Genomic DNA, 83,277 nt, shown 5'->3' with positions numbered 1-83,277 from the left:
TGTTTCGGTGGTCATAGCGTCAGGGAAACGCCCGGTCCCATTCCGAACCCGGAAGCTAAGCCTGACAGCGCCGATGGTACTGCAACCGAAGGGTTGTGGGAGAGTAGGACACCGCCGGACTAACATTAGAAAAGGTCTGGGACCTGGTCGAGAACCCCGAGTTCTCCCAAGTCCCAGACCTTTTTTCATGCCCATCTCCGCCAGGTGATAGCAAAGGTCCCTTGCTCTCCCCACGGCCTTGCTCAGCTCCGCCGGCCGACCGCACGTCGGCGCACAGGCGACGAGAAGACCAGCGAAGTCGTCGTCTCCCCATAGCGCTGCATCCGCTCTACGAGCTCCTCCAACTCTGCGGTGTTCCGGCAGGCGACCCGCACGAGCCAGCACTCGTCACCCGTGACGTGATCGGCGTCGAGCACCTGTGGCAGCGCGAGGATGGTTTCGCGGAAGCGAGCCGTGTCGAGGCTCCGTACTTTCGCCCGGACTATCGCCTCGATCGGGAGCCCGAGCTTCGTCAGGTCGACGCCGGCCGAGTATCCGGTGATGATCCCCTTCTCCTCGAGCCGGCGGACCCGCTCGGTCACCGCGGGTGCGGACAGCGACACCCGCCGGCCGAGCTCTGAGAAGGTCAGCCGGCCGTCGGACTGGAGCAGTTCGAGTAACTGCCAGTCGAGATCATCGAGGTTCACGGAACTCCAGGTCGATCGTCACGCCCGCCAGGGATCTCCAGGCTAACCGGCGGTGAGACCTGGATTCTCCGATGTTCGAATTGATCAGTGATCAGCAGGATTGAGGTATGACGACCGAACCCCGCGTACTGATGTTCCCGGCCCTGGACAGTGCGACCGCTGCCGCGCACCTGCGAGCCGAACTCGCACTCGAGGTGGACCCCGACGACCTTGTCCAAGACCTCACGTCTGATGCTCAGGGCGGGTACGTGATCGTCGAGACCCGCGCCTCCGAAGCCTTCGCGTCGGCTCGCATCCCCGGGGCGATCAACCTCCCATACCGGGACATGACGCCCGAGTCGGTCAGCGAGCTGGACCGTGGCCTCGTCTACATCTGCTACTGCGAGAGCATCCACTGCAACGCCGCGACCAAGGGAGCCCTGAAACTCGCGGAGCTCGGCTTCAAGGTCAAACGCCTGTCCGGCGGCATCACCGCCTGGGAAGCAGCCGGCTATCCCGTTGACCGGGACACCTTGGCGCCAGTCCTCACCTCCGCGCCCACCCCACGCTGCGCCTGCTGACCAGAGGGAGCAGGGGACCTTTGCTATCGCTCCGGGCCGGGCGGTAGCAAAGGTCCCCTGCTCTCCCGGGGTCGTAGGCTGGTGAGGTGACCGCTCCCAAGTTGCTCGTCATCCAGCCGGATGCATCAGACCCGATCGGCCCACTCGGCGACTGGCTCACCGAGGCGGGAGCCGAGCTCGACATCCGCTTGCTGCCCGATCAGACCCTCCCCGCCGATCTTGATGGGTACGGGGGCGTCGTATGCCTCGGCGGCGGGATGGGCGCCAACGATGACGACGCACATCCGTGGCTCGCGGATGTGCGGAAGCTTCTTTCGAAGGCTGCTGGCGCGCGTATCCCGACGCTCGCGATCTGCCTCGGCGGTCAGCTCCTGGCGGTGGCGTTGGGCGGCAGCGTCGCGACAGGCGATCAAGGGCCTGAGGTCGGCCCAGGGCTTGTGTCCAAGAAGGACGCAGCCTGGATCGACCCGCTCTTCGCGGAACTGCCACTCATGCAAGACGTCCTGCAGTTCCACAACGACGCGATCACCCGGTTGCCCGCGGGCGCCGAGCTTCTGGCCTCCTCGCCGCGGTATGCCTACCAGGCCTTCCGGTTCGACCGTTGTGCCTACGGTGTCCAGTTCCATGTCGAGACGACGCCGGATGTGGTCCTCGACTGGGCGCGGCAATCGCCGGAAATGGCGGAACTCACCCGGCCGGACGTACTGACCCCAGAAAACCTCGCCCGAGTGCACGCCGATATCACCGAAACCTGGCGACCGTTCGCCCACCGCTTCGTCCGACTGGTGTCCGGTGACCTCGCCCCGGCTGCGGACCGTCAACGTACATTGCCGATGGCTTAACGACTTATGTCTCAAATGCGTATGGGTTATTAACACTCCGGTCTTGTCGTCAGGTACCTTGCGAAGGGAATTTCGAAGGGTTCGGAGGTCGGGGTGGAGCCCTCAGTCTTGGTCGTGCTCGTCGTCGTCACGGCCCTAATTTTCGATTTCACGAACGGGTTCCACGACACGGCCAACTCGATGGCGACGTCGATCGCCACCGGGGCGTTGCGTCCCAAAGTCGCGGTGACGATCTCCGCGGTCCTGAACCTGGTCGGAGCCTTCCTGTCGGTCGAAGTGGCCAAGACCATCTCGAATGGACTGGTCGACGACACCAAGATCGGACCGGCGATCGTGTTCGGTGGCCTGGTCGGGGCGATCGTGTGGAACCTGGTCACCTGGTTCGTCGGACTGCCGTCCAGTTCATCCCACGCGCTGTTCGGCGGGCTGATCGGCGCCACGTGGGTGTCGGCCGGAACGGACTCCGTCCACTTCGGAAAGATCGTCGAGAAGGTGTTGGTCCCAGCCGCGCTGTCGCCGGTCTTGGCCGGCCTCGCCGCGATGATCGTGACGTACTTCGTCTACCGGATCTTCGTCCGCCGCGGCCGCACTGCCGGCTTCCGAGTCGGGCAGATCATCTCGGCTTCGCTGGTCTCGCTCGCCCACGGTACGAACGACGCGCAGAAGACCATGGGTGTCATCACGCTGACGATGATCACCGCAGGAACCCTACCCGCCGGGGCCGGGCCGCCGCTCTGGGTGATCGTCAGCGCGGCGCTGGCGCTGGCGCTCGGCACGTACCTGGGCGGCTGGCGAATCACCTACACGCTGGGTAAAGGGCTGACTGACATCGCCGGCCCGCAGGGCTTCGCCGCGCAGACCAGTTCGGCGGCGGTCATCCTCGCTTCGACGAACTTCGGCTTCCCGCTTTCGACCACTCACGTCTGTTCTGGAGGCATCGTCGGCTCCGGCGTGGGCAGGAACGAGTCACCGGTCCGCTGGCGCACGGCCGGCCGCATGGTGATCGCCTGGCTGTTCACGCTTCCGGCAGCGGCCATCGTCGGTGCCGGGGCCGGTCTCGTGACCTCGACGGGCACGGTGGGGACGATCTCCGTCGGCGTCGCCGGCCTGGCGATCGGTATCGGGATCTACCTCCTTTCCCGGCGGAGTCCCGTCAATGCCGGCAGCTTCACCACTCCCGCCCCGACCCTCCCTGAACCGGAAGTCGGCAGGATCGCCGCCTAGCGAAGCAAGGGACCTTTGGTACCGCCGCGCGAAGGGCGACACCAAAGGTCCCTTGCTCCCTTGCGCGTCCGTCTGGTCATGGCCGGAAGGGCGACTACGGTGGAAGCCGATGGTTGAGCGCGCCAGGCCGACCGCTTCCGTGGCGAGATACGGCTTCACCGACCCCCGTGCCGACGGGCAGCTGCGTGCTGCCGGTTGGTGGACCGAATCCGGCCCGGACGGCTCCGCCGCCGACGTGTTGTCGGCACTCTCCCGTGCGGCGGATCCCGATCTCGCGTTGAGTGGGCTGGACCGGATCCGGGAAGCAGACCCGTCCACCTGGGACGAGCTCGACCAGGCGCTCCGCACCAACCGCACCTTCCGCGGCCGGATGCTCGGTGTCTTGGGCACTTCGAGCGCGCTCGCGGACTTCCTCGTCGCGAACACCGACTGCTGGAAGACCCTTGAACGCGAGAAGAGCGCCGAGCCGGATCAGTACGTGAATAGCCTCATCGAGCATCTACGGCCGGAAGGGCAACTGCTCACAGGGCTTGAGTCGGAGCAGGCTCTTCGCATCGGGTATCGCGAGCTGCTCCTCGGAATCGCGGCCGCCGACCTCGGTCATCTGGTCGAACCCGGCCTCCGCCAGCCGCCCTATGCCGAGATCGGCGCACAGCTCACCACGCTGGCCGAGGCCGCGCTGACAGTAGGACTTCTGGTCGCCGAGGCCGAGGTGGGCGCCGGGGTTGACGGCCGGCTCGCCGTGATCGCGATGGGTAAATGCGGTGGTCGAGAGCTGAACTATGTCAGCGACGTGGATGTCATCTTCGTCGGTGACGGGGATCTTTCGGTCTCCACACGGCTGGCCAGCACGATGATGCGCGTGGTCGGCAAGGCCTGTTTCGAGGTCGATGCGGCGTTGCGTCCCGAGGGCAAAGCGGGCGCCTTGGTCCGGACTCTCGACGGACACGCCACCTACTATCAGAAGTGGGCCAAGACCTGGGAATTCCAGGCCTTGCTCAAGGCACGGCCCGTCGCAGGCGATGCCGAGCTCGGGCGCCAGTACGCGGAGATGGTCGCGCCGAAGGTATGGGCGGCGGCCGATCGGGAGAATTTCGTTCCCGAGGTGCAGAAGATGCGGCGCCGCGTCGAAGGCCATGTGCCTTCCGCGCACGCCGAGCGGGAGCTGAAGCTGGGACGTGGAGGCCTTCGCGACGTCGAGTTCGCCGTGCAATTGCTGCAACTGGTCCATGGCCGGATCGACGCAGAGCTACGTTCTCCGTCCACGTTGGACGCACTCGCCGCCTTGGGAGAAGGCGGGTACGTCGGCCGCAAGGATGCCGCGGAGCTCGCCTCCTCGTACGAGTTCCTCCGGACCATCGAGCATCGGCTCCAGCTTCGCCGACTACGGCGTACGCACCTGTTCCCTGCCGCCTCGGACTCCAGCGAGCTGCGAACGATCGCGAGGGCGAGCGGTGTGCGGCCAGCCCGTGGCAGAAGCGAAGGCGACGCGTTGCTGGCGGAATTCCGCCGCCACCTGCAGAGCATTCGCCGCCTTCACGAGAAACTCTTCTACCGGCCGCTGCTGCAATCGGTCGCGAACGTGCCGACCGAAGCGCTACGGCTGACTACGAAACAGGCGGAGAGCCGACTCGCCGCGCTTGGTTACGCCGCGCCGGACGGGGCGCTACAGCACATCAAGGCGCTGACCGCGGGAATGTCCCGTCGGGCGGCCATTCAGCAGGCACTGCTGCCGGTCCTGCTGGATCTTATCGCCGACACCCCGGACCCCGACCGTGGACTTCTGTCCTACCGGAAGGTCTCGGAAGCGCTCGAAGAAACGCCTTGGTACCTCAGGGTTCTCCGTGACGAGGGGGCCGTCGTCGAGCGGCTCGCGTTCCTGCTGGGCACGTCGCGGCTGGTGCCCGACCTGCTGGCGAGAGCGCCGGAAGTCCTGCAGTTGCTCGGTGATCCCGCGCGGTTGGCCGGTCGCACTCCGGCCGAAGTAGCCACCTCGCTGCGAGCCGCGGTGCGGCGCCAGCCGGGTTTGAACGCCGCGGTCGCGGCCGCGAGATCACTTCGCCGACATGAGATGTTGCGAATCGCATCGGCGGATCTGCTGGGTCTGCTCGACGTCGCAGCCGTCTGTGAGGCGTTGTCGAGTGTGTGGGCCGCCGTGTTGCAGGGCGCCTTGGCCGCTGCTTTTCGCCAGCGTCAGGCGGAACTCGGCCAGACGCCCGCGAAGATCGCTGTCATCGGTATGGGGCGTCTCGGTGGGGCCGAACTCGGCTATGGATCCGATGCGGACGTCCTCTTCGTATGCGAGCCGGCCGAAGGGGTGTCGGACTCCGAAGCAGCGAAGTTCGCTTCCTCTGTTGCCGAGACGGTGCGCAAGATCCTCGGTGCGCCCAGTCCCGATCCGGCGTTGGTCGTCGACGCCGATCTCCGGCCGGAGGGGCGGAGCGGTCCGTTGGTGCGGACCCTCGAGTCCTACCGCAGCTACTACGGGCGGTGGGCCGAGGTCTGGGAATCCCAAGCGCTGCTCCGCGCCCGGTTCATCGCCGGTGACGACGACCTCGGTGCACGGTTCATCGAGATGATCGACCCCATTCGCTACCCGCAGGAGGGCCTCGACGCGGTCCGGGTGAGGGAGATCAGGCGGATCAAGGCGCGGGTGGAGACCGAACGGATGCCCAAGGGCGCCGACCCGACACGGCACACGAAGCTCGGGCGTGGAGGGCTCGCCGACGTGGAGTGGACCGTGCAGCTCATGCAGTTGCGTCACGGGCATCAGGTCGAAGGGCTTCGGACCACCTCGACGATCGAGGCGCTGAAGGCCGCGGGGGACGCCGGACTCGCCGAGCCCGCCGAGATCGAATCCCTGACCGAGGCATGGCTGCTGGCGACGCGTGTCCGTAACGCCGGGATGCTGGTCAGGGGTAAAGCCGTCGACGAGATCCCCAGCTCCGGTCGAGACCTCGCCGCGGTCGCACGAGTGCTCGGCTACTCGGCCGACGACGATCCAGGCGAGTTCCTCGATGCCTACCGGCGGACGACGCGACGTGCTCACGCAGTTGTGGAGACCCTCTTCTACCAGGGCTGACCGGCTCTGACCTGCGGTAAGTGAGCAAGGGACCTTTGCTGTCACTTGCCACGGGTGTCCGAGGCGGTAGCAGAGGTCCCTTGCTCACACTCGGCGTCGCGGACGGAGAGCGGCCCTTACAGTGGACCGGTGACTGTGCGCGAGCCATTTCGCACCCGGATCAAGGTGCGCCACTATGAGCTGGACACTCTCGGCCATCTCAACCACGCCGTCTACCACTCGTACGGCGAGGTCTCCAGACTCGAGCTGATGGAGCTCGCAGGTGGCCTCAACTCGGGCATGCGCGACGCGAATCTTGCCTTCGTGCTGCTCGAATCCCACATCGTGTTCCGGCGCGAGCTTCGGGCCGGCGATGTCGTCGACGTGACCTGCGACGCCAAGTTCGGCACGGGCAAGACCTTCCACATGGACTCGAACATCTACAAGATCGACGGCACCCTCTCCGCGGAGATCACGTGCACCTTGGGACTGATGGATCTCGAGCGACGGAAACTGGTGGATGACCCGCGTGGCCGTATCGAGCGAGCGGGCGTCGATCTGAAGGTTCTTTCCACTTCGGAGTAGTCGTCGCACCGCGTAGATCCAAATAAGAAACGCCGGTGGTGAGGGCGTTTCCGCACCTCACCACCGGCGTGCTCTTGGTGTTGCTACCGCACGACTTACACGTCGTAGTACAGCGAGAACTCGTACGGGTGCGGGCGCAGCCGCAGCGGGTCGATCTCGTTCTCACGCTTGTAGGAGATCCACGTGTCGATCACGTCGGGGGTGAACACGCCACCCTCGAGCAGGTAGTCGTGGTCGGCTTCCAGTGTGTCGAGAACCGCGCCGAGGTCGCCAGGGACGAGCTTGACGTTCTGGGCCTCCTCCGGCGGGAGCTCGTAGAGGTCCTTGTCGATGGGCTCCGGCGGCTCGATCTTGTTCTTGATGCCGTCGAGGCCGGCCATCATCATCGCCGAGAACGCCAGGTACGGGTTGCCGGACGAGTCCGGGCACCGGAACTCGGCGCGCTTGGCCTTCGGGTTGTTGCCCGTGATGGGGATACGGACACAAGCCGACCGGTTCCGCTGCGAGTACACCAGGCTGACCGGTGCCTCGAAGCCCGGCACGAGCCGGTGGTACGAGTTGACGGTCGGGTTGGTGAAGGCCAGCAGGCTGGGCGCGTGCTTGAGCAGACCGCCGATGTAGTGACGGGCTGTGTCGGACAGGCCCGCGTACCCCGACTCGTCGTGGAACAGCGGCGTGCCGTCCTTCCACAGCGACTGGTGGCAGTGCATGCCCGAGCCGTTGTCACCGGCGAGCGGCTTCGGCATGAAGGTCGCGGTCTTGCCGGCGGCGAACACGGTGTTCTTCACGATGTACTTGAACAGCTGCAGGTCGTCCGCAGCGTGCAGCAGCGTGTTGAACTTGTAGTTGATCTCGGTCTGACCGGCGGTGCCCACCTCGTGGTGCGCGCGCTCGATCTCGAAACCGGAGCCCTGCAGGTTGCGGACGATCTCGTCACGCAGGTCGGCGAAGTGGTCGACCGGCGGGACGGGGAAGTAGCCGCCCTTGAACTTCGTCTTGTAACCCTGGTTGCCGCCCGGCACGTCGGCACCGGTGTTCCACCAGCCCTCGACGGAGTCGATCTCGTGGAACGAGGCGTGCTCGGCGGAGTCGAACCGGATCGAGTCGAAGATGTAGAACTCGGCTTCCGGACCGAAGAACACGTTGTCAGCGACGCCGTACTCGGAGATGTACTGCTCGGCCTTGCGCGCGATGTTGCGCGGGTCGCGGCTGTACGCCTCACGGGTGAACGGGTCGTGCACGAAGAAGTTCAGCGAGAGCGTCTTCGCCTTGCGGAACGGGTCGATACGCGCCGTTTCGGGGTCCGGGAGGAGCAGCATGTCGGATTCGTGGATCGACTGGAACCCGCGCACCGAGGAGCCGTCGAAGGCAAGGCCTTCTTCGTAAGCTTCCTCGTTGAACGCCTTCGCCGGAACGGTGAAGTGCTGCATAACGCCGGGCAGGTCGCAGAACCTGACGTCGACGACCTCTACATTCTCGTCGGCGATAAGGCGCTGAATGTCGTCTGGAGTAGTGGGCACCCTCGGTGACTCCTTCTCGTTCGTTGCCGGCGGCAGTACTCTCTTCGGCTCACGCTAAGAGCGCGGTGTTGCCCGACCGTCACCCGTATGTTTCGCCGGTGTTAACGGGGCGGCGATATCGGGTAGTCGACCAGGGCGAATGTGGCCCGCGCCACCGGCATACCCTGGATGGGTGGCGAGATGGACCGGAGAATGGCTTCCCGGAGCCGGGGATGGAACGACGGCCGGTGGCGAGGGTACGCAGCGGTGGCGTGGTGAGCGACTCGGCTTGCCCCAATCGGGTGTCGGCTCGGTGGCGGGCGGCGGCGCACGTCTTCTGGGGCTGATCATCGATTTGGTGCTCGCCTCGCTGGTCACCACCCTCTTCGTGACACCCAGCCTTCAGGATCCGGCTGTCATGCAGACGTTCAATCTCTGGTCGGTCGGCGTCTGGGCGGCGATCACGGCCATTCCCGCGGCTTTCTTCGGCTTCACCCCCGGTATGGCAGCGGTCGGGATCCGCGTCGCCAGGCTCGACGGCGCGCAAATGGTCGGTGTGTGGCGTGCCGTCGTTCGGGCGGCGCTGACCTTCGTGATCATTCCGGCGGCGATCCGCAACATCGACGGACGAAGCTGGCTCGACCGGCTGACCGGCACCGTCGTGATCCGCATGCGATGACCGCGGATGGAGAGCAAGGGACCTTTGCTCTCGCCGGAGGAACGGCTGCCGAGCCGGCTGTGGTCAGGCGGCCGGTGCTGCAGGGGCGAAGCCGACATCCGGAGGTGGTCGTTGACGAGCGCGACGGTGGGCTGCTCGCAGCTCCTGGATCACTACCAGTGGCTCGTCTCGTAGTCGAGCGGGACTTACCTGGACGACGATAAGGCCTGGTGCGACAAGTGCCGGCGCCTCGGACACCTTGCCCGGTTCGAGAGCGACCTCGGCATGGCGAACTTGCACGGCGACGCCGACCTGCGGCCACCAGGCGTCGGCGACCCCGACTACCTCCCCGTCCGAAGTTCGTAGCTCTGCATTCCGAGCGGGGCCGGGCAAGCCGCTGCGTTCGAGTACGGACTCCAGCCACTGCTCGACGGCGGAGTTGACGCCGTCCTGGAGGGCGTTGACGACGATTCGGGGCAGTGCCGAGCCGATCGTGCTGGCTTGCGCCAGTTCGTCTCGAAGTTCCTCTGGAGTGCAGAGCCCACGATGGACCGCGTCGTGGATCATCTCGCGCACTGCCTTGAGTTCGTCCATGCGCCGAGCCGCGTCGATCAGGGCCCGGGCGAGTGGGGCTACGGGCAGTCCGTCGATCTCAACTGGTTCCGGCAGGTGGATCGTTCGCTCGACGACGGCGAACCCCCAGGTGGCGACCTTGCTCCGATGAGGAATCAAGGTGTGGGCCCGTCTTTCGGGCGGGAGTCTTCGGACTCCGTACAACCTGGCGGCCTGTACTCCGGTGAGCATCGCCTCTGGGCCTGCATGGGTCAGGGCGACCTTCAAGAGTTGACGGCTGGTCGGTGTGGCGCTGGTCAGGAGGATGACGCCGGGGATCGGACGTCGCCATGGACCGCCTTCGCGGCAACGGCGAGAGATCCAGGAATGGGAGTGCCCCAGGGCGACAAGCTTCGCCCGGGCGGCCACGCCGTCCGGGAACATCGCTGCCAGCGCCGTCTCCCGGGCGCTTGAGGTTTTGTCCACTCAGTGATCATGCGACCACGCACCGACAGTTTTCGTCCGGAGATGAATCAGGGGTCCTTTGCTACCGCATGCGGTAGCAAAGGACCCCTGATTCTCGCTTGGTCAGCGGCGGCGGATGGTGCGCTGGACGTTGCGCATCTTCGCGCCGGCAGGCATCGGACCCTTGGGCATCGCGGCGCCGCGGCTGCCGAGGGCGGCCAGCTTCGCTTCCAGCGCGTCGACCTGGGCGGGCTTGAGGTTCCGCGGGAGCTTCATGAGGTGGCTCTGCAGCTTCTTCAGCGGCACCTGCTGGTCTTCGTTCCCGATGATCACGTTGTAGATCGGGGTCTCACCGATCAAGCGGGACACACGCTTCTTCTCCTGCGCGAGCAGAGACTTCACGCGGTGCGGCGCGCCCTCGGCGACGAGCACGACGCCCGGCCCGCCGAGCACCCGGTGCACGGCGTCGAGCTGAGTCGTGGCCGCGACGGTCGGCGTCACCTTCCAGCGGCCTCGCATGTTTTCGAGCGCCCAGGCCGCGGCGCCCGGCTGTCCGTCGGCCTTCGAGTACACGGTCTTCTGGACCCGCCTGCCGAAGATGATCACAGCGGCGAGCGCGCCGAGCAGAATGCCCAGCGGCAGCACGACCCAGTGGACGTCGAAGATGAACCCGATGCCGAACACGACACCCGTGATGACCAGGAGTGACCCGACCATCCAGGGGATGAGCGCCTTGTCTTCCTTGCGCTGCATCTTGAAGGCCTCGAAGATCTGCCCGCGGCGAGCCTTGCTCGCGGCACGCTTCTCCTTCTTGGCCAGCTTCGCTGCTTCCTTGTCCTGCTTTCCCGCCATGCGTCCAGGATACGGCCGCGTGCCCTGCGACGATCCCGTCGGGCCCTCTGCGAGGATCGGGGCGTGGTTAGCGCATCGACCCCGAAGAGTCGTCCAGGCCTGCTCGATGGGCTCGATCCCGAGCAACGTGCCGCCGCCTGCGCGCCGAGGGGGCCGGTCTGTGTCCTCGCCGGAGCGGGGACCGGCAAGACGCGGACGATCACGCATCGCATCGCCCACCTGGTCCGTTCCGGCCACGTCGCCGCTGGTCAGGTGCTCGCAGTCACTTTCACGACCCGTGCCGCGGGCGAGATGCGCGCTCGCCTTCGGGGCCTGGGTGTCGACGCCGCCCAGGCGCTCACCTTCCACGCGGCTGCCCGCCGCCAGCTTCGGTACTTCTGGCCACAGGTAGTCGGGGATCGGCCTTGGGAGCTGCTCGAGAACAAGTTCCGTTACATCAGCCAAGCCGCCAACAAGGCCGGTCTCGGCACCGAGACGGAACTGCTGCGCGACCTCGCCAGTGAGATCGAGTGGAGCAAGGCCTCTTTGGTATCGCCGGACGACTATCCGGCGGTCGCCTCGCGGACACAGCGAGACACGCCGGCGCCCGCGTCGCAGGTAGCGGAGGTCTACCGCAACTACGAGAAGGTCAAGAACGCCGCCCAGGTTCTCGACTTCGACGACCTGCTCCTGCACACCACCGCAGTCCTCGAGGAGCACACGGTGGTGGCCCAGGAGTTCCGCGAGCGCTACCGCTGCTTCGTCGTCGACGAGTACCAGGACGTCACCCCGCTGCAGCAGCGGCTGCTCGACGCGTGGCTCGGTGGCCGTGACGACTTGACTGTCGTCGGTGACGCCAACCAGACCATCTATTCGTTCGGTGGTGCTTCTCCGCGGCCGCTGCTGGAGTTCACACGAAGGTTCCCCGAGGCGACGGTCGTGAGGCTGGAGCGGGACTACCGGTCGACTCCGGAGGTCGTGGCTCTCGCCAATCAGGTGATCGGTGCCGCGCGTGGCCGTCCCGCTGGGTCGAGGCTGAAACTCGTCGGCCAGCGTCCTTCGGGGCCGGTCCCGCGTTTCGCCGAGTACGACGACGAGACCGCCGAGGCGGCCGCTGTCGCACGCAGGATCCGTGATCTGCTCGACAGTGGAGTGGCGGCCAGCGAGATCGCGGTGCTCTACCGCGTGAACGCCCAGTCGGAGGCCTACGAGCAGGCGCTGGCGGAGCTTGGCATTCCGTACCTGGTCCGTGGTGGCGAGCGCTTCTTCGCCAGGGCTGAGGTCCGGCAGGCGATGTCCGCGTTGCGGATGGCGTCGACCGATGCCTATACCGGTGAGCTGGTGACCCGGGTTCGCTCCGTCCTGGCGAAGGTCGGGCTCACCGATCAGCCCCCTGCCGGAGGCGCGGCGAAAGAGCGGTGGGACGCGCTTCTGTCGATCGTCGAGTTGGCCGAAGAGCTGGCTTCCACCGTCGATGACGCGGATCTGTCCCGCTTCGTGGCGGAGCTCGAACAGCGGGCGACCGCGCAGCATCCGCCGACGGTGGAGGGCATCACCCTGGCCTCGCTTCACGCGGCGAAAGGTCTCGAATGGGACGCCGTGTTCCTCGTGGGGCTCGCCGAGGGGACCGTGCCGATCCTTCACGCTGACGGTGATGACGCGGCCATCGAAGAAGAGCGCCGACTCTTCTATGTCGGTGTCACCCGAGCACGAGAGCACCTCTCGCTGTCGTGGGCCTTGGCCAGGACGTCGGGAAACCGCCGCAATCGGCGGCGCAGCCGCTTCCTCTACGGCCTCATCCCCGAAGACCACCCGGCGGCGAGGGTCGCCCGATCGCAACAGCCGAAGCAGTCCGGCAACAAGGCCCGGTGCCGGGTCTGCGGTGGGCCGCTGCTGGAGACACTGGACATCAAGCTGGGTCGTTGCTCCCGTTGCCCGTCCAACGTGGATGAACAACTGCTCGAGAAGTTGAAGTCCTGGCGTGGCGAGCGTTCCCGTGAGCTCAAGGTGCCGGCGTTCGTCGTTTTCACGGACGCGACGCTGGTCGCCATCGCCGAGCAGCGACCGACCGATGACACTGCCTTGTGCGCCATCTCCGGGATCGGAGCGACGAAGCTCGAACGCTTCGGCGCGGAGGTTCTCGACGTCGTGCGGGCCTCAGTGGAGACTTGACCGCGTCCCAGGCTTGATCCACGCGGCGAACCTGCTGCTCAGAGCCGATCTTCGTAGCTTCGACGGATTTTCTGGAAAATAAGTTGCCCCGGCGCGGCCGGTGGCAATAACCTGCAGGTACCGGGCGGGAAGCGCCTGGTCTGGGGAAGAACTTCTACAACACAGCGTAGACCGCAGGGCGGTTCGCGCGCGACAGAGAAAGGTGGTGCCGGTGAAATGACGATCAACATGATGCTCACGAACCCTGGCACCCGTCTGTCTTGCGTCGCGGAAGTCCCGCAGGCACAGCGCCAGGGCACCTTCATGCCCGTGAGCATCCTTGCCGCCCGCGGCACTCAGCGTCTCAACCGGACCTGGGTTACCGCCGACGAGACCTTCACGCACGCTGCCGCCTTCGGTGGAGCGTACGTGAACGGCGGCGTCGATCTGCCGGTTATCAAGCAGTTCCGTGTTCCGTTGTCCAAACGGGAGCGAAGTTCCTGACCTAGTCAGGATCAGAGGCTCACGAAGGCCGCGGAACCGGTTACCGGATCCGCGGCCTTCGTGTTTTTTGCTGCACAAACAAGTTGGCTGCACAACCTAATTGGGGTTCAGCGTTGTCCAGTTCCACCGTGAGTACGAAATCCGTTACGGCACAGAGGAGTGCACTTATGTCATCGGCCATAGCTTTCGCGCCGGGGGAGGCCCTGCCTTTCGCCGACGCAGGCGTCGTCGACCTGCTCGACGCCATCGACTCGCCTGAGTCGATGCTTCCCTGCCGTTCGGGCGACGCGGACCTTTGGTTCGCCGAGTCGCCGGCAGAACTCGAGCGCGCGAAGGCGTTCTGCGCGGACTGCCCGGTCCGTTCCGCCTGCCTCGCGGGCGCCCTTTCGCGGCGGGAGCCGTGGGGTGTCTGGGGCGGCGAAATCTTCGAGCGTGGCGTTGTCGTCGCGCGGAAGCGGCCCCGTGGCCGCCCCCGGAAGAACCCGGTCGTCGAGCCCGCCGCCGAGGCTCGTCCCGTCGCCCGCAAGGTCGAGCGGAGCGCAGCGGCATGACCGTCGAACTCATCACCACCAGGGATTACGAGGCGCGGACGGGTTACCGCACTGTCGCGCCGGCCAAGTTGAACGAGATCAAGGTCGAGGAGACCAGCGAGATGTTGCTTTATGAAGAACTGTCCAGGGCCCGAATACGAGACCTCGAGGAGGGAGTCCGTGCGCAGCGGGCTCGGAGCGGTCCACGCGCCGCACGCAGGTGGACCAAGGTGGCCCGCTGGGCGACCCGGCGAGCCGAGCGCTTCCAGGCCTGACCACTCGGGGGAGCGGGGGACCTTTGCTATCGCGGTGCGACAGCAAAGGTCCCCCGCTCCCTTTTCGGGACGTGGTGCGGCTTGGCGTGGTGTTCACTGGGGGAATGGCCGTACACACGCATGACGACATCGACTGGGCCGATCGGCTTCGATCGCTTCGCATGGCCGAGGCGCTCGACGCCGAGCCGATGCGGGCGGCGGCCCGGCGGCTGCTGGAGGGCATGCCGGAGGGGCCGACCATCCTCGACGTCGGCTGCGGCGCGGGTGGGATGAGCGTGCTTTTCGCCGAGGAGCTCGCTTCTGTCGGCGCCAAGATCGTGCTGGTCGACGCGACCGAGCACCTGCTGGCTGAAGCACGCCAGGTCGTCAGAGCGGCCGCCGGGGACAGGGCCGCCGTCGAGACGATCCATGCCGACGTGGCCGACGAAGGGTTGCCCGCCAAGCTCCCTCCCGCCGATCTGGTCTGGGCCTCCCGCGTGGTCCATCACCTACCCGATCAGCAGACGGCCATCGGCACCCTCGCCCGGCTCGCCCGCCCCGGCGGGCTGGTCGCCATCGCCGAGGGCGGCTTGGACTTCAACTGCCTTCCCTGGGATCTCGGCATCGGCCGTCCCGGGCTCGAGGAGAGGCTGCTCGCCGCGCGCGGCGAGTGGTTCGCCGAGATGCGGGCAGGAATCCCCGGTTCCGTTTCCCTGCCCTACGGCTGGAACATCGCGCTCCAACGGGCCGGTCTCGACGATGTCGATTCCTTCGGCGTCCTCATCCACCATCCGGCGCCCGGGCCGGAGCTGCTGCGCGAGTTCGTCCTGGAACGGGTGACCTGGCTGAACGAGGTGGCAGGCGACCGCCTCGACGCCGAAGACCACGAGACCGTGGCAGCGTTGGTTGATCCGGCGGACCCCGCCTTCCTCGGTGCACGCCGGGATCTGTTCCTGTTGGGGGCGAAAACGGTCCACTGTGGACGGCGATCGTGAGCGATCAGCCCGGCTGCTCCTTGTGTGGCCGGATCCGCGGCGTCGACGAAGAGCCCGCGCAGACGCTCGCCTGGGTTTCCACTCGTGAGAAGAACGTCGTGCGCTGGATGTGCCCTGCCTGCGCTCGCCGCCACACCCGTGACATCGAGGGAAAGCTGCCTGACGAGTACTGGTGAAGCACTCAGGCGGCGTCGATCCGGCCGATCGTGAGGACCTTCGGCCGCGGTGTCCGTGCTGCTTCGCCGAACGCTCTGACGAGCTCGGCCGCCACTTCCATCGGGACCTTCTTCAGCTGGTCGATGGTGCAGCGGACCAGGACGGTTCCGGTCGCGGTCAGCGCCAGCGGGTGGAAATTCGCGGCGCCCTCTTTCGGGGCGCGGAACTGCCACGCCAGACCGATGTCGTCCCACCAGGCATCGGCAGAACCGATGGGACGCCCTCGTCTGTCGCAGAGCGTCGTGTTCCACGACGGCGAGGGCAGCGGGCAGCCGCTGAGGACCTTTTTCGCCAGCCCGTGCGCGTAGGTCTCTTCGGGATCGACGCGCCGCAGAGCCGCTCGGACCTCAGCCGAACCTCGCCGGTTACCGGAATCGAGCTCCCCGCTGAGCTCTTCGAGCGTGCACAGACCCCAGTACAGGGGTAGCGAGATCAGCTCGTCGATTCGCGCGGGATCGAGCTCCAGCCGGGCCAGATCGAGCGCGGCCCGGGCCGGCGGGGCGAACGGGACGCCGTCGATCAAGGTCGGCGGCGGCATTCGTGTGGTTCTTCGGGGCAGCATGCCGGGCTCCGCCGGGACGCGCCGATAGTCGGGGACAAGGAGATGGACCTCCCGTGTTCCCTGGCAGTCGACGCCTCGTGCGCGCAGCGCGTCGGCACCTGTCACCACCACGTCCGGCCCGAACCGTGCGACAGCGGCTTGTAGGAGCTGAAGCCGGGTGGGCGCGGAGTCGCGCAACAGGATCACACCCGGCATCAGCCTTCGCCAAGGACCGCCCGGCCCACAGAGCTTCGCGGCGTAACGCGCGGTGACGCCCGCCTTCCGCAGCTCGCGGTTGGTGATGATCCCGGATTCGCTGGTGTTACTGAGCGCCATGAGTCGGGCGCTTCGTGTAGTGGCCATGAATCGAGGATGGCCGCTGGGCCGACCGGGTGGAACCACTTCCGAGAAGTTGTGGACAACTCGCCCGGCCGAACCCGATTTCGGCTCAGTCGCACCGTTCCCTGTGGATAACTTCTCAGGCCGCGAAGCCCGGCTGCCATCGTTCGACGATCGCGCGAGCAGGGATCTCCGCGTCGAGCTGACAGAGGATGCCGGTCGATCCGGCGGTCACCCGGTGGATCATCAGATACTCGGGCGGCAGATTGAGGGAGCGGCCGATCCGGAAATCCCGGCCGCGAGTGTCGCCGACCCGGCCTGCCTGCCGCTGCATCCAGCGGCGCGTGAAGTGGAACGTGTCGCCCGCCAGTGGTTCGGTGAACGGCGCCAGGTACGCGAGCACGTCATCGGCCTGCAGATCCGCGTCGGCCCGGATGAAGCCGGACTCCCTGAGCAGCCGCATGAGCTTCGCGGACTCGCCGTCGAGCGCCAGCCTGGTCATCTCGCCGAGGTGCTGCGGAATCCCCTCGGGCAGCCGGGACACGCCGCCGAAGTCGATGACGCACAACCTGCCGTCGGCGGTCAGCATGAAGTTCCCGGGATGCGGGTCCGAATGCAGGAGCCGGGCGCGTTCCGGCGACGAATAGTGGAACTCGGTGAGCAAGCGGCCGGCGCGGTCTCGCATCTCCTTGTCGCCGCCGGCGATGATCTTCGACAGCGGGGTGCCGGTGACCCACTCCGTGACGATGACCTTCGGAGCGCTGGCGACCACGCGAGGGATCAGGAACCCGGAGACGCCTTCGAACGCCTTCACGAAAGCACGCTGGTTCTGGGCTTCCGCCTGGTAGTCGAGTTCTTCGTTCATCCGCTCGGCGAGTTCCGCCAGGAGCGGTTTCACTTCGGTTCCCGGCACGAAGGCCTGGAACAGCCTGCTGAAACGCTGGAGCTGTCGAAGGTCGCTCCGCAGGGCGTCGTCGGCTCCGGGGTATTGCACCTTGACGGCGACTTCGCGGCCGTCGTGCCAGGTCGCGCGGTGGACTTGGCCGATACTCGCGGACGCGGCCGGTTCGTCGTCGAAGGCCGCGAACCGCTGCTTCCAGGTGCGTCCCAGCTGCTCGGCCAGCACCCGATGGGTCTGCCGGGTGGGCATGGGCGGTGCGGCTGCCTGCAGCTTCGTCAAGGCCTCGCGGTAGGGCTTGGCCATCTCGTCCGGCACTGCGGCCTCGAAGACGCTCAGCGCCTGGCCGAACTTCATCGCGCCGCCCTTGAGCGTGCCCAGGACCTCGAAAAGCTGCTCCGCCGCCTTTGCGGACAGCGTCGCGTTGACCTCTTCGGCGCTTTGCCCGGTCAGCCGCCTGCCCCAGCCGCCGACCGCCCGCCCCGCTATGCCGAGCGGGATACTGGCCAGCTTCGCCGTTCGCGCGGCCCCGTTGCGGGGGATGGCGGCTTCACGGTCCTCGGCGTTCCGGGAGTCGGTCACCTTCGCGATTCTGCCTTGATTCACTCCGCCCGCGCAGCCTGTTGGGGGAGTGTGTGTGGGCTACGTCGCTCGGCGTATCACCGAGCGCCACAACCACATCCGGTGTGCGGCGGCCAGTCGCGATGGCGGATCGCCCCGTCGAAGAAGTCGATCTCGAGGGTGGCGTTCCACGCGGGCGGCGCCTGATCGGCGGGGGAGAGAAGCCGGAGGGCTTGTGCCGAGGCCAGTGCGGCGCACGCATGCACGGCGCCCAGGTCCGGCTGTTGCACGCGTCCCGCGAGCTGGGTCGCCACCCTCGGCCAGGAATCGTCGCGGGCGGCGCGATGCAGATCGGCGCAGCGCAGACAGCTGCTGCGACCGGGCACCACCAGCGGTCCGACGATGCCGATCCCGTCCCGGACGCGCACCGGCAGGTGACTGACCCCGTCACGGACGAGTTCGTCGACCACTTCGGGGGCCGGTACGACCGCGTCGGTGAGCAGGACGAGCTCAGGTTGACGGTCCGAGTAGAGCCGGGTGGTCGACGTGTCCGCACCGGCGCGGCGCACCACCTGCGCCATCGCATCCCGGCGCGGCATGCCGACCTCGGCTTCGGTGTAGCCCGAGCCCAGATCGCGTTCGCGAACCGTGCCCGACGCCCGGATGTCGATATGCCCGACCCCGCCGTTGGCGAGCAGGACGGCGATGGCCACGGCCAGCCTGCCGTCGCCGTGGATCGCCACCGCGGCGCGTTTGCGACGTGCCGTCATGGCCGCTTGATGATGGCGGGCACGGAGCGACCAGAGCCCTGTCTCCGCCCTCGGCCTCGGATGTCGCTGAGGCTGCCCCGCGTCGGTCAAGAGCCCGCGGACCGTCAGATCGGTCATCAGGTCCCGCAGCTGTTCGTCGTGTTCGCTTTGCGCGAGCACGATGTCGTCCACGGCTCGCGTGCCGTCCAGTCCGCGGAGTGCTTCGGCCACCTCGGAGGCGACCCCGGTGAGCACCACCGCGTGTGCGGGGTCGAGGCCGATCTGGAGCTCGCCGCTTCCCCGTTCCAGCACCTCCAGGCCGGGAAGCAGGGCCGGGAAGGCGGGCAGGATGATCGATCGCAGATCCGGTTCGCGCAGGTTCATGATCGCAGGATCGCACCGGCCCGCTAACCGCCCGCTAAGAAAAACGCGAGTTATCCACAGGTTGACCCCGTTGTGGACAACTCGAGGCTGTGACCTTTCGGCCCTCGGAGTTGTCGGTGACTGGCCTTACCGTGGTCGAGTGGTCGAAGCACGGACGCCCTCGCTGAGGGGCCGGGACACGACGAATCCGTCGGACACTCCCGAACACAAGGTCGAGGTACGGCGTAGCCAACGCCGTCACCGGACCGTCACCGCGTACTGGGACGAGGACACCCTCGTCGTGCTGATCCCTGCCCGGATGACCCGGGCCGAGGAGAAGCACTGGGTAGCCGAGATGCAGCGCAAACTGCTGCGCAAGGGCCCGCGGCAGGCCTCGCCGCCGAAGGCCTCCGACGAGGCACTGCTGGCGCGCTGCGCCGTGCTCTCGGCGAAGTATCTGGACGGAAAGGCGATACCCGCGAGCGTTCGCTGGGTCCCGCCGATGCGGACGAGGTGGGCGTCCTGCACGCCGGTCGACGCGACGATCAGGGTCAGTGATCGCCTGCGCCGGGTGCCGGGATGGGTGCTGGACTACGTCCTCGTGCACGAACTCGCACATCTGAAAGAACCAGGGCACAACGCGGCGTTCTGGGAGCTCGTTCGCCGTTATCCCAAGACCGAACGCGCCATCGGCTACCTGGAGGGTCTGTCCTCCGCCGCCGGTTGGGGCATCGCGGCGGAGGACTGACGTGCCTCAGCTGTTGTCTTCGTCGTCCTTGGGCTTGTTCTTCTCGCGCTCGGTGCGTTCGATCTCGGCGATCGGGTCGATGCCTTCCAGCGTCGACTCGCCGTCGCCGAGACGTTCGGAGAAGTCGAGCGGCTCGTCGAGGTCCTCGGCGGTCGGCATGAGGTCGGGGTGGGACCAGAGGCCGTCCCGCTTCTCGATGCCGTGCTGGTCGCCGACGAGCTTCCACAGCGAGGAAGCCGCCCGCATCCGCCTGGGCCGGAGCTCGAGGCCCACCAAGGTGGCGAAGGTCTGCTCCGCCGGGCCGCCTGTGGCGCGGCGGCGGCGCAGCGTCTCCCGGAGCGCGTCCGCGCCCGGAAGGCGGTCGCCGATCGCCTCGGCGACCACGACGTCGACCCAGCCTTCGACCAGCGCGAGCAGGGTCTCCAGGCGGTTCAGCGCCGCCTTCTGCTCGGGCGAGGTCTGGGGTTCGAGCAGGCCGGAGGACATGGCTTCTTCGATGCTGGCCGGGTTCGACGGGTCGATCTGGCCCGCGAGCTGTTCCAGCGCCGAGGTGTCGACGGAAATACCGCTCGCAAACTCCTCGACGGTGGCCAGCAGTCGCTGCCGCAGCCAGGGAACGTGGGCGAACAGCCGCTGGTGGGCGGCCTCGCGCGCGGCGAGGAAGACCAGCACCTCGCTGGTCGGCAGCTCCAGGCCCTCGATGAACTTCTCGATGTTCGCCGGCAGCAGCGCGGAGGTGGCCGCGGGGCCGAGCGGGAGACCGACTTCGGTGGAGGTGAGCACTTCGGAAGCCAACTGAGCCAGGGCGTTACCGAGCTGGGAGCCGAAGGCCATCCCGCCCATCTGCCCCATCATCGAGAGGAGCGGGCCGGCGGCCTGCTTGGCCTCCTCGGGCAGGGCCTGGACCCACGCGCCCGAGACCTGCTGGGCGACGGGGTCGCAGAGGCGCTGCCAAGTGGGCAGGGTCTTCTCGACCCAGGTGCGCGCGGACCATGCGACGGTCGACGTTGCTCCGGCGGGCAGGATCGTCGCGGCGTCGAGCCACAGCTCTGCCAGATGGGCGGCATCACGGACGGCCGTGCTCGAATCGCCGCCGCTGGATGACGAAAAGCCGAGCTTGACGTCGCTGTCGTCACTGCTGCTGAGGTTCTGCAACGCGATCTGTTTCGCCAGGTCGTAATTGACCGGTCCGGTCGAGCTGCCGGCCTGGCTGAGCATCTGGCCCAGCTGGCTGAGCATCTGACCGAGCTGATTGAAGGCCTCGGCGCCGGAGGGCTGGCCGCCGGAGTCCGACGGCTCGTTCTCGCCTCGTTTGTCGGGATCGGGCGGTCCGAAGCCGAACGGGGGTTTGCTCATGGCACCACCGTACGCGGGTCATGGGATCCAGAGCTCGTCAAGTGGAGTGATGAGCGTGGCCTTCACCGAGAAGCGAACACAGTCACCGTACGCTGTCACGCGTGACAGAGCCCTCGGAGCAGACCACAGCAGCGCGGAGCCGTGCGGGCTCCGCGAGTGACCAGGACCGCTCCGAGCGGCGACTGACCCGGCGCGGTTGGACGCTGCTGGTCAGCGGGGCGTTGTTCGTCGCCTTCGCGCTGGTCGGGTTCTTCATCCCGGTGCCGTACGTGGCGATCAGCCCCGGACCGACCTACGACACGCTCGGCAAGGACGCCGCCGGACAGTCCGTGATCCAGGTCAACGGGCACGAGATCTTCCAGACCTCCGGCGAGCTGCGGATGACGACCGTCTCCCTGCGCGATGGTGGTATCACGCTGTTCAACGCGCTCGGGCTCTGGGCGAGTGGCCGGTACGCGCTGGCGCCGCGCGAGGAGTATTTCAAGCCGGGCGAAACCAACGAGCAGGTCCGGCAGGAGAACATCCAGCAGCTGCAGGACTCGCAGACCGCTGCTCAGGTCGCCGCGTTGCGCCGCAAGTCCCCGGTGAAGGTGCTCGCGAAAACGATCGTCTCCGGCAGTCCGGCCGACAAGGTGCTCGCTCCGGGGGACCGGCTCCTGGTGGTCAACGGGCAGACGGTCAAGGAAGCGACCGACGTGCGTGCCGCGCTGAACGGGACGAAGCCCGGACAGACCGTCCAGATCACTTTCAAGTCCGATGGGCAGGCCGAACGCACCGTGCCGCTCACGCTCGCGCAGCGGCCGGACGGCCCGGAAGGCTTCATGGGACTGACGGCAGTGGACCGCGCCGATGTCCCCTTCGACGTGAAGATCTCGCTGCAGGATGTCGGCGGCCCGTCGGCGGGCCTGATGTTCGCGCTCGCGATCGTCGACAAGATGGAGCCCGGCGACCTCGCCGGTGGCAGGCATATCGCCGGGACGGGCGAGATCTCGGAGAAGGGTGTCGTCGGTGCGATCGGCGGCATCTCGTTCAAGGTGGTCGGCGCCCGCGAGGCCGGCGCCACCGACTTCCTCGTGCCCGCGCACAACTGCGCCGAGGCGAAGACCGCCGCGCCCGATGGCCTGAACCTGATCAAGGTGGCCACGCTGGACGAGGCGATCGCGCAGCTCGAGAACCTCAAGGCGGGACGGCCCACCGCCTCCTGCTGACCGCCGGGGGAGCAAGGGACCTTTGGTATCGCCCGGCTCGACTCTTGAGGCCGGCGATAGCAAAGGTCCCTTGCTCTCTTTCGCAGGTCAGGGCAGAAAAGTCGCCCTCAGGGCTTCGAGCAGGTTGGGAGCCAACTCCGGGTTCTCGATGATCTCGTCGACAGGGACATCACCGGGCTCTTCGGACTGCCCGGCACCGCGAAGCCGCATGACGCACGCTCCGGCGCCATCCCGCAGGACAGCGGCGACGAGCCGGGCTTCGGTACGGCGCGGGTGGTCGGCGGCCGCTTGACGCAGGCGTTCGGCATCGGTCTCGGGGACGACCGGAAGCTCGGCTTCGGCGTCCGGCGGCAGCACGATGATCTCCTGCGCGAGCGCGCATCCCAGCACCAGATCGGGCCACGCGATCTGCGCCAGCGCTTCACCGAGGTCACCCTCCGGCAGCGCCTCCTGGGCGACCGGCGTCAGCGGGGCCGACGTGTCGAGCTGACCGGCCAGTTCGGGCTGTTCGTCCAGCAGTGCCGCGGTAGGGACCAGCGCGAACAACTGCGGCGGCTGATCCCATCCTCCGGAGGCGACGAACTCCTCGACTTCGCGGGCCAGGCCGGCCACGCCCTGCTGCTCACTCGATGCCATTGGCACATCGTTCCAGGCGGCCGGAGCGGCGGCCTTCCGAGTCCGGTTTGGGCGGGTTCCGGGAACTTCCGACGGCATCCGTAGAGTTAGAGCATCAGGGGCCGCACGCGGTACGCGCGCCCCAGCGAAAAGTTCACCAAACCAGGAGCGTGTGCAGTGGCCACTCGGCCCCCCGTGAGCCTGCCGAAGCTGTCCCGGCGCAGCCGGATACTGCTCATCATCGCCGCCGTAGTCATTTTGGCCCTCCTGCTGGGCGCGAGACTGCTGGACACCTACGTCGACTGGTTGTGGTTCGGCGAGGTCGGCGCCCGGACGGTGTTCAGCACGGTGTTGATCACCCGTGTCGTCTTGTTCTTCGCCGTAGGGCTCTTGGTGGGAGGTTCGCTCGCGGTCAGTTTGATGATCGCGTACCGGGCCAGGCCCGTCTTCGTGCCGATTTCCGGCAACGACGACCCGCTCGCGCGCTATCGGTCGGCGATCGTCGGCCGGATCCGGCTGTTCGGCATCGGTATCCCGGTGCTCACCGGGCTCATCGCCGGCGCGTCCGCGCAGAGCGACTGGCAGGTCGTGCAGTTGTTCCTGAACGGCACACCGTTCGGTCAGACCGATCCCGAATTCGGCAACGACGTCGGCTTCTACGCCTTCGACCTGCCGTTCTACAACTGGATCCTGGGCTGGCTGTTCATCTCGGTCGTCATCGCGTTCTTCGGTGCGCTGATCTCGCACTACATCTTCGGCGGCATCCGGCTCGCGGGTAAGGGCGGCCAGCTCGCCGGCCCGACCCGCGCCCAGCTCGCCATCACCATCGGCATCTTCGTGCTGCTGAAGGCTGTCGAATACTTCTTCGACCGCTACAACCTGCTGCTCTCGGACCGGGGAGCGCCGCTGTTCGTCGGTGCGACCTACACCGACCTGAACGCGGTCCTGCCCGCGAAGCTGATCCTTCTGTGCATCTCGGTGATCTGCGCCGTCGCGTTCTTCGCCGGTGCGTTCCTGCGCAACCTGCAGCTGCCCGCGATCGCGTTGGTGCTGCTGATCCTGTCGAACGTCCTCGTCGGCGTCGCGTGGCCCGCGGTGCTCGACCAGTTCTCCGTGAAGCCCAACGCGAACGAGAAGGAATCCGCGTCGATCCAGCGCAACATGGACGCGACCCGTCAGGCGTTCGGCCTGACCAACGTCGAGTACAAGGACTACACCGGCAAGTCCGAGGCGACCTCCGCGGAGATCAAGGCGGACAAGGGGACGGTCCCGAACATCCGGCTGCTCGACCCGAACGTCCTCAGCGACACCTTCACCCAGCGCGTCGGCCGTGAGAACTTCTACGGCTTCCCGTCCAAGCTGGACATCGACCGCTACACCCTCAACGGTGTCACGCAGGACTACATCGTCGCCGCCAAGGAGATCAAGACCGAAGGTCTCACCGGCAACCAGACGAACTGGATCAACAAGCACCTCGTCTACACGCACGGAAACGGCTTCGTCGCCGCGCCGGCCAACACGATCGACCGCGCGTTGAAGGACGCCAACTCCGACGGCGGCTACCCGATCGCCACCACCAGCGACACCCAGAACCCGGCAGGCGCCGGCTCGACCGACCCGAACAAGCCGGGCATCAAGGTGGACGAGCCTCGCATCTACTACGGCGAGCTCGCGACCGACGCCGCGTATGCGATCGTCGGCGGCAAGGCAGGGCAGGCGCCCGGCGAATACGACACCGCCGTCGACCGCGCCTACATCTACAAGGGTTCCGGCGGCGTGCCGATCGACAACTGGTTCAACCGGCTTGTCTTCGCCGCCGAGTACGGAGAGCGGAACATTCTCTTCTCCGACGCCATCGGCGACGGATCCAAGATCATGTTCAACCGCGAACCGCGGGACCGGGTCGCCAAGATCGCCCCGTGGCTGACCCTCGACGGCGACCCGTACCCGGCGGTCGTCGATGGCAAGATCAAGTGGATCGTCGACGGCTACACGACGATGAACAACTTCCCGTACGCCCAGCAGACCCAGCTCGGCCAGGCGACCAACGACTCGCTCACGGGCACCACGCGCCAGGCGAACTCCTCGATCAACTACATCCGCAACTCGGTCAAGGCCACCGTCGACGCGTTCGACGGCACCGTCACCCTGTACGGCGTCGAGGACAACGAACCGGTGCTCAACGCCTGGAAGAAGGTCTTCCCGGGCCTGGTCAAGCCGAGCAGCGAGATCTCTCCGGATCTGCGGTCGCACTTCCGCTACCCCGAAGACCTCTTCAAGGTGCAGCGGGAACTCCTCTCGAAGTACCACGTGAACAACCCCGCGGAGTTCTACGCTCAGCAGGCCTTCTGGAGCGTTCCTCAGGACCCGACGCAGGAAGGTGGCGTGAACGCGTCGGCCTCCGGGATCGCCAACCAGCCCGGCTACTACGTCCTGGCGACCGCGCCGGGCGACACCAAGTCGCGGTTCCAGCTCACCAGTTCGCTGACCGGTCTCCAACGGCAGTACCTGGCGGCGTGGATGTCGGTGTCTTCGGATCCCGAAGACTACGGGCGAATGCGGGTCCTGAGACTGCCGACAGGGGCGAGTGGATCCACCCAGGTCGACGGGCCCGTGCAGGTCCAGAACAGATTCCAAAGTGACCCGCGGGTCGCACAGGACCGGACGCTGTTCAACAACCCGAACGTCACCGTCACCTACGGAAACCTGATCACGCTGCCCGTCGCCAACGGTTTCCTCTACGTGGAACCGGTCTACATCCGGCAACGGAACCAGCTGAGCTATCCGCAGCTTGCCCGCGTCCTCGTCTCCTACGGCACCAAGATCGGTTTCGCGCCGACACTGAACGAAGCGCTCGACCAGGTCTTCGGCGCGGGCACCGGCTCCGGGGTCAAACCGCCGCAGAGCGGTGAAACGCCGGGCCCGACGGCTCCGCCGCCGGGCACGACGACACCGCAGCCGCCTGCCAGCGGCAACCCGGCGCTCGACAAGGCCGCGGGCGACATGCACGACGCCTGGGTCAAGTTCCGCGCCGCCCAGCAATCCGGCAACTACGCCGACCAGGGTGCCGCCCTGGCCGCCCTCGAAGCAGCTTCCAAGGCTTACGAGTCGGCCAAGGCCAGCCCGCCGGCGGCCAGTGCGCCGCCGACCTCCGGCCAGCCCGGAGGGTGACGTCGGTTACCTAAAGGGCACCTGCTTTGCGCCTGCTGGAAACACAGGCGTAAGGTAGGTGCTACGACGCGGGGTGGAGCAGCTCGGTAGCTCGCTGGGCTCATAACCCAGAGGTCGCAGGTTCAAATCCTGTCCCCGCTACAGAGGATGGAGGCCCGTGTTCGCGGAAAACGCGAACACGGGCCTCTTTCGTATTTCACCCGGGGGTCGAACCCCCGGACCCCGCCAGGAGGGCTCCGCCCCCTGGACCCCCGGGCGTTCGGTTGCGCAGGTGCCCGAGGTAGCGGGGGACCCTTGGTGTCGCCGGGGGAGCAAGGGACCTTTGGTATCGCCGGGGGAGCGGGGGACCTTTGCTATCGCGTGGGGGCAGCGACCCAGCAGGCGTAGCCGTCGGGGCGGTACAGGACGGCCTCAGTGGAGGGCCACGGCAGGCCGGTGACGAGCTGCACGGTCAGGCGCGGCGAGTGGGCCCGGGCGGCGTCGACGTGGGCCTGAGTGGTCGTCAGGAGCACGAAGTCGCCGGTGTGGAAGAGCGTGCTCGGGCGAAGCGGACCGGCCTCTGTGGCGACGTCCTGGTCGTTGAGCCGCGTGCCGAGTGCCGGGTGCGACGTCCCGTAGGTCGGGTAGCGGATCCCGAGACCCGAGACCATGCCCGCCAGGTACCGGTTCACCTCGGGCAGCTTGGTCAGTTCAGCGAAAAAGTCCCGAAGCGCGCGAGACTCGTGAGACCGCGGAGTCAGCCCCAGTTGGGCGGCGACGTTGTGCAGTACCTGGGCGCCGACAGGGTGCCGTTCGGCCTCGTACGTGTCCAGCAGGTCGTCACCGGCCCAGCCGCGCACTGTCGCAGCGAGCTTCCAGCCCAGGTTCATGGCGTCCTGTACGCCGAGGTTCAATCCCTGGCCGCCGGCCGGGAAGTGGATGTGCGCGGCATCGCCCGCCAGCAGCACCCGCCCGACGCGGTAGTGCTCCGCCTGCCGCGCGGCGTCGGAGAACTGTGACGCCCAGCGGATTTCCGACACGGTCGCGGAGTCGCCGTACGAGTCGAGCAGTGCCTGCCTGACTTCGTCGTGGGAGATGGCCGACCGGATGTCCGCCGGCCGCGAGGCCCGGTCGCCGTACACGAAGCGGTAGAGACCGGGTTCTCCCAACGGAATCAGGCCTTTGAACGTGGTCGCGCCGGTCGGCTGCCCGATGTTCCGCATCGTTCGCCACTGTTTTTGCGCACCGTCAGGGATTTTGTCGAACAGGACGTCCGCGACCACGCCGAAGCCTTCACCGTCCACACCGGGGAAGTCGACACCGAGTCCTTTGCGTACAACGCTGCGAGAGCCGTCGCAGCCGACGAGGAACTTCGCGTGCAGCCGGTTTTCGCCACTGTCTGTTCGGTACCGGACAGAAACAGAGTCCTTGTCCTGTACGAAATCGATTACTTCGGCACCCCGGATCACCTTCGTTCCTTGTGTGGCCAGCCGTTCCTCCAGGTACTCCTCGACCTGGGCCTGCGGAATGCCCAGCTGGAAAGGGAATCGAGTGTCCCATCCGTCGTAGTCGACGGGGATCATCGCGAAATGTCCGTCCTGCACCGTCGCGTACGAACGCTCCTCGACGCCGTCCAGAAGTCCGCGCAGCGCCAGCATTTCCGCGGTGCGAGGCTGCACGTTCAGCGCTTTCGACAGTCCTGTGCGTTCGTGAAGCCGTTCCAGTACCACGACATCGACACCGGCGAGCGCGAGTTCGTGGGCCAGCATCAGCCCGGTGGGGCCCGCCCCGGCCACGATCACGTCCGTCCCCAGGTTGTTCATACCACTCCTTAACGTCGTTAAATTGACCTGCGCCCAGCGTGCACTTAACATCGTTAAATTGTCAAGACGTTCTCACGGGAAGAAGGTTGAATGTGGGTCTGACCAGGCAGGACATCGTCCGCACCGGGCTCCGGCTGCTCAACGACGTCGGGCTCAACGGGCTGACGCTCCGCCTGATCGCGCAGGAACTCGGCGTCAAGGCGCCCGCGCTGTACTGGCACGTGAAGAACAAGCAGGAGCTGCTCGACGAGATGGCGACGCTGATGTACGCCGACGCGATGCCGGGCCGGGTGCCGGAAGGCTTGGGGGAGCGGGGCTCGCTCGAGCTGGCATCTCGGGGTTTACGCCGGATGATGCTTGCTTACCGTGACGGGGCAAAGGTCTTCTCCGGGACTTTCCTTACCGATGACAGCCTTCTCGGTGACAATCCGTTTCAAGGACGCGTCGACGCGGGGCTCGCTCCGCACCTGGCCGGCCGGGCGTTGTTCACCGTCTACAGCTATGTCGTCGGTTTCACCATCGAAGAGCAGGCCGTCTATCCGATTCCGGGCGAACGCGACCCTCGTTACGACACCACGCCCACGGCATGGGTCTTCGACGAGGACGTCGAGGGCAGGTTCAGCGACGGGCTGACCATGGTCCTCGACGGCGTCTTCGGCTGGCTGGATGACAAAGTCGTGTCATAAAGGCAGGTCAAGTACCCTTTGCCGAGTTAAGGGGTACCCCCCCTGAAACCGGGTTTCGCCCCCATGTAATCTATTAACACAACGACGCGGGGTGGAGCAGCTCGGTAGCTCGCTGGGCTCATAACCCAGAGGTCGCAGGTTCAAATCCTGTCCCCGCTACAGAGAAAACGAAGCGCGGATCTGCGGAAATCGCAGATCCGCGCTTCTTCTTTTCCGGTTCCGTGCCCTGTGCCCCCTTCAGGGCGATCACCCGCTGTTGTCGGCCGGGACGGGGACGTGTGCCGCTGTCCGTGGCCGTCGCCGGTCGCGCAGCGTGTCCGGTCCTTTGTGGACAGGCGTAGTCCGTTGGGCCGAATGAGCGCATATCACTAGCCACAATGGACAGATGTGCTGACCACAGTGGACACAGGTTCCGAAAAGTGGGACCGTAGAGTACGTGTCCGAATTGAATGCAACAGCCGCCGCACTGCTCGGTCTTCTCCACGACGGTCCCGCCACGGGCGGGCAACTGGTCGCGGGGGCGGGTGAGCGTTTCGGCGCCTTCTTCAGCGTGACCCGCAGCCAGGTGTACCGGGAGCTCCCCGCCTTGTCGAAGGAGGGCCTCGTCCGCCTCGGCAAGCAGGGCCCGCGGTCGAGCCAGCAGTACCTCATCACCGCGGCGGGCAAGAAGGCGTTCAAGACGTGGCTGACTTCCGAAGCCGGCCCTGACCACCTCCGCAGCCCGCTGATCCTGCGTCTCGTGCACGCCGGTTCGCTGACGGTGAAGCAGCGCTCGGCGCTGCTCGAGTCGGCGCGCACCAGCTACACCCAGCAGCTCGACGAAGCCAAGGTCGCCACCAAGGCCGCCGACGGCCCCTACGCCAAGGCTGTCGCCGAGTTCGCTCAGGCGCAGGCGAAAGCGGCACTGAAACTGCTGGATTCCATCCCCCAGTCCTGACCCGGACAGGTGCCCACGGCCGGTTCCCCGCAACCGGTCGTGGGTTTTGCCGTAACCTTGGCCGACGTGAGTGATGAGTTCGATGCGGCACTGAAGGACCTGGCCGGCAAGCTGAAGCAGATCGAGTCGGTGATGGACCTGGATGCGCTGCGTGCCCAGGTGGCCGAGCTGGAGGAACAGGCATCCAGCCCGAACCTCTGGGACGACCCGGAAGCGGCGCAGAAGGTCACCAGCCAGTTGTCCCACCGGCAGAGTGAGCTGCGACGCATTTCCGAGCTGCGGCAGCGGCTCGACGACCTGGGCGTCCTCTACGAGCTGGCCGAGGCCGAGGGCGACTCCGCCAGTGTGGCCGAGTCCGAGTCCGAGCTCACGGCGCTCACCAAGGACATCGACGGGCTCGAGGTCCGCACCCTGCTGTCGGGTGAATACGACCCGCGGAACGCAGTGGTCACCATCCGGTCCGAAGCGGGCGGTGTCGACGCGGCCGACTGGGCCGAGATGCTGCTCCGGATGTACCTGCGGTGGGCGGAGCGCCACGGCTACCCGACGGACGTCTACGACATCTCCTACGCCGAAGAGGCGGGCATCAAGTCCGCCACGTTCAAGGTGACGGCGCCCTACGTCTACGGCACGCTCTCGGTCGAGCAGGGCACGCACCGGCTGGTGCGCATCTCGCCGTTCGACAACCAGAGCCGCCGCCAGACCTCCTTCGCGCACGTCGAGGTGATGCCCGAGGTCGAGGAGGTCGACCACGTCGACATCCCCGAGAAGGACATTCGTGTCGACGTGTACCGCTCGTCCGGCCCCGGCGGCCAGAGCGTCAACACGACGGACTCGGCGGTGCGGATCACACACCTCCCGACCGGCGTGGTCGTGTCGTGCCAGAACGAGAAGTCGCAGCTGCAGAACAAGGCGGCGGCGATGAAGGTCCTCCAGGCGCGGCTGCTGCTGCGGAAGAAGGAGGAGGAGCGCGCCGAGATGGACGCGCTCAAGGACGGCGGCTCCAGCTGGGGCAACCAGATGCGCTCCTACGTGCTGCACCCGTACCAGATGGTCAAGGACCTGCGGACCGAGTTCGAGGTCGGCAACCCGTCGTCCGTGCTCGACGGCGATATCGACGGTTTCCTCGAGGCGGGCATCCGCTGGCGCAAGCAGTCCGGAGCCGCGTAGCAACCCTGCGTGAGAGAGCAAGGGACCTTTGCTATCACTTTCCGGGAGAGAGTGATAGCAAAGGTCCCTTGCTCGCTTGGCCGCCGGGACCGGGCTACCCGGGCTTAACGGCGGGCATGGGTAGTATGCCGAACCGTGATCCGGCTCGAAGAGGTTTCCAAGGTCTACAAGACCTCGACCCGTCCCGCCCTCGAAAGGGTGTCGGTCGAGATCGACAAAGGTGAGTTCGTCTTCCTGATCGGTCCCTCGGGGTCCGGGAAGTCGACGTTCCTGCGTCTCCTGCTGCGCGAAGAGGTGCCGAGCAAGGGTCGCGTGATGGTCTCCAACTTCGACGTCGCCAAGCTCGCCCGCCGCCGGGTGCCGCGTCTGCGGCAGACCATCGGCTGCGTCTTCCAGGACTTCCGTCTGCTGTCGAACAAGACCGTCGCCGAGAACGTCGCGTTCGCGCTCGAAGTCATCGGCAAGCCGCGCCCCACGATCCGCAAGGTCGTGCCCGAGGTGCTCGAACTCGTCGGCCTCGACGGCAAGGCCGACCGTCTCCCCAACGAACTTTCCGGTGGTGAGCAGCAGCGCGTCGCGATCGCCCGCGCGTTCGTGAACCGCCCGCTCGTGCTGCTCGCCGACGAGCCGACCGGGAACCTGGACCCCGACACCAGCCAGGACATCATGTTGCTGCTGGAGCGGATCAACCGCACCGGCACGACGGTGCTGATGGCCACCCACGACCATTCGATCGTGGACTCGATGCGGCGCAGGGTCGTCGAGCTCCAGCTCGGCAAGGTCATCCGTGACGACGCCCGAGGCGTCTACGGCATCGGCCGCTGACCGGCCCCGCCCTCCTCCGTTACCCACGACTTCCAAGGGACATCAACCCCGATGCGCGCCAGTTTCGTCTTCAGCGAGGTAGTCACCGGCTTGCGCCGGAACGTCACGATGACCATCGCGATGATCCTCACCACCGCGGTCTCCCTCGCCATGCTCGGCTTCGGCCTGCTGGCCGTCGGCACGATCGACAAGATGAAGGCCAACTTCCTCGCCGACGTCGAGGTTTCGGTCTATCTGGTCAACGACATCAGCTCCGGTGACCCGAACTGCTCGCAGTCCGCCTGCCAGGCGCTGCGCCAGGACCTGCAGGGCAACGACGGCGTCGAGTCGGTCGTGTTCGAGAACCGCGAGCAGTCCTACGAGCGGTTCAAGAAGATGTTCGAGAGCCAGCCCGAACTGCTCGCACTGACCGGACCGGAGGCGCTGCCCGCGTCGCTGCACGTCAAGCTGAAGAACCCCGAGCGCAGCCAGGCGATCATCCAGGAGTACACCGGCAAACCCGGCGTCAGCAAGGTCGACGACCAGCAGAAGGCACTGGACCGCGTGTTCAACGCGCTCAACGGTGTGCGGAACCTGGCCTTCGGCGCCGCGCTGATCATGGCCATCGCCGCGCTGCTGCTGATCGCCAACACGATCCAGGTGTCGGCGTTCACCCGGCGCACCGAGGTCGGCATCATGCGGCTGGTCGGCGCGACCCGCTGGTACACGCAGCTGCCGTTCCTCCTGGAGGCGGTGGTCGCCGGCCTGGTCGGTGCGATCATCGGCATCGTGTTCCTCGTGCTCACCAAGGTGCTGTTGCTCGACTTGGTGCTCACCGGGGACGTGTTCCCCGCGGTCGGCATGCTCGAATTGCTGTTCCCGGTGGCGCCGATCCTGCTCGCCGTCTCGGTCATCATTTCCGCGATCACCGGCTACGTGACGCTGCGCCTGTACGTGCGCCACTAGCCGCCCCGATAACCACCTGCCCGAACACAGAAACTCACGTAGAGTCGCCGCTATGCCCAAGGAACGTGGACACAAGGTGATCGTGTCGAACCGCAAGGCTCGCCACGATTACTCCATCCTCGATACCTACGAAGCCGGTCTCGTGCTCGTCGGTACCGAGGTGAAGAGCCTGCGTGAAGGACGGGCATCGCTGGCCGACGCGTTCGCCACGGTGGACGACGGCGAGGTCTGGCTGCGCAACGTGCACATCCCGGAGTACGTGCAGGGCACGTGGACGAACCACACGCCGCGCCGCACCCGGAAGCTGCTATTGCACCGCCAGGAGATCGAGCGGCTCATCGGCAAGACCAAGGAGAGCGGGCTTTCCCTGGTCCCGCTGTCGATGTACTTCAAGGACGGCAAGGTCAAGGTCGAGATCGCGCTGGCCAAGGGCAAGAAGTCCTACGACAAGCGGCAGGACATCTCCAAGCGCGACGCGGAGCGCACCATCAGCCGGGCCTTGGGCCGGGCGCTGAAGGGCCGGTACAACGATTGATCCACGGGCCCGCTTCGGACGCCGAGATCCCTGACTGGATCTCGGCCCTGGGCATCGACGGGCTCGTGGACCTGCACCTGCACTTCCTGCCGAAACCGGTCATGGACAAGGTGTGGGCCTACTTCGACCAGGCCGAAGAGCACTACGGCATGGCCTGGCCGGTGCACTACCGCACGTCGGAAGAAGAACGCATCGAAACCCTGCGGTCCTTCGGCGTGCGCAAGTTCGCGCCGCTGGTCTATCCGCACAAGCCCGGGATGGCCGAATGGCTGACGTCGTGGGCGCTGGAGTTCGCCGAACGCGTCCCGGACGCCGTGCCGACGGGCACGTTCTACCCGGAACCCTCGGCATTGTCCGTTGTGGACGGTGCGTTGCGGGCGGGTGCGCGCTGTTTCAAGGCGCACGTCCAGGTCGGCGCCTACGACCCGCGTGACGAGCTGCTGGACGGCGTCTGGGGCGCGCTGGCGGACGCAGGTGTCCCCGTGGTCGTCCACTGTGGACACGGTCCGTTGAAGGGTGCCTACACCGGGCTACGGTTGTTCGAAGAGATCCTGGTGCGGCATCCGGATCTGACGCTGGTCCTGGCACACGCGGGTATGCCGGAGATCGACTTCGCGTTCGAGCTGGCCAGGAAGTATCCGCGCGTGTACCTCGACACCACGATGGTCGGCGTGGACTTCACCTCGCGCGGCAACCCGCTTCCGCCGGACTGGGCCGACCTGCTGGCGGAGTTCCCGGATCGCGTCGTGCTCGGCACCGACTTCCCCAACATCCCGTACTCGTACGCCACACAGCTGCAGGCGATCGCCGGCTGGGCAGCCGACGATCGCCTGGGTGAGCCGTTCCTGCGGGCGGTGCTGCACGACACCCCCGCCAAACTGCTCAGCGTTTGAGCTGCGCCACCTCGGTGACCGAGACGGCGCGGCCGAGCAGCCGCGTCCCCAGTTCCGTGACCGGGATCTGCTTGCCCGCCAAAAGGAATCCGCCCGTCGCCAGCGCCACCCACGGCACCGGGCCCTGCGCGAGACCGTCGCTCAGCGGGGCGAAACCGTGCGCGGCGAGACCGAGCAGGCCTCCGGCGATCGCCAGGCCGGCCACGACCAGCTGAGGCGTGTGCGCCGTCGAGGCCGGGCCGGAGCTCTGTGTTTCGAACCGGGCGAACAGCCGCAGCAGGCCGAAGAGCACCAGCCCGCAGGCGCCGAGCCAGGCCGGGACCATCGTCAGCCACAGCACGGAACCCGGTTCTGGGGTCTCGTAACCCAGGCCGTAGACCGCGACACCGGAGACGACGATCAGGGCCGGCATGTGCCACAGGTAGACGCTCATGAACCGCGGGCCGATCCACTTCAGGGCGGTGTCGAGATTCGGCCGGGCGGCGAGTGCGTTCAGCTGCGGTTTGAAGGCCAGCAGGAGCCCGATCTGGCCGATCGCGAGGAAGGCCAGCAGCACGGTCGGCGGGCTCATATTCGACACCGGGGCGCCCGGCATGCCGATCATGCTGGCGGGATACGGACCGAACGCGACCATCAGCGCGGTGATACCGAAACCGGCGGCGGACATGCCCAACGCGGCGTTGCGGCTCATCGAGCCGAGACGGCCCTGCGTGTAGTGGAAACCGAGCTGGTGCACGGCCATCCAGACGAAGATCGCGTTCGCGAAACCGATCAGGCCGAGGTCGTTGAAGCGGGCGACGTCGACGAGGACGGCGGCGGCGAGCATCACGAGCGGGACCTTGAGGCCCCAGCGCCGGTGCGCGGCGGCCATCAGCGGGGTGAGCAGCACGGTGAGCACGTACACGGCCAGGAACCACAGCAGCTGCGCGGCGATCGCGCCGCCCACCTGCAACGGCTGCTCCGGAATGCCCATCCCGCGCAGGATGTCCGGGACGAACAGCCAGACGGCCACCAGCGGCAGCACCGGGATCATCAGCCGCTTGAGCCGGGCCGCGAGCCAGGAGCGGGAACTTTCCGCGCGGCTCAGCGAGATCAGGTTCGCCGCGCCACCCGCGAAGAAGACCAGCGGCATGACCTGACTGAGCCAGGTGATGACCCACCAGCCGGGCGTCGCGAGGGCGTTCCCGGTCGAGAGATGGCCGTCGGCGTACGAGAGCACCGGCATTCCCCAGTGCTGAACGACGACCGCGAGGATCGCGACCGCTCGGACGATGTCCAGGAACCTGTCCCGGCCCTGCTTCTGGCTCGTGTGCATGGAAAAGAGCCTGGTGCTTCAGGGCCGCGAAAACAGCGGTGCGGGCCGCCGTATCGATCTTCCTGTTTTCGCCCTCGGAAGGTGGAGTTTTCCCTACCCCACGCCATCCGGCTCGGGTTCGGGCCGCGGCGCGGGCTCCGGGACCGGGGCGGAGCACAGCCGGAATTCCCAGCAGTCGTCCTTGGCGCGGCCGAGTTCGTACCGGGTCTCGATCTTCGGCCCGTCGTGCAGATGGACATGCTTGAGGACGGTGCCCGCGACCGGTTCGGTGTCACCGAGTTCCTGGACGCGGCCGTCGAGGGGCCCGCCGAAGAAGCGGACGCTGTGGGAGGGCCTGCCGGTCATGGGTCCTCCTCGGTTCGGCTCGTCGCTCACCAACAGTCTGCCCATGTTAGGTGAGTGACGGGTTCGCCACCAAGAGCTACTCGGGCTGCTTCGTGGAGCGGCCCGGGGAGTGATAGCAAAGGTCCCTTGCTCTCTTTCCCCAGGTCAGCGACCCAAGTAAGTGAGCACCGCGCGGACCCGGCGATGTTCCACCGAACTCGCTTCGAGGCCGAGCTTCGCGAAGATGTTGCCGATGTGCTTCTCGACCGCGCCGTGCGAGACGACGAGCGAGTTCGCGATCGCGGTGTTCGACAGGCCCTGCGCCATCAGCCCCAGCACCTCGGACTCGCGGGCCGTGAGGGCGTCGAGGGGGTTCTTGCGGCCTCGTGCCATCAGCTGGGCGATGACGTCCGGGTCGATGGCCGTACCGCCGCCGGCGACCCGCTTGACCGCGTCGAGGAAGTCCCCGACGTCCGCGACGCGTTCCTTGAGCAGGTAACCGACTCCGCCCGCGCCTCCGGACAGCAGCTCGACGGCGTAGCTCTCCTCGACGTACTGGGAAAGCACGAGAACCGGCAGCCCCGGGATGACCTCGCGAGCGCCCAGGGCCGCCCGCAGACCCTCGTCCGTGAAGGTGGGCGGCATCCGTACATCGACGATCGCGAGATCCGGCCGGTGCTCCTTGACCGCGCGCAGCAGGTCGTCGCCGTTGTCCACGGCCGCGACGGTCTCGATGTTCTCGTCGGCGAGGAGGCGGATCACCCCCGCGCGCAACAGAACCGCGTCTTCGGCGATGACAACCCGCATGCTGCCCCCAGCGTCGTGAGTGAATGGCAGAGCCTATTCACTCACGAGCTGGTCACCATTGGCACGGCAGGTCCGCACGAATCACCGTCGGACCGCCGGGCGGGCTGACGACGGTGATCACACCGTCGATCGTGGCCGCCCGGTCGGCGAGCCCGGCGAGGCCGCCACCTGGCCGGACTTCGGCGCCACCGTGCCCGTTGTCGGTGATCTCGACGATGACCATCGAGTCGGTGCGCCACACCTTCACACCCGCTTCGGTCGCTCCCGAATGCTTCGCGATGTTCGTCAGCGTCTCGCCGACGATGAAGTACGCCGTCGACTCGACCGCCGCCGGCGGCCTCGGCTCGACGTTCACTTCGACATCGACGTGGATCGGCGACTTCGCGGCCTGTGCGGACAAGGCGGCGTCGAGGCCGCGGTCGCCGAGCACGGCCGGGTAGATGCCCCGGGCGAGATCGCGCAGTTCCGATACCGCGAGCTTGGCGTCGAGGTGCGCTTCGTCGATCAACTCGCGCACGGCGTCCGGGTCGTTGTCGAACTTCGACTTCGCACGGCCCAGACTCATCGCGACGGCGACCAGGCGCTGCTGCGCGCCGTCGTGCAGGTCACGTTCGATGCGGCGGCGCTCGGCCTCGGCGGCGTCGACCCCTCGTGCCCGCGACGACTGCAACCGTTCGGCCTTCTGCTCCAGCCGCTGCGTGCGGTTCGGGCCGAGCAGCGAGTACGCCAGGTTGCCGTGCAGCCAGCCGAGCCACGGGGTGACCCAGATCGCCATCGGCAGCAGCACGATCGACGCGATCGCGATCGGGAGCTCCAGGCAGGCCAGCGGGAACGCCGCCATCAGGTAGGCGAGGTCGCGCCACGTCGTCGCGTCGGTCAGCCGGGTCAGCCAGCGCTTGACCAGCGGAAGCCCCTCGACGGGGAGCCGCTCGATCGGTCCCAGCGGAGTCTCGAGCATCGTCCGCGCCCAGCCCCGCTCCCGGTCGGCGGACCAGCGGATGAAGTTGGTCGTGGCCATGAGGATCGGGAAACCGACCCACACCACCGCCGTCGCGATGCCGACCGCCAGGCCCACGACGATCAAAACGAACTGAAGCAGCCGGAACACGAAGCTGACGATCATGTAGACGATCGACCGCAACGGCCGCGGCCGAGGAATCCCCACCTGCTGTACCTGCTGGTCGATCGTCATCCGTGAACCTCGCCCCATGAATCCTCCAGACGGCGGCGCTGGGCGCGGGTCGGCCCGAGCAGCGCCGTCGCCAGCCGGGCATGCGAGCCCGCCAGCGCCTTCGTCAACGCTACCGACAGGGCGATGCACAGCACTCCGAGAGCGGCCCAAGGCAGCGCCGAGACCGTCGAATCGACGGTGAACCAGGCGTTTTCCCAGGTCGGGAAGCGGTACTCGCCGCCAGGCAGGAAGCGGTAGTAGATCGGCAGGCCCGCGAGGCCGAGACTGGTCGACCAGAACACCGTGACCAGCACGAACTCGATGATCCCGAGCGGGAAGAGCAGGAAGAAATAGCCGAGGTCGCGCCACGTCGAGGCGTCCTTCAGCCGCGCCTTCCACCGCACGGTCTGGCCCGCGTCGGGCAACGGCAGGTACGGCAGGTCGATGTAGCGATCGAGCAGCGCGTACACCCTGGCGCGCTCCATCCGGGCCGCCCCGCGGACCGACAGGATCACCAGCGCGAGGATCGGCAACCCGATCCAGACGACCGCCGTGCCGATGCCCACCCAGAAGAACGACATCAGGAGCGCGAACGCCACAATGCCCATCGGCAGGTTCATCAGCAGGTAGACCAGCGAGCCGCCGAACGACGGATCGGACCTGCTCAGCTCCCGCTCGGCCGCTAGCGCACTCATGGTCGTGCTCCTCTCTGGTGCGAGGAGACCAGCATCTTCCCTCAGGCGGGGCAGGCGACATGGTGCCCGCGGGCATCTCCCCGGTGGGGCTAGCCCCACCTGCGGGAATAACCCGGTTGCCGTCCGAGTTATGATGTAGAGGTTGTATCCCACAAGGGGGTGAACGGTTTCGACTTTGGACGTTGAATCAGGAGAAGCGTGCCGGTGCAGGCGAGAGACCACCGTAAGCGTCATCGCAAACCAATAAGCGCCGAGCCTAAGAGCCAGCGCGAGTTCGCCCTTGCTGCCTAAGCAGTAGAGCAACTCTGTCGGTCCGGGGTCGCCTCCGACCCGGTCACCGGCATCAGCTAGGAGGCTTACCGCCACACTCGGCTACGGGGTGTGGTTGGGAAACAAACAGTGGCTGGGCTCGTCACTTCAGCTTGTTCGCGTGACTGAAGGGGCCAAGTAGAGACATAGCGGACTGCGCACGGAGAAGTCCTGGTGATACGCCAGAGGACCCGGGTTCAATTCCCGGCACCTCCACTGGTCGACGGAAGCGGCTCTGCCCCTCGGGGTAGGGCCGCTTCTTCATGTACGGGTGCGAAGGCGCTTAAAGCGACTTACGGTTCTTCGCGCCTTTAAGCACGCTTCGCTGCTCTCTCTGCGCGTGCATTTTGGATTCTTTCCTCACTGAGACATTCGGGCTCGCACGTCTGTTCGATCAGGTGTAGTGTTGGGGCTGTGGCCAGCGAAGATGCATTTCCGAAGACGTCCACCGAGAGAGGCGGCGGCTCATCCACTACAGCGAAGGGAAAGGTCCAAATCGTCCAAAGCGGACTGCCTGAATTCACCCCTGCCGGGACACTGAGACGGCACATCATGCACTTACGGACATAGGTCGATCCCGTTTCGGCGAATAGGGTCGGGACCATGCGGCTTCATGTGCATCGGTGGGGATCCGGCCCGCGCGTCGTTCTCGTGCACGGTGTGCTGCTCGGCGGCAGGGAAGCGTGGCGGGCTCAGCGTCCGTTGACCGAGCGGTGGACGTTGCTCGCGCCGGACCGGCTCGGTCACGGGAAATCGCCGGAAGGAGTGCAGGATTTCGAGGTCGACGCCGAACTGATCGCGGAGCAGGTGCTCGACGAGCCCGCGCATCTGGTCGGGCTGTCCTACGGCGCGATCGTCGCGATGCTCGCCGCCGCGCGGCGGCCGGAGATGGTCCGGACGCTCACCGTGGTCGAGCCGCCCGCGGCCGGGGTCGTTCGTGGTCACGAGGTCGTCGATGCGTGGGACGCCGAACTGAGGCGGCTCCTCGCCGGCTCGCTGGAAGATCCTCGCGAGGTCTTCGAGGTCTTCTTCCCGCTTGCCGGTGTGCCACTGCCGATCCCGGATCCGGTGCCGGAAACACTGCGGCGCGGGGCTCGTGCCCTGATCGGGATGCGGCCGCCGGGAGACGCGGAGCTACCGCTCGATGCGTTGGCCTCGGCCGGTTTCCCGATGCTCGTGATCACCGGTGACCACCGGCCGGAGTACGAGATCATCGCCGACGCGATCGCGAACAGGACCGGTGCGGTCCGCGATCGCGTGACAGGGATGGGGCATTTGGTGCCCGACGTCGGCGAGCCGTTCAATGCCCGGCTCGAGTCCTTTTTGAATCACGGAGAGTAGTGGAAACTAGATCATTTTTGTCTCAATTCACCCGCGCCGGGAACTGCCGCGGGGTGGGATGTCATGCTGAGTGTCCGACCATGGCCCTCTTTCGAACCGACCCCGTGTCGCCGGAGGGCCGGAAGAAGGTGGCAGATGACCTGGGCTAGGCATTCCAGTCGTCCCGATCCCGCAGAAGACCAGAGCCGCATGGCAGGTGTGCGGGCTGAAGAAGAAATCCGCCTCACCGTGCAGAACGGCAGGGCCGCAAGGACCGTCGCCGGGCACTCTTCGGACGCACTCGACTGCGCCGAACTACTGGCGATGCTCGGGCTCGAGGGAGTCCAGAAGAAGCACGCTCAGCGCACCTGACCCCCGATCCGGGTGGTCAGTTCGGCCGCGGTCAGGCGGACCTCTTCGGCGAGGTCGGGCCAAGTCTCCTCGCATCCCTCGGCCCCCGGGCAGAGGTGGCGGAGGGTCACGCTGATCGCGGCCATCGGCCGGCCGCCGTGGTCGAAGACCGGGCAAGCCACCGAGGCGAATCCTTCGGTGACGTGACCGTCTTCGACCGCCCAGCCGAGCCTGCCCTCCGCGTTCAGCGTTCGGCGTAGTTCGGCGAGGGTGCGCGGGCCGCGACCGGTGCGCAGCACGAACGCCGACGCGGCCGGGAAGAGCGCGCGTACGTGCGGCGACGGCAGGTGCCGCAGTATCGCCCTGCCCGACGCTGTGAGCTGCCCGGGCAGCCGGACGCCGACCTCGGTGACCAGGGTTTCCGGGCGCGTTGGGCGTTCTTTCACCAGGTAGAGCGACTCGTTGCCGTGCAGCACGCCGAGATGCGCGGTGTGGCCGACCCGGTCCGCGAGTTTGCGCAGCAGCGGGACCGCTAGCCGTTCCAGCGGATCGTGCCGAAGGTAGGCCGAGCCGAGCTCGAACGCGGCGATGCCGAGGCCGTACCGGCGCTCGGCGTGCAAGTGAGCCACGAAACCGGCGGCCTCCAGTTCGGCGAGCAGGTGATACGTCGTCGAACGCGGGAGACCGAGTTCGCGCGCGATCGCGGCCGCCGACACCGGACCCGGCCGGGCGGCCAGGGCCCGAAGGATGCCGAGGCCGCGTCGCAGAGCCGGTACTTCGCTGCTCTCACCCATGCTGACCTCCTGTTTCGCTCGGCGCGGTAGCAAGGGACCTTTGCTATCGCTTCTCTCAACGTCGAGAGAAGCGGTAGCAAAGGTCCCTTGCTCTCTTTCCGCAGGTGACTGTGTGGATTTCTGGTCATCCAACGCACCAAAATCCACACGGTCAGTACGCATCGCTACGCGGAGTACAGGGTGTGTGGATATAGGGACACTCAACGTCCCTATATCCACACACCTCCGTCGCCCGCGATAGCAAGGGACCCTTGCTATCGCCGTGCGTGTCTTGGATACCAGACACAACCACCGGTTGGGGCCGCCCACCAGCGGGCATGGCGTTGTCCAATGGGGCTATGCCGGAAACCGTACTTCTGGGCTCCGAACCGCTTCGGCCCGAACAGGTCGTCGCGGTCGCCCGTGACCACTCGCCCGTCGCGGTCAGCGAAGCGGCCGAGAAGAACCTCGCCGCGACGCGTCAGCACATCGACGACCTCGCCCACGCCGAGACGCCGACGTACGGCGTTTCGACGGGCTTCGGGGCGCTCGCGACCAGGCACATCCCGCTCGAGCGCCGCACCGCCCTGCAGCGGTCGCTGATCCGGTCGCATGCGGCGGGCGCGGGGCCGGTCGTGGAGACCGAGGTCGTGCGCGCGCTGATGTTGCTGCGTCTCCGCACTCTCGCCAGTGGGTACACCGGTATCCGGCCGCAGACCGCGCAAGCGCTTGCGGCCCTGCTCAACGCCGGGATCACCCCGCTCGTCCACGAGTACGGCTCCCTCGGCTGCTCCGGCGACCTCGCGCCTCTCGCCGCCGTCGCGCTCGCGCTGATGGGAGAGGGTGAAGTCGAGTACAACGGCGAAGTCGTCCAGGCAAGCGTCGCGCTGAAGCACGCTGGCATCGAGCCGGTCGTTCTCGCGGAGAAGGAGGGCCTCGCCCTCACGAACGGGACTGACGGCATGCTCGGCATGCTCCTGCTCGCCGCGGCCGACCTGCGCAAGCTTCTCGACACCGCCGACATCACCGCGGCGATGAGCGTCGAGGCGCTCCTCGGTACCGATCGCGCTTTCGCCGCCGATCTCCAGGCGCTGCGCCCGCACCCCGGGCAGGCACGGAGCGCCCAGCGCATGTGGACGGCGCTTCAGGACTCGAAGATCGTCGAGAGCCACCGCGGTCCGGACTGCAACCGCGTCCAGGACGCGTACTCCCTCCGCTGCTCGCCCCAGGTGCACGGCGGCGCACGCGACAGCCTCACGCACGCGGAACTCGTCGCTGAGCGTGAGCTTCACTCCGCGGTCGACAACCCGGTCGTGCTGTCCGACGGCCGCGTCGAGTCGAACGGTAACTTCCACGGCGCCCCGGTCGCGTACGTGCTCGACTTCCTCGCCATCCCGCTCGCGGACGTCGCCAGCATCGCCGAGCGCCGCACCGACCGGATGCTTGACAAGGCTCGTTCGCACGGCCTGCCGCCGTTCCTCGCGTTCGACCCCGGCGTCGATTCGGGTCACATGATCGCGCAGTACACGCAGGCGGCCATCGTCAGCGAACTCAAGCGTCTCGCGGTGCCGGCGTCGGTCGATTCGATCCCGAGCAGCGCGATGCAGGAGGACCACGTCTCCATGGGCTGGTCCGCCGCGCGCAAGCTGCGCAAGGCCGTCGAGGGGCTCAACACCGTCCTCGCCATCGAACTGCTCACCGCCGCGCGGGCACTCGACATGCGCGCGCCCCTGGTCCCGTCGCCGGTCACCGGCCGGGTCCGGGATCTCGTCCGCACCAAGGTCGAGGGCCCCGGCCCCGACCGTCATCTGGCGCCGGAGATCGCCGCCGCCGAAGAACTCGTCGCGTCGGGTGCCGTCCTCGCCGCGGCCCAACTGGAGGTCTGAGCCCATGACCCGCACGGTCCGTGCCGCCCGAGGCACCACGCTCACCGCGAAGAACTGGCAGACCGAAGCCGCGCTGCGGATGTTCCACAACAACCTCGACCCCGACGTCGCCGAGCGCCCGGAGGACCTGGTCGTCTACGGCGGCACCGGCAAGGCCGCCCGCAACTGGGCCAGCTTCGACGCGATCACCCGCGAGCTGACCAGCTTGGAGCAGGACGAGACGTTGCTCGTCCAGTCCGGCAAGCCGGTCGGCGTGTTCCGCACGCACGAATGGGCGCCGCGTGTGCTCATCGCGAACTCCAACCTCGTCGGCGACTGGGCGACCTGGCCGGAGTTCCGCCGCCTGGAGGCGCAGGGCCTGACCATGTACGGCCAGATGACCGCGGGGTCCTGGATCTACATCGGCACGCAGGGAATCTTGCAGGGCACCTACGAGACCTTCGCCGCCGTCGCGAAGAAGCGGTTCGGAGGCACCCTCAAGGGCACGCTCACCGTCACCGCCGGTCTCGGCGGCATGGGTGGCGCGCAGCCGCTCGCGGTCACGATGAACGACGGGGTCGCGCTCGTCATCGAATGCGACCCGCAGCGCGCCCACCGCCGCGTCGAGACCCGCTACCTCGATGAGGTCGCCGACGACCTCGACGACGCGATCCGCCGGGTGGAGGCCGCGAAGAAGGAGAAGCGCGCGCTGTCCGTCGGCGTGGTCGGCAACGCCGCCGAAGTGCTGCCCGAACTGCTGCGCCGCGGCGTCGAGGTCGACATCGTCACCGACCAGACTTCCGCGCACGACCCGCTTTCGTACCTGCCCAAGGGTATCGGCGTCGACGAGTGGCAGGACTACGCGGACAAGAAGCCCGACGAGTTCACCGAGCGCGCCCGCGAGTCGATGGCGGAGCACGTGGAGGCGATGCTCGGCTTCCTCGACAAGGGCGCCGAGGTCTTCGACTACGGCAACTCCCTGCGCGGCGAGGCGAAACTCGGCGGCTGCGAGCGGGCGTTCGACTTCCCCGGTTTCGTGCCCGCCTACATCCGCCCGCTGTTCTGCGAGGGCAACGGCCCGTTCCGCTGGGCGGCGCTGTCCGGTGACCCCGAGGACATCGCGGCGACCGACCGCGCGATGCTGGAACTGTTCCCGGAAAACGAATCCCTCGCACGCTGGCTCAAGCTGGCAGGCGAACGCGTCGCCTTCCAGGGGCTGCCGGCGCGGATCTGCTGGCTCGGCTACGGCGAGCGGCATCTCGCGGGCCTGCGGTTCAACGAGATGGTCGCCAGCGGCGAGCTGAAGGCGCCGGTCGTCATCGGCCGCGACCACCTCGACTCGGGCAGTGTCGCCTCGCCGTACCGCGAGACCGAGGGCATGGCCGACGGTTCCGACGCGATCGCCGACTGGCCGTTGCTGAACGCGCTGGTCAACACCTCGTCGGGTGCCAGCTGGGTGTCGATCCACCACGGCGGCGGGGTCGGTATGGGCCGCTCCATCCACGCCGGCCAGGTCAGCGTGGCCGACGGAACCCTGCTGGCCGCGCAGAAGCTCGAACGCGTGCTCACCAACGACCCGGGCATGGGCGTCATCCGGCACGTCGACGCCGGATACGACCGCGCCGCCGACGTCGCCGACGAGCGCGGCGTGCGCGTGCCGATGCGGGACGCCGAGTGACCGCGTCCTCGCTGCTGGGGGAGATCTCGGACGTCGGCCGCGACCCGAAGCGCGGCGGTTACTCCCGCCACGCCTTCGACGCGGCCGAGACCGAACTGCGCGCGTGGTTCGTCGAGCGCGCGGGACGGCTGGGGCTGGGTGTCGAGACCGATCGCAACGGCAACATCTGGGCCTGGTGGGGCACCCCCGGACCGGACGCCGTCGTCACCGGGAGCCACCTCGATTCGGTGCCCGGTGGTGGCGCCTTCGACGGCCCGCTCGGGGTCGCGAGCGCACTCGACGCGGTGGAGATCTTGCAGGCCAAGGGATTCCGCCCCGCCAAACCGTTCGCCGTCGTGGTCTTCGCGGAAGAGGAGGGCGGCCGTTTCGGCGTGCCGTGCCTCGGCTCGCGGCTGCTGACCGGGACCATCGACGCGGACAAGGCGCGCGGCCTGCGTGATCCGGACGGCGTCACGTTCGCCGAAGCGGCGGCGAAATCCGGCCTCGATCCCGATCGGATCGGCCGGGACTCCGAGCGACTCGGCCTGATCGGGCGGTTCCTCGAACTGCACGTCGAGCAGGGGCGCGGGTTGATCGATCTCGGCTCGCCGGTCGCCGTCGGGAGTACGGTGATCGCCCACGGCCGATGGCGGTTCTCCTTCCAGGGACAGGGAAACCATGCCGGTGCGACGCTGATCGGTGATCGTCGTGACCCGATGATCCCGGCGGCCGAGACCGTCCTCGCCGTGCGGAAACTGGCGAAGGCGACCGCCGACGCCAGGGCCACCGTCGGCAGGCTTGTGCCGGTGCCGGGCGGAACCAACGTCATCGCGTCCACTGTGGACCTGTGGTTGGACGCGCGGGTGCCGGGCACGGACACGCCCGAACTGGTCGCGGAGATCGCGAAGCTGGCCGAAGAGGCGGCCGGGCAGGAAGGCTGTCGCGTCGAGGTCACCAGGGAGTCGTACTCGGACGACGTGGTCTTCGACGACGCGCTGCGCCGCGACCTGGGCACCTGGCTCGGCGGACCGCCGGAGCTGCCGACCGGCGCCGGGCACGACGCCGCGATCCTCGCCGGATTCGTCCCGTCCGGGATGCTCTACGTGCGCAATCCGACCGGGATCAGCCATTCCCCGGAGGAGTTCTCCGAGGCGGCGGACGTCGACCACGGTGCCCGCGCGCTCGCGGAAGTCCTGGAGAAACTGTCGACATGACGACATATTGGTGTGAACGGGCCTGGTTGCCGGATGGGATCGCCGATGCCGTCCGGATCGAGGTCGACGGCGGGACGATCGTTTCCGTGACGGCGAACGCGTCTCGCGAAGGAACTGTCCTGAGTGGACTGACCCTGCCGGGCTTCGCCAACGGGCACTCGCACGCGTTCCATCGTGCGCTGCGCGGCCGGACGCACCATGACCGCGGGACCTTCTGGACGTGGCGCGAGCGGATGTACTTGCTCGCGTCGCGGCTCGATCCGGACTCGTACCACCGGCTGGCGCGTGGGGTCTACGCCGAGATGGTGCTGGCCGGATACACGAGTGTCGGCGAGTTCCACTACCTGCACCACGCGCCGGGCGGAAAGCCTTACGCCGAGCCGAACGCGATGGGCGAGGCGCTGCGGCAGGCGGCCAGGGACGCCGGGATCCGGCTGACGTTGCTCGACACGTGCTACCTCGCGGGCGGCATCGGCGTCGAGCCCGACGAGGTGCAACGGCGGTTCTCCGACGGTTCCGCGGCGCACTGGGCGCGGCGAGTCGGCGAGCTGCGGGAAGACGAGAAGTTCCGGGTGGGTGGCGCGATCCATTCCGTGCGCGCCGTTCCCGAAGATCAACTGTCCGAAGTGGATCGTGGGACCGGTCCGCTGCACATCCACCTTTCCGAGCAGCGGGCCGAGAACGAGCAGTGCCTGGCGGCCTATGGCCGGACGCCGACGGGGCTGCTCCACGACCGCGGCGTGCTCGGCGAGCGGCTCACCGCGGTGCACGCGACGCATTTGACCGCGGACGACGTCAAGCAACTCGGCGCGGCGCGGAGTCGTGCCTGCTTCTGCCCGACGACCGAACGGGATCTCGGCGACGGCATCGGTCCCGCGCGGACGTTGCTGGACGCGGGCGTGCGGCTGTCGCTCGGCAGCGACAGCAACGCCGTCGTCGACGCGTTCGAAGAGACCAGAGCGCTGGAACTGAACGAGCGGCTCGCCAGCGAGAAACGCGGCCGGTTCACCGCCGAGGAACTGCTCGCGGCGGCGGCGGATCACGGCGCGATCGGCTGGGACGAGGTCGGCGAGCTCGCTGTGGGGGCGGGCGCGGACCTGGTCACGGTCGGCCTCGGGTCGGTGCGGACCGCGGGGATCGAGCCGTCCGGGGTGGTCTTCGCCGCCTCCGGCGCGGACGTCCGGGATGTCGTCGTCGCCGGGCGTGAGATCGTCCGCGATGGCGCGCATCAGCTGATCGACCGGCCGGAAACGGTCTTGGCCAAGGAGATCGAGGCATTGTGGCAGTCCTGATCACGGGTATCGGCGAGCTCACCACGAACGACGCCGAGCTGGGCAAACTCCGTGACGCGGCCGTTGTCGTCGACGGCGTGACGATCGCCTGGGCCGGTTCGGCGGCGGACGCGCCCGACGCGGACGAGCGGATCGACGTCGACGGCCGCGCGGTGCTGCCCGGCTGGGTGGACAGCCACACGCACCTCGTGTTCGCCGGGGACCGGACGGCGGAGTTCGAGGCACGGATGGCAGGGAAGGCGTACAGCGCCGGAGGGATCGCGGTCACCGTCGACGCGACGCGATCGGCTTCCGACGAGCAGCTCGCGGCGAACCTGCGGCGTCACGTCGACGAAGCGGCGAAGCAGGGCACGACGTGTCTGGAGACGAAGACCGGATACGGGCTCAACGTCGAAGACGAGGTGCGCTCGGCGCGGATCGCCGCCGACGTGGCCGACGAGGTCACCTTCCTCGGCGCGCATCTGGTGCCGCCGGGCGCGGACGCGGAGTCCTATGTGGACCTGGTGTGCGGCGACATGCTCGACGCGGTGGCGCCGCTCGTGCGATGGGCGGACGTGTTCTGCGAGACCGGCGCTTTCGACGAGGCGCAGTCCGCGCGGGTGCTGAAGGCGGCGCGGGAACGCGGGCTCGGTCTGCGGGTGCACGGGAACCAGCTGGGGGAGGGGCCCGGGGTGCGGCTTGCCGTCGAACTGGGGGCCGCGAGTGTCGACCACTGCACGTACCTGAGCGAAGCGGACGTCGAGGCTCTCGCTGCTTCGGACACTGTCGCGACCCTTCTGCCGGCGTGTGACCTGTCGACCCGGCAGCCGCTGGCGCCGGCGCGGCGGCTCCTGGACGCGGGGGCGACGGTCGCGCTGGCGAGCAACGCGAACCCGGGCAGCTCGTACACGACGTCGATGGCGTTCTGCGTCACGACCGCGGTGCTGCAGATGCGGATGACGATCGAGGAGGCCGTCTGGTCGGCGACGGCGGGCGGCGCTCGGGCTCTGCGGAGGGACGACGTGGGCTTCGTGCGGCCTGGGGCGCGTGCCGACCTTCAGGTGCTGGAGGCGCCTTCGGTCACGCACCTCGCGTATCGGCCCGGAGTGCCGCTGACGACCGCTGTGTGGCGTCGCGGGAAGCTGCTGACCAGTGGTTTCGCCTCAAAGTGATAGCAAAGGTCCCTTGCTCCCCCGCTGAGTTCAGGAGGCTCGGCCGGGGTCTGCAGTCAGGCGACTGTTCCTGCACTGTCGCGGGGCCGCATGTGCCGGTGGTGGGGCTTGTTTCTGGGCGCCGGTGGGGCTTCAGTGTCCACAAGGGACACCGCCGGACGATTGAGTGTCCGATTGATGCCGCTATGTGCGGTTTCGTGGGGGGTCGTGAGTGGCAATGAGGGTTAGAACGACACAAATCACTCACGACCCCCTCGTGAAACCGTGCAAGTCACCCAAATCGGGCACTTCTGTGTCGTAAAGGGTCCCTTGTGGACAGTCAAGAGCCGGGTGAGGCTCCTTGCGGGAGCCCGCTCCTGTCGGGTCCACCACGGCACGTTCGCCTTGTCCCGCTATGGCGGCGGAGCCGACCAGCAGTTATGCGACTCTGCCGGGTCCCTTGCTCTCCCCGCTGAGTTCAGGAGGCTCGGCCGAGGGTTTCCTCGACGCGCAGGCGTAGCTCGGACGGGAGTTCGCCGAGCAGGTGGGACCACTGCTCGACCCGCTTCTCGCTCAGGTGGGTGAGCAGGTCGAGCACCGGCGGCCACAGGTCCTCGTCGGCGGCCGCGACCCGCAGCAGGCCGCGGAACCGGGCTTCGGAGAGCAGCCCGAGGACGTGATCGATCCGGTTCTTGTCGTCGAGGACGAACGCGATCCGGATCAGTGCCTCGTCGCCGATGACGTCGAGTGCCCTGCGTACCGTCGGATCGGGCAGGTGGCCGACGAACCGGCCGACGGTGATCCAGTCCTCGCGGCGCACGAGTTCACCGGCGACCGCGACCACGGTGTCGAGCGGGATCCGCCCGATGATCGCGCTCGCGCGGCGCGGGTCCAGTTCGGCCGCGACGTCGGCCAGGAAGGGCGGCTTCAGCCGCTTCGCGACGTCGACGCCCCGGGAGACGTCCACCAGTCCGGCGATCCGCGCGCACAGAAGCGGGCCGAAGACCTTCTCGGCGATCTTCGCGAGGATCGGGCTCGGGACGAGCTTGCTCGCCATCGCCATCCGCTCGAGTGCGGCGCGGTTGGCGTCGAACAGCGTGTCCGTGACCTGCTCGCGGAACGCCTGGAGTTCGGCGGCGTCCACCTTCTCCAGATAAGCGAGCCGCTCAGGAGTGGTGCCGAGGACGCGGGCGAGTTTGAGGATCTCCGCCCGCGAGGCGAAGTTTTCGGTGGTCACAGGCCAACCACCTTGCGAACGGTGCCCCGCAGAAGCGCGGGTACGTACTTCAGGCCCTCTTCGCCCGCTTCGGCCAAGGCCTTGGCCTGACGGTGGCGCGCGTCGCGCAGCGCGTCGGAGAGGTCCTGCTTCTCGTTGTCGGCCAGCGCTTCGATGCCTGCCGGGACAGGACCGCCTAGCTGACCGGTGAGTGTGCGCTCGGCCATGGTGGATCATCATGCCTCATCGGGCTGGGAAAGCAGGGGACCTTTACTTTCGTCCATGGCGGACTGCTCGTCACGGCTTGTAGCGTCCAGGTCTGTGATGGACGGAGAGGAGCCCGTGCGGCGCGGGCGGCGGCTGGTCATGGACGTCGCGCTGTGGCTCGGGCTCTGTGGCTGGGTGACCATCGACGCCGGATCCAGCACGAAGCACTGGGAACTGCTCTTCGGGCTCACCGCGACCACAGCCGCGATCGCGGTGTCGCGCCGGTACCCGCTGGTCTCGCTCGCCATCGCCATGATCGCGAGTTTCATCGTGCTGGGCAGCTTCGGTGGCCGGGTGCCGATCTGGGAAGGGTTCCTCCTCGTCGCGGTGAGTTACCTCGCCGGCTACCGGCAACCGGTCGCGAAGCCGATGCTGCGCCTTTTCACGATCGTTTCCGTGATCGCGGTCCCGGTGGCGCTGCTTTGGAGCGAGGACGGCTTCTCGGCCTGGGGCGCGTTGCTCGGCATCCTGGTCTTCGCGTCGGTGACGCCGTGGCTGCTGGGCCGCTACATCCGGCAGCGCGAGGACATGGCGCGTGACGGCTGGCGCCGCGCCGAGGAGATGGAGAGCCGTCAGCGCCTCATCGCCGATCGCGCGCGGCTGCGTGAACGGACGAGGATCGCCAGCGACATGCACGACTCGCTGGGCCACGAGCTGAGCCTCATCGCGGTGCGCGCGGCGGCGCTGGAGGTCGCGGGCGGGCTCGACGAGCAGCAGCGGCAGGCCGCCGGTGACCTGCGACAAAGCGCCGCGACGGCGACCGAACGGCTGCGCGAGATCATCGGGGTCCTGCGCGAGGACGACGCGCCGACCGAGCCGGTGCACGAGAGCATCGACGAGCTGCTCGACCGGACCAGGGCGTCCGGTGTGCTGATCGAGTCCTCTGTGGACGCACCGTTCGACGGCGAACCGCAGATGGTCGACCGCGCCGCGTACCGCGTGGTCCAGGAATCGGTCACGAACGTGGTGAAACACGCGCCGGGTGCCGCCGTCACCGTCCGGGTCGTACGGTCGGCGGGGCGGACGGACGTCGTGGTCACCAATGCCGCGCCGCCCGCGGGGCCGTTGCCGGGCCGGGCTTCGGGCAGGCGCGGGCTGATCGGGCTGCGCGAGCGGGTCCGGCTGGTCGGCGGCACCCTTCGGGCAGGACCGCACGAAGGCGGATTCGAGGTCAGCGCGACCTTGCCGCACGACGCGGCACCGTCGGAGGAATCCCCGGAGAGTCAGGCGGCAATGGACGCCGAGGTCGGGCAGTCCCTGTCGGCCAGGGAACTGGAACGTGCCCGCCGTGACGTCCGGCGCAGCCTGATCCAGGCGGTCGTCGTGCCGATCGGGCTGTTCGGCCTGGTGGTCGGGATCAGCGGGGTGGTGTTCCTCGTCCAGTGGTACGGCTCCGTACTCGCCGGTGGCGACTACGACAAGATCCGGATCGGCCAGTCACGGGCGGAGATCGCGGCCGTGCTGCCCGGCGGCCAGCGGATCGCCCGGCCGCGCGTGGTGGAGCCCCCGGTGCCCGCGGGGGCGACGTGCGAGTACTACGGCACCGAGCGCACCGTGTTCAACTTGAACTACGAGGCCTACCGGCTGTGCTTCGCCGAGGGAAAACTCGTGGCGAAGGACTTGATCACCGAAGACGAGCAAAGGGGGAACCCGGATGATCCGGGTGGTGCTGGCCGATGACGAGGCGATGATCCGCGCCGGTGTGTCGGCGATCCTGGCGGCGGACGCCGGGATCGAAGTGGTCGCGGAGGCCGAAGACGGCCGTGCCGCCGTCGAGCAGGCGCGCGCGACCAGGCCGGACGTCGTGCTCCTCGACATCCGGATGCCGGTCATGGACGGGCTCAAGGCGGCGGAGGAGATCCGGCGGCTGCTGCCCGAGATCGGCGTGATCATGCTGACCACGTTCGGCGAGGACGCCTACATCGAGCGCGCGCTGGGGCTCGGCGCGAGTGGTTTCCTGTTGAAATCCGGTGATCCGCGCGAACTGTTGTCCGGGATCCACGCGGTCGCGGGCGGTGCGGCGTTCCTTTCGCCGAAGGTCGCGCAGCGGGTCATCGCCCGCTTCTCCGGCAACCAGGTGTCCCGCGCCGAGGAGGCGCGGGCGCTGATCGGCAAGCTGACCCCGCGTGAACAGGAAGTGCTGGCACTGCTGGGTTCCGGACTGTCCAATGCGGACATCGCGGCCAAGCTGTTCGTGGTCGAGGGCACGGTGAAGGCCTACGTGAGCACCATCCTCAACCGGCTCGGCGCGCGAAACCGCGTGCAGGCCGCGATCACCGCGTACGAGGCGGGGCTGGTCGGCGGGGAACCGGAGGCGTCCAGCCGCTGACCCCGGCGCCGATGCGGGCGGTGAGCGCGCCGGGCAGCAGGCGGAACACGCCGTTGCGGACGGCCACGGCGAGCGTGTTCCTCAACTGTGGGCCCATTTTTCCCGCCTGCACGGAGGATTTGACGACCGCTTGGGTGCGTGGGCGGCGCTGTTCGTCGTAACTCTTCAGTGCCGCGTCGACGTCTTCGGTGGTGCTCAGCGCGGCGGCGAGGACGACGGCGTCTTCGATCGCCTGGCAGCCGCCTTGGCCGAGGAACGGCGGCATCGCGTGGGCCGCGTCGCCGAGGAGCGCGACGCGGCCTTTGACGTACGTCGGCAGGGGAGTGCCGAGCAGGTGGAGATCGTGGTGGAGCAGCGTCTCCGGCGTGGTCGCGTCGATGAGCTCGGGAATGGGCTCGTGCCAGCTGCCGAAGCGGTTCCGCAGATACGCCTTCGGGTCCTCGTAACGGATTCCCGCTTCGGCGACGTAGCTCGCCCACCAGTAGACGCGGCCGTCGTGCAGCGGGATGACGCCGATCTCGGCGCCGTCGTCCCAGCTCGTGCTGAGTTCTGTGGGGTGAGGGAGGGTGGTCACCGCGCGGAAGGCCGTGCTGCCGCTGTAGACCGGTTCGGGATGCCGTGGCCAGAGTTGTTTGCGGGCGGTGCTGTGGATTCCGTCCGCGGCGACGATGACGGCGGCGTCGAGATCGTCGAGGCTCGTGACCTCGACGCCGGTGCGGACGCAGCCTTCGGGCAGGGCGTCGCGGAGTGAGCCGATGAGGTCCGCGCGGTGGATGGCGGCGAGCGGGCGGCCGTGATGACGGCGGAACGCTTCGGCGTCCCAACGGGTGATGCGGCGGCCTTCGCGGTCATGGAGACCGCCGGACGACTGTTCCCTCAGGGTGCGGGGGTGGACGCCCAGTGTTTCGAGTGAGCGCAGGGCGTTCGGCCACAGGGAGATGCCTGCGCCGACGGCGGTGAGTTCCGGCGCCTGTTCGAGGACGGTGACCTCCCAGCCGATGCTGTGCAACCCGATGGCGGCACTCAGTCCGCCGATTCCTCCGCCGATCACGATCGCTTTGCGCATGTCGACCTCCTCTACATTTGTAGAGTACTACTACACTTGTAGAGTGCGAAAGGCGACGATCGGGGACGCGGCCATCGAGGTGATCGCGGCCGAAGGGATGCGGGGGCTGACACATCGCGCCGTCGACCGGTTCGCCGGGCTGCCGTCGGGCTCGACCTCGTATTACGCGCGGACGCGGGCGGCGCTGCTGGAGCTGGCGATCTCGCGGATGGTCGAACTCGACGAGGTCACCCTCGATCCGCCGCCCGGACGGCTGGCCGAGTACGTGGCGGGGTTCGCCCACGCGGCGATCACGAACGGGCGGACGCGGATGCTCGCGCGATACGAATTCGCGCTGGAGGCGACGCGGCGGCCGGAGCTGCGCGAGGCCTACGACCGCGGGGGACTGGTCATCCGGCGGCGATGCGCCGAGGTGCTCGCCGGATGCGGATCGGCGGAGCCGGAGCGGCACGCGCGGGTGCTCGTCGCGTGGCTGGACGGGACGGTCTTCGACGCGCTGGCCGGGACCGGCTCGCTGCGGCCGCCCGGTCTGGAGGAGCTGACGCGAGGGGCGCGGGAGGTTTTGGCGGGGCTCGGGGTGGCGGGGTAGCGGGGGACCTTTGCTATCGCCGGTGCGCTGACCTGTGGTTTTGTGGCGTTGGGGAGCAAGGGACCTTTGCTATCGCGCCCCTCGGCGGGCGGGGGGTGTGTGGATATAGGGATGTTGAGTGTCCCTATATCCACACACCTTGTACTGCGCGTAGCGATGCGTACTGACCGTGTGGATTTTGGGACATCTGACGTCCCGAAACCCACACGGTCACCTGCGGAAAGGGAGCAAGGGACCTTTGCTCTCGCTTCTCTCGATGTCGAGACAAACGAGAGCAAAGGTCCCTTGCTCTCCCTCAGGCGTCGCGCCGCCGCAGCACCGTGGAGCCGGTGACCAGACCGGCCGCCGCCCACGCCATACAGAGCGCGATGCCGACCCAAGGCGCGTAGGGCGAGACGCCGCCGAAGATCGGGTTCGGCTGGCCGGAGGTCACCATCGCGTTGACACCCGCGAAGCCGGGGAAGTAGTTCACGATGTCTTCCCCGCCCAGCGAACCGGCGAACATCGGGATCATCACCAGCAGCACGAAGACCGTCACGATCGTCCCCGCGGTGCTCCGCAGCGCCGTCCCGAGGCCGAGGCAGAGCAGGCCCAGCAGCGCGAAGTAGCCGCCCATGCCCGCCGAGGTCGCGAGGACCTCGCCCACCGAGGAGTCCCGGTCGGGGATCAGCGGCGCCGAGATCGCCACGCCGGCGAGGGTGTTCAGGACGCCGTAGCCGAACAGCACCGGCAGCAGGACGGCCGATTTCGCGGCGAGGACCCGGTTCCGCACCGGGACCCACTGCAGGGTCGAGCGGATGCTGCCGCTGGCGTACTCGCTCGTGATGAACAGCGTCGCCAGCGCGACCACGGCGAACTGCGTGAGATAGAACGCCGCTCCGGCCACGACGGCGTGCGGAGCCATCGAGCGTTCGACGCCGGCGTTCGCGGCCAGGCCCAGCGCGCCGGAGTAGGCGAGCATCAGGAAGAGTCCGCTGATCAGGCACCACCAGGTGGACCGGACCGACCAGAACTTGGTCCATTCCGAAGATATCGTGTTCATCGTGCGCTCCACTGCTTGAAGAAGCCGGTCAGCCGGTCCCGGAAGAAGTCCAGCGCCTTCCACGAATCGATCGAGCCGTACTGGTTCTCGATCTCGGTCGGCGGGAGGTGCGGCCGCAGCCCCAGTTGGTCGACCAGGATCGCCGCGTCCGTCACCGACGAGTGGCCGCTGTCCTCGACCAGGTCCTGTTCCTTCGGCCCGGTGAGCCGCGGCCAGGTCTCGTTCCAGGACGTGCGGTAGTACTTTTCGCCGGTCGGGCTGGTCAGCAGCAGGAACGGCCGGTCGAGGGAGGCGATGCCGAAGAACGGGCCGTCGACGTTCACGCCCGCCTTGATCCGCCGGTCGGCGGCCATCGCGGTGGCGGTCGCCGAACCCCCGGCCGAGTGACCGGCCATCCCGATCTTCGTGGCGTCGATCGACCAGCGCCGGTCCTTCAGCAGGGTGTCGACGACGAACGTCGTGTCGATCGCGCGGTTCGCGATCGCGGCGGGCCAAGGGTCATCCGATCGTCCACAGGCGACACACTGGCGCAGCCCGTCGGGGAACTCCGTCGCCCAGGCCTCATAGGCGTGATCGATCCCGGCGACCACGAAACCTTGTGCGGCAAGGTGTTCGGCCACCGAGGTCAGGGTGATCCGGTTGTTGCCCGCGCCCGGCGAAAGCAGCACCAGCGGACGTCGTCCTGGCAGGGCGGGCGCGTTCTCGCGGGTGTGGACCCGCACCTTGCTCAGCGTGTCCGGCGGCAGGTCGAGTTTCCGCCCGGCGACGGCCGCCGCAGATTCGGCCTTGGTCATGTACAGCGGCGAGCGTCCGAGCGGAACCGCCGGGTACCAGACGTTGACCATCAGTTCGCGCCGCTTTTCGGGCACCCAGGGGTCGGCTCTCCCCTGATCGGTGAGGTGCAGTGTGCGCAGGCCGATCGGGAGCGGGCCGCCCGGCGCGGGCAGCGACAGTTGCGGTGCCGCCGACGCGGCCGCCGGCACCCCCAGCAGGCCGGCGATCACCGCCACCAGGACCATGAGTGACTTCACGCCGCGACTCCCGTTCCGTATTCGACCGAAGAAGCGGTCAGTTCCATGTACGCCTGTTCCAGTGACGCGGTCCGTTCGGCCAGCCCGTGCACGCGGATCCCGAGTTCGTGCACCGCGTCGCCGACGAGGTGCACGGGCAGGTCGTGCACGATCAGTTCGTCCCGATCGGATTCCGTGGTCGCGCCGAGCGCATGCAGTCGCTGTTCGAGTGTGCGCAGGTCGGCGGGAGCGGGCACCCGCACCGCGACCGACGTCCGCGAATTGCCCGCGATGAATTCGTCGACCGGTGCGTCGGCGAGCAGTTTTCCCTTGCCGATGACGACCAGCCTGTCGGCGGTCAGCTGCATCTCGCTCATCAGATGGCTCGACACGAAAACCGTGCGGCCCTCTTCCGCGAGCGAGCGCATCAGCTGCCGCACCCAGCGGACGCCGTCGGGATCGAGGCCGTTGACCGGTTCGTCGAACATCAGCACCCCCGGATCGCCCAGCAGCGCGCCGGCGATCCCGAGCCGCTGCCCCATGCCGAGCGAGAACGTCCCGGCTCGTTTGCCCGCGACGTCGGTGAGGCCGACCGTCGCGAGCACCTCGTCCACCCGGCTCGCCGGGATGCCGTTGCTGCGCGCCATGGCGAGGAGGTGCTTGCCCGCGCTCCGTCCCGGGTGCAGCGCTTTGGCTTCGAGCAGCGCGCCGACCTCGCGCAGCGGAGACCGCAGGTCCGCGTACGTCTTGCCGCCGATCCGGACCTCACCCGCGCTCGGCGAGTCGAGGCCGAGCGTCATCCGCATGGTCGTCGACTTGCCCGCGCCGTTGGGACCGAGGAAACCGGTCACCTTGCCCGGCTCGACGGCGAACGTCAGCCCGTCGACCACCGTCTTCTCGCCATAGCGCTTCGTGAGTCCTCGAAGCGTGATCATCCGCGTCCTCCTTCGTGTCCCTGAATCCTCCGACGCGGGGACACCCGAGGGCATTGCCCTGAAGTCATCGGCCATCCCTTACTTTCGACAGGTGCCGCTCGGCACGAGTCACCGCGGAAAGGCACAATCGGCGCCATGACCACCCGCGAACAACGGCGCGTGAATCCGCTCGACCTGGTGATGCTCGTACTCGCCGTGTTCTCCGTCGGGTTGCTCGCCTACGTGACGTTCTTCCCTCATTCGGAGGAGACGGCGCATCGTGTCTTCATCATCGACACGACGGTGTGCGGGATCTTCGCGCTGGAATTCCTGTGGCGGTGGCGGCGCGCAGGCTGGGAGAAGCGGTTCCCGCTGCGCAACTGGTACGAGATCCTCGGCATGATCCCCATCGCGCATCCGGCGCTGCGTGGGTTCCGGCTGCTGCGGATCGTCGTGGTGCTGGTGCGGCTCGTCCGTACGGCGGACCGCGCGTTCGGGGAGCGGTTCACGCAGCGGCTGGTCGAACGGCTTTCGCGGCCGATCGTGCTGGCGATCAAGAAGCCGATCACGATCGCGGTGCTCGACGAGGTCGTGAAGGTACTGGAAACCGGGAACTATCCGCAGAACCTCGCGCGCTCACTCGGGGAGAACCAGTCGCTGCTGCGAGGGATCATCGCCGAGAAGCTCAAGAACGATCCGCAGGCGGGACGGCTTTCGAAGCTGCCGTTCCACGACGAGGTGGTGCGTTCGGTGATCGACACCGCGATGCGCGTGATCCTCGAGGTGCTGACCGATCCGCGCACCGACGAGTTCTTCGCGCATGTGGTGCGGGAGAACCGGGAGCAGATCCGGAGCGCGGTGCAGCTGGGGTTGAACGAACGTGAGGACGACGAGGAACTGGCGGCGCAACTGCCGACACGGCCTCAGCACCAGTTGATGGACTGAGCGGTCACCGGAAGGTGTCATGAAAGGGTCGTTCAGGACAAAAGATGTCCTGAACGACCCTTTCATGACATCCGGCGTTGGGTGGTTCGCCGGGTGGGCGCGGCGTTCAGCGGGTCTTCCGGCCAGGGATGCTTCGGGTAGCGGCCGCGGAGATCGGCACGCACTGCCGCATAACCGTTGCGCCAGAACGATTCCAGATCGGCGGTGACTGCGGCGGGCCGTCCGGCGGGTGACAGCAGGTGCAGTACGACGGGAACGCCCGCCAGCTCCGGCGTCGCGAGCCAGCCGAAGGTCTCCTGCAGTTTCACGGCCAGCACCGGCTGCTCGCCCGAGTAGTCGACCCGGATCCGCGAACCCGACGGCACCTCCAGCCGATCCGGCGCCAGTTTGTCCAAACGCGACGCTTCGGGCCAGGGCAGCAGTCCGCGCAGGGCGGCGCCCGCGTCCAGTGAAGCCAGATCCGACCGTCGGCGCGCCGTCCCGAGGTCGAGCCATCTGTCCAAAGTGGACAACAGTGTCGTCGAATCGACCGCGGGCCAAGGCGCGCCCAGCACTCGATGCAGGAACGCCAGCCGTTCGCGCAGTCGCCGCCCGTCCTCCGGCCATCGCAGGAGGCCGAGCCCTTCGGTGCGCAAGCCGTCCAGCAGTGCGGCGCGGATCGCGTCCGGCGCGGGCGAGCGCAACGGTTTCTCCGACAGCACGATCGCCCCGAGCCGCCGCACCGAACGCGCCACGACGTCACCCGAAGACCAGTGCACTTCGTCCACAGAGGACACCAGATTCGGCGCCGCGCGTACGGCGAGGTCCTCGTCCGCGGGCGCGGCCAGCCGGATGATGCCCTGCGCGCGGCCGGGATCCCTGGTCGCTTCGGCCACCGCCAGCCATTCGACGTCGGCCAGTCCGCTGCCGCGCGGAAGTTCGGCCGCCGTCCCACCGGCCATCAGGTACACCGGTGTCCCCGCGGAACGTCGTCGTGCCAGCCGCTCGGGATGCGCGAGCGCGACGACCAGCGCCGGATCGGATGCCTTGCCGCCGTCGGGCACCAGCTTGGAAAGCCGCCGCACATCACGCTTCCAGCGCTCGTCGCCGCGCACTCGCCGCAGTTCGGCTTCGAGGTCGGTCAGCGTGCCACCGCTGTCGAGCAGTGCGACGACTTCGGCCGCCGAACGCGCGTTGGTCCGCGCCGCGCCGTCCAGCAACGCCCTCGCCAGCCGCGGATGCAGGCCCAGCCCGGCCATTTTCCGGCCGCGTTCGGTGACCGTCCCGTCTTCCGCGGTCGCCCCGAGCGTGGTCAGCAACGCGCGACCGGCGGCCAGCGCGCCTTCGCCGGGCGGATCCCACCACGAGAGGGCGGAACCGTCCGGAGTGGACCAGCACGCCAGCTCCAACGCGAATCGCGCCAGTTCGGCCGTCCGGATTTCGGGTTCGGGGTAGGCGGGCAGGGAACCCTGTTCGTGCGCCGCCCAGCACCGGTACGCACGGCCTGGCGCCTCGCGTCCGGCACGGCCGGCGCGCTGCTCGGCGACCGCGGCCGAAACGCGGACCGTGGCCAGCCCCGGCAGGCCGCGCCGATGATCGACACGGGGCACGCGCGACAGACCGCAGTCCACCACCGCGCGCACGCCCGGAACGGTCAGGCTGGACTCGGCGACCGATGTCGACAGCACCACGCGGCGGCGGGCGCGCGGGCGCAACGCGTCGTCCTGGCTCGCCGCCGAAAGCCGTCCGTGCAGGGGCAGCACATCGGCGTCCAGACCGCTGAGCAGACCGCTCACCCTGGCGATCTCGCCGGCGCCAGGCAGGAAGGCGAGCACGTCACCGTCCCCTTCGGACAGTGCTTTGTGGATCACGCGGGCGACGGTCGCCTCGACCCGCTCGCCGCGCGCGGGCGGGGAGTACGAGACGTCGACCGGATAAGTCCTCGCGTGCGCGGTGATCACCGGCGCGTCCCCGAGCAGCGCGGCCAGCCGTCCGGAGGCCACGGTGGCGGACGTCGCGAGCAGGCGCAGGTCGTCCCGCAAACCGGCGCGCACATCCAGCAACAGCGCGAGTAACAGGTCCGCGTCGAGATGCCGCTCGTGGCATTCGTCGAGCAGGACGGTCGAAACCCCGCTCAGTTCGGGATCGCCCTGCACCCGCCGGACCAGCAACCCCGACGTCACCACTTCGATCCGGGTGGAAGACGACACCTTCCGGTCCCCGCGGACCGAATAGCCGACTGTCTCACCGACCCGTTCGCCCAGCAGGGACGCCATCCGTGCGGCCGCGGCGCGGGCAGCCAGGCGCCTCGGTTCGGCGACGATCACCCGGCCTTCGCCGTTGTCCAGCGCGAGCGGCACCAAGGTGGTCTTGCCGGTGCCAGGGGGCGCGACGAGCACCGCGGTGCCGTGCGCGTCGAGAGCGGCTTCGAGTTCGGGCAGGACGGCGCGAACCGGCAGATCGGGAAGGGTCACTGCTCGGTGACCTGCGGCGGAGGCGGGATCCGGTAACCGGACGGGCCGATGTTGCGGTTCAGCGAGGCGAGCCACTCCCCGGACGAGATCATCTTCTGGATCGCCCTGGCCACCGCGGTCCGGCCCTCGGTGTCGTCCTTGCGCAGGCCGACACCGTATTTCTCCTTTGAGAACGGCTTGCCGACGACCCTCAGCAACTCCGGGTTCTGCGCCACGTAACCGGCCAGGATGACGTCGTCGGTGGTCACCGCGTCCACCTGTCCCGCGAGCAAGGCCGTGACGCAGTCCTGATAGCGCGGGTACTCGACGAGCTGGACGGCTTGGGCGAACTTGTCGCGCACCTGCTCGGCGGAGGTGGTGCCGCCCACGGCGCACAGCTTGCGGCCGTTGAGGTTCTCGGGACCGGTGATGTCGGTCGACCGGAGGCGGACGAGCAGATCCTGGCCGGTGTCGAAATAGGGCCCGGCGAAGGCGACCGTCTGTTTGCGTTTCTCGGTGATCGAGTAGGTCGCCACCATCAGATCCGTGGTCCCGGACGTAATATCCGTCTCGCGGGACGAGGGCTTGCTGTCGTGCCAGGTGATGTGATCCTCGTCCACACCCAATTCACTCGCGATGTACTTCGCCACATCGACGTCGAAACCGACGTACCGGCCGTCGATCGTCCGTTTGGAGAGTCCCGGCTGGTCGAAGCGGATGCCGATGGTGAGCTTGTTGGACCCGACGGCGCGCACGACGAGGGAATCCGACGGACCGGCCTCTTGGGAGCATGCCGCCGTTGTGACCAGCATCAAACAGGCCACCAGCAGGCCGCGTCCCCTCATCGGGTGCCTCCGTCCGCCGCCTCACGTTGTTCTCAGGGTCGACGGTTAGCCTAGGCCCGTGCGTAGACCGCCCCAAGTCGTACTCGACGCCGTGGGCACACTCGCCCGGCTCGGACTGGCCGCCGTCTGGTTGGTTTCCGGAGCGCTGAAGATCAGCGATCCGGGACAGACCTACATCGCGGTCCAGGCTTTCGATGTCCTGCCGGACGGGCTCGTCCGCCCGGTCGCGATCGGGATGCCGCTCGCCGAACTGGCGCTCGGCCTGTTCCTGCTCGCCGGGTTCGTGACCCGGTGGGTGTCGGTGCTGTCGGTGCTGCTGCTCGCGGTGCTCATCGCCGCGATCGCCCAATCCTGGGCGCGCGGGCTGAGCATCGACTGCGGCTGCTTCGGCGGTGGCGGTCAGATCGCCGCGGATCAGACGAGGTATCCGCAGGAGATCGCCAGGGACCTCGGGTTCGCGCTATTGGGTGTCTGGCTGATCGTGCGGCCGCGGACCAGGACGGCCGTGGACGGTTGGCTCGGGAACTCTCAAGCCCCCGACGACGACGACTATGTGGGTATCGCTGAAGGGAACGAATAATCGTGGGTGGAGCTGAGCGCAACGCTCGGAAACGCAAGCAGCAGCAGACCGCGTCGCGCTCGGTGGCACAGGCCAGGGGCGTCGCGGGCGGCGACAAGAAGAAGGTCGTCGCGATCACCGTCGCGGTGGTCGTGCTCGCCGCGCTGGTGATCGGTGGCGTGATCTGGACGACGTCCAGCAAGGACAGCACCGAGGGCAAGGTGATCGGGGCACAACCGACCGCCTCGGCGCCCGGTGTCGTGGAGAAACGTGACGGGGCCGCCGTGGTCGTCGGCAAGCCCGACGCGAAGAAGTCCATCGACATCTACGCCGACTTCCTGTGCCCGGTCTGCAAGCAGTTCGAAGAGTCGTTCAAGGGCCAGATCGAGGAGCAGGTGAACAACGGGACCCTGCAGGTCCGGTACCACATGCTGCCGATGCTCAACCAGCGTTCCGACCCGCCGGGCTACTCGCTGGACTCCGCCAACGCCTCGCTCGCCGCGGCCGACGCTGGCAAATTCCTCGCCTTCCACGACGCGCTGTTCAAGGACCAGCCGGAAGAAGGCGGCCGCGGGTTCGACAAGGCGCAGCTGATCAAGCTCGGCCAGGACGTCGGCATCACCGACCCGGCCTTCGCGATGGCGGTCAACGGCGGCGCCTACGAGCAGCAGATCCAGGACGCGTACAAGAAGATCTCGACGGATCCGGCGCTGCAGCAGGACTTCGGCAACGGACCCGGCTTCGGCACGCCGACCGTCACCGCGAACGGGCAGGTCGTGAAGCTCGAGGCGGACTGGGTGAAGAAGGTCGTCGGCTAGTTTCTTGAAGTACATGAAGGCCCCCTTCCTTGCGCCTAGGTACAGGAAGGGGGCCTTCATGTACTTGGAGCGGGGGCGCGGCGCGGGGTGCGCGGCCGGGCGATAGCAAAGGTCCCTTGCTCTCGTCCCGTAGTTCAGGGAAGCGAAGCGGACGCGACGGCCGCGAAGGCCTGTACGCGGGCTGTCTCGGCGGAGCGCGGCCAGACGAGGCCCCACTCGACGTCGGGTGAACCGGCGAAGGGCACGAAGCGGATTCGCGGGTGGCTGAAGTACTCCTGTGCGTGTGCGGCGAGCGGGCAGATGCCGGCGCCGGTGGCGATCGCGGCGAGCAGTTCCTGGAACGTCGCGAAGGGCTTGCCTCGCGTCACGGGGTGGCCGGCCGGTGTCAGCCACTGGCGTGGCTCCTCGATCCAGTACGGCTCCGGCGGATGCGCCGCGCGAAGGACGGTGTCGCGGGCGAGGTCGTCGAGGGTGACTGATTTCCGTCGCGCGAAAGGGTGTTTCGACGACACCGCGAGCACCATCGGTTCGGTGTGCACGGCCGGTCCGGTCGTCAGTTCGGGTTCGTCGACCGGGAGCAGCGTCACCAGCACGTCGATCTCACCCGAGCGCAGCATCGCGACCGGGTCCGCGAAATCGGCCTCGCGGATGAGCAGTTCCGTGTCCGGGTAGCGCTGCCGGAAGCGATCCAGCAGGTCGTCGGTCAGATCGGCGACGCCGGGCGCCTCGAAGCCCAGCCGCAGCACGCCGCCGATCCCGCGCCCGGCCGCGACGGCGCGGTCGATGCCTTCGTGCAGCGCGCGGTAGGCGGGGCCGAGGTCGTCCCGCAGCCGTTCGCCGATCGGCGTGAGCCGGACCCGCCTGCTGGTGCGGGCGAACAGTGGTGCGCCGATCCGGCGTTCCACCTGTTTGATCGTCTGGCTCACCCGTGCCTGCGAGACGTGCAGGCGTTCCGCGGTGCGGCCGAAATGCAGTTCGCCGGCCAGCGCCAGGAAGATCTCGATATCCCGCAGTTCCATAATATTCAGGTTATCGATCCCGGTGAGTTTCCGGTTTCAAAGGGCTCGTGGCTCCAGCGGAAGCAAAGGTCCCCTGCTACTCCTCGATGGCGCCGCCCACCGCGCGCAGGTGTTCCCTGAACGTCAGCGAAGGCGACTTCGCGCGCTCCGCGAGGAAGTCGGCGAAGCGCACCTGCTCGCGAAGGGACTCTCCGGAGCGGATCCGGTCGGCCTGGAGCCGCTCGGTGTCGCGGATGGCCTCGGCGCGGTCCAGGACCTCGTCCGCCCGGTCGGCCGGGATGAACAGGACGCCGTCCTCGTCGCCGAACACGAGGTCTTCTCGCGTCACCGTCCAGTCCCCGACGACGGCCGATTCGAGCGCGCCGTCCGGGCGGACGGAGACCGAGAGCGGACCGGTCGGGATCGAGCCGAGGCTGAACACCGGCAGCCCGATCTTCTTGATGTCGGCCGTGTCGCGGTGCAGCCCCCAGATGACGACGCCGCTCAGCCCGGCCGCTTCCGCTTCGAGGACCGCGAGGTCCCCGACGCAGCTCTCGTCGAGCCTGCCGCCGTTGTCGACGACGAGGACGTCGCCGGGGTTCGCGGTTTCGTACGCCTCCAGGAAGACGTCGACGCTGCCGACGTGCCGGGCGGGGGTGGCCCGCCCGGCCACGCGGCCGCCGGGCACGACCGCGTGCGTGCCGGCGGGCGCCCGTCGGACCGGGACGCCGGCGCGGACGCAGCCGTCGGTCAGATGCGCGGTGGTCAGCTGGGAGAACCGCTGCCGAAGCTCCTCGGGATCCATATCCCGACTTTAGCCACGGCGCCACACCACGGGTTCGTGGTTCGGGCTGCTGTCATCCCGCACGGAGCCCATGACCTCGCCGTTCTCGCCCACGAGGGCGCCGCAGCCGGGAGAAGGCGCGGGAAGCGTCTCGACCGCGCCGCCCGGCGACCACACCGCGGGAACGGTGGAGAAGTCCGGGGTCCTCAAGCAACCTGTGACGAGTCCCGACCTGTTGAGCGAGACCGCGGTCATGGAGTCCGGCACCGGAACAGAGGTGTCGTAGGTCGTCCAAAGCCGGTCGCCTCCTTGGACACTGGCCAGCACCTTGCCGTCCCGGATCGCGAGGGCGCGTGCTTCGCGGACACCCTCCGGGAGGACGAGTTGCCGCGCCACGCCGTCCTTCCAGAGCCAGGTGCCGCCGCCCTGTTCCTGCATCAGGATCGTGCCGTCGTGGTCGATGTCCACCGGGTGGAGCAGCGGCGGGCTGTCCAGCAGTACCGGGTGCGCGCGGTCGCCCGCGGGCCAGATCGCCGCCCAGGAACCGAATCGCGGGTCGTTGTGCACGGAGCCGACGACGTCGCCGCGGTCGTTCATGCCGACGACCCGTGTCTGGGCGTAGTTCGGCACCTTCCCCAGAAGCTGGAAGCCGCCGTTCTCGAAGACGAACGAACGGTAAGTCCGGGTCGGATTCGCGTAGCTGTCCATGAGAATCGACCCCGACGCGTTCTCGTCCACGGTCACGACCCTGTCGTAGCCTGCCGGGATGCCGTGGTTCTGAACGGTTCCACCCGACCAGGTGAGCAAGCCGTATTCGGAGTGTCCCGCGTAGCTTCCGGCCCCGTCGGTGGCCACTACCTGGACAGTGCCGTAGGGCACCGGCAGGTAACTCATCGTCCAGTCGGTCGCCGACGCGGTGCCTGCCGACAGCAATCCCACGGCGACGGCGGCTGTCAGGACCAAGCTCGTACGTTTCATCGAATCCCCCTGTGAGTGTGTTCGCCCTGTTTAACGGGGGTGAGAGCCGCCTGTCTGCGTCACCTGACACGCACCGTGCCGTAAGTAACATCCGTTCAGACCTGTATGTAAGGGTTGATAAATACAGTCCTGTCTGTATCTTCAGTGGCAGCAGCGACCCGGCAACGGACAAGGAGCGTCGTGGTGGCCAACAAGGTGTACGTCGTCGGCGTGGGCATGACGAAGTTCGAGAAACCCGGACGTCGTGAGGACTGGGATTACCCGCAGATGGCCAAGGAGTCCGGGACCAAGGCGCTCGAAGACGCCGGGATCTCCTTCGACGAGGTGCGGCAGGCCTACGTCGGTTACGTCTACGGAGAGTCGACCTCGGGACAGCGGGCGGTCTACGAACTGGGCATGACCGGGATCCCGGTCGTCAACGTCAACAACAACTGCTCGACCGGGTCGACCGCGCTGTACCTCGCCGCGGAAGCGATCCGGGGCGGCCGCGCGGACTGCGCGCTCGCGCTCGGTTTCGAGAAGATGCAGCCGGGATCGCTCGGCTCCACCTACGACGACCGCGAGCAGCCGATGGGCAGGCACCTCCAGGCGCTCGCGGAGATCTCCGAGGTGCTCTTCCCGCCGGCGCCGTGGATGTTCGGCGCGGCGGGCCGCGAGCACATGAAGACCTACGGCACCACCGCCGAGCATTTCGCCAAGATCGGCGAGAAGAACCACCGGCACTCGGTGAACAATCCGTACGCGCAGTTCCAGGAAAGCTATTCACTGCAGGACATCCTCGACTCGCGGATGATCTACGACCCGCTCACGAAACTCCAGTGCTCGCCGACCTCGGACGGGTCCGGCGCGGCGATCCTCGCCAGCGAGTCCTTTGTGGACTCGCATGGGCTGGCGGAGCAGGCCGTCGAGATCGTCGGGCAGGCGATGACCACCGACTTCGCCAGCACCTTCGACGGTACCGCGAAGAACATCATCGGCTACGACATGAACGTCCAGGCCGCCCGCCAGGTGTACGACCAGGCCGGGCTCGGCGCCGAAGACTTCCAGGTCATCGAACTGCACGACTGCTTCTCCGCCAACGAACTCCTGCTCTACGAAGCGCTGGGACTCTGCGCCGAAGGGGAAGCCGGGAAGCTCGTCGACTCCGGGGACACCACCTATGGCGGCAAATGGGTCGTCAACCCGTCGGGCGGGCTGATCTCCAAGGGGCACCCGCTCGGCGCCACCGGCCTCGCGCAATGCGCCGAACTGACCTGGCAGTTGCGCGGAACCGCGGACAAACGCCAGGTCGACGGCGTCCAGGCCGCGCTGCAGCACAACATCGGACTCGGTGGCGCCGCCGTCGTCACCGCCTACCAGCGCGCCGAGCGCTGATCCCACCGAAAGGACGAACCATGGGCAAGATCAGTGCCTCCGTCGAACTCCCCGCCGCTCCCGACAAGGTGTGGGCGGAGTTCTCCAACCCCAACAACTTCGAGAAGTGGCTGACCATCCACACCAAGTGGAAGGGTGACGTTCCGGCCGAATTCTCCAAGGGGGCGCAGGCTTCCGAGGTCGTCACGATGCTCGGGATGCCGAACACGATCACCTGGACGGTCGACGAGTTCGAGGCGCCGTCGAAGCTGGCGATCTCCGGAACCGGGATGGCCGGGGTGAAGGTCAAGTTCGAGCTGACCGTGGAGGCGTCCGGCGACGGATCGCTCGCCAGCATCAACGCGGAGTTCGCCGGCCAGATGATCGTCGGCGCGCTCGGCAAGGCCGTCGAGAAGGACGGCAAGAAGAACCTCGACGCCTCCCTCGAGAATTTCAAGGCGCTGGTCGCGTGACCGAGGAGCGGTTCGACCCCGACGGCCTCGGCAAGTGGACCGAGGAGTCCCGGTTCGAGGTGACCCGCGAGCGGCTGATCGAGTACGCGAAGGCCACCAACGACCCGATCCCGGCGCATCTCGCCGGAGACGTCGCGAGCCCCGTGTTCGCGATCGTGCCGGTGTTCGAGTCGCTGATGGAACCCGCGCTGGAGGTCGTCCCGGTCGGGCTGTTCGGCCGGATCGTGCACGGGGAACAGGAATTCCGGTTCCACCGGCCGATCCGCCCCGGCGACAAGCTCGTTTCGCGGGCGCGGATGACGGGCTACGAAGGCTTGTCGAACGGCACGCGCGGCACCATCCACCTCGAATGCCGCACTGAAGACGGCGACCTGGTCAACGAGCAGTACGTGACCTTGTTCGTGCGCGGTTTCGACACCGGCGAGACGCGGGGCGAGCTCGGGCCGGAGCACAAGTTCGACGAAGATCTACGTTCGCAGGCGCCGGTGGCGAAGGTGAACCAGCACGTCGACGACGACCAGACGTACCGGTACGCGCCCGCCGCCGGCGACCCCATGCCCATCCATCTCGACGAAGAGGTCGCGAAGGATTCGGGACTGCCGGGGATCATCGCGCACGGCCTGTGCACCATGGCGTTCACCTCGTGGGCGTTGCTGACCGAGGTCGCCGGGTCCGATGTGGACAGACTGAAGCGGTTCGCCGTGCGGTTCGCCAAACCGGTGCTTCCCGGGCAAGACCTGACCACGTCCATCTGGAGCGCGGGTGGCGGAAGCTACGCGTTCGAGACCACCGTCGGCGAAACCGTCGTGATCAAAGACGGTCTCGCGGAATTCGCGGAGTAGGAGCAAAGCCATGGGAGCACTCGACGGGCGGGTCGCCGTCATCACCGGTGCCGGCCGGGGGATCGGCCGCGAGCACGCGTTGCTGTTCGCACGGGAGGGCGCGAGCGTCGTGGTCAACGACCTCGGCGGGGCGAACGACGGCAGCGGGGCCGACACCGGCCCGGCACAGGAGGTCGTCGACGAGATCCGCGCGGCGGGCGGCAAAGCCGTGGCGAACACGGCCAACGTCGCCGACTGGGCGGGCGCCGAGGAACTGGTCGCGCAAGCGGTGGGCGAGTTCGGCAGGCTGGACGTCGTCGTGAACAACGCGGGCATCCTGCGCGACGCGTTCATCGCCGGACTGGAGGAGTCCCAGTGGGATTCCGTGATCGCCGTGCATCTGAAGGGGCACGCGGCGGTGCTGCGGCACGCGGCCGCGTACTGGAAGTCGGCGAGCAAGGCCGGCGAGCGTGTGGCGGGCTCGGTGATCAACACCGCGTCGGCGTCCGGGGTCACGTTGCCGAACGCGGGGCAAGCGAACTACGGCGCGGCGAAAGCGGGCATCGCCGCGCTGACGTTGGTCGCCGCCGAGGAACTGGAACGCTACGGCGTGCGGGTCAACGCGATCGCGCCGATCGCGCGCACGCGGCTCACCCTGGCGACGCCGGGCATGGGCGCGATCTTCGCGCAGGAAGTGGAAGAAGGGGAGTTCGACGCGTTCTCGCCCGCCAACATCTCGCCGCTGGTGGCCTACCTCGCGACCGAGAAGTGCCCGCTCACCGGCAAGGTGTTCGCGGTGCAGGGCGGCGCGATCTCCGAACTCGCGGGCTGGCACGACGTCAAGGTGATCGAAACCGAAACCGCCTGGGAGATCGACGACATCGCCGCGAGGCTGCCATGATCGAGTGGTCCGAAACCGAGCTGCTGATCAGGGACACCATCCGGGAGTTCATCGACAAGGAGATCCGGCCGCAGCTCGACGCGCTGGAAAGCGGGACGCTGCCGCCGTACGACATCATCCGCAAGATGTTCGCGTCCTTCGGCATCGACGTGCTCGCGCGGGAATCGGTGTCGAAGCTGCTGTCCAAGGACCGTGGCTCCGGTGGCGGTGGCGGTGGCGGTGGTGGTGGTCTCGCGTTCGGCGGGCAGGAGGCGATGGCGCTCATCGCGGTGAGCGAACTGGCCGGGGTCAGCCTCGGCATCGTCGCTTCGCTCGGCGTGAGCATCGGGCTGACCGCGCAGACGATCCTGACCAAGGGCACGCAGGCGCAGAAGGAACGCTGGCTGCCCGCGCTGGTGACGTTCGAGAAGGTCGGCGCTTGGGCGATCACCGAACCCGACTCCGGTTCGGACGCTTTCGGCGGGATGAAGACGTCCGTGCGGCGCGACGGCGACGAATATGTCCTCAATGGACAGAAGACGTTCATCACCAACGGCCCGTACGCCGACACGATCATCGTGTACGCGAAGCTCGACGACGGCAACGGTGCCGCCGTCCGCGATCGCAAGGTGCTGACGTTCGTGCTGGACAAGGGCATGCCCGGGCTCACGCAGGGCAAGCCGTTCAAGAAGATGGGCATGATGTCGTCGCCGACCGGCGAGCTGTTCTTCAGCGACGTCCGGCTCGGGCGGGACAGGCTGCTCGGCGAATCCGAGACCGGCCGTGATGGCGACAGCAAGGCCGAGGTGAAGTCCGGGTTCGCCGTCGAGCGGATCGGGGTCGCGGCGCTGGCGCTCGGGATCATCAACGAATGCCACCGGCTCTGCGTGGACTACGCGAAGAACCGGAAGCTGTGGGGCCAGGAGATCGGGCGCTTCCAGCTGATCCAGCTCAAGCTGGCGAAGATGGAGGTCGCGCGGATCAACGTGCAGAACATGGTGTTCCAGCTGATCGAGACGCTGCGCGCGGGCAAGATGCCGACGCTCGCCGAGGCTTCGGCGATGAAGCTGTACTCGTCGGAGGCGGCCACCGAGGTCGCGATGGAGGCCGTGCAGCTGTTCGGCGGCAACGGGTACATGGCGGAGTACCGGGTGGAGCAGCTGGCGCGGGACGCGAAGTCGCTGATGATCTACGCGGGAAGCAACGAGATCCAGGTGACGCACATCGCGAAGGGTCTGCTGGGCCGCTGAGGGAGCAAGGGACCTTTGCTATCACCCGAGAGAGCAGGGGACCTTTGCTACCACTTCGGGCCCGAGCTCTCGCGTGCCCGGATCCGGATCACGCGTGTCTGGAGCCGTAACTCGCGTGTCTGGAGCCGTAACTCGGGTGTCTGGAGCCGTAACTCGCGTGATTGAGCGCGTAACTCGCGTCGCGGGCGAGTTACGGCTCCAATCACGCGAGTTACGGCTTCCGTCACGTGAGTGCGGGGTCAGCTGCGTTCGATCAGGTGGCCCACGACCTCGGGGCCCGGGTGCGCGTGGCCGGAGCCATCGCGCCGGACGTCGGCCTCCGGGAGTTCCACCGGGTCACCGGTGCGCGACGCGCCGGCCGGGCGCGGGCCGATCCAGCCCACGACGAGCCGCGTTTCGCCCTTGAGGAACCGTTGGGCCCGGACACCGGCGGTCGCCCGGCCCTTGGCCGGGTACTCGCTGAACGGGGTCACCTTCACGCTCGCGCCGGTCGCGGTGACGACCATCGGCTCGCCGTGTTCGGCGTCGTCGGTGCGGATCGCGCCGAAGAAGACCACTTCCGCTTCACCGCGCACGGTGATCCCGGCCATGCCGCCGCCCTTGAGGCCCTGCGGCCGCACGAGCGAAGCCGGGTAGCGCAGCAGGGACGCTTCGGACGACAGGAACGCCAGCGTCTCGTCGCCGTCGGTGAGCCAGGTGGCGCCGACGATCTCGTCGCCGTCCTTCAGGCTGATCACGTCGAACTCGTCCGAGCGGACGGGCCATTCCGGCGCGCACACCTTCACGACACCGTGTTTCGTGCCGAGCGCGAGACCGGGGGAGCCGGCCGCCTGATCGCCGAGCGGAGCCAGGCCGATGACACGCTCGCCCTTCTCCAGCGGTACCAGTTCCTTCGCGGCCATCCCACCGCGCAGCGAGACGGTGCCCGCCTGCTCGGGCAGCACCGGCAGCGGCAGCACGTCGGTCTTGAACGCGCGGCCGCGGTTGGTCACCAGCAGCACCTGGCCGCGTGCGGTCGAATGGACCACCGCGGACACCGAGTCGTGTTTGACGCGACCGTTGCGGCGACGCACTTCCGACGCTTCCTCCGATTCCGCCGCCGTCCGCGCGACCAGCCCGGTGGCCGAAAGGATCACCTGGCACGGATCGTCGGCGACCTCCAGCGGACCGGACGGCTTCGACGCGGCGAGGACCTCCTTGAGGTCACCGTCGATCAGCGCGGTGCGGCGTTCGGTGGGGGAGTCCTTGGCGACCTTGGCCAGCTCGGCCGAGACGACCTTCTTCAGCACCGACTCGTCGTCGAGGATCTTCGACAGTTCGGCGATCTCCTCGCGCAGCTTGTCCTGCTCCGCCTCGAGTTCGATCCGGTCGTACTTCGTGAGCCGTCGCAGCGGGGTGTCCAGGATGTAGGTCGCCTGGATCTCCGAGAGCTTGAACCGCTTCATCAGGCCGTCCTTCGCGGCCGCGGCGTTGTCGCTCTCGCGGATCAGCTTGATCACCTTGTCGATGTTGAGCAGGGCGATCAGCAGACCGTCGACCAGGTGCAGCCGCTCTTCACGCTTGCGGCGCCGGTAGCGCGTGCGGCGGGTGACGACCTCGTAGCGGTGGCTGAGGAAGACCTCCAGCAGCGCCTTGAGCCCCAGCGTCCGCGGCTGCCCGTCCACCAGCACCAGGTTGTTGATACCGAAGGACTGCTCCAGCGGCGTGAGCCGGTACAGATCCGCGAGCAGTGCCTGCGGGTTCACGCCGACCTTGCATTCGATGACCAGCCGCGTGCCGTTCTCGCGGTCGGTGAGGTCCTTGACGTCGGCGATCCCGGTGAGCCGCTTGGACTTGTTGACCTCGTCGGTGATCTTCTCGATCACCTTCTCCGGGCCGACGCCGTACGGCAGTTCGGTGACCGTGATCGCCTGGCGGCCGCGGCTGCCCTCGAGCGGACCGGTTTCGGCGCTGGCGCGCATGCGCACGACGCCACGGCCGGTTTCGTACGCGCGGCGCACCTCGTCGAGGCCCAGCAGCGAACCGCCGGTCGGCAGGTCGGGGCCCGGGACGAACTCCATCAGCTTGTCGAGGGTGGCGTTCGGGTGGTTGATCAGCCACCGCGCCGCGCCGATGACCTCGGTCAGGTTGTGCGGGATCATATTGGTCGCCATCCCGACCGCGATCCCGGAAGTGCCGTTGACCAGCAGGTTCGGGAACGCCGCGGGCAGCACCGTCGGCTCTTCGAGCGAACCGTCGTAGGTGGGCCGGAAGTCGACGGTGTCCTCGCCGAGTTCGCCGACCAGCAGCATCGCTTCGGGGGACAGCCGCGCCTCGGTGTATCGGGAGGCGGCCGGGCCGTCGTCGGGCGAGCCGAAGTTACCGTGCCCGTCGACCAGCGGGACGTTGAGCGAGAAGTCCTGCGCGAGCCGGACCATGGCGTCGTAGATCGCCGTGTCGCCGTGCGGGTGGTACTTGCCCATCACGTCGCCGACCACGCGGGACGACTTCACGTACGCGTGCGTCGGCCGGTAGCCGTTTTCGTTCATCGAGTACATGATCCGGCGGTGCACCGGCTTCAGCCCGTCCCGCGCGTCCGGGAGCGCCCGGGAGTGGATGACCGAGTAGGCGTACTCCAGGTACGAATCCTCGATCTCCGTCTTCAGCGAGTTGTCGAAGACGTTCGCGCCGGGCTTGTCGAACGCGGAGGGGTCGACCTTGGTGGTGGTGCCCTTACGGCGTGCCATTGCTCAAAGCTCCTTGAATAGCAGCGAAATCAGGCGTCGATGGCTTCGCGGTCGACCCGGTCGGAGGATTCGACCAGCCAGTTGCGGCGCGGTTCGACCTTCTCGCCCATCAACAGTTCGAGCGCGTTCTCCGCGGCTTCGACGTCGTCGAGGGTGATGCGGCGGACCGAGCGGGTGGCGGGGTTCATCGTGGTGTCCCACAGTTCGTCGGCGTCCATCTCGCCGAGACCCTTGAACCGCGGCACCGGCGTGATGATCTGCTTGCCAGCCCGCTCCAGCTCCGCGAACTTGGTCTCCATCTCCTTCTGGCTGAAGGTGAAATGGGTTTCCGGGTTACGGCCCTTGGTGACCAGTTTGTGCAGCGGCGGCATCGCGGCGTAGAGCCTGCCGTCCTCGATCACCGGCCGCATGTACTTGGCGAACAGCGTGATCAGCAGTGTGCGGATATGCGAACCGTCGACGTCCGCGTCGGCCATCAGGATCACCCGGCCGTAGCGCATGGTCGTCAGGTCGAACGTGCGCCCGCTGCCCGCGCCGAGCACCTGCACGATCGAGGCGATCTCGGCGTTCTTCAAGGTGTCGCCGAGCGACGCCTTCTGGACGTTGAGGATCTTGCCGCGCAAGGGAAGCAGCGCCTGGTACTCCGACACGCGCGCCATCCGCGCCGAACCGAGCGCGCTGTCACCCTCGACGAGGAACAGTTCGCTGCGGGCGACACCGGTGGTGCGGCAGTCGACCAGTTTCGGCGGCATGGCCGCGCCTTCGAGCGCGGTCTTGCGCCGGGCGGCGTCCTTCTGCTGCTTCTGGGTGAGCCGCACGCGTGCCGCGTCGACCACCTTCTGCAGCACGACCTTCGCCTCGGACTTGGTCTTGCGCTCCTCGGTCCAGGACCGGATGTGCTTGTCGACGACGCCCTGGATGACGCGGGTGATCCCGGCGGTGGACAGCTCGTCCTTGGTCTGCGAGGTGAACTGCGGCTCCGGCAGCCGGACGTGGACGACCGCCGTCATCCCTTCGAGGACGTCCTCGACGGTCGGCATGTCCTCCTTGGGCTTGAGCAGCCCGCGGGTTTTGGAAATGGCGTCCTGCAAGGCTTTCAGCACCGCGCGGTCGAAACCGCGGCGGTGCGTGCCGCCGTGCACGTTGCGGATGGTGTTGGTGAAGCACTCCACCGTGCGCTCGTAGCCGGTGCCCCAGCGCAGCGCGACCTCGATCTCCGCGTGACGCACCACATTGGACTGCATGACACCGTTGGCGTCGGCCGCGTTCTCCTTGTACGTGCCCTCGCCGTTGATGATCAGCGTGCCGCAGACGGGTTTCTCGCTGGCCGGGGCGAGGAAGTCGACCATGTCGGCGAGGCCGTTGGGGAAGTGGAAGGTCTCTTCGCTGATCGAATCGTCGACGGCGGTGCGCAGTACATAAGTGACGCCGGGGACCAGGAAGGCGGTGTTGCGCATCTTCGTGCGGACACCTTCGACGTCGAGCGAAGAGCCGGTCTCGAAGTAGCGCGAGTCGTACCAGTACCGGATCGACGTGCCCGAGCGCTCGCCGCGCTTCATCTTCCCGGTGACGTTCAGCCCGGACGTGCGGGTGAACTTGGCCTTCGGGCCTGGCCCGTCGAACACGCCGGGGACGCCGTGCGCGAACGACATCTGATGGACCTTGCCGTTCTGCTTCACCGTGACGTCGAAGCGGTGCGACAGCGCGTTCACCGCCGAAGCGCCGACGCCGTGCAGACCACCGGAGGTCTTGTAGCCCGAGCCGCCGAACTTGCCGCCGGCGTGCAGCCTCGTCAGCACCAGCTCGACACCGGACAGACCGGATTTGGCGTGGGTGCCGGTGGGGATGCCGCGGCCGTCGTCGTCGACCTGGACGCTGCCGTCGGCGTGCAGGGTGACCACGATCTTCGTGGCGTGACCGGCCACACCTTCGTCGGTCGAGTTGTCCACGACCTCCGAGAACAGGTGGTTGATGCCTCGGCTGTCGGTGGAGCCGATGTACATCCCGGGGCGCTTGCGGACCGCTTCCAGACCCTCGAGATGCGTCAGGTCGTCGGCCCCGTACAGGGTCTCAGCAGTCACTGGGTACTTCTCCTGGAGTCATGGCTCGCGAACTAGCTCGTGGAGGTGGTGTTCAACGCGACACCGTACTGGAGGATATCCGTCCCCTCCGACAGCTTCGTCCTCCCGAGCCCCCGGTGTGGCGGATCACGCCGTCCCGGTGGCCGGGTCACGGCTGGGGAAAGCGGCTTCCTAGCGGCGTGGATGAGGCGTTATCGTTCCCGGTGTCACAGGGTGACGGGGGGAACAGGGTGACCGTCGGAGTCGGTCCCACACGCGTCTCGACCGCACAACGCGTCGTGAGTCTTTGGTATTTCGTGGTGGTCGTCGGGTCGTTCGGCATGCTCGCGTTGATCCCGGTCGCGCATGCCGCGATCCGGTTGCGGCGCGCGGTTCTCTGGCTGTTCGTGCTGGGCTATGGCGGTGTCGCCGTCGGGATGACGTTCCTGCTCGAACGGGCGGCGATGGAGGGCGAGTCGGAGGCGATGCTGTCGTTCGCCTGGCTCTTCGGCACGATGCTCTTCGTCACCGTGGCCTGCGTCCACCTGGCGCTGCTGCGGAAGAAGATCCTCTATCCGCCGCAGACGGCGTGGGTCGAGTCCGGCATGCACTGCGGGTTGTTCTCGATCGACATCGCCGGATTCGGCCAGGTCGGGCGCAGCAGCGAGATCTTCGTGCGAGTCCGGCGGATGCTCTTCGGCCTGCTGGCCGAAGCCTTCGAGGCCAGCGGGATCGCCTGGGATGCCTGCCTGAAGCGCGACACCGGCGACGGCATGATCGTCGTGGTCCCGCCGCATTTCCCGAAGTTCCGCCTGGTGTACCCGCTGGTTTCCCGGCTGACCGCGGAACTGGCCAGGTACAACGTGGTCACCGAGCCCGGCCTGCGGATCCGGGTGCGGGTGGCCATCCACGCCGGCGAGATCGCGCTCGACGAGTACGGCGTGACGGGGCGGCCGAAGGTGCTGCTCGCCCGGCTGCTCGATTCGCGGGTGCTGCGGGACGCGCTCGCCGCGGCGCCGGACGAGTCGCCCGTGGTGGTGCTCGTCTCGGACCGGTTCCACGAGGACGTCCAGGACCAGGGCGGCCCCGGGCTCGACACGATGAGCTACCGGCAGGTGCTCGTGCACGAGAAGGAGACCGAGGTCCGCGCCTGGCTGCATGTTCCGGACCCGGTGCTTAAAGAGCTGCTGTGAGGACCTCCAGCGCGCTGTGCTGACGGGCGGCGTCGATCTTGTCGACCGGCCCGGCCCAGCGCAGGCCGTGCTGATCGAGCGACGTGCGGTTGTTCGCGATCGTCGAGTTCGCCTGCCGGGTCAGGTAAGCGCGGTACGGCCTGCCTGCCAGCGCCCGGTCGAGCTCGCCGAGTCCCCTGGCGTACGCGCCCTTGAACGACGGCCCGTCGGCGCCGCAGTCGCCGGACTCGCACGGGTCGCGCAGGATGCCGTTCGCGTGCAGTAGCGACGTCGTGGTGGAGGCGTCCGCGAGCCGGCGGGCCCGGGTGAGCAGGGCGGCGTCACCGGTGGCGCGGTTCAGTTCGACCAGCGCGCCGAGGACGATGCCCTGGTTGTAACTCCAGACCGCCTGCCCGTTGTTGGCGCAGGAGGAGTTCAGCCCGTCGTTGATCAGGCCGGCGCCGTTGATCATGCCGCTCGCGCGGAACCAGTCCCAGACCTCGCGTGCCCGCGCGAGCTGGACGGTGTCGCCGGGGAGCCGGTTGTGCAGTGACGCGGCCACCTTGACGTACAGCTCGTTGGTGACGGCGTTCTTGTACGTCTTCGCCGTCGACCACCAGAGTCCGCCGCCGCAGGTCCCGTCGCGGTAGGCGTACATGTAGTTCGCCGCGATGACGGCGGTGTCGAGGTAGCGGCGATCGTTGGTGAGGTCGTAGGCGCGGATCCAGGCGAGCGCCCACCAGCCGGTGTCGTCGATGTACTCGTTCGTGAAGTTGTCGCCGCGGTTGCGGTCGAAGGTGTTGGCGATGGCGTAGCGGTAGTTCGGCGAACCGGTGCGGGTGCTGTAGTCGAGGATCGCGGTGAGCGCGTTGGCCGAGTTCCACCAGCCCGTGGTCTGCCAAAGGCCGGTGCTGTTGTCGTAGAACTGCATGAGCGCGGTCGCCGCCGCTTCGGCGCGGTCGTTCGCGGCGACCGTGGTGCGGAACCACGACGTGCAGGCGATTTCCGGCCGGTTGCTCGCCTTCCCGCAGGCGCGAAGGGCGCCGAAACGGTGGGTGGCGGGGTCGTCGACGTTGAACATCAGGGTCCGCCAGCCGCGTTGACCGGCGGGAATCTTCGTGTCACCGATCCGGCTGTCGCCTGCCCAGGTGCGGCCGCCATCGAAGGAGCGGTCGAGCCAGACTTCGTCGCCGGGGTCGCCGTTGCCGACGCTGGCCCAGCCCATGTCGTCGCCGTCGGAGAGGTGCAGCGTGATGCCGCGGCCCCAGACCGTCGCGGTGCCGGGTCTTCTTTCGCCGACGGCCAATGCCGGGTCGCGGCTGTCGCAGTACTTGGCGCAGATCGTGGCCGCGACGGTGGGTTCGGGCGTAGTGGTGGCCGGTGTGAGAGCGAATGTCAACGTTGTCACAAGCAGGGAAGTGAGCCACATGGATTCGAGTGTGGGCGCGGTCACTTTCCCGGCCGATCAAGTCACCCTTTCAGCTCGCGCCGATGGTCTGGAATACTTCTTGCGCGCGTGAGGTTGAACGCTCAAGCAACGTAACCCCGGCCCAGGGAGCAGGTCATGCAGTTCGGAATCTTCACGGTGGGCGATGTGACGACCGACCCGGCCACCGGGGAGGCGCCCAGCGAGTACGAGCGGATCAAGGCGATGGTGCGCATCGCGCTCAAGGCCGAAGAAGTCGGCCTCGACGTCTTCGCGACCGGCGAGCACCACAACCCGCCCTTCGTGCCTTCTTCGCCTACGACGATGCTCGGCTACATCGCCGCGCAGACGTCGAAGATCATCCTTTCCACCTCGACCACGCTGATCACCACGAACGACCCGGTGAAGATCGCCGAGGACTTCGCGATGCTCCAGCACCTCGCCGACGGCCGCGTCGACCTGATGATGGGCCGCGGCAACACCGGACCGGTGTACCCGTGGTTCGGGCAGGACATCCGGCAGGGCATTCCGCTGGCCATCGAGAACTACCACCTGCTGCACCGGTTGTGGCGCGAGGACGTGGTCAGCTGGTCCGGCAAGTTCCGGACGCCGCTGCAGGAGTTCACCTCGACCCCGCGGCCGCTCGACGGTGTCCCGCCGTTCGTGTGGCACGGCTCGATCCGCAGCCCGGAGATCGCGGAACAGGCCGCCTACTACGGCGACGGGTTCTTCGCGAACCACATCTTCTGGCCGAAGGAGCACTTCCAGTCGCTGATCAACCTGTACCGCGAGCGGTACGAGCACTACGGGCACGGCAAGGCGGACCAGGCCATCGTCGGGCTCGGCGGCCAGGTGTTCCTGCGGCCGAAGTCGCAGGACGCGGTGCGGGAGTTCCGGCCGTACTTCGACAACGCGCCGGTGTACGGGCACGGGCCGTCGCTGGAGGAGTTCACCGAGCAGACGCCGCTGACCGTCGGCAGCCCGCAAGAGGTGATCGACAAGACGCTGACCTTCCGCGAGCACTTCGGCGACTACCAGCGTCAGCTGTTCCTGATGGACCACGCCGGACTGCCGCTGAAGACCGTGCTGGAACAGCTCGATCTGCTCGGCGAGCACGTGATTCCGGTGCTGCGCAAGGAACTTGACTCGCTTCGTCCGGCGCACGTGCCTGAAGCGCCTACGCACGCTTCGCTTTCAGCTTCGGAGGTGTTGGCATGACGACGATCGCTGTCGTGACCGCGGGACTGAGCCAGCCGTCCTCGACCCGGCTGCTCGCGGACAAACTCGCCGCGGCGGTTTCCACCGCGCTGCCGGATGTGGAGATCGAGGTGATCGAACTCCGCGACCTGGCCATCGACGTCACGAAGAACATGCTGACCGGATTCCCTTCCCCGGCCCTGCGTGCGGCCATCGACACGGTGACCGCCGCGGACGGCCTGATCGCCGTGACGCCGGTGTTCACCGCGTCGTACAGCGGACTGTTCAAGTCGTTCTTCGACGTGCTGGACCAGAAGGCGCTCGACGGGAAACCGGTGCTGATCGGCGCCACCGGCGGAACCGAACGGCACTCGCTGGTGCTCGACTTCGCGCTGCGTCCGCTCTTCGCCTACCTTCGCGCCGAGCCTGTCGCGACGGCGGTGTACGCGGCTTCGTCGGACTGGGCGTCTCCAGGAGATCTGGACACGCGGGCTTCGCGGGCTGGGCGGGAGCTGGCTGCCCGGTTGTCGTCGGAGGGGACGGACGCGGCTCCGGACAGCGGGTTCGTGCCGTTCGAGCAGCTGCTGCGCGCGGGGGAGTGAGCAAGGGACCTTTGCTATCACTTCGCAGGTGGGCGCGGTAAAAGCGCGTGAAGGCCCCCTTCCCTCGGCTCAGCCGAGGGAAGGGGGCCTTCACGCGCTTCAGGGGGTCGGCCAGATCGGCCGGATCTCGATGGTCGCGAACTTCGTGACCGGATGCGTCGAGACGATCTCGATCGCCTCGTCGAGATCGGCGCACTCGATCAGGTCGTAGCCGAGGATCTGTTCCTTCGTCTCCGCGAAGGGCCCGTCCGAGACGAGCAGTTCGCCGTCGCGGTGGCGAATGGTGGTCGCGGTGGCCGCCGACCGGAGTCTGCTGCCGGACAATCGCACCCCGCGAGCGGTCATCTCGTCGACCCACACCTGCGTCTTTTCGTCCATTGGTTCGTCGCAGTCGTCCGTACCGGGGAACGGGGTCCCGCAGATCAGCAACAGGTAGCGCATCAGTCCTCCTTGGCTGGTCTTTTCGTCACCCCGACGAACGGTTTCGCGCGAAACAGACAGCTCGCTAGAGGTTGTCGCGCAGAAAGTCCTCGAATTGGGTGAGTCCTGGATAGCGCGACCGCAGCCCCGCGACGTCCGCCGCGTACCCGCTCTCGGCGAACCATTCGAACATGCGCTCCTCGATCGGCTTCGGTTCGAAGCGGGTCGGGACCCCGGTGACCCGTTCATAGCTCGCCGCGACCTCGGGGAAGGTGAGTTCGTCGCCCGCGATTTCGAGTGCCTGCCCGAGGAGGCCTTCGCGGTCCTCGAACGCCGTCGCGGCGAAGAACCCGATGTCGTCGGCGGCGATCATCTGCATCGGTTTCGCGGGATCCACCGGAAGGGCCAGTACGCGGTCTTCGCCGGCGGGCGGGGTGGCGTAGTGCAGCAGGTTGTTCATGAAGAACACCGGCCGGAGCACGGTCGCGGGGAGGCCCAGCGCGGCGATGTGCCGTTCGATCTCCGCCTTGCTTTCGAAGTGGTCGATACCGGTCTCGCGTTCGGCGCCTCCGACCGAGCTGTAGACCAGGTGCCCGACGCCGGTTTCCGCGGCGATGTCCGCAACCGAACGGCCTCGCCTGACCTCGGCGGCGAGGGTTTCTTCCTCCCATGCCAAGGGTTGCACGCTGAAGACGCCGTCGACATCGGTCATCGCCGCGCGCAGCGAGGCCGGCGCGTCGAGATCGCCTTCGACCAGGACCGCGCCGAGTCTCGCCAGCTCTTTGGCCTCGGGTTTGCCCGCGTCGCGGACCAGCGCGTGCACGCGGCGGCCGCGGGCGAGCAGGTGGCGGGCGGTCGCGCCGCCCTGGTTGCCGGTCGCGCCGAGGACGAGCACGACTTCGGATCGGGACATGTGAGCTCCTCGCGGGTTTTATCGGAGTGATTCGCTCCGTTAAGCTATATCGGAGCGAATCACTCCGCAAGGGCTAGGATCAGGTCATGACCAGTTCCCCTCCGCCGCGACGCGGACGGCAGGCCGAAGCCGCCCGCAACAGCCGCAAGCTGCTCGAAGCCGCGCGCGAGGTGTTCATCAGCCGCGGGTTCGACGCGCCCGTCTCGGCGGTCGCCGAACGCGCCGGGATCGGGATGGGGAGCCTTTACCGGCGTTACCGCACCAAGGACGAACTGCTGCAACGGCTCTGCGTCGACTCCTTGACGCACGTCGCGGACGCGGCCCGGGAGGGGCTCGCCGTCGACGATCCTTGGCAAGGTCTCACGAGGTACATCGAGCGCTGCGTCGAGTTCGGCTTCGGCGCCCTCGCGCCGCTCGCCGGGCGAATCGAGGCGACCGAGGAGATGTGGCAGGCCACCGGGATCGCGCAGGACCTCGCCGGTCAGGTGGTCGCTCGCGCGCATGCCGCCGGGGTACTGCGCGGCGACGTCACGACCCTGGACATCTCCCTGCTGATCGGTCAGTTCAGCAGGCGGGGGCCGGTCCCGGAGGTGGATCACGACGAGAACGTCCGGCGGCGGCTGGTCGCGATCGCCGTCGCGGGCCTGCGTGCCGGCGCCGTCGAGCCGCTCCCGGGTGACCCACCGGAGCAGCGGGAGCACGAGTCGCTCTGGCGGAACTCCTAGCGCCACCCGGCAGGACCAGCGCGTTTCCGGCCCGACCGGCACAATCGAGGGAAAGGCGACGGCGAGGAGACGACGGTGGGCATCGGAAAACCCGTGAAGCAGGTCCTGATCCTGATCGCGGGTGGCATTCTCCTGCTGGTCGGTATCGCGCTACTCGTGCTGCCCGGGCCGGGGCTGCTGCTGGTGCTCGCGGGTCTGCTGGTGCTGGCCTCGGAGTTCCCCGTGGTGGAGAAGTACGTCGATCCGATCCGCGACAGGGCGATGAAGGCGGCCGAGGACAGTGTTTCGTCGCCGCTGCGCATCGCGGGTTCGGTGCTGGCCGGGCTGGGGCTGCTGGCCGCGGGGGTCGTCTGGGGGCTCGTGCCCGGGCTGCCGCTCGGCGGCTGGAGCACCGGTTCGAGCCTGATTCTCTCCGGGCTCATCCTGTTCGCGTTGCTGATCTGGAGTTACAAGCGGGTGCAGGCCCGGAGGTCCGCGAAGGCCGAATAACAGCCGGGTGGTCTGGTACCGTGCGGCGCGTGGCCCCCGACTTCCAGCGCGCGCGGCGGCCGGAACAGGTGGAGGCCCGGCGCGCGGCGATCCTCGGGGCGGCGCGCGAGCTCCTGGCCGAGCGGCCCGTGTCCCGGATCAGTTTGCGGGAGCTGAGCGACCGGGTCGGCCTGGCGAAGTCGAACGTGCTTCGGTACTTCGACAGCCGTGAGGCGATCTTCCTGGAAGTCCTCGACTCGATATGGGTCGCATGGCTCGACGAGCTCGAAGGCGAGCTAGGCGCGCCTGACGCCGCGAAGCCCGGGTACGAGCGCGAAGTGCGCGTCGCGACCGTCATCGCGAAGTCGCTCTCGCGGCAGCGCCTGCTGTGCGAGCTGATCAGCACGATGGCCGCCGTCCTCGAACGCAACATCTCCGTGGAGACCGCCAGGGCGTTCAAGACCCGGGCGGGTGAACGGACCGAACGGCTCGCCGACGTCGTCCGCGATCGGGTCCCGTTGGAGGCCGAAGCGGCCGGACACTTCGCGAAGGCGGTCTTCATCCTCGTCGCGGGACTGTGGCCGTACGCGAACCCAGGCGAGGCCGTGGCGACGGTCCTGGCCGAACGCGGAGCGCCCGCCGGCCACGACATGTTCGTCGACGCGCTGACCGAAGGGCTGGCCAACCAGCTGGTCGGTCTCGTCGTTCGCGCAGGTCAGAGCCCCGGGCGATAGCAAAGGTCCCTTGCTCCCTTCCCGCACGCGCCGGGGCGCCCGGACCTGCATAAGGTGAGCCGAACCCACTTGCACAAGGAGCGATCATGAGCCCAGGCGGCACCCTCACTCTCGGCGATCTCACCGTGAGCCGGATGGGCTACGGCGCCATGCGGCTGTCCGGCCCCGGCATCTGGGGGCCGCCGAGCGACCGCGAAACCGCGATCGCCGTCCTCCGCGAGGCGGTCGAGCTGGGCGTGACCCATATCGACACCAGCGACTTCTACGGCCCGCACACGACCAACGAGCTGATCCGCGAGGCATTGCACCCGTACCCGGACGAGCTGCACATCGTCACGAAGGTCGGCGCGAAGCGGACTCCGGACAAGGGCTGGCCTTCGGCGCTCTCGCGGGAGGAACTGACCTCCGCGGTCCACGACAACCTGCGCAACCTCGGCGTCGACGTGCTCGACGTCGTCAACCTGCGGCTCGCGGGGGAGCACGGCGTCTTCCCGATCCCGGTCTCGATCACGGAGCCGTTCGAGGTGCTGGCCGAGCTGCAACAGCAGGGCTTGATCCGGCACCTCGGCTTGAGCCACGTCTCGGCGGAGCAGGTCAAGGAGGCCCGCGCCATCGCGCCGGTCGTCTGCGTGCAGAACGAGTACAACGTCGCGAACCGCGCCAACGACGGCCTGCTCGACGCCCTCGCGGCCATCAGCGTCCCGTTCGTGCCGTACTTCCCGCTCGGCGGGTTCACGCCGTTGCAGTCCGGTGTGCTCGACGACTGCGCCCGCCGGGCCGACGCGACGCCGATGCAGGTCGCGCTCGCGTGGCTGCTGCAGCGGTCGCCGAACATCCTGCTGATCCCGGGTACGTCCTCGCTGCAGCACCTGCGGGAGAACGTCGCCGCCGCGAAGCTGGAACTGCCCGCGGACGTCATCACCGACCTCGACGCGCTCGCCTAGCGGGTAGTGAGGGCCTGGCGGATTCATGCGGTCGTCGCAACATGCTCTATTTAGGACAGTAGCAGGTTGAGTTTTTCTTGGGGTGTAAGCCAGTCCAGTGTTTTGCGGGGGCGGCCGTTGAGTTCGGCGGCCACTCTCGCGAG

At 67.8% G+C, this 83,277-nt stretch carries 79 protein-coding genes, 2 tRNA genes, 1 rRNA gene and 1 other RNA gene; 51 read left to right on the top strand and 32 right to left on the bottom strand.

Features of this window, described 5'->3' with window-relative positions; translation table 11 throughout:
• Positions 1-3: 3 nt before the first annotated feature.
• Positions 4-120, top strand: a 5S ribosomal RNA gene (gene rrf, locus DMH03_RS41650).
• A 122-nt stretch (positions 121-242) separates the two neighbouring features.
• Here the strand turns inward: rrf and DMH03_RS41645 are convergent.
• The gene (locus tag DMH03_RS41645; RefSeq protein ID WP_125797493.1) at positions 243-686 is read right to left on the bottom strand and encodes an Lrp/AsnC family transcriptional regulator; all 444 of its coding nucleotides are present in this window, start codon (positions 684-686) and stop codon (positions 243-245) included.
• A gap of 107 nt (positions 687-793) precedes the next feature.
• Between DMH03_RS41645 and DMH03_RS41640 the strand changes: the two genes are divergently transcribed.
• The 5 genes from DMH03_RS41640 to DMH03_RS41620 all read left to right on the top strand — a co-directional run bounded on the left by DMH03_RS41640 (position 794) and on the right by DMH03_RS41620 (position 6,958).
• A complete protein-coding gene (locus DMH03_RS41640) occupies positions 794-1,246 on the top strand; it encodes a rhodanese-like domain-containing protein (RefSeq protein WP_125797492.1) in 453 nt (150 codons plus the stop codon).
• Positions 1,247-1,332: 86 nt separating this feature from the next.
• The gene (locus tag DMH03_RS41635) at positions 1,333-2,088 is read left to right on the top strand and encodes a type 1 glutamine amidotransferase (RefSeq protein ID WP_125797491.1); all 756 of its coding nucleotides are present in this window, start codon (positions 1,333-1,335) and stop codon (positions 2,086-2,088) included.
• A 93-nt stretch (positions 2,089-2,181) separates the two neighbouring features.
• Complete coding sequence (locus DMH03_RS41630) at positions 2,182-3,312, top strand: inorganic phosphate transporter (RefSeq protein ID WP_125797490.1); 1,131 nt, start codon at positions 2,182-2,184, stop codon at positions 3,310-3,312.
• Between the two features lie 109 nt (positions 3,313-3,421).
• Positions 3,422-6,394, top strand: a complete 2,973-nt coding sequence (locus DMH03_RS41625; RefSeq protein WP_125797489.1) for a bifunctional [glutamine synthetase] adenylyltransferase/[glutamine synthetase]-adenylyl-L-tyrosine phosphorylase — start codon at positions 3,422-3,424, stop codon at positions 6,392-6,394.
• Positions 6,395-6,523: 129 nt separating this feature from the next.
• Positions 6,524-6,958 (top strand): thioesterase family protein, encoded by a 435-nt coding sequence (locus DMH03_RS41620; protein WP_043847922.1) that lies wholly within the window; start codon positions 6,524-6,526, stop codon positions 6,956-6,958.
• A 95-nt stretch (positions 6,959-7,053) separates the two neighbouring features.
• Here DMH03_RS41620 and glnA read toward each other — a convergent pair whose 3' ends face one another.
• Positions 7,054-8,478, bottom strand: coding sequence for a type I glutamate--ammonia ligase (gene glnA / locus DMH03_RS41615; RefSeq protein WP_005167524.1), 1,425 nt, complete (start codon positions 8,476-8,478; stop codon positions 7,054-7,056).
• Positions 8,479-8,650: 172 nt separating this feature from the next.
• On the opposite strand from glnA, the gene DMH03_RS41610 reads away from it, so the two are divergent.
• Positions 8,651-9,136, top strand: coding sequence for an RDD family protein (locus DMH03_RS41610; protein WP_233599245.1), 486 nt, complete (start codon positions 8,651-8,653; stop codon positions 9,134-9,136).
• Positions 9,137-9,199: 63 nt separating this feature from the next.
• Here DMH03_RS41610 and DMH03_RS41605 read toward each other — a convergent pair whose 3' ends face one another.
• Both DMH03_RS41605 and DMH03_RS41600 read right to left on the bottom strand, forming a co-directional pair.
• Positions 9,200-10,153: a hypothetical protein gene (locus tag DMH03_RS41605; protein ID WP_125797488.1), complete on the bottom strand. Its 954-nt coding sequence runs from the start codon at positions 10,151-10,153 to the stop codon at positions 9,200-9,202.
• A gap of 102 nt (positions 10,154-10,255) precedes the next feature.
• The gene (locus DMH03_RS41600) at positions 10,256-10,984 is read right to left on the bottom strand and encodes a DUF4191 domain-containing protein (protein WP_125680464.1); all 729 of its coding nucleotides are present in this window, start codon (positions 10,982-10,984) and stop codon (positions 10,256-10,258) included.
• A 63-nt stretch (positions 10,985-11,047) separates the two neighbouring features.
• Here DMH03_RS41600 and DMH03_RS41595 point away from each other — a divergent pair, with 63 nt between their 5' ends.
• The 6 genes from DMH03_RS41595 to DMH03_RS41570 all read left to right on the top strand — a co-directional run bounded on the left by DMH03_RS41595 (position 11,048) and on the right by DMH03_RS41570 (position 15,573).
• A complete protein-coding gene (locus DMH03_RS41595; RefSeq protein ID WP_125797487.1) occupies positions 11,048-13,135 on the top strand; it encodes an ATP-dependent DNA helicase UvrD2 in 2,088 nt (695 codons plus the stop codon).
• A 216-nt stretch (positions 13,136-13,351) separates the two neighbouring features.
• A complete protein-coding gene (locus DMH03_RS41590; protein WP_125797486.1) occupies positions 13,352-13,618 on the top strand; it encodes a hypothetical protein in 267 nt (88 codons plus the stop codon).
• A gap of 167 nt (positions 13,619-13,785) precedes the next feature.
• Positions 13,786-14,169, top strand: coding sequence for a WhiB family transcriptional regulator (locus DMH03_RS41585; protein WP_007033873.1), 384 nt, complete (start codon positions 13,786-13,788; stop codon positions 14,167-14,169).
• On the top strand, positions 14,166-14,423 hold the full coding sequence (locus DMH03_RS41580; protein ID WP_125797485.1) for a hypothetical protein: 258 nt from the start codon (positions 14,166-14,168) through the stop codon (positions 14,421-14,423). Before DMH03_RS41585 ends, DMH03_RS41580 begins: the two co-directional genes overlap by 4 nt.
• A gap of 104 nt (positions 14,424-14,527) precedes the next feature.
• On the top strand, positions 14,528-15,397 hold the full coding sequence (locus tag DMH03_RS41575) for a bifunctional 2-polyprenyl-6-hydroxyphenol methylase/3-demethylubiquinol 3-O-methyltransferase UbiG (protein ID WP_125797484.1): 870 nt from the start codon (positions 14,528-14,530) through the stop codon (positions 15,395-15,397).
• Positions 15,394-15,573, top strand: coding sequence for a hypothetical protein (locus DMH03_RS41570; protein ID WP_125797483.1), 180 nt, complete (start codon positions 15,394-15,396; stop codon positions 15,571-15,573). Before DMH03_RS41575 ends, DMH03_RS41570 begins: the two co-directional genes overlap by 4 nt.
• Positions 15,574-15,578: 5 nt before the next feature.
• On the opposite strand, the gene DMH03_RS41565 is transcribed toward DMH03_RS41570, so the two are convergent.
• From DMH03_RS41565 to DMH03_RS41555, 3 genes are all read right to left on the bottom strand, one after another.
• Positions 15,579-16,490, bottom strand: a complete 912-nt coding sequence (locus tag DMH03_RS41565; RefSeq protein ID WP_125797482.1) for a hypothetical protein — start codon at positions 16,488-16,490, stop codon at positions 15,579-15,581.
• 142 nt (positions 16,491-16,632) lie between these two features.
• Complete coding sequence (locus tag DMH03_RS41560; protein WP_125797481.1) at positions 16,633-17,973, bottom strand: AarF/ABC1/UbiB kinase family protein; 1,341 nt, start codon at positions 17,971-17,973, stop codon at positions 16,633-16,635.
• A 77-nt stretch (positions 17,974-18,050) separates the two neighbouring features.
• Positions 18,051-19,085: a hypothetical protein gene (locus tag DMH03_RS41555; RefSeq protein WP_125797480.1), complete on the bottom strand. Its 1,035-nt coding sequence runs from the start codon at positions 19,083-19,085 to the stop codon at positions 18,051-18,053.
• A gap of 163 nt (positions 19,086-19,248) precedes the next feature.
• Here DMH03_RS41555 and DMH03_RS41550 point away from each other — a divergent pair, with 163 nt between their 5' ends.
• Entirely contained in the window at positions 19,249-19,812 is a 564-nt protein-coding gene (locus DMH03_RS41550) for a M48 family metallopeptidase (protein WP_125789290.1), read from the top strand.
• A gap of 6 nt (positions 19,813-19,818) precedes the next feature.
• Here DMH03_RS41550 and DMH03_RS41545 read toward each other — a convergent pair whose 3' ends face one another.
• Positions 19,819-21,168 carry a zinc-dependent metalloprotease gene (locus DMH03_RS41545; RefSeq protein ID WP_125797479.1) on the bottom strand — a complete coding sequence of 450 codons (1,350 nt, stop codon included), beginning with the start codon at positions 21,166-21,168 and terminating at the stop codon, positions 19,819-19,821.
• Between the two features lie 203 nt (positions 21,169-21,371).
• Between DMH03_RS41545 and DMH03_RS41540 the strand changes: the two genes are divergently transcribed.
• A complete protein-coding gene (locus tag DMH03_RS41540) occupies positions 21,372-22,376 on the top strand; it encodes a PDZ domain-containing protein (protein WP_199749237.1) in 1,005 nt (334 codons plus the stop codon).
• Between the two features lie 87 nt (positions 22,377-22,463).
• On the opposite strand, the gene DMH03_RS41535 is transcribed toward DMH03_RS41540, so the two are convergent.
• Positions 22,464-23,012, bottom strand: coding sequence for a PPA1309 family protein (locus tag DMH03_RS41535; protein WP_125797477.1), 549 nt, complete (start codon positions 23,010-23,012; stop codon positions 22,464-22,466).
• Between the two features lie 156 nt (positions 23,013-23,168).
• Between DMH03_RS41535 and DMH03_RS41530 the strand changes: the two genes are divergently transcribed.
• The gene (locus tag DMH03_RS41530; RefSeq protein ID WP_125797476.1) at positions 23,169-26,162 is read left to right on the top strand and encodes a UPF0182 family protein; all 2,994 of its coding nucleotides are present in this window, start codon (positions 23,169-23,171) and stop codon (positions 26,160-26,162) included.
• Between the two features lie 67 nt (positions 26,163-26,229).
• Positions 26,230-26,303: transfer RNA gene (locus DMH03_RS41525), tRNA-Met, on the top strand.
• 212 nt (positions 26,304-26,515) lie between these two features.
• On the opposite strand, the gene DMH03_RS41520 is transcribed toward DMH03_RS41525, so the two are convergent.
• Positions 26,516-27,964 (bottom strand): FAD-dependent monooxygenase, encoded by a 1,449-nt coding sequence (locus DMH03_RS41520; protein WP_125797475.1) that lies wholly within the window; start codon positions 27,962-27,964, stop codon positions 26,516-26,518.
• 92 nt (positions 27,965-28,056) lie between these two features.
• Here DMH03_RS41520 and DMH03_RS41515 point away from each other — a divergent pair, with 92 nt between their 5' ends.
• From DMH03_RS41515 to DMH03_RS41480, 8 genes are all read left to right on the top strand, one after another.
• Positions 28,057-28,650 (top strand): TetR/AcrR family transcriptional regulator C-terminal domain-containing protein, encoded by a 594-nt coding sequence (locus DMH03_RS41515; RefSeq protein WP_125797474.1) that lies wholly within the window; start codon positions 28,057-28,059, stop codon positions 28,648-28,650.
• An 85-nt stretch (positions 28,651-28,735) separates the two neighbouring features.
• Positions 28,736-28,809, top strand: a tRNA-Met gene (locus DMH03_RS41510).
• 277 nt (positions 28,810-29,086) lie between these two features.
• Positions 29,087-29,587, top strand: a complete 501-nt coding sequence (locus tag DMH03_RS41505) for a PadR family transcriptional regulator (protein ID WP_125797473.1) — start codon at positions 29,087-29,089, stop codon at positions 29,585-29,587.
• A gap of 66 nt (positions 29,588-29,653) precedes the next feature.
• A complete protein-coding gene (gene prfB, locus DMH03_RS41500; RefSeq protein ID WP_125797472.1) occupies positions 29,654-30,757 on the top strand; it encodes a peptide chain release factor 2 in 1,104 nt (367 codons plus the stop codon).
• A gap of 135 nt (positions 30,758-30,892) precedes the next feature.
• Positions 30,893-31,582 (top strand): cell division ATP-binding protein FtsE, encoded by a 690-nt coding sequence (gene ftsE, locus DMH03_RS41495; RefSeq protein ID WP_005168409.1) that lies wholly within the window; start codon positions 30,893-30,895, stop codon positions 31,580-31,582.
• A 51-nt stretch (positions 31,583-31,633) separates the two neighbouring features.
• Entirely contained in the window at positions 31,634-32,527 is an 894-nt protein-coding gene (gene ftsX, locus DMH03_RS41490; protein WP_125797471.1) for a permease-like cell division protein FtsX, read from the top strand.
• A 52-nt stretch (positions 32,528-32,579) separates the two neighbouring features.
• The gene (gene smpB, locus DMH03_RS41485) at positions 32,580-33,062 is read left to right on the top strand and encodes an SsrA-binding protein SmpB (RefSeq protein WP_061981176.1); all 483 of its coding nucleotides are present in this window, start codon (positions 32,580-32,582) and stop codon (positions 33,060-33,062) included.
• The gene (locus DMH03_RS41480; RefSeq protein WP_125797470.1) at positions 33,059-33,955 is read left to right on the top strand and encodes an amidohydrolase family protein; all 897 of its coding nucleotides are present in this window, start codon (positions 33,059-33,061) and stop codon (positions 33,953-33,955) included. The genes smpB and DMH03_RS41480 overlap by 4 nt, the downstream gene beginning before the upstream one ends.
• Here DMH03_RS41480 and DMH03_RS41475 read toward each other — a convergent pair.
• The 5 genes from DMH03_RS41475 to DMH03_RS41455 form a co-directional block, all read right to left on the bottom strand.
• Positions 33,945-35,270: an acyltransferase gene (locus tag DMH03_RS41475; RefSeq protein WP_125797469.1), complete on the bottom strand. Its 1,326-nt coding sequence runs from the start codon at positions 35,268-35,270 to the stop codon at positions 33,945-33,947. The two genes, DMH03_RS41480 and DMH03_RS41475, sit on opposite strands and share 11 nt — an antisense overlap.
• Positions 35,271-35,363: 93 nt before the next feature.
• A complete protein-coding gene (locus DMH03_RS41470; RefSeq protein ID WP_125797468.1) occupies positions 35,364-35,615 on the bottom strand; it encodes a hypothetical protein in 252 nt (83 codons plus the stop codon).
• Between the two features lie 144 nt (positions 35,616-35,759).
• Positions 35,760-36,401, bottom strand: coding sequence for a response regulator transcription factor (locus DMH03_RS41465; RefSeq protein WP_125797467.1), 642 nt, complete (start codon positions 36,399-36,401; stop codon positions 35,760-35,762).
• Positions 36,402-36,453: 52 nt separating this feature from the next.
• Positions 36,454-37,593: a sensor histidine kinase gene (locus DMH03_RS41460; protein WP_125797466.1), complete on the bottom strand. Its 1,140-nt coding sequence runs from the start codon at positions 37,591-37,593 to the stop codon at positions 36,454-36,456.
• Positions 37,590-38,267: a sensor domain-containing protein gene (locus DMH03_RS41455; RefSeq protein WP_125797465.1), complete on the bottom strand. Its 678-nt coding sequence runs from the start codon at positions 38,265-38,267 to the stop codon at positions 37,590-37,592. Before DMH03_RS41455 ends, DMH03_RS41460 begins: the two co-directional genes overlap by 4 nt.
• A gap of 155 nt (positions 38,268-38,422) precedes the next feature.
• Here DMH03_RS41455 and ssrA point away from each other — a divergent pair.
• From ssrA to DMH03_RS41440, 3 genes are all read left to right on the top strand, one after another.
• Positions 38,423-38,795: a transfer-messenger RNA gene (ssrA, locus tag DMH03_RS41450) on the top strand.
• Between the two features lie 384 nt (positions 38,796-39,179).
• Entirely contained in the window at positions 39,180-39,917 is a 738-nt protein-coding gene (locus DMH03_RS41445; RefSeq protein ID WP_125797464.1) for an alpha/beta fold hydrolase, read from the top strand.
• 135 nt (positions 39,918-40,052) lie between these two features.
• Positions 40,053-40,268, top strand: coding sequence for a hypothetical protein (locus tag DMH03_RS41440; protein ID WP_065913043.1), 216 nt, complete (start codon positions 40,053-40,055; stop codon positions 40,266-40,268).
• Here DMH03_RS41440 and DMH03_RS41435 read toward each other — a convergent pair.
• The gene (locus DMH03_RS41435; protein WP_125797463.1) at positions 40,256-41,041 is read right to left on the bottom strand and encodes an IclR family transcriptional regulator; all 786 of its coding nucleotides are present in this window, start codon (positions 41,039-41,041) and stop codon (positions 40,256-40,258) included. The two genes, DMH03_RS41440 and DMH03_RS41435, sit on opposite strands and share 13 nt — an antisense overlap.
• 338 nt (positions 41,042-41,379) lie before the next feature.
• Here DMH03_RS41435 and hutH point away from each other — a divergent pair, with 338 nt between their 5' ends.
• The 5 genes from hutH to hutI are packed head-to-tail and all read left to right on the top strand — an operon-like array spanning position 41,380 to position 48,199.
• Positions 41,380-42,906: a histidine ammonia-lyase gene (gene hutH / locus DMH03_RS41430; RefSeq protein WP_125797462.1), complete on the top strand. Its 1,527-nt coding sequence runs from the start codon at positions 41,380-41,382 to the stop codon at positions 42,904-42,906.
• Between the two features lie 4 nt (positions 42,907-42,910).
• The gene (gene hutU / locus DMH03_RS41425) at positions 42,911-44,563 is read left to right on the top strand and encodes a urocanate hydratase (RefSeq protein ID WP_125797461.1); all 1,653 of its coding nucleotides are present in this window, start codon (positions 42,911-42,913) and stop codon (positions 44,561-44,563) included.
• Positions 44,560-45,756 carry an allantoate amidohydrolase gene (locus DMH03_RS41420; RefSeq protein WP_125797460.1) on the top strand — a complete coding sequence of 399 codons (1,197 nt, stop codon included), beginning with the start codon at positions 44,560-44,562 and terminating at the stop codon, positions 45,754-45,756. The genes hutU and DMH03_RS41420 overlap by 4 nt, the downstream gene beginning before the upstream one ends.
• Entirely contained in the window at positions 45,753-47,048 is a 1,296-nt protein-coding gene (locus tag DMH03_RS41415; RefSeq protein ID WP_125797459.1) for a formimidoylglutamate deiminase, read from the top strand. The genes DMH03_RS41420 and DMH03_RS41415 overlap by 4 nt, the downstream gene beginning before the upstream one ends.
• Entirely contained in the window at positions 47,036-48,199 is a 1,164-nt protein-coding gene (gene hutI / locus DMH03_RS41410; protein ID WP_125797458.1) for an imidazolonepropionase, read from the top strand. The genes DMH03_RS41415 and hutI overlap by 13 nt, the downstream gene beginning before the upstream one ends.
• A 457-nt stretch (positions 48,200-48,656) precedes the next feature.
• Here the strand turns inward: hutI and DMH03_RS41405 are convergent, their stop codons facing one another.
• Together DMH03_RS41405 and DMH03_RS41400 are read right to left on the bottom strand one after the other, a co-directional pair.
• Entirely contained in the window at positions 48,657-49,415 is a 759-nt protein-coding gene (locus DMH03_RS41405; protein WP_125797457.1) for a hypothetical protein, read from the bottom strand.
• A complete protein-coding gene (locus DMH03_RS41400; RefSeq protein ID WP_007034335.1) occupies positions 49,412-49,621 on the bottom strand; it encodes a hypothetical protein in 210 nt (69 codons plus the stop codon). Before DMH03_RS41400 ends, DMH03_RS41405 begins: the two co-directional genes overlap by 4 nt.
• A gap of 97 nt (positions 49,622-49,718) precedes the next feature.
• On the opposite strand from DMH03_RS41400, the gene DMH03_RS41395 reads away from it, so the two are divergent.
• The gene (locus DMH03_RS41395) at positions 49,719-51,341 is read left to right on the top strand and encodes a histidine kinase (protein WP_233611954.1); all 1,623 of its coding nucleotides are present in this window, start codon (positions 49,719-49,721) and stop codon (positions 51,339-51,341) included.
• Complete coding sequence (locus tag DMH03_RS41390; RefSeq protein WP_125789224.1) at positions 51,316-51,990, top strand: response regulator transcription factor; 675 nt, start codon at positions 51,316-51,318, stop codon at positions 51,988-51,990. Before DMH03_RS41395 ends, DMH03_RS41390 begins: the two co-directional genes overlap by 26 nt.
• Here the strand turns inward: DMH03_RS41390 and DMH03_RS41385 are convergent.
• Entirely contained in the window at positions 51,935-53,056 is a 1,122-nt protein-coding gene (locus DMH03_RS41385) for an FAD-dependent monooxygenase (RefSeq protein WP_125797456.1), read from the bottom strand. The two genes, DMH03_RS41390 and DMH03_RS41385, sit on opposite strands and share 56 nt — an antisense overlap.
• Before the next feature lie 43 nt (positions 53,057-53,099).
• Here DMH03_RS41385 and DMH03_RS41380 point away from each other — a divergent pair, with 43 nt between their 5' ends.
• Positions 53,100-53,645: a TetR/AcrR family transcriptional regulator gene (locus DMH03_RS41380; RefSeq protein WP_125797455.1), complete on the top strand. Its 546-nt coding sequence runs from the start codon at positions 53,100-53,102 to the stop codon at positions 53,643-53,645.
• Between the two features lie 295 nt (positions 53,646-53,940).
• Here the strand turns inward: DMH03_RS41380 and DMH03_RS41375 are convergent, their stop codons facing one another.
• The 3 genes from DMH03_RS41375 to DMH03_RS41365 are packed head-to-tail and all read right to left on the bottom strand — an operon-like array spanning position 53,941 to position 56,632.
• Positions 53,941-54,687 carry an ABC transporter permease gene (locus tag DMH03_RS41375; RefSeq protein WP_125797454.1) on the bottom strand — a complete coding sequence of 249 codons (747 nt, stop codon included), beginning with the start codon at positions 54,685-54,687 and terminating at the stop codon, positions 53,941-53,943.
• Positions 54,684-55,718: an acetylhydrolase gene (locus DMH03_RS41370; RefSeq protein WP_233611952.1), complete on the bottom strand. Its 1,035-nt coding sequence runs from the start codon at positions 55,716-55,718 to the stop codon at positions 54,684-54,686. The genes DMH03_RS41375 and DMH03_RS41370 overlap by 4 nt, the downstream gene beginning before the upstream one ends.
• Positions 55,715-56,632 (bottom strand): ABC transporter ATP-binding protein, encoded by a 918-nt coding sequence (locus DMH03_RS41365; RefSeq protein ID WP_125797453.1) that lies wholly within the window; start codon positions 56,630-56,632, stop codon positions 55,715-55,717. The genes DMH03_RS41370 and DMH03_RS41365 overlap by 4 nt, the downstream gene beginning before the upstream one ends.
• 135 nt (positions 56,633-56,767) lie before the next feature.
• On the opposite strand from DMH03_RS41365, the gene DMH03_RS41360 reads away from it, so the two are divergent.
• Positions 56,768-57,556, top strand: a complete 789-nt coding sequence (locus DMH03_RS41360; RefSeq protein WP_125797452.1) for an ion transporter — start codon at positions 56,768-56,770, stop codon at positions 57,554-57,556.
• A gap of 62 nt (positions 57,557-57,618) precedes the next feature.
• Here the strand turns inward: DMH03_RS41360 and hrpB are convergent, their stop codons facing one another.
• The gene (hrpB, locus tag DMH03_RS41355; RefSeq protein WP_125797451.1) at positions 57,619-60,009 is read right to left on the bottom strand and encodes an ATP-dependent helicase HrpB; all 2,391 of its coding nucleotides are present in this window, start codon (positions 60,007-60,009) and stop codon (positions 57,619-57,621) included.
• The gene (locus DMH03_RS41350; RefSeq protein WP_125797450.1) at positions 60,006-60,833 is read right to left on the bottom strand and encodes a glutamate ABC transporter substrate-binding protein; all 828 of its coding nucleotides are present in this window, start codon (positions 60,831-60,833) and stop codon (positions 60,006-60,008) included. Before DMH03_RS41350 ends, hrpB begins: the two co-directional genes overlap by 4 nt.
• 91 nt (positions 60,834-60,924) lie before the next feature.
• Between DMH03_RS41350 and DMH03_RS41345 the strand changes: the two genes are divergently transcribed.
• The gene (locus DMH03_RS41345; protein ID WP_125797496.1) at positions 60,925-61,413 is read left to right on the top strand and encodes a MauE/DoxX family redox-associated membrane protein; all 489 of its coding nucleotides are present in this window, start codon (positions 60,925-60,927) and stop codon (positions 61,411-61,413) included.
• Between the two features lie 2 nt (positions 61,414-61,415).
• Positions 61,416-62,210: a thioredoxin domain-containing protein gene (locus tag DMH03_RS41340; protein WP_125797449.1), complete on the top strand. Its 795-nt coding sequence runs from the start codon at positions 61,416-61,418 to the stop codon at positions 62,208-62,210.
• Positions 62,211-62,344: 134 nt separating this feature from the next.
• On the opposite strand, the gene DMH03_RS41335 is transcribed toward DMH03_RS41340, so the two are convergent.
• The 3 genes from DMH03_RS41335 to DMH03_RS41325 form a co-directional block, all read right to left on the bottom strand.
• Entirely contained in the window at positions 62,345-63,229 is an 885-nt protein-coding gene (locus tag DMH03_RS41335; protein WP_125797448.1) for a LysR family transcriptional regulator, read from the bottom strand.
• A 76-nt stretch (positions 63,230-63,305) separates the two neighbouring features.
• A complete protein-coding gene (locus DMH03_RS41330; RefSeq protein ID WP_125797447.1) occupies positions 63,306-64,013 on the bottom strand; it encodes an RraA family protein in 708 nt (235 codons plus the stop codon).
• Between the two features lie 9 nt (positions 64,014-64,022).
• Positions 64,023-64,970 (bottom strand): hypothetical protein, encoded by a 948-nt coding sequence (locus tag DMH03_RS41325; RefSeq protein ID WP_233611949.1) that lies wholly within the window; start codon positions 64,968-64,970, stop codon positions 64,023-64,025.
• Positions 64,971-65,150: 180 nt separating this feature from the next.
• Here DMH03_RS41325 and DMH03_RS41320 point away from each other — a divergent pair, with 180 nt between their 5' ends.
• The 5 genes from DMH03_RS41320 to DMH03_RS41300 are packed head-to-tail and all read left to right on the top strand — an operon-like array spanning position 65,151 to position 69,747.
• Positions 65,151-66,344 (top strand): lipid-transfer protein, encoded by a 1,194-nt coding sequence (locus DMH03_RS41320; RefSeq protein ID WP_199749235.1) that lies wholly within the window; start codon positions 65,151-65,153, stop codon positions 66,342-66,344.
• A gap of 20 nt (positions 66,345-66,364) precedes the next feature.
• Positions 66,365-66,796, top strand: a complete 432-nt coding sequence (locus DMH03_RS41315; RefSeq protein WP_125797446.1) for an SRPBCC family protein — start codon at positions 66,365-66,367, stop codon at positions 66,794-66,796.
• Entirely contained in the window at positions 66,793-67,638 is an 846-nt protein-coding gene (locus DMH03_RS41310; RefSeq protein ID WP_125797445.1) for a MaoC/PaaZ C-terminal domain-containing protein, read from the top strand. The genes DMH03_RS41315 and DMH03_RS41310 overlap by 4 nt, the downstream gene beginning before the upstream one ends.
• 10 nt (positions 67,639-67,648) lie before the next feature.
• On the top strand, positions 67,649-68,518 hold the full coding sequence (locus DMH03_RS41305) for an SDR family oxidoreductase (RefSeq protein ID WP_125789241.1): 870 nt from the start codon (positions 67,649-67,651) through the stop codon (positions 68,516-68,518).
• Positions 68,515-69,747 carry an acyl-CoA dehydrogenase family protein gene (locus tag DMH03_RS41300; RefSeq protein WP_125797444.1) on the top strand — a complete coding sequence of 411 codons (1,233 nt, stop codon included), beginning with the start codon at positions 68,515-68,517 and terminating at the stop codon, positions 69,745-69,747. The genes DMH03_RS41305 and DMH03_RS41300 overlap by 4 nt, the downstream gene beginning before the upstream one ends.
• A gap of 239 nt (positions 69,748-69,986) precedes the next feature.
• Here DMH03_RS41300 and DMH03_RS41295 read toward each other — a convergent pair whose 3' ends face one another.
• Positions 69,987-72,473: a DNA topoisomerase (ATP-hydrolyzing) subunit A gene (locus tag DMH03_RS41295; RefSeq protein ID WP_125797443.1), complete on the bottom strand. Its 2,487-nt coding sequence runs from the start codon at positions 72,471-72,473 to the stop codon at positions 69,987-69,989.
• Between the two features lie 29 nt (positions 72,474-72,502).
• Positions 72,503-74,554, bottom strand: coding sequence for a type IIA DNA topoisomerase subunit B (locus DMH03_RS41290; protein ID WP_125797442.1), 2,052 nt, complete (start codon positions 74,552-74,554; stop codon positions 72,503-72,505).
• A gap of 230 nt (positions 74,555-74,784) precedes the next feature.
• On the opposite strand from DMH03_RS41290, the gene DMH03_RS41285 reads away from it, so the two are divergent.
• Positions 74,785-75,726 carry a hypothetical protein gene (locus DMH03_RS41285; protein ID WP_233611947.1) on the top strand — a complete coding sequence of 314 codons (942 nt, stop codon included), beginning with the start codon at positions 74,785-74,787 and terminating at the stop codon, positions 75,724-75,726.
• Here the strand turns inward: DMH03_RS41285 and DMH03_RS41280 are convergent.
• Positions 75,710-77,134 carry a glycoside hydrolase family 76 protein gene (locus tag DMH03_RS41280; RefSeq protein ID WP_125797440.1) on the bottom strand — a complete coding sequence of 475 codons (1,425 nt, stop codon included), beginning with the start codon at positions 77,132-77,134 and terminating at the stop codon, positions 75,710-75,712. The genes DMH03_RS41285 and DMH03_RS41280 overlap by 17 nt on opposite strands.
• Before the next feature lie 135 nt (positions 77,135-77,269).
• Here DMH03_RS41280 and DMH03_RS41275 point away from each other — a divergent pair, with 135 nt between their 5' ends.
• Together DMH03_RS41275 and DMH03_RS41270 are read left to right on the top strand one after the other, a co-directional pair.
• The gene (locus DMH03_RS41275; protein ID WP_125797439.1) at positions 77,270-78,349 is read left to right on the top strand and encodes an LLM class flavin-dependent oxidoreductase; all 1,080 of its coding nucleotides are present in this window, start codon (positions 77,270-77,272) and stop codon (positions 78,347-78,349) included.
• Positions 78,346-78,930, top strand: coding sequence for an FMN reductase (locus DMH03_RS41270; RefSeq protein ID WP_125797438.1), 585 nt, complete (start codon positions 78,346-78,348; stop codon positions 78,928-78,930). The genes DMH03_RS41275 and DMH03_RS41270 overlap by 4 nt, the downstream gene beginning before the upstream one ends.
• Before the next feature lie 99 nt (positions 78,931-79,029).
• On the opposite strand, the gene DMH03_RS41265 is transcribed toward DMH03_RS41270, so the two are convergent.
• Entirely contained in the window at positions 79,030-79,371 is a 342-nt protein-coding gene (locus tag DMH03_RS41265; protein ID WP_125797437.1) for a YciI family protein, read from the bottom strand.
• Between the two features lie 64 nt (positions 79,372-79,435).
• A complete protein-coding gene (locus DMH03_RS41260; RefSeq protein WP_125797436.1) occupies positions 79,436-80,263 on the bottom strand; it encodes an NmrA/HSCARG family protein in 828 nt (275 codons plus the stop codon).
• A gap of 86 nt (positions 80,264-80,349) precedes the next feature.
• On the opposite strand from DMH03_RS41260, the gene DMH03_RS41255 reads away from it, so the two are divergent.
• The 4 genes from DMH03_RS41255 to DMH03_RS41240 all read left to right on the top strand — a co-directional run bounded on the left by DMH03_RS41255 (position 80,350) and on the right by DMH03_RS41240 (position 83,134).
• A complete protein-coding gene (locus DMH03_RS41255) occupies positions 80,350-80,988 on the top strand; it encodes a TetR/AcrR family transcriptional regulator (RefSeq protein ID WP_199749234.1) in 639 nt (212 codons plus the stop codon).
• A 75-nt stretch (positions 80,989-81,063) separates the two neighbouring features.
• On the top strand, positions 81,064-81,477 hold the full coding sequence (locus tag DMH03_RS41250; RefSeq protein ID WP_125797435.1) for a PGPGW domain-containing protein: 414 nt from the start codon (positions 81,064-81,066) through the stop codon (positions 81,475-81,477).
• A 20-nt stretch (positions 81,478-81,497) separates the two neighbouring features.
• A complete protein-coding gene (locus tag DMH03_RS41245; RefSeq protein ID WP_233611945.1) occupies positions 81,498-82,190 on the top strand; it encodes a TetR/AcrR family transcriptional regulator in 693 nt (230 codons plus the stop codon).
• Positions 82,191-82,276: 86 nt separating this feature from the next.
• Positions 82,277-83,134, top strand: a complete 858-nt coding sequence (locus DMH03_RS41240) for an oxidoreductase (RefSeq protein WP_125797433.1) — start codon at positions 82,277-82,279, stop codon at positions 83,132-83,134.
• The last annotated feature ends 143 nt before the right edge of the window (positions 83,135-83,277 follow it).

Origin of the sequence: Amycolatopsis sp. WAC 01376, assembly GCF_003947415.1 — a bacterium.
GTDB lineage: Bacteria > Actinomycetota > Actinomycetes > Mycobacteriales > Pseudonocardiaceae > Amycolatopsis.
This window is presented reverse-complemented; position numbering and strand designations above follow the sequence as displayed.

Coding starts and splice junctions, on each gene's coding strand:
- DMH03_RS41470 (WP_125797468.1), bottom strand. CDS start 35,615: ATGACCGGCAGGCCCTCCCACAGCGTCCGCTTCTTCGGCGGGCCCCTC.
- DMH03_RS41280 (WP_125797440.1), bottom strand. CDS start 77,134: ATGTGGCTCACTTCCCTGCTTGTGACAACGTTGACATTCGCTCTCACA.
- DMH03_RS41545 (WP_125797479.1), bottom strand. CDS start 21,168: ATGAGCAAACCCCCGTTCGGCTTCGGACCGCCCGATCCCGACAAACGA.
- DMH03_RS41305 (WP_125789241.1), top strand. CDS start 67,649: ATGGGAGCACTCGACGGGCGGGTCGCCGTCATCACCGGTGCCGGCCGG.
- hutU (WP_125797461.1), top strand. CDS start 42,911: ATGACCCGCACGGTCCGTGCCGCCCGAGGCACCACGCTCACCGCGAAG.
- DMH03_RS41520 (WP_125797475.1), bottom strand. CDS start 27,964: ATGAACAACCTGGGGACGGACGTGATCGTGGCCGGGGCGGGCCCCACC.
- DMH03_RS41535 (WP_125797477.1), bottom strand. CDS start 23,012: ATGGCATCGAGTGAGCAGCAGGGCGTGGCCGGCCTGGCCCGCGAAGTC.
- DMH03_RS41395 (WP_233611954.1), top strand. CDS start 49,719: ATGGACGGAGAGGAGCCCGTGCGGCGCGGGCGGCGGCTGGTCATGGAC.
- DMH03_RS41335 (WP_125797448.1), bottom strand. CDS start 63,229: ATGGAACTGCGGGATATCGAGATCTTCCTGGCGCTGGCCGGCGAACTG.
- DMH03_RS41445 (WP_125797464.1), top strand. CDS start 39,180: ATGCGGCTTCATGTGCATCGGTGGGGATCCGGCCCGCGCGTCGTTCTC.
- DMH03_RS41590 (WP_125797486.1), top strand. CDS start 13,352: ATGACGATCAACATGATGCTCACGAACCCTGGCACCCGTCTGTCTTGC.
- DMH03_RS41360 (WP_125797452.1), top strand. CDS start 56,768: ATGACCACCCGCGAACAACGGCGCGTGAATCCGCTCGACCTGGTGATG.
- hutH (WP_125797462.1), top strand. CDS start 41,380: ATGCCGGAAACCGTACTTCTGGGCTCCGAACCGCTTCGGCCCGAACAG.
- DMH03_RS41330 (WP_125797447.1), bottom strand. CDS start 64,013: ATGGATCCCGAGGAGCTTCGGCAGCGGTTCTCCCAGCTGACCACCGCG.
- DMH03_RS41600 (WP_125680464.1), bottom strand. CDS start 10,984: ATGGCGGGAAAGCAGGACAAGGAAGCAGCGAAGCTGGCCAAGAAGGAG.
- DMH03_RS41555 (WP_125797480.1), bottom strand. CDS start 19,085: ATGAACCTGCGCGAACCGGATCTGCGATCGATCATCCTGCCCGCCTTC.
- DMH03_RS41460 (WP_125797466.1), bottom strand. CDS start 37,593: ATGACGATCGACCAGCAGGTACAGCAGGTGGGGATTCCTCGGCCGCGG.
- DMH03_RS41640 (WP_125797492.1), top strand. CDS start 794: ATGACGACCGAACCCCGCGTACTGATGTTCCCGGCCCTGGACAGTGCG.
- DMH03_RS41375 (WP_125797454.1), bottom strand. CDS start 54,687: ATGAACACGATATCTTCGGAATGGACCAAGTTCTGGTCGGTCCGGTCC.
- DMH03_RS41440 (WP_065913043.1), top strand. CDS start 40,053: ATGACCTGGGCTAGGCATTCCAGTCGTCCCGATCCCGCAGAAGACCAG.
- DMH03_RS41390 (WP_125789224.1), top strand. CDS start 51,316: ATGATCCGGGTGGTGCTGGCCGATGACGAGGCGATGATCCGCGCCGGT.
- DMH03_RS41565 (WP_125797482.1), bottom strand. CDS start 16,490: ATGGCGCTCAGTAACACCAGCGAATCCGGGATCATCACCAACCGCGAG.
- ftsX (WP_125797471.1), top strand. CDS start 31,634: ATGCGCGCCAGTTTCGTCTTCAGCGAGGTAGTCACCGGCTTGCGCCGG.
- smpB (WP_061981176.1), top strand. CDS start 32,580: ATGCCCAAGGAACGTGGACACAAGGTGATCGTGTCGAACCGCAAGGCT.
- DMH03_RS41350 (WP_125797450.1), bottom strand. CDS start 60,833: ATGAGGGGACGCGGCCTGCTGGTGGCCTGTTTGATGCTGGTCACAACG.
- DMH03_RS41325 (WP_233611949.1), bottom strand. CDS start 64,970: ATGAAACGTACGAGCTTGGTCCTGACAGCCGCCGTCGCCGTGGGATTG.
- DMH03_RS41585 (WP_007033873.1), top strand. CDS start 13,786: ATGTCATCGGCCATAGCTTTCGCGCCGGGGGAGGCCCTGCCTTTCGCC.
- DMH03_RS41315 (WP_125797446.1), top strand. CDS start 66,365: ATGGGCAAGATCAGTGCCTCCGTCGAACTCCCCGCCGCTCCCGACAAG.
- DMH03_RS41255 (WP_199749234.1), top strand. CDS start 80,350: ATGACCAGTTCCCCTCCGCCGCGACGCGGACGGCAGGCCGAAGCCGCC.
- DMH03_RS41475 (WP_125797469.1), bottom strand. CDS start 35,270: ATGCACACGAGCCAGAAGCAGGGCCGGGACAGGTTCCTGGACATCGTC.
- DMH03_RS41295 (WP_125797443.1), bottom strand. CDS start 72,473: ATGGCACGCCGTAAGGGCACCACCACCAAGGTCGACCCCTCCGCGTTC.
- DMH03_RS41400 (WP_007034335.1), bottom strand. CDS start 49,621: ATGGCCGAGCGCACACTCACCGGTCAGCTAGGCGGTCCTGTCCCGGCA.
- DMH03_RS41465 (WP_125797467.1), bottom strand. CDS start 36,401: ATGCGGGTTGTCATCGCCGAAGACGCGGTTCTGTTGCGCGCGGGGGTG.
- DMH03_RS41260 (WP_125797436.1), bottom strand. CDS start 80,263: ATGTCCCGATCCGAAGTCGTGCTCGTCCTCGGCGCGACCGGCAACCAG.
- DMH03_RS41265 (WP_125797437.1), bottom strand. CDS start 79,371: ATGCGCTACCTGTTGCTGATCTGCGGGACCCCGTTCCCCGGTACGGAC.
- DMH03_RS41625 (WP_125797489.1), top strand. CDS start 3,422: ATGGTTGAGCGCGCCAGGCCGACCGCTTCCGTGGCGAGATACGGCTTC.
- DMH03_RS41575 (WP_125797484.1), top strand. CDS start 14,528: ATGGCCGTACACACGCATGACGACATCGACTGGGCCGATCGGCTTCGA.
- DMH03_RS41300 (WP_125797444.1), top strand. CDS start 68,515: ATGATCGAGTGGTCCGAAACCGAGCTGCTGATCAGGGACACCATCCGG.
- DMH03_RS41275 (WP_125797439.1), top strand. CDS start 77,270: ATGCAGTTCGGAATCTTCACGGTGGGCGATGTGACGACCGACCCGGCC.
- DMH03_RS41365 (WP_125797453.1), bottom strand. CDS start 56,632: ATGATCACGCTTCGAGGACTCACGAAGCGCTATGGCGAGAAGACGGTG.
- DMH03_RS41240 (WP_125797433.1), top strand. CDS start 82,277: ATGAGCCCAGGCGGCACCCTCACTCTCGGCGATCTCACCGTGAGCCGG.
- DMH03_RS41455 (WP_125797465.1), bottom strand. CDS start 38,267: ATGAGTGCGCTAGCGGCCGAGCGGGAGCTGAGCAGGTCCGATCCGTCG.
- DMH03_RS41270 (WP_125797438.1), top strand. CDS start 78,346: ATGACGACGATCGCTGTCGTGACCGCGGGACTGAGCCAGCCGTCCTCG.
- DMH03_RS41435 (WP_125797463.1), bottom strand. CDS start 41,041: ATGGGTGAGAGCAGCGAAGTACCGGCTCTGCGACGCGGCCTCGGCATC.
- DMH03_RS41385 (WP_125797456.1), bottom strand. CDS start 53,056: ATGCGCAAAGCGATCGTGATCGGCGGAGGAATCGGCGGACTGAGTGCC.
- DMH03_RS41415 (WP_125797459.1), top strand. CDS start 45,753: ATGACGACATATTGGTGTGAACGGGCCTGGTTGCCGGATGGGATCGCC.
- DMH03_RS41580 (WP_125797485.1), top strand. CDS start 14,166: ATGACCGTCGAACTCATCACCACCAGGGATTACGAGGCGCGGACGGGT.